Here is a 111,512-nt window from a genome sequence, read left to right as displayed (position 1 = left end):
CGTGGCGCAAATCGGTTTGCAGCTCGGCCAGGCTCTGCGGCTCGTTCACCGTGCAACCGAATGCGCGACCAAGGGCGGCAAAGTCCGGGTTGCGCGGCAGCACGCCAATCGGCTCGATATCCTGCCCAATCATGTCGTCGCGGATCTGCCCCAACGCGTCGTTGTTCCAGAGCAACACCACCAGCGGGCTGTCCAGCTCTTCGACGGCGGTCGCCAGTTCTTGCGCGGTGTAGAGAAAACCGCCGTCGCCAACCAGCACCAGCCCAGGCCGCTGCGGTGCGCCGAACTTGGCGCCGATGCCTGCCGGCAAACCGTAACCCAACGTGCCGTAGCCCGTCGGATGCAACCAGCTGCGAGGCGCCAGGCTGTTGAAGGCGTAGTTGCCGGTGTAGGCCAGTTGAGTCATGTCGGTGCTGATGAAGGCATCGTCCGGCAGTTCGGCGGCAATACGTTCGAGAATCGCCTGGTGGATCGACTGCAACGGGCCGTGGCTGTTTTGCACCGCTTCACGCAGTGCGGCGACGGACGCAATCGCGGCACTGGCATCGCGCTTGGCGGGCGACAGACGTTCGAGCAACGCGGCGAGGGTGTGTTGCGCATCGCCTTGCAGCGCCACCGCACACGGGTAGAAATCGTTGAACTTGCGCGGGTCGATGTCCACGCGTAGCAGTTCGGCATTCAGTGGCAGACGCTCGCGCCAGAAATCGGTGTCGGCCATTTCGGTGCCGACGGCCAGCACCACGTCGGCCTCGGCAATCAGTTGCCAACCCGGCTCTACGCACAGGGTCGAGCCGGCGTTGAGTGGTGCATCCGGCGGCAACAGGCCTTTGCCCGCAACGCTGGTGAACAGCGGCGCGGCGAGTCGGGTGCTGAGTTCATGCACTTGCTGCTGCGCATTCAAGGCGCCACCGCCAGCGATGATCATTGGCCGCTTGGCGCTTTGCAGCTTGGCCACTGCCCGATCCAGCGCCGTGGCTGCCGGTACGCCACGGCTTGGGCGACGCACCACTTCATTGCTCCAGTCGCGGGTGATTTTTGCCGACAACACGTCGAGCGGCACCGAGATGTGCACCGGGCGCGGACGCTCGCTGTCGAACACCGCGTAGGCACGGGCGATCAACTCGGGCAGGTCTTCGGCACTGAGCGCCACCGCCGAGAACGCGGTGATCGGCGCGGTGATTGCGCGCTGGTCCTGGGTCTCGTGCAGGCATCCCCAGCCTTTGCCGAGGCTGGCCGTGTGGTTGACGCTGGAAATCACCAGCATCGGAATCGAGTCGGCATACGCCTGGCCGATGCCGGTCGCGGCGTTGGTCACGCCCGGCCCGGTGATGATGAAGCACACGCCCGGTTTGCCGCTGACCCGCGCGTAGCCGTCGGCCATGAAACTGGCGCCTTGCTCGTGGCGCGTCAGCACATGACGGATGCCGCTGCCGGGCAAGCCGCGATACAACTCCAGCGTGTGGACGCCGGGGATGCCGAACACGGTGTCGACGCCGTAATTGGCCAGAAGACGCACCAGGGCCTGGCCGCCGGTCAATGTTGTGCTTTGCATGTTCACTTCCTCACTCGTGGCCGAGGCGAATCAACGCATCGACCGCAGTCGTGCCGTGGGCACCGACCAACAATGGGTTCACATCGAGTTCCAGCAACTGCCCGGCGTTCTCGCAGGCGTAATCGGCCACCGCACGAATCGCCGCCACCAGCGCGTCCAGATCCGCCGCTTCGCGACCACGAAAACCTTGCAACAACGGGGCACTGCGCAGGCTCAACAACGCCTGGCGAATGGCGCCATCGGTGGTCGGCAGCAGCAGGCTGCGGCTGTCCTTGAGCAACTCCACCAGAATCCCGCCCGCACCGATGACCAGGGCCAGGCCGAAGTCGTTTTCGCGTTTGATGCCGACAATCAATTCGGCCAACGGCGGCGTGGCCATCGGTTCCAGCAGCACCTGATCGAACGGCACCTGCGGCGCGTAATCGGCAATGCTCGCGCGCATTTTTTCCAGTGCAGCGCTCAGGGCTGTGGCGTCCTTGAGGTTCAACGCCACGGCGCCGGCTTCGGTTTTGTGCGGCAGTTGGGCACTGACCGCTTTCAAGACCAGCGGATAACCGAGCGCGTTGGCGTCACTTAACGCGTTGTCCGGGGTGCTCAATACGCCGTTCGGCGTCGGCAGGCCGAAGGCGCGCAAGGCTTTTTTGGAATCCCATTCATTGAGCAAGCGACCTTCGCCTTCCAGCGCCTGCGGGCAGTGCGGCACCAGCGCCGATTCACCGAGCGCCAGCAGCGCCTGACGATTGCGTTGATAGCCGGCGATCCGACCCCATGCGGCCAGCCCGTCTTCCACGCCTTGCAGCGCCGGCACGCCTTGGGCATGCAGGCGCTCGCGCGCATGGGCCGGCAGCAATTCCGGGAACGCCGAAGTGACGAAACCGGTCTTGCCGTGGCGGATCAGCGCAGCGCAATACAGCTCCAGCAGCAGGTCGCATTCCTTGCGTTCGCCGGTGAATTGCGCCGGGTAATCGAGCACCAGCATCGCGGCATCGGCTTCGGTGCGCAGGGCGCTGTCGAGCATACGGTTCAAGGCTACGCCGTCTCCCCAAATCGCCGTGGTGAAATCCAGCGGATTGACCAGGTTGGCGTAGCTCGGCAGCACTTGCGCCAGCTCTTCACGCTGACCCTCATCGAGTTTGGGCAAGGTCAGTTCGTTGCGTTCGGCGTAGTCGGCAATCAGCCCGGCATCGCCTCCCGAACAGGCCAACGCGATCAGGCTGTTGCCCGCCGGCAGCTTGCCGCACGCGGCCGCTTTCAGGGTTTCGACAAAACTCACCGGGCCACTGACGCGGATCACGCCGAGGCGCGCAAACAGACTGTCGTACAGCGCATCGGAACCGGACAACGAACTGGTGTGACTGAGCGCCAGTTCGGCACCGATTTGCGACACGCCGGTTTTCAGGGCGATGATCGGAATGCCCTTCTCCAATGCCTTGTGCGCGGCGCGGGCGAAACCCGGGACGTTTTTCAGGCCTTCGAGGTGCAAGCCGATGGCGGTGACGCGCGGCTCATCGAGCAGCACGTCCATCAATTCGGCGACGCCCAGTTGCGCCTGATTGCCGACCGAGGCCATGTAGGCCACCGGCAGCGAGCGGTCGCTCATCGACAGGTTATAAGCAAAGTTGCCGCTTTGGGTCAGGACAGCGACGCCCTTCTCCACCGGTTTGCCGCCATGGGCCACCGGCCACAGCGCGGAGCTGTGCAGGTAGTCGAGCAAGCCGTAGCAGTTGGGGCCGAGCAAGGCCATGTTGCCGGCCGCCTGGAGCAATTGTTGCTGCAAGGCCTGACCCTCGGCGCCGGTTTCGGCGAACCCGGAGGCGTAGCAGATTGCACCGCCCGCACCCTTGGCGGCCAGTTCGGCGACGCAGGTCAGGGTCAGTTCGCGGTTGGTCGCGATGAACACCGCGTCCGGACCGCACGGCAGATCGGCGATGCTGCGCACACAGGGCACGCCTTCGAGGGTGTCGTGCTGCGGATTGACCAGCCACATCTCGCCAAGGTAGCCACCTTCGGCGCAGCGCTTGAGCGCGCGGGCCATGCTGCGACCACCGACAAACGCCAGGTGGCGCGGTGCGAGCAAGCGTTTGAGGTTGTCACGAATCGTTTGCGACATAGCCATTCTCCGGGCGGATCAGCGCAACAGTGGCCGCAGCAATTCGCGGGAAATGATGTGACGCTGAATCTCCGAGGTGCCTTCCCAGACACGTTCGATCCGCGCGTTACGCCAGATGCGTTCCACCGGGCACTCGTCCATCAAGCCCATGCCGCCAAAGATCTGCACCGCCTCATCGGCGACTTTGCCGAGCACTTCGCTGGCGAACAATTTGGCCATACCGGCCTCGCCATCGGTCATGGTGCCCTGGTCCATTTTCCAGGCGGTGTGCAAGGTCAGCAGTTCGGCAGCGCGGATCTGCGTGACCATGTCGGCGAGCTTGAACGAGATGCCCTGATAGGTGCCGATCGGCTGGCCGAACTGCTTGCGATCCGCCGCCCATTGCAGCGACACGTCGAGCGCGCGTTGCGCCTGGCCGACGCAGTTGGCCGCGACCATCACCCGCCCGGCGGTGAGCCAGGCATTGGCAACCTCCCAGCCCTTGCCGACTTCGCCCAGCACCTTATTGGCGGGTACGCGGCAGTCGTCGAAGAACATTTCAAAGGTGTGGTAACCACGGTTGCTTACGCACTTGGGACCACGGCGAATGGTCATGCCCGGCGTGTCGCGATCGACCAGGAACGAGGTCACCGCGTTGCGCTTGCGGCCGTTGTGCTCGTAGGTGTCGGTGACAGCGAACACGATGGCGAAATCGGCGTGCCCGGCGTGGCTGATGAAGTGCTTGCTGCCATTGAGAACGAAGTCATCGCCGTCGCGCACCGCGCGGGTCTTGATCGCGTTGGCATCGGAACCGGCACCCGGTTCGGTCAGCGCGAAGCAATCGATCTTCTCGCCCTGGATGCACGGCAGCAGGTAGTCGTTGATCTGCTCGCCGGTGCAGGCCATGAGGATTTTCGACGGCCGCGCGACGAACACATGCAGCGCCCATGACACCTTGGAAAGCTCGCGTTCGATCAACGCCTGGGACAGGTAATCGAGGCCGCCACCGCCCACTTCTTCCGGCATGTTGAAGGCATAGAATCCCGCCGCAATCGCCTTGCCGCGAATCTGTGCCGCCAACTCGGGGGAGACTTCGTCGGCGCGGTCGACCGCTTCCTCATGAGGCAGCAGTTCCTTGGCGACAAAGCTGCGTACCGCGTCCACTAACATTTCTTGTTCTTGGGTCAGTTGGAAATTCATGGGACTACCTGTTGTTCATGTGCTGAGTAGGTGTACGGGGCAAGCCACCGGGCTTATTGGCCGCTGAAGTGGGCCGGGCGTTTTTCGATGGCGGCGCGCAAGGCTTCGGCACCGTCCTTGCTGCGACCGCAGAGCAGGCCGGCGGCGAGCTCGGCTTGCAGTTGCTCCGGCAGGCTGCGCTGGGCGCCTTCGCGCATGAGTTTTTTGGTCTGGGCGAATGCGAACGTCGGGCCGTTGGCCAGGCGCGTGGCCAGCTCAGTGGTCACGTCGTGCAGTTGATCATCGGCGCAGACTTCGCCGACGAGGCCGGCGGCCAAGGCACGATCGGCGCTCCACAACTCGTCGAGGAACAGCAGGCGCTTGGCTTGCTCGGTGCCGATCAGGCGTGGCAGATGCCAGCTGGCCCCGGCGTCCGGCGAGTAGGCCATGCTGGTGTAGCCGGCCTTGAACCGTGCCGATTGCGCGGCGATGCGCAGGTCGCAGCACAGCGTCAGGTCCATCCCGGCGCCGACGGCCGTGCCGTTGATCGCGGCAATGGTCGGTTTTTCGAGGCTGTACAAACGGTTCATCAGTGCGTGGGCGGTTTCGGTCCAGCCGTAGCTTTCGAGAGCGCCACGGGCCTCGGCTTCGGCCCACTCGGCGAGGTCGGCACCGGCGCAGAAACTGCGGCCGCTGCCGGTCAGTACAACGACTCGAACGGCGGGATCGGCGTTGAACTCATCGAGCAAGGCGTGCAGGTTTTTCAGGGTTGGAATGTCCAGCGCATTGCGCTGGGCGGCACGATCGAGGGTGATCCAGGCCACACCGGCTTTTACCTGGCACAGAAGAGAAATGTGAGTAGTCATGCGAATCCTCGAATTATTGTGTTTGGCCTGAGGTGATGCGACTTGAGGCCATACTAAACGAGTGTTCAGTAAGACGGCAATTGGCGAGGAAATTGGCAGTAACAGACAGAAATCTTCAGTAAACAGCTGTTTTTAATCAGGTATTTATTGATTACGGATGATGGATCGATGGTGCTGTTACAACTTCGAACAACTGCTTACACCGCTGTGAACGACCCTGTAGGAGCCTACGGTGTGGCGATCGGACTTGCCCGCGAAGGCGATCTCAAGAACGCCTTCGCGGGCAAGCCTCGCTCCTACACGGTTTGCGAACCCCACAGGCCGAGGCATCGCACAATCCGTAGGAGCGAGGCTTGCCCGCGAACAGCGGTTTCCTGACGGACACAAAAAAACGCGACAGTCACCTGTCGCGTTTTTTTGTACCCCGTGCGGTTATTCCGTCAGCAAGCTCGGCGCCAGCACCGCCTGGCGTTTGCGCTGCGTCAGGAAATACGCGGCGTAGCACACCGCGATAAACCCAAAGCCCCAATACAACGAAGGACGCTGCGTCTCATCCAGTGCCAGGAACACAAACAGCGAGCAGCACAACGCAATGCACGTCAGCGGCAGCAGCGGGAACCACGGCGCGCGGTATTTCAGATCGCTGAGCTTGCCGCCATCGCGCAGGTAAGCCTTGCGGAATTTGTACTGCGCCAGTGCGATCACAATCCAGGTCACCGTGCCGGACATGCCGCTCACCGCCATCAGCACCATGAACAACGTGTCCGCCGCGACGAAGCTGGTCATCAACGACACCAGTGCGAAGCACAAGGTGATGCTCAGCGCCCGCAACGGCACGCCGCGCTTGCTCAACGGCGACAGGCTTTTCGGCGCCATGCCGGTCTTCGACATCGCCCACAAAATGCGCGTCGAGGCATACAGGCCGGAGTTACCCACCGACAAAATCGCCGTGAGGATCACGAAGTTCATCAAGTCAGCGGCGTAAGGAATACCCACCATGTCGAACACCTGCACGAACGGACTTTCCATCAACCCGGCCTGCTGCCACGGCACGATCGCCGACAGCACAACGATCGCCAGCACATAGAAAATCAACACGCGAAACACCACGTTGCGAACGGCGCGGGGGATGCTTTTTTCCGGCTGATCGGTTTCGCCGGCGGCCACGCCCATGATCTCGCAGCCCTGGAAGGCGTAGACCACGGTCATCATCACCGCGAACACAGCGGACAAGCCGTTGGGGAACAGCGAGTCTCCAATCAGGTTGCTCATCATCGGTGCCGGGGCGCCGCTGCTGAGCGGGATCGCACCGAAGATCACCAACACGCCGACCACGATAAAACCGAGAATCGCCGCGACCTTGATCCCGGAGAACCAGTATTCAGCTTCACCGAAGGCGCGCGTCGCCAACGCATTCAGGCCGAACAGCACCACCACGAACAGCGCCGACCAATACCAGATCGGAATGGTGGGGAACCAGCGCTCCATCAGCATGCCGGCCGCCGTGAACTCAAGGCCCACGGTCGTCGCCCAACTCATCCAGTACACCCAGCCGATCATGAACCCGGTGGCCGGCCCGATGAACTTGGTCGCATGGGTTTGAAAAGAGCCGGAGACCGGCATTTGTACAGACAGTTCACCCAGGCAAACCATCACCAGGTACATCAGGAAACCGGCGACCAGGTAGGCCAGAATCGCCCCCACCGGCCCGCCCTGATTGATCGTCACCCCGGAGCCCATGAACAGCCCGGTGCCGATCACGCCGCCCAGGGACAACATGAAAATGTGTCGGCTCTTTAAAGCGCGGGTCAGTTGGATGCCTTTACGTTCGGTAGATTCGCTCATGTCCGCACCCCATCAGCAAGGTGCGCGTAGCGCGAGGAGGGATCAGCTTTACGGCGGTTCATTATTATTATCTCCAATAAGCTTCGAAGACCGCGCTGTGGCGGTTGTCTCGATTATTGGAAGACCATGTAAGCTCACGTTGACCGTAAGGATCGAAGTTGTAAAAAGACGTAACAAACTTGTACGTCAGGTGTGCAGCAGGTCGGCCAGGGTCTGTTGCGAATGCCGCAATTGCGCATCAACCTGCGGCGCCAATGCCCGCAACCTTGATTCGTCGTTGACCAGCGCGGCCTCTTCCAGCGCGCGCAGCACATTGGCCAGTGCACGAAAGCCCAATGAATCGCTGCTGCCGGCCAGGCGATGCGCCAGATGAGCGACTTCAGTGCAATCGTCGGCCTCGATCGCTTCCGTGAGCGCCTCGCGGTGTTGACTGATCGAATCGCGCAACACCGCCAGCAATCCCTGCAGTTTCTGTTCACCGAGCAAGGTGCGGTGAGTGTCCAGCAGCGGCCAATCCATCGTTTCGTCATCCGGCGTTGGCGTTGGCGTTGGCGTTGGCGAATGACCGGCCAGGGCCTGACGCAGATTGTCGAGTTTCAGCGGCTTGGCGAGAATGCCGTCCATCCCGGCATCCAGATAACCGCGCACCAGCGCCGGTTGCACGCTGGCGGTCAGGGCGAAGATTCGGCAGTGGCGGTTCGGGCCGTCGGTGCGGCGGATCAGTGTGCACAACTCGACGCCGCTGATGCCCGGCAAGTGCACATCGAGCAGGATCAAATCGAACGCCTGCCCGGCGCATTGCGTCAGCGCCTGTTCACCGTCTTCGGCGAGCCAGACTTGATGCCCATCCCGTTGCAACAAGCCGCTGACGACCTCCCGGTTCAGCGCCACGTCCTCGACCACCAGAATCTTCAACGCATGGCTGGGCTCGTCAATCATTGTCAGTTCGGCAAACCCGGTAGACGCCAGTTGCAACGTCATCTCGAACCAGAAACAACTGCCCCGCCCGATTTCACTTTCAACGCCGATCCGCCCGCCCAACTGCTCCACCAGATGTTTGCAAATGGCCAGTCCGAGACCGGTTCCGCCGAAGCGTTGCGCCACTTCCTCGCTGGCCTGAGTGAAACGCTCGAAAATCTTTTCCTGCACCGCCGGCGCAATGCCGATGCCGTTGTCCGTCACACTCACGCGCAGCCGTTGCCCGGTCTGCTCCGCGATGGGAGCCAACAGCACCACCTCGACCTTAACCTCTCCGCCCTCGGTAAACTTGATCGCGTTGGCCAGCAAGTTGCTCAATACCTGACGCAAGAATTGTTCGGCGCCGTGGTGCCGGTCAGCAACCTGCGGATCGATCCGGCAATGCAGCGTCGTGTCGTTGCTCAACGCGCGCGGTTCCAGCAGCGTCAGCACCTCATCCAGCAATTGTCGAAGCGAAAAATCCACCGGTTCCGGGTGGCTGACGCCCTCCTCCAGTCGAGCGAAATACAGCACTTCATTCAGAATCGACAGCAACCCTTCGCCGGCCTTGTACAGCGCATCCAGACGTTTGCCGTCGCGCTCATCCAGACTCGCGCCGCGCAGCAATTCGGCCATGCCGAGAATGCCGTTGAGCGGGGTGCGCAATTCGTGGCTCATGGTCGCGAGGAATCGCGATTTCGCAAGGTTGGCTGCCTCGGCTTCGTCCTTGGCACGCATCAGGCTGGCGGTGCGGCGCTCGACCATTCGCAGCAGTTCATCGCGGTTGTCTTGCAGGGCCAATCGATCGGCTTCCCGGCGATCAATGTCGCTGAGGATCGCTCGGCGCATGTCGTCCAGCGCATGGGCCACGGTGTCGATTTCGTCCTCGTTGGCGTTGCGACGCTTGTCCAGTTGCAAGGGTTCGTGCCAGTCACCGGCGGCGATGCGTCGGGCAAAATCGGCCATGACTTGCAGGTGCCGCGTCACCAGTCGATAAAACAGTCCCGACAGCGCCACCGCCAGCCCGCACAAAAACACGCTCATCCACAGCAAGCTGGTTAAGCCAGTGGCAGACAAACGTTGATGCACGGCCCCCAGATCGGTGCTGACTTCCAACTGCCCCAGCTGTCGCAAGGGCCCGGACGGCGGCTGATAGTCCAGTTGAAAACGCTCGATACGCAGCGGCCCGACCGGGTCCGCGCTGCCATGCAGCAAATCGAAATCAGGGCTGGTCAGATGCACCCGCGCCACATCGGAGAAATCCACCAGGCCGCGCAACTGCACATTCAATTGATCCTGGTTCAAATCCCAGAGACTGCGCTCCAGGCTGGCCAGATACCCGGCGCGAATCAGCTCCATGCGTGAGTCGATGTCGCGCATTTCGCGTCGGTATTCGAAGTACAACTGCACGGTGCTTGCCAGTACGGTGAAGCACAGGCTGAATAGCAAAATGAACAGCAGCAGACGCCGCAACAGTCCACTGGGTCGAGCGCGGATCATGGCGAATTCGCCGGCAGGTTGATCATGTCGCGGTAGGTGACTTCGCTTTCGTTGAGCAAACGGTCGACCTCTCCGGCATCGACCATGCGCTTGAGTTGCGCATCGATGTCCGGCATGCGACTGGCCAACGGAGAATGGCGTGATACCGCAATCCGAAGGTAGTCCACGCTCAAGGACGTTGGCAACGCGACGATGTCTTGCGCGCCTGGCAGGTTTTCGACGTACAGCTCGCCGGTGCGTCGCTCCGAGGTGATGAAGTCGATGCGACCGCGGATCAGTTTGCCGAAGTTCTGGCGGCTGTCAGAGACCCACTCGATGTTCTGGTGTTGTGCGACCAGGCGGTCGAATTCCACGCCATAACTTTCACCAAACAACAGCCCGCCACGGTAATTGGCCAGGTCCTCCAGACGCTCGAATTTCACCGGACGCTGGCGATTGATGAACAACGCGACCTCTTCACGCAGCACCGGCACCGTGGAAAAAATCATGCTCTGCTCGCGTTGCGCGGTGTTGTAGGCCAACACCACATCGACCCGGCCTTCGGCGGCGTCGAGCAGGCAGCGTTTCCAGTTGCCGAGCACGACGATTTCCACTTCGTAGCCCAGTTTTTCGAAAAGGTTTTTCACCACGCGCGGGGCCAGGCCACGCACTTGTTTGCCGTCGCTCCAGGAGATCGGTGGATACACCGGATAGTCGCAGTAGCGAATCTTTTGCGCCCCCATCGCGCTGTTCGCGACCAGCGCCAACAGCAGCACAAACACCCGCCACATAAAACTCAAGCCGCCACGCTGGCGGTGAACAGGTAACCGGCGCCGTGGATGGTGATGATCAGTTGCGGCTCGGCCGGGTCGTCGTGCAACTTGCGTCGCAGACGTCCGACCAGCACGTCAATGGAGCGATCATTGGGTACCCACTCGCGGTTGCGGATCTGGTCCATCAGCTGATCGCGGCTCAAGGTATGGCCGCTGTTACGCAGGAACACGCTAAGCAACTGGTACTCGCCGTGGGTCAGCAGGGTTTCGCTGCCGGAGGGGTCGATCAACCGCCGGCGATCGGTGTCCAGCGCCCAGTCGGCGAATTGTTTGACCGGTTTTGCGATGGCCGCCACCGGTTGGGGCACCTGCGCGTGACGCACCCGGCGTATCAGGTTTTTCGCCCGGGACACCAGTTCGCGTGGGTTGAGGGGTTTGATCACGTAGTCATCGGCGCCGCATTCAAGGCCGACGATGCGGTCGATTTCATCGTTGCGCCCGGTGATCAGAATGATCCCGACTTCCGAACGGACCCGCAGCTCCCGGGTCAGCGTCAGGCCGTCCTTGCCCGGCAGGCGGATATCGAGCATCACCAGATCAACCGTCTGGCTCGCCAGAAAGGTTTCGGCCAGCTCCGCCGTGGCCGCGCAATGCACTTCATAACCTTCCTGGGACAGGTAGGCGTGCAGCAGTTCGCGAATCAGCGGATCGTCATCGACGATCAGTACCCGAGGAGTCATCGCTAGGTGTCCCGCGTATGCCCGAAGGCGTGTTTCTTATTAGAGTGTTTTGTTGCCTTGGCGCCAGAGAGTATCGACAGCTGAACGACCGATCAACAGCCCGTCGTCTGGACGCAAAACCGTTGGCGACCACCGGCCTGCAATCCGTCGACCCAGGCTTCGCAAATCTGGATGCCTTGCTCTGGGGTAAAGGTGCCGGGGTTGAGGCCCGACTCCAGCCACAAACCGTCGAGCAACGCACTGAGGCTGATGGCAGCCAGATCGGCGTCGAAGTTTTCCCAGCCCTCCTCTTGCGCCAAATCGGTCAGGACTTTGCGCAAGATGCCGCGGTACTCGCCGTAAGAATGCTCGTGCGCGAGGTTGATTGACTCCGCCGTGCGCACCGCTCCCCAAAATGCCAGCCAGGCATCAATCAGTTGCGGGTCGAGCAGTTCGGCGGAGAACGATCCGCGGAAAAACGCCGACAAGCGCTCGCGGGCGTTGGGCGCTGCGTGCTGCATCGCCTCGCGCAGCAAACTCATGACCCGACCGGTAATCGCCCGGTAAGCCTCGGCTACCAGTTCATCCTTGCCGGAATAGTGATGGCTGATCAACCCGACCGAGACGCCGGCCTCGGCGGAAATCTTGCGGATCGACGCGCCCTGGAAGCCGTGGCGCTTGAGGCAAACCAGCGTGGCTTCGATCAGGTTGGCCTTGCGCAACTCCGGCTCCATGCGGGAAAAACGGGCTTCCTGACTCATGCGCGACACTCTCCGTGGATCAATCGTATAGGGCGCGGCTGGACAACCCGCGGACTGAACGACTGTACAGCAAGAGTGTGGCAAGTCTCCAGTCAGTTGCATGTCTCTGAGACCGTGTCACGCCCATCGCGGGCAAGCCACGCTCCCACACTTGATCTGGGTAAACCGGCTATTTGTGCCCGACACAAAACCCTGTGGGAGCGCGGCTTGCCCGCGATGGGGCCATCACATCCAACATTGATGTCACCTGACAGTCCGCCATCTCGAGCAGGCTCACACAATTAATCTGAGTTGCACCCGGTTATTCGTGCCCGACACATAACCCTGTGGGAGTGAGCCTGCTCGCGATGGCGTCAGCCCGTCCATTCAAAAACCCAGGTCAGTCCCGATAACCCGGCGCCACCCGCTCAAGCAACCGAAGCAGCGCCATCCAGGCCAATTGCATCGCATCCGGGTCGCTCAACTCGCCCTCGTCCAGCGGCCGGCCAGGATCGTTGAACTGACGCTCGGTGTGTTCGCACACCTCGCTCGGCGGCAAAACCAGTTCACCCGCAGCCTGCGCAGCGAGCTGGATTTCGCACGCTTTTTCCAGGTAATACATGCGCAAGAAAGCCTGGCTCACGGTCTCGCCAACGGTCAACAAACCGTGGTTACGCAGCATCAGCACCGGCTTGTCGCCAAGGTCCTGCACCAGACGTTGCTGCTCGCTCATGTCCAGCGCCACGCCTTCATAGTCGTGATAGGCAACCCGCCCATAGAACTCCATGGAAATCTGATTCACCGGCAACAACCCGCATTTCAACGCCGCGACCGCGCAGCCGGATCGGGTGTGAGTGTGCAGCACGCACTGCGCATCTTCTCGTGCACCGTGGATGGCGCTATGAATCACAAAACCTGCCGGATTCACCGGGAACGGCGACGGTTCTACGGCTTGGCCATCAAGGTCGATTTTCACCAGATTGGACGCGGTGATTTCATCGAACATCAGCCCGTACGGATTGATCAGGAAGTGATGCTCAGGCCCCGGCAGGCGCACCGAGATGTGGGTAAATATCAGATCGGTCATGCGAAAGTGCGCGATCAATCGGTAACAGGCAGCCAGCTCTTCGCGCAGACGCTGTTCCGTCGCGCTGCGCAGGTGGTTGGCGATTTCGTTCATGTTGCGGTTCTCCAGGCTGATCGACTGCGCAAAACAGTAAGGCTGGACGCGGTGAACCGTCCAGCCGCTTGCGATTACTTGCTGGCCCAGGCATTGAAACGCTCTTCGAGTTCTTCGCCGTGATCGACCCAGAACGCCACATCCATCGACAGCGCGCCCTTCAGGTTTTGCGGCGCGGTGGGCACCCATTGCGCGAGTTTGCCGTCCAGTCTGGCGGCTGCTTCAGTATTGGTCGGGCCATAGGGGATCTGCTCGACATACTTGACCTGGGCGTCCGGCTGATTGGCGAACGCAATAAAGCGCTTGGCCTGATCGACGTGTTTCGAGCCCTTGATGATCGCCCAGTAATCCATGCCATACAGACTGCCCGGCCAGACCAGCCCGAGATGACTGCCGCTTTGCGCGGCGGCGGCCACGCGTCCGCTGTACGTCGAGGTCATCACCACATCCCCGGCCGTCAGCCATTGCGCCGGTTGCGCGCCGGCCTCCCACCACTGGATATAGGGTTTCAGCTCAGTGAGTTTGGCGAAGGCCCGGTCGACACCCTTCGGCGTGTTCAACACTGAATAAACGTCCTCGACCTTCACCCCGTCGGCCAGCAAGGCGAACTCCAGGTTGTACACCGCACGTTTGCGCAGCCCGCGTTTGCCGGGGATTTTCTGCACGTCCCAGAAGTCGGCCCACGAAGTCGGGGCCTGCGCCAGCTTCTGCGTGTCGTAGGCAATCGCCACGCTCCACACCAGCGCTGCGGAACCGCACGGCTGCGCTGCATCAGGAATCAACTGCTCGACGCGACCCAGGGTTTTCCAGTCGAGTTTTTCATACATGCCTTCATCGCAACCGCGCATCAGGTCTGGGCCTTCAATCTGCACCACGTCCCAATCGGCGTTGCCGGTGTCGACCATCACTTTGATCCGGGCCATCTCGCCGTTGTATTCACTCTGGATCAGCTTGCTGTGATCCGCGACGCTGAAGGGCTGAAAAAAAGCCACATCCTGGGCTTTCTGGCCGGCACCGCCGTAACCCACCACCACCATGTCCGGTGCTGCCTGAGCGCTGCCAAAGCCCATGGCCAGGGACAGCAACAAGGGATAAAAACCGTGCTTGAGCGTATTCGATTTCATCAGTGGTTCCTCTTGCAGGTGCCACGCGAATAACCTCCACGTGACCCTTTTTTATTGTTGTGAGGTTTGCCCCAGGTCCGGGTGCCAAATGAATCTACTGCGAGCCATAGTAAAAAAACAAGTTGATTTTTTACTACAGGTAAATTTCTATAGGCAAATAATAACAACGCCGAAAACCCGGCCTTTCGGCTTCAGCCTGCCTGGAGTACCCATCTCATGCCGACCTCGCCCCCTGCTTTTGCGCACCTGTTCGAACCCTTGCAACTGCGTGGCAAACGCCTGAAAAACCGCATCATGTCCAGCGGTCACGACACCTCGATGCCCACCGACAACCTGGTCAATGAGCAACTGATCGCCTACCACACCGCGCGGGCCGAAGGTGGTGTCGGTCTGATCGTGTTGCAAGTGGCCGGTGTGCATGACAGCGCGCGGTACACCTCACATGTGCTGATGGCCACGGACGACGCTTGCATCGAGGGTTATCGAACAATCGCTGAGCGTTGCCATGCGCACGGCACCGTGGTGCTGTCACAAATCTTCCATCCGGGCCGGGAAATCATGGAATCCAGCGATGGCTTGCTCGCTGTCGCTTACTCGCCTTCGGCGGTGCCCAACGAGCGGTTTCGGGTAATGCCTCGGGCGCTGGATCAAGCGATGATCGACGAGATTGTCGCCGGTTACGGGGCCGCTGCCCGACGCCTGTATCAGGCCGGAATCGATGGTGTGGAAGTGGTCGCCAGCCATGGTTACCTGCCGGCGCAGTTCATCAATCCGCGGGTCAACCGTCGCACCGATGGCTACAACGGTGAACTGGAACAGCGCCTGCGTTTCCTGCGCGAAGTGATCGCGGCGGTGCGCGCCAGCACCGATGAACACTTCATCATCGGCCTGCGTATTTCCGCCGATGAACGCGACCCTGAAGGGCTGACCGAGGATGAATCCCTGGCCGCCGTGCAATCCCTGCAAGCGGTTCTGGATTACGTGCACATTGTCGCCGGCACCTCGGCGTCATTGGGTGGCGCCGTGCACATCGTGCCGCCGATGGCGATCGAAGCGGCTTATCTGGCCAAGGAAGCCGGAACCTTTAAGGCCGGGCTGTCGATTCCACTGTTCGTCACCGGGCGCATCAACCAACCGCAGGAAGCCGAACTGATCCTCGCGCGCGGCCAGGCCGATGTCTGCGGCATGACCCGCGCGCTGATCTGCGACCCGCAAATGCCCAACAAAACCGATACCGGCCACGTAGAGGATGTGCGCGCCTGCATCGCTTGCAACCAGGCGTGCATCGGCCACTTCCACAAAGGCCTGCCGATTTCCTGCATCCAGCACCCGGAGACAGGGCGCGAACTGATCTTCAGCCAGCGGCAACCCACCGCTCAACGCAAACGCATCATGATCGCCGGCGGCGGACCGGCCGGGATGAAAGCCGCCGCAGTGGCCGCCCAGCGTGGACATGACGTGACCCTCTACGAAGCCAGCTCGCAACTTGGCGGCCAGGTCTTGCTGGCGCAATTGCTACCTCGGCGCGCCGAATTCGGCGGCGCCAGCACCAACCTGCAACGCGAAATGGAACTGGCCGGCGTGCGCGTCGTACGCAACACCCGCGTCGACCGGGCGCTGGTCGAACGCGAACGCCCGGACATGGTGATCGTCGCCACTGGCGCCGAACCGTATTGGCCAGCGTTTGAGCGCGGCGGTGAGCTGCAAGTCGTCGACGCCTGGCAAGTGCTGCGCGATGAAGTGCAAATCGGCCGTTCCGTGGTGGTGGTCGACTGGCGCGCCGACTGGATCGGCCCCGGCATCGCCGAACGTCTGGTACGCGCCGGGCATCAGGTGGAACTCGCCGTCAACGGCACCCATTGCGGGGAAAACCTGCCGCTGTACGTGCGCGATCAACTGGCCGGCGAACTGCACAAACTCGGCATCCCGATCACCCCCTACGCCCGCCTGTACGGCTGCGACGACAACACCGTCTACCTGCAACACACCGCCAGCGGCGAACCGATGCTCTTCGAAAACATCGACACGCTGGTGCTCTGCCAAGGCCATCAACCCGTCGATACCCTTGGTGCCGAACTGCAAGGCTTGGTGGAGTTTCGCCGCATCGGCGACTGCCTCGCACCGCGCACCGCCGAAGAAGCCATCTACGAAGGTTTGAAAGTCGCCTGGGAGCTTTGAGGCTGTTTTATACTCCGGGGCTTTTACACATCACCCCGGTTTGGAGCACGCCATGAGCAACAGCAGCAAGATGCCGCCTGCCAGCAGCGCGCCCACACAGGACAGCGCAACGGCAGAACCGCATTTTCTCGGCACACGGATTCGTGGGTTGCGTAAACGTCGGGGCATGACCTTGGCGGAACTGGCGCAGATGAGCGAGCTGACGGCGGGGTATATCAGTCAGCTGGAACGGAATCTGGCTTATCCGTCGATTCCTGCGCTGTTCAATATCGCTCGTAGCCTGGGGGTGACCATTCAGTGGTTCTTTGCCAGCGAGGGCAATACCGCGCCTGAAGATAACGGCGTTGTGGTGCGCAAGAACACTCGGATGAGCGTGCATTACGAGGATGGGATTGTGGATCAGTTGCTGACACCGCAGCCGAATCGGCAGTTGGAGATGTTGCATTCACGGTTTCCGCCCGGGACTTACAGTCAGCAGAGTTACAGCCATGAAGGTGAAGAGGCTGGGTATTTGCTGTCGGGGAGTTTTGAGTTGTGGGTCGGGGAGCGGTATTTCCAGCTGAGTGAGGGGGATAGTTTCAGCTTTTCGAGCCAGGAGCCGCATCGGTATGGGAACCCTGGGGACGTGGATGCGGTGGTGATTTGGGTGATTACCCCGCCTTCGTTTTGAGGGCTCGGTAGCGGTCTCGGTGCTTGATAAATTCAGGTGGCACGACCACTGCACAAAAGCCAGCGTCTGGCCTAATGCCCGTCAGTTAAGCCGTAACGCGGTCTTTGTAGCACCTGGCGAAGCCTGCATTCGGCTCGGTCCGCGCTCGGGCGTAGCAGTCGTAAAACCTGAGTTTGCGGTCCATCTGAAACACCGCATCGTCTGATTTTACGACTGCTGCGCCCGAGCGCGGACCGAGCCGAACGCAGGCTTCGCCAGGTGCTACAAAATCGCGTTGCCGCAGAAATTGCTTAACTGATCGGCATTAGGCGTCTGGCCGGTTTTTCTTTTTGCGCATTCGTTTACAACCACCCGAATCCTTTCCCCATGACTGCCGCCAGACCCAGCGCGGCGGTAATCAAAGCGCCAAAAAGTAAACGGAAATCCGTTCGGGCTTCTTTCCGCTGATCACGAAAATCTACGCGAAGGTCACCGAGGTCCCGCCGGACGTATTCGATATGCGTTTCAAGTTGGGATACACGCGGTTCCAATGGGTTTTCTCCTGGAGGACCTGGTGGTCTTCGTCCATGATCTTCTCCGCCACTCCTTTTGTTGCCTGGGAAGCGGTCGGGGTAATGCTCATCAAGGTTTACCAGCACAAAAGGCTCACTCATCGCAGACCTCCAGTGCAACGGTTTTGGTGCCGTCTTCGACGACGATATCCGCCAGCACATTGAGCGAATGCAGGCGAATAAATCCGCAATACTTGCAGTTGAGCATCACTGCCGGCGTACCGGAGCGTAGATATTCGTTGCCACGCGCCCAAGGCAATCCCACGCCTGTTGCTCCGGCCTGGAGTGGCAGTTCCCACTCATCATGCTCACAGAACGGGCACTCGGTGTTCTTTATCCGCTGTTTGAAAATGTTGGCCAACCGCCCGGTGTCCAGATGAAGATCCCTGGGCTTTGATTTGCCTCGTGCCACCCCAGTCTGATCATCGCCCTGAAAACCATCTTCACTGCTGCTGTACATCGCTACCTCCTCCTTGAGGGACTAAATCATCGATTAACCGATCAACCAGAAGATGGTGCATAACGTCCAGCCACCTGCTCGACCGCGAAGTCATTACTGATGCCTTCGCTGAAAATCGAATATACCTTCGATCAATCTCGGACGTATCCGCGTAAGAAGTAGGAGGATTCGCTTGTTTGTGTCAGCCCGGAATATTGCCTGTGGGATCCGTCCACGCAGTTCTTTTCGAAGCTGCCCAGGGTCACAGGTTTCGCAGATGAGTGGGGTCTTCAGTTGGCAGGGTCAGTGGCCGCTCCGGCGTTGCACCGGCATCGCTCTGAGGTTCGGCTAGAGGTCTGGAAATGATCGGGGCCACCAGTCCCAACACCCCCCTTTCAATCAGTGTCAGAAGTCCAAAAGTAATGAAGCCAAAAATCAGCCCGACCACCAGAATGCTCAATGGGTGAATTTGCACGGCGTCGGAGCTATCCAGCATGTAGAGAAAAGCCTGAACAGCGACGGCCACGCAGGCCGCAAGGGCTGCTATCAGTTTGATAATCAACCAAAGCCGCCGCCATCTGTTCATGCTCTTCCCCGCTATCCGGTGATTTAGCTCTTTATTGCATGATAGCTAATGACCTTGATTCAGAGTGATTCCGCACAGCATTGTTGTAATCTTCGACGCGATGGCCGAGTTCCTCTCTCCTAAAAAAACTGAAACCCCAGAAACGAAAGAGCCCCGTCACTTTTCAGTTACGAGGCTTTTTTAATGCATTGCTGAGTACCGTGTGTAGCGCTACGGAGCCGCATCAACAATCGCCTGCAGAATCGGCTCGATGCTGATTAGCATGGGGGTACCACCCCTGATATCTGGTTCGCTCAGGGATTGAAATCCCAACGATTCATAATATGAAACGGCGTTCGGTGCCGCGTCCAAATACAGGCCCTTGATAGGCACCTCTTTGTGGACCTTAACCGCTTGTATGAATGTGTGCCTCAGAATTTCCTGACCGATTCCAAGCCCCTGATATCGACGATCCACACCAGACATCATCATCCTCACAACGGGCAGTTGAGATGGCAAGTTCGACTTCTTGATAGTGGCTTTCGCAAGCGCCTTGTCAATGTGACCCAGCGTGAGCGTACCAAAGCCGACGACTTCTCCCAACGAATTGATCGCACCAATGCCTCGGATGTTCTCGCTCTTTAAGGCACGCTTCAAACCGCTCTTATAGTACTCATTCATCATGACAAGCCCACAATCGAAATCTTTCAGATAGTGGTAAGACTCAATACGAGCTTGCAAATTGTTATCAATTTCATAAGCCGGAATCGCTTTTGTCCCCATGCTTCCCTCTCATCAGGTTCAGTAGCCCAAGCGTTGGAGCCGTATCCTCATTAAGGATCTCCAGAGCTCGGGCATAGGCTTGTTCCGACATCTCGATACGTCGATGTTTTTCCATCACCTCCTCTGCCTTCTCGAAAGCAGAGGAAATAATGAACGAGGTCATATCAAGCCCCGAGATTGAAGCGGCCTTACGGATGAACTCTTTAGCGACATCCGTGGTTTTGAGTTCAAGCCGAGCATTTTTTGGTGCTTTGAGTATTTCGTTAATTTCTAACATAAGGTGTACCCGTTTTCGGAGAGTGTGTTCCCTTACTGAGTGTCATTTTGTTGCTGTCCACGCTCAGAAGCATGGGTGATTTCAAAACTTCAGCTCACTCCCGGGTAATGGGAAGGGCATCGAGCAATGTACGGATGCTAGCCGTACACAGTGAGAGATGTCAAATACCACCCGTACAATAACCGTACACTCCTGCACGGCCCCATTATTAAAACATCAGAAACAAAAAAGCCCCGTAGCTTATTCAGCTACGGGGCTTTTTCTATGTAATGGCGGAGAGATAGGGACTCACCACAAAGAAGACTTTCGAACAACAAGGCCAGTATTACGGGGCTTTTATGGTGCATAGTAGTACAATCTAGTAGTACAATCTGCTGCACCACTCCCCACTTCACGGCGCTCCAATGGCACACAACTTGATTCAGAAGAAAGGTGAAACCACGTGGTACGTGCGACTGGCAGTGCCTGTGGATGTGCAAAAAGTCATTGGCTGCAAAGTGCTGATTCAGTCGTTGAAGACCGGACTCCGCAAGGAAGCAATGGATGCACGCCTTCCAATCCTCGCCAACTGGAAAGCTCGTATAGCGACGGCTCGGGCTGGCAAGCCATTGCCACCAGACTGGCAAGAGTCGCTGACTGGGATGTTCGAAACGGTGGACAGAGTAACGAAGCATTCCAAAATGACCCGCATTGGTGAAGCTGGCGCTGCTCCTTATGTCGTGCCTGAACCAACGGAAATGGCGAAGTTCATGGAGGACAATCCGGCCATGATGGACGCATTGAAAGGGATGATTCAGAAAGCACGCCAAACCCCCATGGGTCTGTTCAAGCTTGATGACGAACTGGGAGCCGCGTTCAAAATCGCAGTGGCTCAGCGGTTTGAAACTCACTACACGCCCACCGCCGATCAGAAGGAAGAGATCAGGATGATTGCGACTGGTGATGGTGATGGAGTTCGTACAGTTCGGTCGCCAATCACCAAGCAGCGTATCGCTACGTTCCGCCAATATCGTGAAACGCGGAATGTCGCCACCAAGACAATCGATCAGCAGCAATCGAAGCTGGAGAAGCTTTCCGCGTACCTAGCTAAAGTAGGTAAGCCGCTAGACTTCGATGCTGTTTCAGCGTGGCTCGACTCCCTCAAGCTGGCGAGCAAGACCCTCACACAATACCTGCTAGCTGGTAGCGTTTTCTGGAAGTGGGCAGGGAAGCACGACGCTCGCTGGCGAGAGGAATTCAAGGATCGTGCAAATCCCTTCGAGAATCACGATCTGCCGCAGGTGAGGGGCAGGGCCAGAGTTGACGCTCAACGGAAAGACTTCAATCTGGAAGACATCAGCAAGCTACATGGGGCAGCGTTAACCGAGGGGCATTCCACATTGGCTGACTTGATCCTGCTTGGCACCTATACCGGCGCCCGCATCGAAGAGCTGTGTCAATTGAAGGCGGAACACGTCATTGAGCCCGACGGTGTGAAGAGCTTCGATATTGTCGATTCCAAGACAGCAGCAGGCATCCGTGTTGTACCAATCCACCCTGCCCTGTCTGCTCTCGTTGATCGTCTGGTTGAGCAATCCAAGGGCGGGTATCTGGTGCCCTCTAGCAGCAAAAACAAATACGGCATCCGATCAGACGCTCTCTCAAAGGCGTTTGGCAGGCTCAAGACAACGCACGGATATGGTAGCCAGCAGGTTTTTCACTCTATCCGTAAAACCGCCATCACCCAGCTCGTAAGAGCTTCCGTGCAAGGTCCATTGATTGCGGAACTCGTCGGGCATGAAACCGGCTCCGTGACTTTCGATGTGTATAGCCAAGGTGCGACAGCAGCACAGAAACTAGAGGCAATTTCGAAACTTCCCTTGCTTCCAATAATCTCCGAAGCTGTCCAGGAGAAGTCTGAGTAAAGTTCTTTTGGCGGTCAGCCCTGCAACCCGAAAAGTGCAGGACACAGATACAAAACCCACACACAAAACCAACTAACTAAGCAAGTATTATATTGACAAAATCAACTTTCGTGTTACCATATTCAATGTAGAGCAGTAATCCTTCTCGGCTCTTCGAAACAACAGATTTTTAACCAACCATAGTCTGAATGGGTTTGCTGTTGTTGTCTGGTGGTAGCGTCCTGTTACTGCCATCTATTTCCTATCTCCTCGTCATTGTTTACTACTTTCAGTGACGCCGGGCGAGCCACGCTCAACGTGGTTCCATCATATCCCTCAACGTATCCTTTGTGTGCCCTTGACAAATGCCAATGGCGGCCTAGTTTCCCTGCCACCTCGTGTCCTATCCAGTGGCATTTGGCAAAACTGGTACATCAGGGCAAACGGGTTCGTCTCCGTTTGTTCAAAGAACCGTTTGCTGGCGGTGATGGACTCAGCACAAATACGAAGCGCGATAGACACAGGGCCGTCCGGCCCTTTGTTTTGTCCGCCTTTAGTTATTCCTACATTTAGGTAAACAAAACAAGGAGGCCGAATGGCTCTAATCCTCGTACGACCATGCGTGATCTGCGGAAACCCCATGGAAACAAAACGCGCTTCAAAACAAACATGCTCCCAACGTTGCTACATGCAACTCTACCGTACCAAACACAAGGAAAAATACTAATGTCGATTCTACGAAAAGAAGCAAAGCCAGAACTACAAGCCCTGAAAGACAACGCCACAAAGTTTTATGATGGTGGGTTTTGCGATGAAAATTCACTTCCTGCAATACGCGCTACAGTGAGCCAGTTGGCCGTAATGGCTTTGGGTCTTCCAGCTGCATTCAAACGCCGTGATGAATTCCTGGCTGCCGGGTACATGCACAGCGATGTTACTCCGATCCAACTCGGCGCCTATATCACCTTCTACGTGAAGAAACCGCAGGTAGAACAGAAAGCCGATCTGAAGGCGATTCATGCTCAGGTCGAGTCCGATTACCGTACAAGCATCGAACGTGAAAATGAACTGATCATTACCCGCCAAGTAGAGTTGGAAGCCGCTGCCATTGATCGCCAAGTTGAAAAAGAGTTGGCAGCGGAGCGTCAGGCTCAACGCGATGCAATCGAAACTCGGATTCGTGCTGAGCTTTCGAAGTGATCGACCGTACAGGTTAGTCACACAGCTTCATAGATTCGGGTGGCCCTCGGGCCATTCCCCACCTACCAACTTAAAGGAAAGTGCCAATGTACATCGGCAAAACTCCGCTCGCCTTTTGTATGACGTGGGCACTGATTGTGATACTGCACTTTAGCCAAGGGGCAGAAATTGAATCCGTCAGTCAGCACGTAATTGACTTGAATCGGCAAACGTACAACCGGCTCCAGTTGGAACGCTCTCAAGATAGAGCGATAAACGAAGAGCAGACACGGAAAATAGTTTCCGTTGAAGTTGTGCGTGCAACATCCAACAACCAAAATATCAAATCCCATTAGGAAAGCCAGATTGAATCTACCAGCGTGCCGTACTAACTCAACGCACAGGTTTCCATTGTATTCCCTTGCAGTAGACGTTCAAACAATCCAGACCTACGGACATTGGCACCTGATCCAATCGATGTAGTGATTACGCACAACATCGGAACAGGCAATGAATGCACTTTTGTGCTGAAAGCAGACGGCGACGTTGAAGTGACAAGTCCATTCACCGAGAAAGTGAAGGCCAAGGATATTGAACTGGAAGCAGGCAACAGCCTTTTCCTGAAAGCACCGAGCATGACTGTTAAAGTTCCGAACACAACATGGACAGGCAATTACACGATGAATGGACAAGCCAACTTCAACGGCATCCTGTTCGACACGAACAACCACGCAGGCGTTACGCCGGGCAGCGGTACAAACGGCTGTTCCGGTTGGTTGAAATGGGTGATTTAATCCTCCTGTCTCTATATGCTATTTCCATTCAGGATCGGAGGGAAATGATGATCAATTTGTTGAAGCAGTTAGCCGAGATGGCTTTTCACTCTACCGTTGACGATTGGCTCAAGTCCTCGAAAAAGGAAGCGCCGACAGATGCGCGCGATGTCCGTCACGATGCCAAACAGGATGTCCCAAAGAAGGAGAAGCGCCCCAGCCAACCTCGCTACATAGTCCACACCGCATCCAAGGTTCACCATAACGACGTTGTTTATGTGAAAGGAGAGTGGCGCTGGATAACGAAAGTCGTCTACTCAGGCGGAGCAAGGGTGTACATGGAAACTCAGTGTGGTCACAAGTTCTCTCGTGCATGGGACGACATGGTACGTGTTCGGTGCTGATATCCAGCATCAGGCGTCACTGCCGGTTGTACTCTGGTTTGCCTGCGGCATTGTCAACTGATGAAGCGAAGCCAGTGACAGGATTCATATAAATACTTATATGTCAATGATTTTCATTGATTTTTTCCTCGACCGCTGTTACAGTGGTCGCCTTCAACACAACTACCCCATGAGGGCACGCCTATTGACCGAACTGAACAGGAGATCAACCCATGAACACCGCCATTCCCGTCCCCGCCGTAAAGCAATCCCGCAGCAGAGTTTCTCCCGAGTCTCGCACCCAGGCTATCCAGATGCGTGCAGCCGGCGCTTCATATCCCGACATCGTGACCGCGATCAACTGCGAAGCTGTCACGCTTGACTGGTGCAAGCGCAACTTGAAAACCGTTCCCGTCTACGACACGCACTTCTATCTAGTAGAAGAGCTGACTCCCTTGGCTCTCCGCCCAGAGGGCGTAGCACGCCTGGACCTTCGCACAAGGATCAAGAAAGCCTACGGCATTGCTGATGGCTCCCCGATCCCGAGAGCGATCTACACACGCACTACGAACGCATTACCGGAAGGTTCGTTCATCCGGCCAGACTTCCTAGAGCCAGAAGCCGCAGTAGCCAGCCAGAACGCTTTGTGTGGGGCCGCAGTCATCCTCATGGAGCGGTTTGAAGAGCTGGTTGCAGATTATCTTCACCAGTTCCCCAGCACATCGCCCTGGCATGTCAGGAACACTATCTTGCAGATGCTGACAGGGAGTCATCCCGGTGGCCCGCTTGTTCAAGGTCGTCGAATCAATGACGCTGTAGATGAGTTGGCGGATCGTGTCCCTCAACAGGACGAGGTCGTGTCATTTGCTGCGCCTGTGCTCGCTCCTGAGTACGATGCACTGTGCGTGTGAGTGAAGCGCACCTTTTGTGCAGATAGATGTATAGGTGGTGCAAAGTGGAGCTTTCTACCCTTGGTGCACTTTTTGTGCAGATAAGTTATAGAAGGTGCAGGAGTGCATTTGCAAGTGGGAATACTTATAGAGGTGACCCTTTACACGCTTGGCGTGTGGCCTGATCCCACTGAAGTGGTTTGCACGTTGAATGTATCTTTTTGCAACTGTTCGCAATGAAGTGACTATCCCATCTCCGATGGTAAGGCAATAAAAAAATAAATGAAATTTATTGCCCATTTTGGAAGTGCGCTCTGTAGCAACAACGTTGCAGTAGTTATCCCTTAACAACTCCGTTGTTGGTGTGATACCTCTTCACCTTCGGTTAAAGGATGTACTCTTTTGTTCTGCTGTCTACTATGCAACTGATCCTCTGTGCATATATTTTCTCTGTGCGATTCAGGTGTAATTGCCCACTGGATATGCGATGAAATAACAACTGCTGCAAAGTGTTGTAGCGCTGCCTGTGACACCGCCGGTGGCAGCTCGGGCGGCCTTGAAGGGTAATCCTGTTGACCGGGTATTTCGCGTGCATGTGTACCCTGCACGCGAGTTTCACCAGAACGCTTGAGTTGCACCAGATTTATACAAAATAGAGTATGAAAAAAACCCCAATAAACCCCGTTTTAACTGTCGGAATTGGGCCATTGGATGCGGTTATTCGAGGGCGATGGCGTGGTGCAATGCCCGGAAACACTGATTTTAGAGCCATCCAACTTACAGAACACTAGGCAAAAGCCGGTTTTCCCCGCCTGCTCGCAAAATCTGGACAGCTTCGACGGGATAAGGTCGCTCTATTTCAAATAGCAGCGCGTCACCAGCGTTTCCATCACACATTCGACCTGGGCCATGCGGATTCTGCATCCAACCCGTTCATCAAGTTGCTGAGCTACGATATTTGCCACCCCATCAAGGACGACTGCCATGCCAAACAACACAGATGCGAACGTTGCCACCGCTGACGTGCTCACCCTCCTGTTGCATAACCAGCACGCGCTTGCAGCAGCGATTGAAGAAGTGGCCTTGTGGGCTAAAGCCAGTGGCTCAAGCGAAACCCATGAGAACGCCGTCACTGCATTGCAAACTCTTGATGCGAACGCATCCGCCATAACCGCAGGGATTCTCAAGCTCAGGCAATAAACCTTGATTGGAAAACCGATATAACAAATCTAGAACGACCATTCTACAAGTGTTATAGTTGCTCTCAGACGGAATTCAGAGGGCGAGAAAATGACCACCGACACCAACATCACCACCAACACAATCGACGTTGTGAGCTACTGCCGTGTGTCCAGTCAGGGACAAGGTGAAAGTGGGTTGGGTCTTGAAGCTCAACGCGAGTACATCGGTCGTGCAGCCCAACAGAATGGTTGGAACATCGTTGGTGAGTTCGTGGATGTTGTGTCGGGTAAGTTGGCAATCGAAGATCGTCCAGAAGGAAACAAGGCACTGGCAGCGTGCAAAGAGCTGGGTGCACAACTGGTTGTCGCCAAGCTGGATCGCCTATCCCGTTCTGTTCACCACATCGCCCGCCTGATGGAAGAAACAGAGTTCAAAGTTGCAACCATGCCGACCGCCAACTCTTTCCAGCTTCACCTGTTTGCAGCCCTTGCCCAACAGGAACGTGAGTTCATCGCCAACCGTACCAAGGAAGCTCTAGCAGCCCTCAAGAAGCGTGCTAACGCTGGCGACGTACAGTCTGTTGAAAAGATTTCCCGCCGCTCCGAAGCACTGAATAAAGGCCGTACAGAAGCTAACCGGGTCAAAGCGAGTGAGGCAGTTCAGCAGCGCGTGAATACATGGCAAGAGTCGGTGCGTGATCCTATCGACCTTTGCATCCGCAAGGGTGGTCGCACACTCCAACAGGTTGCTGATTGCCTGAACGGCAAGGGCATCACCACAAGCCGGGGCGGCCAATGGTCGTCAATACAAGTGAGTCGTGTGATGAAGAACCTGGCCCTTCGCTTCCCCGCCACTGAAGGTACTCTGTGAACCCCCAGTAGGGTTTTCCACGGCCCCCCGTGAAGGTTTACATGGCGTCCTGTAGCCTCACCAACGCGGAGCTTTGTCATCTCTGGATTTGGGAGTGATTCTACTTATTTTAGAATTGAGACGAATTCTCAAACAGCCCTATCCGTTTTGTTAAGCACCACGGATATAAAGCTGGTGGAATATCCACATGTCGCTGAGCCTTTCATATTATTTTTCTGTGTAAATCCTTTGTCAGCCTCGAATGTGCAATATAAAAAAATTCGCGGGCTGGGATATTTCCATCGAAGACCTACGTTCATTGGGTGTTCGACTACACGTCTGGTGTCTTGGTGTGTCTGTTAACATCATCTGTGTGTCATTATTGGCTTCCTGTGTGTGATTTGTTGTGTTACATTAATCTCACACAACATTATGTGTGACAACTACAGGAGCATCTACGATGGCACAGGCGAAATCCCCAGAGGTAAAGGCAAAAATCATTGCAGCATGGCATGAGGCATCTGCCAATGGAGAAACACGTAAGAGTTTTCACGAGCGGGTAAAGGGCACAGAGCTTGAAATCACTTATGGCGGATTGGAACGGTGGTTGAATCCTGCCAAGGTGAAAAGTTATGTCAGCACAGGGACACACACTCCGGCACAAGCAGAGACGCCGAGCTTTACTGCTGCCACGTTGGACGAGGTGGAGGCAGCGTACAAGAAGAATATTGAAACCTTGATCACCAAGCTTGAAGAGCAGGAACGCCAGCTTGAGAATGAGCTAGAGCAGGTGGCCAATGACCTTGTCAGAGCGCGTGAGAAGCTGACGAAATTTGACTGACAGACCGTCAAACTCCAAGGCCACCAATACGTGGCCTTTTTCATGGCCGTGATTTGTGTGTTGATGCTTAAGATGTATGATTCCGCCGTGCCCACCCACCCTGCGGACAGTCCAGAGGTGCTGGCGGGCCGCGCTATTTCCAGTCATACCACACCCGGCTGTTCTTCCATTGAAGACCTTCGTGTTGCACACCGCTGCAATGGTTCAAGTCGAATATCTCTTTGCGGTTCTCTGGCGTGACATCGCAACCAAACACAAGCCCCACCAGCGATTGTTCGAAATGGATATCGACGGGCTTTTCTGAGTCGGTGAATGCAAGTACTCGCCACTCGCTCTCGTCACGCCAGTCGGTCATCTTTTCGAAGAAAAGGTTCTGGTAGTACTCAGAGAGGTGCATCTGTGCATATTCTTTGATGCCACCCCTTTCCAGTAGATCTACGTTCACCGTGAACTCTTGGTGGTCAGGGTGATGTCCCACGAAGTGATTCGCGTATGAAACAGGGCCGTAGTAGAGAGGACATCGGTCTCCGATTTGCTTCCTCACCTGTTCAACCAAACGCTGTCTATCGAAGACCAAGCACACCCCTGTATGTCCACCACCATACCTATCCCACATTCTTGGCTTGCAGAATCCCCGTTTGTAGATGTCGAACGGATGGCTGCCCGTTAGCGAATCTTCATCTGTGGAAAAGCAGGCGAGGTGAGTCTTGTGTTTCAGTTCTTGTGACAGCTTGGCGGAAAGCTCATTGCGGTTGTAAGAAGATAGATCCCTGCCTTCGTTCGAACCGAAATCGAAAAGCCAGTCCTTGCTCTCTTTTGGATCGTTGGTTTTGGTGTACGGGCTAAGTCGTATAGTGCGATATCTGAGTATGGCGTCTATCGCAGTATCGGCACGGGTGTAGTGGTAGAGATACCTGTGGGGGTCGGAATGACCAATGATCACGAGAGGCTCCTTTCCGAGATGGCTGGGTTCCTCAGCTTACCGGCGTAGCTGTCTCCGTGCTATTACGTCGCACTTGGCCTGGGTTCTAGAAATGTGCCGCTAAGGCTTACCCTGCTTGATGCGGGATATGGCAAAGTGCGGCTTCCCATTCTCCTACCAAGGACTGCGTATGAGCCTACCTGACCGCTTTATCCAAGCTGTTCGAGATAACCCCGTAGATGGTGTCACAGCTATCTGTGAGTACGTTCATGATGAGGTAGATAACATTCCAGATTGGACTCAAGAAGCGCATGGTCTGCTGCTGGAGGCTGCCGCTCTGATTCTCAGTCTCGAAGAGCAAGCATTAATCTCACATATGGTTGCTCCCCCTGACCTCGACGGGAACATGGGAGCAATCTGCAATCAGCTCCGTAAATTTCTGGGGGATGTTCAGGGGGAAATGGTGGGCCAATCCTCCGTGCAGAAGCTGGAAAGCTTGAAAGGCCGATTCGCCATCACGCTCGCGAACGGATTTGGTTACGAGTTCACCGACGGGGATCTGAAGCGCATCCAACAGTTGATCAACCAGCTACGAGAGATGGTTTCAGCCAACACAGAGTTAGAGCCGGGGCACAAGCAGCGGCTTCTAAAGCGCCTTGAGAAACTGCAAGCAGAGCTGCATAAGAAGATGTCTGACATCACCGTATTTTACACTCTGATGGGGGACGCTGGCGTTGCGCTAGGCAAGCTGGGAGAAGGTGCCAAACCTATTGTTGAAGTGATAAAGGAGCTGACTGGACTCGCTTGGAAGTCACAAGCACGTGCAGAACAACTTGGCTCAGATGCAGAAAATCCGATGCTGGGTCATGAGTCCGAGCCGCCGAAACTAGACTGATTTCCATGCGAACACGTGAGCAAGAGCTCACGTGTTTTTACTGCCTGAATTGCTGTAATCACCGTAGGCATACCCGAGTGTCGGTTTTCTCTCCCGGTCATCTTCATAGCGCTCGCTCAAGCATCGGCTGATTCTCCGATGTTCAACTCTGAGTGCTGACAATTCGGCAACGCTCCCCCGGTACATCACGATCAGCTTTGCAACATTCTTGTGTGCTTGCCAAAGGTCTCGCTGTGTGATTTCCAGCTCGGCGTGGAGCAAATCACACTCGTGCCTGAGCATGTCCTCAAGGGGGGGGCAACCCCAGCTCGAAGCCGGAATCATCGATCAACCCATCGTTCAGCATGTCCACGAAATCGTGATTCATCCCACTAATCCATATGCTGTACGCACATACAGTATACGGGCATCCAAGCAGCTTTAAGAGTTGTGTCGCGCGGGTGTGCCACATCGGTTCGTTTTCAGACGAATGACTCTGTTAACATCCGCGAAATCGGGCGGGTATAGGTGTTCATATGCAAGCGAACGACGCAGTGCAGAGGTCGAGACTGAAGAAAATTCTGGGGTGGATAGTTGGTACTGTAGCGGCTTGGATTGCCACGAAAATCTTCGACAGCTATTACGATGTTTCACTTTTCAGCTCCGTATCTACAGCGGTTGGTACTGGGTTGGCGAACACGTGGAGCTTGTTGGGCCAGTCTTTCCCCATGCAGCTTTGGATGCTTGTTGGCCTCACTATCTGTGTCTTGCTTCTGATCGGTGTTGGGCTTTGGGGCATCAACGATGCGAACAAAGCTTTAGAGGATGCAGAGAAAGAACTAAATGTTGCTTATGCAAAGATTGCAGAGTTGAAAGCTCCAGCGTTGCTCCCTCTGACTACTGTGCAGGATAGGGTGCTAGGGACTATTGCCATCTATGGTAATGCGGGCAAGGCGTGCCCGACCACGGCGATTCCGACTCACACCGGTCTTACGTTCTTGGAGACGGATGGCGCGTTAGACGTACTTGAAGCGAGGAAAATGGTTTCGTTCGAATACTCCACGTCTGGGAAATACGTAGCGTTAACAGCCGCTGGCCGTGCGTATGTCCTTCACCCGGATTTCGATATTGCCGCTGCTACAGCAACGCAGCAATCACCTGCCACCTTAGCGTCCAACCATATCTAGACAAGTGTTTCGCTCAGGGTCATACAGAAAGGATTGCAACCAGGGCGTCATGGGCATGCAGACGGGGCAAGCGCAATCTGTTGTGGCGCACACCTAGCCTATGGCGAATGCACCACGGGCAAGATCACGCTGAATTCGAACCTGATCTTCGAAGTTGAATTGCTGGAAGTGCTGGCGCGGAATGATTTACCGGAACCGGGATTTTTCCAGAAAGGGGGCATCCGGCAACACATCGTTGATGCCGGCGGGTTGCACAGAGCGGTGCTTATACTCCCTTTTACAGGAGATGCAAGCGATTCCTCTTGACAGGAAACCAGCACACCCATACGCAGCTCTACTGCGTCAGCAGCACCACCTCAAGAGCAAAGGTCGAACACCCCTAAAAAACAATATCAACGCAGATCATCGTTTCTGCTTTTAATCTTCGCTGGAGCTGGAATAGGGATATTGCAGATGTCGAGCATCTGCCTGCTGATGTGGATTAGCTGTGTGGATGCGGATGGTGCAAGAGAGTGCAGCAGCGGCCCCATGTATGGAGCCAAGGTGTACCAGGAGGAAGCTGAGTGCAACGCTCAGGTTAGCGTCCTCATGCTCCACGAAAACGAAATCTTTCGACTCCCGCACTACTTTCGTCCGCCCTGACACCCCACACCCCAAAACATCATATCGACTCTGGGAAGCCCCGCTTTTTGGCTTGCAATTTCACTGTGATCCTCGGCTCCCCGCCGCTGAAGTGGTCGCCACTCTGGTAGCATTTGGAATGACGACTGGAATGGGGGTTGCGATGGAACGAGAGGTGGAAAACGGATGAATCCAAAACGAAAAGTGGTTCTACTGTCGCTGGGAGGCGTCCTTGGGACACTCTTTCTAGGTGCAGTCAGCGGTGCCGGCAAGATGCTTACGACAGATCTGTGGCCTTCTCTTCGCCCATTTGTATCTACCTTGTGGACTTGGACACTTGAACTCTTCACGTGGCTTGCACAACCCATAGCGTTCCCGCTGTGGTCATTCATTGCGGCACTGCTGGTAGTTGTTGGAGCAATTGGGTTTCTTGGCTTTATCGCCGCATCGTTCGGTTCGGATTTGAACGCTGCAAATGCCAAGTTTAACCCCGCACTTCCTCCACTCAACGAGAGCGCCCAACAAGTCCTAGCCCTGATCGCAATCCACGGCGGTAGGAACGAAGGGCTTTATCTGAGCCAGATTCCTTCAACCGCTGGATTGTCGCAGTTGGTCTATGAAGGCGCTATGGACGTTCTCTACCATTGGAATCTGATCTCCATCTCCTATTCCAACTGGGGTGATCAGGTTTCGTTATCCGCCCTCGGGCGGGCATACGTTCTGCACCCTCAATCGCCGTTAGCGTGGGTGGTTAAGAGCGCGTAGCGGGTGGAATACGGACGACCAAGGGCCCGCCATTGAGCGGGCCTTTCTTTACCTGATTTTCCTGATGCCAACGATGTCTTATCGCCGCAAAACAGGATGACTTGAGTAGTACAACAGAGTAGTACAATCGGAAAACAAAAAAGCCCCGTAGACCTTGATCTACGGGGCTTTCATTTGTATGGCGGAGAGATAGGGATTCGAACCCTAGGTACCGGTGAAGGTACAACGGATTTCGAATCCGTCCCATTCGGCCACTCTGGCATCTCTCCAACGGCGCGCATCATAACAACACTTTCGCCGGAAGCGAACCCCCTAAGCGAAATTTTTCCGTGCTATCAGATGCTTGCGTCGATTAAAGCGGTACGCCCAGACGATTGGCGACTTCTTCGTAGGCTTCGATGACGTCACCGAGGCCCTGACGGAAGCGGTCCTTGTCCATTTTCTTGCCGGTAGCCTTGTCCCACAGACGGCAGCCGTCCGGGCTGAATTCGTCGCCCAGGACGATGGAGCCGTCGGAGAACACGCCGAATTCGAGTTTGAAGTCGACCAGCAGTAGGCCGGCGTCGTCGAACAGTTTGCTCAGGACTTCGTTGACCTTGAGCGACAGTTCTTTCATGCGAACCAGTTGCTCGGCGGTGCCCCAACCGAAGGCCACGACGTGGGATTCGTTGATGAACGGGTCGCCCTTGGCGTCGTCTTTCAGGAACAGTTCGAAGGTGTAAGGGTTGAGCTTCATGCCTTCTTCAACGCCCAGGCGCTTGACCAGGCTGCCGGCGGCGTAGTTACGCACGACGCACTCGACCGGGATCATGTCGAGTTTCTTCACCAGGCATTCGTTGTCGCCGAGCAGTTTGTCGAATTGGGTCGGCACGCCGGCGGCTTCGAGTTTCTGCATGATGAAGGCGTTGAACTTGTTGTTCACCATGCCTTTGCGGTCGAGCTGCTCGATGCGCTTGCCGTCGAACGCCGAAGTGTCGTTGCGAAACAGCAGGATCAAGCGGTCAGCGTCGTCGGTCTTGAAAACCGATTTGGCTTTGCCGCGGTAGAGTTCTTCACGTTTTTCCATGATGGGCTCCGCTTGCTAAGTAGGTGGGCTAGGCGATGTGTCGCCAGTCGAGCCCTGAATCTTGATCGGCCAGTTGCAGCCAGTCCGGGTCGCACCCGAGGGTGTCGACAAAACATTGCCGGGCCAGCTGCGGCAGGTTGTTCTTGCTGCTCAGATGGGCCAGGACCAGATGTTGCAGGCCTTGCCAGCCCAACTCAGACACCAGGAATGCCGCCTGGTGGTTGTTCAAATGTCCCAGTTCACCGCCCACCCGCTGCTTCAAGAAGTACGGGTAGTGACCACGAGCGAGCATGTCACGGCAATGGTTGGACTCGATCATCAACGCATCGAGGTCCCGATAGCCGTCCAGCACCTTGTTGCAATACGACCCCAGGTCGGTCAGCAGGCCGAAGCGCCGCTCACCGTCACTGAAGACATACTGCGTCGGTTCCTGTGCATCGTGGGCCACGGCAATGACGCCGATGCTCAGTGCGCCGATCTGCAGTTGCTCGCCGCCAGCCAGTAGGCCAGCCGGTTCAATCGGTTTGCGCATCCCGCGCAGGGTCCCGCGACTGAGGTAGACAGGCAGATTGTAGCGCCGAGACAGCAAACCCACGCCATGCACGTGGTCGGCATGTTCGTGGGTCACGAGTATCGCGCTCAACTGCGCAGGGTTCACACCCAGGCGCAGCAGGCGTTTTTCGGTTTCCCGCAGGGAGAAACCACAATCCACCAGTACATACGTGTCAGCGCTGGCTATCAGCGTGCCGTTCCCTTGGCTACCGCTGCCGAGAACGGCAAAACGCATGTGATCAGCCCAGGTTGTCCTGAATCACGCTCAACACTTTGCGCGCCACTTCTGCCGGCGCCACAGTGTTGATGTTTTTCTCGACGGTAACCTGGACGTTGTCGCCAACCTTGCTCAGGCGAACCTGATAACGCTCGGCCCGGGCTTCAACTTCTTCCTTGCTTGGCGCGCTGCCGAACAGGCCGCTGAAGAAGCCTGGCTTCTCGTCTTTCTTCTCGGCTTTTTCAGAGAGGTTGATGTAGTACAGGCCCAGGCTGCGGTTGATGTCTTCAACGCGCCATTCGCCCTGTTCCAGCGCACGACCTACGCTCGACCAGGCACGATCCAGGTCGTTGCCGACGTTCAGAACCGGGTTGCCGCTGCCGTCTTCGCTCAGGCTGACACGACTTGGCGTATCAAAATCACGCGAAGCCAGCATGGAGACCGAACCGCCCTTCTCCGAGATGCGGCTCATGCTTGCGAGCATGTCGTCGACCAGTGCCGCGTCCAGGCCAGTGTTGACCGAACGGTTGGTGAAAGCCACGTCGGCAGTGCTGCCGGCAGGACGTTCGGCGCTGACCACGTAGACTTCGCTGGTGTTGCGCTGCACGCCTGGCTCGATACGCACCCGAACGCGGGTTTCGCTGTCGGTGCTGACACCGGCGGCGCTCAGGCGCTTGGCCATCGCTGCGGACAGTTCGTCGGCATGCTGCCAGGTGGTGGTGAATTCGCCGGTTTGCGGCTTCTGTTCGTCCAGGCGGAAACCGTTGTCCTGGAAGAACTGCACAGCCACTGGCCAGACTTCGGCAGGTGGGTTCTGGGCGACGATCCAGCGCGAATCACCGGTCTTCTGCAGGGAGTAGGCGCTTGCGTCGGCCGCTGCCGACAACGGCTGCGGACGCGGCACGATGTACTCGCCCTTCGCGGTGTCATCGGCCACGTTGCGCGGGATCGGCAACAGCGGATCCAGACGTTTGGCGGTGCTGACATCCGTCGGCAATTGCATAGGTGCAGTCTGTTGCGCTTCCAGGTAATCGCTACCACGGTCACGGAAATAACCTTCCGGGCCCCAGACCCATCCACAGCCACTGGTGCTGGAGATAATCAAGGCAAGTGCGGAAAGTCCGGCCAATCGCTTCATGCGTAGTGCTTCCTCAATTAAACCAGTACGCCGGACTGGCGCATGGCCTGCCGCAGCGGTTCGTGACAGGCAGCGCTGAGCCAGGTGAGCGGCAGACGGATACCGTCCGGCATCAAGCCCATTTCATGCAGTGCCCATTTCACGGGGATAGGGTTGGATTCGATAAACAGGGTTTTATTGAGCGGCATCAGCTTTTCGTGAATCGCGCGAGCTGTAACGGCGTCGCCTTTCAGGGCAGCGTTGCACAGGTCGCTCATGTCGCGCGGGGCGACGTTGGCGGTGACCGAGATGTTGCCTTTGCCGCCGAGCAGGATCAGTTCGACTGCGGTGGCGTCGTCTCCGGACAGCACCACGAAGTCTTTGCTGACGCCGTCGATGATGGCTTTGGCACGGGTCAGGTCGCCGGTGGCTTCCTTGATGCCGATGATGTTTTTCACGGTCGACAGGCGAATCACGGTTTCAGTCAGCATGTCGCAGGCCGTACGGCCCGGCACGTTGTAAAGAATCTGCGGGATGTCGACGGCTTCGGCGATGGCCTTGAAGTGCTGGTACAAGCCTTCCTGGGTCGGCTTGTTGTAGTACGGCGTGACCAGCAGGCAAGCATCGGCGCCGGCGGTCTTCGCATTGGTGGTCAGCTCGATGGCTTCGCGCGTCGAGTTGGCGCCGGTACCGGCGATCACCGGAATGCGCCCTGCCACCTGCTTCACCACGTAACGAATCACTTCGATGTGCTCGTTCACGTCAAGGGTGGCCGATTCGCCTGTAGTGCCGACCGCCACGATCGCGTGGGTGCCGTTCTGCAGGTGAAAGTCCACCAGTTTGCTCAGGCTGTCCCAGTCGAGACGACCTTGTGCATCCATGGGTGTGACCAGTGCCACCATACTGCCCGCAATCATGCAACCGCTCCTGCCGGAAAAAGAGAGCGGTAATGGTACTGGCGCCAAGATGCTTGTACAAGCAAAGTACTGCGCTGCCGCCATTCCCCTTGGCGCTGCTTTTCGCTACCCTTCAGACTTTGATCGGTACTGATAAGCTCGCACACCGGGTTTCAGCCTCCATTTTCGGCATCACAAGCCCCGATCCAGCGTTGCCACCCTTCGCTCTTGCCTTAATGGAGCACGTTGCAACCTTCGGCCCGGGTTTTCTGAATTCGCATCCGCAGGCTCGCCCCCGGCAGTAAAAGCCCGTAGAAGTATCGACCGCTCATCGCTTTAGGAATGCTGCATGTCCACCCCCACAGTTCGCGAACAATTCCTTGTCATCAGTGCCCTCGGCGCCAACCCCATGGAGCTGACTAACGTCCTGTGCCGCGCCAGCCATGAAAACCGCTGCGCCGTGGTCACCTCTCGCCTGACCCGTCATGGCGAGTGCAGCGCGTTGATCCTTCAAATCTCCGGCAGCTGGGACGCCTTGGCGCGCCTGGAAGGCAGCCTGCCGGGCCTGGCCAAGAAGCACGCATTCACCGTTAACGTGGTGCGCAGCGCGGCGCTGGAGAATCGTCCTCAGGCACTGCCTTACGTCGCTTACGTCAGCTCGGCCTATCGCTCGGACATCATCAACGAGCTGTGTCAGTTCTTCATGGACCACAACGTCGAGCTGGAAAACCTGACCTGCGACACGTATCAGGCGCCGCAAACCGGCGGCACCATGCTCAACGCCACGTTTACCGTGACTTTGCCGGCCGGCGTGCAGATCAGCTGGCTGCGCGATCAATTCCTGGATTTCGCCGACGCGCTGAACCTGGACGCGCTGATCGAACCGTGGCGCCCACAAAACCCAATGTAAGGAAGCTTTCATGGCCGTTGCCATCGACCAACCGGTTGCCGACTTCGAAGCACCCGCCACCAATGGACAGACCGTCAGCCTCGCAGGCCTTAAAGGCAAGCAAGTGGTGATCTACTTCTATCCGAAGGACAGCACGCCGGGCTGCACCACTCAAGGTCAGGGCTTTCGCGATCAACTGGACGCCTTTAAAGCGGCCAATACTGAAGTGTTCGGCGTGTCGCGCGACAGCCTGAAATCCCACGAAAACTTCAAGGCCAAGCAAGCGTTCACCTTTGAGCTGATCAGCGACAAGGAAGAAGCGCTGTGCCAGTTATTTGATGTGATCAAGCTGAAGAAGCTGTATGGCAAGGAATACATGGGCGTTGATCGCAGCACATTCCTGATTGATAAGGACGGTGTGCTGCGTCAGGAATGGCGCGGTGTGAAGGTGCCGGGGCATGTTGATGCGGTGTTGGCTGCCGCCCAGGCGTTGAACAAGGCCTGAGTTTATTGGCGTCTGTTCTGACGCCTTCGCGGGCAAGCCTCGCTCCTACAGGTTGATGAACGCCGCTAACTTGTAGGAGCGAGGCTTGCCCGCGAAGAGGCCCTCAAGGCGAACAATTAAAGCAACGGCGCCACCACCGGCTCCTTGCGCGGCCAAGCATCCAGCACCGCCTTGAACAAGGTTGCCAGCGGAATCGCAAAGAATACCCCCCAGAACCCCCACAGCCCGCCAAACAACAGCACCGCGCAGATAATCGCCACCGGGTGCAGGTTGACCGCCTCCGAAAACAGCAGCGGCACCAGCACATTCCCGTCCAGCGTCTGAATAATCCCGTAGACCGCCATCAAGTAAATGAACTGATCGCTCCAGCCCCACTGGAACAGCGCAATCAGCATGACTGGCACCGTCACCACCACTGCGCCGACGTAAGGCACAACCACTGACACGCCCACCAGCAACGCCAGCAGTGCCGCGTAGTTGAGCCCCAGAACCACAAAGCCGATATAGGTCACACCACCGCAGATGAAAATCTCAATGACTTTGCCGCGAATGTAGTTGGCAATCTGCCGGTTCATCTCATGGGCAACCCGGGTGATCAACGCCCGTTCACGCGGCAGATAGCCTCGCACCCACTGACCGATCATCTCGCGGTCCTTGAGGAAGAAGAACACCAGGATCGGCACCAGCACCAGGTAGATCATGATGTTCACCAGCAACGGCAGGCTCGACAGCGAGAACGTCAGCGCCCACTGACCGAACTTGCCGATCTCGCCCCGCGCCACTTCGATGGCCTGCAGCACCTGCTCGTCCGATACCAGGTGCGGATAACGCTCGGGCAGCAGCAACAGCAGCGATTGCCACTTGGCAAGCATGCCGGGCAGTTCATTGAACAGCGTGATCAACTGATGCCAGAGCAACGGCACCACGACAACAATGAACACCAGCAACACGCCCATGAACAACGCGAAGACCAGCCCCACCGCCACCCCGCCGGGCATGCGCAGGCGTTCGAGGGTAACGACCAGGCCTTGCATCAGATACGCCAGTACCATCCCGGCCAGCACCGGCGCGAGCATGCCGCCCAGAGTGAGTACGGCGGTAAAGGCCAGAAACAGCAGCACGGCCAGCACCACGGCTTCTTCGTCGGAAAAGTAGCGCTGAATCCAGTCGCGTAACACCTTGAACATCAATAATCCTTAGAAACGAACGCAGCAGGTTTCAGGCTTTTTTCAGCCAGTAGCGGTAAACACCCGCCTCATCTTCTTCGCGAAGCAGCGTATGACCGGCCAATCGGGCAAAGGTGCGAAAGTCGCGCTGGGAGCCCGCGTCGGTGGCGATCACCTTGAGCACCGCGCCACTGGCCATTCGATTGAGCTCCAGCTTGGCCTTGAGCAACGGCAATGGGCAATTCAAGCCACTGGCGTCCAGTTCGGCGTCATGGGCTACAGCGTCGGTCATTACATCGCTCCGGGTCAGGTGGTTGAGATGCCTAGAATATCTGGTCCCAAGCCAAGTGTCCGGCTACAGTAAGGTCTTTGTCGACTAAGGCTTTGTGCATGACTTTTTTGCGCCCTACCCTGCTGACGCTCGCTTGCCTGCTTGCCTCACCGGGCTTCGCCGACGACCTGCCGTCACTCGGCGACGCCAGTTCTGCCATCGTCTCGCCGCAACAGGAATACCAATTGGGCCGTGCGTGGCTGGCACTGTTGCGCAGCCAGGTCTCGCAGCTCAACGATCCGCAGCTCAAGGATTACGTCGAATCCAGCGTTTACCGACTGGTGGAAACCAGCCAGGTCAATGACCGGCGCCTGGAGTTCATCCTGATCAACAGCCCGCAACTCAACGCCTTTGCGGCGCCAGGCGGGATTGTCGGGGTCAACGGTGGCCTGTTCCTCAACGCGCAGACCGAGGGCGAGTACGCTTCGGTACTGGCGCACGAATTGGCTCACTTGTCGCAGCGCCACTTTGCCCGCGGCGTTGAAGCCCAACAGCGCATGCAAGTGCCGATGATGGCTGCCCTGCTGGCCGGTATCGTCATTGCGGCTGCCGGTGCCGGTGACGCCGGGATCGCGGCGATTGCCGGTACTCAAGCGGCGGCGATCCAGGAGCAACGACGCTTCTCGCGTCAGAACGAACAGGAAGCCGACCGCATCGGCATCCTCAATCTGGAAAAGGCCGGTTACGACCCGCGGTCGATGCCGACCATGTTCGAGCGGTTGATGCGTCAGTACCGCTTCGACGCCAAGCCACCGGAATTCCTGCTGACTCACCCGGTGACCGAATCGCGGATCGCTGACACCCGCAACCGCGCCGAACAGGCCAAACCGGGCGGCATCGAAGACACCATGCGCTATCAGCTGATTCGTGCGCGCGTTCAGCTGGTCTATGAAGAAACCCCAGGGTTGGGCGCCAAGCGCTTTCGCGCGCAACTCGATGAGAACCCTAAAAACGATGTCGCCCGGTATGGTCTGGCGATCGCCCAGATCAAGGGCGGCCAGTTGAATGAAGCTCGCGAGAACCTCAAGCTGCTGCTGGCCAAATCACCGAACGAGATCATCTACAACCTGGCGCAGGTCGATCTGGACATCACCAACAATCGTCTGCCTGACGCGCAAACACGGGTAGACCGGATGCTGACTCAGTACCCCGGCAACTATCCGCTGAACCAGGTGCGTGTCGATCTGCTGCTGAAACAAAACCGCGCCGCCGATGCCGAGAAGGCGCTTGAAGGGCTGCTCAAGTCGCGCCCGGATGATCCGGACGTGTGGTATCAGGTTGCCGAGACGCGCGGCCTGTCAGGCAACATCATCGGCCTGCATCAGGCTCGCGCGGAGTACTTCGCCCTGGTTGGCGACTATCGTCAGGCCATTCAGCAACTGGACTTCGCCAAGCGCAAGGCCGGCACCAACTTCCCGTTGTCGTCGCGTATCGACGCCCGGCAGCGTGAGCTGATGGAGCAGGAGCGCATGGTCAAGGACATGATGGGCTGACCTGTCTCAGGAGCACAAAAGCTTCAGGCACAAAAAAACCGCCTCTTTCGAGGCGGTTTTTTATTCAGCCGACAACCGGTTTATTCAGCCAGTTTGAAGGTGATGAAGCTGGCACGACCTTGACGCAGAACCCGCATGGACACCGAACGATTCTTCGGCAGCGCCTTGGCGATTTCAGCGAACTCTTTGCTGTCGTTGATTGCCTGGTTGTTCAAGTGGGTGATCACATCATTAGGCTGCAAGCCGATGAGTGATGCAGGACCGTCCTGAACTTCCTTGATCACCACACCACCTTTGAGGTCGTAGGTCTTCTTCTGCTCAGCGGTCAGATCAGCGACGGCAACGCCCAGACGATTGCTGTTGGTTTCAACGCCCGACTTGAGTTTCGAGTCCAGCTCTTTGCCTTCGTCAGGGATTGCGCCAACCGTCAGCTCGACATTCTTGCGCTTGCCGTCACGAATCACTTCAAGCTTGGCCTTCTCGCCGTCTTTCAGTGCGCCCACCAGGTGCGGCAGATCGGCAGACATGACGATCGGTTGACCGTTCATGCTCAGGATCACGTCGCCGACTTGCAGATCGCCCTTGGAAGCCGGGCCATCTTCCTGGATCTGGGCCACCAGCGCACCGGCCGGCTTCTCAAGACCGAACGATTCGGCCAGATCCTTGTTCACTTCCTGGATCACCACACCCAACCAGCCACGGCTGACTTTACCGCCGCTTTTCAGCTGATTGGAAACGTCCATGGCCACATCGATAGGGATCGCGAACGATACGCCCATGAAACCACCGGAACGGGTGTAGATCTGCGAGTTGATCCCGACCACTTCACCGGCCAGGTTGAACAGCGGACCACCTGAGTTACCCGGGTTGATAGGCACGTCGGTCTGGATGAACGGCACATAATTTTCGTTCGGCAGGCTACGACCGACAGCGCTGACGATGCCTTGGGTCACGGTATGGTCGAAACCGAACGGCGAGCCGATCGCGACGACCCATTGGCCGGCCTTCAGGTCTTGGGACTTGCCCAGCTTCAAGACTGGCAGGTCCTTGCCTTCGATTTTCAGCAATGCCACGTCGGAACGTGGATCGGTGCCAACCAGCTTGGCTTTCAATTCACTGCGGTCGGAGAGACGAACGAGAATTTCGTCGGCATCGGCGATCACGTGGTTGTTGGTCAGGATGTAGCCGTCAGGCGAGATGATGAAACCCGAGCCCAGTGACTGCGCTTCACGCTGGCGATCACCGCGAGGCGAGCGTGGCTGCTGCGGCATGCCCCGTTCGAAGAACTCGCGCAGTGCTGGTGGCAGGCCTTCAAGGTCGGGCATCTGGCCTGACACTCTACGGTCCGGCAGCTTTTGTGTGGTACTGATGTTCACCACTGCGGGCGAGGCTTGCTCGACCAATTGAGTGAAGTCAGGCAACTCGACTGCTTGAGCAGTGACCGCCTGACCAAGCACCAGCACGGTGGCAACAATGGAAAGATAAGACTTCAAGCGTGGTATCGACATACGGCTCCCGTTACGACGAGCATGGTTAAGCGATATGGAGCAAGGAACACCGGGAAAGATACGCCGGTATTTTTGTTCCGGGAACAACAAAACAAGGCCAGAGCCGTGAGGCTCTGACCTATAGAAAAATTCAGGTTTTTTTGCAAATTGAAATGCTCACCAAACATTTCGGCATCAGCTCACTACTTGGTTGCAGTGGCATCGGTGCGCATGGACAGCGCAATCCGTTCAGCAGTACCAATCGGGATCTCGCCAACCACGGTCACCATCATCTCGCCTTGAGGGGTGGTCAAGCGTCGAGAAACAGCAACGGTAGGGCCTAACTGGGTGCGGGTGTCGGTGACGGTCGCACCGTTCAACGGCTCGAGGAATACCGAGAAGCGCGCCAGACCATCGTCATACATCAGACTGTTGACCAAGGTTTTGGTCTCTGGATCCTTGCGGGCGCTGCTGCTGGTCAACTCGAAACCGGGTGGAAGCCAGTCAGAATGCCAGGCCTGGGCGGTCTTGACAGCGGAAGCCTTGTCACCGTCGAGTTTGACAGCCTTGCAATCGTCGCCGGCCTTCAAGTCTGATTCCGAAGGCACGCTGGCAGTATCCAATTGGGTGAACTGGAAGCGCTCGAGCAACTGCCCTTTGTCATTGAGTAACAATGACTTCAGCGGCAAGCCGGTTTCCTTATCGAGGTGAAGCTCAAAACCGTAGCGATGCTGATCACGTGGCGTCAGTGAAACAATCACTGCCGCACGCCCAGCCACACGCGACTTGCCAATGACGGCAAGGTCATACCAATTTTTCAGCTTTTGTGGATCGAGTGCACGAGCAGCGGAGTTGGGTGAATCCCCAAGCCCTGCTATCAGGAGGCCACTGACGCATTGAGTATGCCCATCAATGCGCACGACTTCCTGTGCTGAGCCGTCGAGCTGGAGTAAACGCTCGCGGACCTTGCCATCCTGGACGCGGTGCCAGATGTTATGGGTAGAAAAACTACCGTTACGCTCGTAAACGAAAGTGCCGTGAAAGCTTTGCTGTTGCTCGGCCTGACCAAGACGGGTCAACCAGTCCTGGGCTTCATCGGCGTGGGCTGGAGCAACAATCCAGCCACCGAGCAGAAGCGAAATTAGAGGTATGGCGCGCATGATCCTCCTTAACGGTTTTCCAGGCTTGCTGCACGAGCGTAAGGCAGAGCGCTCTCAGTACCTTTCAGTGCAGCCTGTTGAGCATGTTGGCGCAAGTAGCCTGGCAGACGCTGATCGTGCCAGCCTGGTTGACCTTGCAATACGCCGTTGGCCATAGGGCCAGTGGCTTCCGAACTCTCATTATAGCCTGCCAATACAGCTGGGCCTTTGACCTGAGGAACGGCCAGCGTCGGTTGACCGGACTGCTGAGCAAGTTCGACACCAGCGATCTCGTCCTGGTTGTACAGACGCACACCTGCCAGCACGGCAACGGTCACCGAAGCAGCAACAGCCAGGCGACCCAGGCTGCGCCATGGACCACGGGAGGCTTTTGCCGGTACGGCTTCGTCGGCCAAAGCAGCAGAAACTGCCGCGGCGATGTCCAGACGTGGAAGCAGCAGATCCTTGTGCATAACTGCCCGAGCGATCTGATAACGAGCCCATGTTTCACGGGTTTCAACATCGTCAAAGGCATTTAATACCCGACGCAATTCCAGTTCGTCCGCTTCGTTATCCATCACTGCGGACAGCGATTCCTGCAGGGCTTCACGACTCATGGCGTTCCTCTCTTGGCTATCGCCGCTGTCTCAGTTTTCCTGCAACAACGGCTGCAGGGCTTTATCGATGGCCTCCCGAGCGCGGAAAATCCGGGATCGCACGGTACCCACCGGACATTGCATGACCGCCGCAATGTCTTCGTAACTCAGACCATCGAATTCACGTAAAGTTAAAGCCGTACGCAAATCTTCTGGCAGTTGCTGAATGGTTCGATGGACGGTGCCTTCGATCTCATCCCGCAGCAACGCACGTTCTGGCGACTCGAGATCCTTGAGGCCATGATCGCCATCGTAGAACTCTGCATCTTCGGAACTGACATCGCTATCCGGCGGCCGACGGCCGCGTGAAACCAGATAATTCTTCGCCGTGTTGATGGCGATGCGGTAAAGCCACGTATAAAACGCGCTGTCTCCGCGAAAATTTCCAAGTGCGCGGTAGGCCTTGATAAAGGCTTCCTGTGCCACATCCTGGGCTTCATGGGTGTCGTGCACGAAACGCACGATCAACCCGAGAATTTTGTGCTGGTATTTCAGCACTAGCAGATCGAAAGCTCGCTTGTCGCCGCGTTGAACGCGCTCGACAAGCTGCTGATCCTCTTCCTGGGTTAGCATGAACACTCCTCGATAAGCTCGGAGGAGGCTTGCATAACTAAACGACCAGACTTGCAAACATAGACTCGGGCTTTTCGCAAAAGTTCTCCCCCTCCAAGCAAGTTTCCTGCGGGCTCTGATTTGGCACGCACGAAAAGCGCAGCTCGGCATGACCCGGCTGCGCGAATAATCTTGTCGTCGGATTCACTGGCAAGGACCAAACCGCACGTCCTGTCCTGAAACCGACACTGTCCTTCTTTTCAGGCACCGTCTATTGATCTTGAGCCTTTGGCAAAAGTTCCAAATATTTATAGCCGGGCGAAAGGCACATTGTGCAACCGTGAACAGAAAAAGACTGTTAAATCGTTGATACAGTCGCCTTGTCGCCGAACCCGCCGAAAAAGCATCCGACGAAGCGTCAGGTATTTTCCGTCACAGTAGTTTCACAATGCCATATGCGCTCGGGTATTGTGCCGCTCCCCCCCTCTATATACTAGTGGGCTGTGTGGCTGCCTTGACTCGCCGTTCCAGGAGTCTTGCGCCAACCCCGACCCGGGTCGCTTTGAGCGGAATCCTGAAATGAGCCAACAGTTTCAACACGATGTTCTGGTCATTGGCAGCGGCGCTGCCGGTTTGAGCCTTGCGCTGACCTTGCCCGGTCAATTGCGCATCGCCGTACTGAGCAAAGGCGACCTCGCCAACGGCTCGACATTTTGGGCCCAGGGCGGCGTCGCTGCCGTTCTGGATGACACCGATACTGTCGAATCCCACGTCGACGACACCCTCAATGCCGGCGGTGGACTCTGCCACGAAGACGCCGTGCGCTTTACCGTCGAGCACAGTAAAGAAGCCATTCAGTGGCTGATCGATCAAGGTGTGCCGTTTACCCGCGATGAACAGTCCGGCACCGAAGACGGTGGATTCGAATTTCACCTGACCCGCGAAGGCGGTCACAGTCATCGGCGCATCATTCACGCCGCCGATGCCACGGGCGCGGCGATTTTCAGAACCTTGCTCGCCCAGGCCAAACAGAGACCGAACATCGAACTGCTGGAACAGCGGGTCGCGGTCGATCTGATCACCGAAAAACGCCTGGGCCTCGAAGGCGATCGCTGTCTCGGCGCCTACGTCCTCAATCGCGGTACCGGTGAAGTCGACACCTACGGCGCACGATTCGTGATCCTCGCATCCGGCGGCGCGGCAAAGGTCTACCTCTATACCAGCAACCCCGACGGCGCCTGCGGTGATGGCATCGCCATGGCGTGGCGCTCGGGCTGCCGGGTGGCCAACCTGGAGTTCAACCAGTTCCACCCGACCTGCCTGTATCACCCGCAAGCCAAGAGTTTCCTGATCACTGAAGCCCTGCGCGGCGAAGGTGCGCACCTGAAGCTGCCCAACGGCGAACGCTTCATGCAGCGCTTCGACCCTCGCGCCGAGCTGGCCCCGCGCGACATCGTCGCCCGCGCCATCGACCATGAGATGAAGCGCCTGGGTGTCGACTGCGTCTATCTGGACATCAGCCACAAGCCCGAAGCGTTCATCAAGACCCACTTCCCGACGGTGTATGAGCGCTGCCTCGAGTTTTCCATCGACATCACCAAGCAACCGATCCCGGTGGTTCCTGCGGCGCACTACACCTGCGGCGGCGTGATGGTCGATCAGAACGGTCGCACCGACGTGCCGGGGCTGTATGCCATCGGCGAAACCAGCTTCACCGGCCTGCACGGCGCCAACCGCATGGCCAGCAACTCGCTGCTGGAGTGTTTTGTTTACGCCCGTTCGGCGGCGGCGGACATTCTGGATCAGTTGCCGCAGGTTTCGATTCCGATCGCCCTGCCCGTCTGGGATGCGAGCCAGGTCACCGATTCCGACGAAGACGTGATCATTGCGCACAACTGGGATGAACTGCGGCGATTCATGTGGGACTACGTCGGCATCGTGCGCACCAACAAGCGCCTGCAACGCGCGCAGCACCGCGTGCGGCTGCTGCTGGACGAGATTGACGAGTTCTATAGCAACTATAAAGTGAGCAGAGACCTGATTGAATTGAGGAACCTTGCTCAGGTTGCTGAACTGATGATTCAGTCAGCCATGGAACGCAAGGAAAGTCGCGGCCTGCATTACACCCTCGACTACCCGAATATGCTGCCGGTCGCGCTGGACACTATTCTGGTGCCGCCCACCTACGTCGACTGAAGGTGAGTCGCACCCGCAGGCGCCGGTGCAAATCCGCCGCCTGCGAATCGTGGGGAACGCAGATCGATCTGACTCGGCGTTCGTCCCTCAGTCGAAAACGCAAGACCACCAACATCGGCAAAGCCAGGCTGTCCGGTCGTAGCTGCACCGGCTGCCAGCCTGAGGCCTGATTCCACAACTGCCAACCATCGGCATCGCGACGCAAGCCGCGAAATGCCTGAGGATGTGTGAGCAAAATCTGTCGCGGCAATAACCAGAATCCGTGAATAACACACAGCGTCACGCCGAGCAGACTGGCCCAGACCGGTATGGAAAGAAGTAGCAATGAACCCAGCGCGAACAGCTGGGCCACAAGATACGCCGCCAGCAACTGCCGCGAGGCATGCCAGCGGCATTCGAACGCATTACTTGGGCTGGACACGGTCCAGGATCATGCGAACCATGCGCTGAAGCTCAGGATCTTCCGATTCGGCGCGTTCCATGAACCAGCCGAACATGTCCTGATCTTCGCATTCGAGCAGCTTGCGGTAGCAATCGCGGTCGACATCGTTGAGGTGCGGGTAGACCTCTTTCACGAACGGCACCAGCAATACGTCAAGCTCGAGCATGCCGCGGCGGCTGTGCCAGTAGAGGCGATTCAGTTCAACATCTTCGACCATGGAGCGCTCCTCAAATAGGCGGCAAGTATACAGCCCCAGGCCCGGTCGAACACTCGGCTTTGGTCGGGCGCCATCGATCCTTTGTGAACTACCCATTTCGAGAGCGCCCCCTTATGATGTCCCCCAGACTCTTTACCCTGCGATGACCCATGGCCGATTCTGCTTTTTTCTGCACCCTGTCCCATGAAGGCGTTCTTGCAGTCCGCGGCGCGGACGCCAGCAAGTTCCTGCAAGGCCAATTGACCTGCAACCTCAATTACCTGAGCGACACCCAGGCCAGTCTCGGTGCTCGTTGCACGCAGAAAGGCCGGATGCAATCGAGTTTCCGGATTGTGCTGGAAGGTGACGGCGTTCTGCTGGCGATGGCCACCGAACTGCTCGAACCGCAGTTGGCAGACCTGAAAAAGTACGCCGTGTTCTCCAAGTCCAGACTGACGGATGAAAGCGCCGCGTGGGTCCGCTTCGGCCTCGATCATGGCGATGCTGCACTGAGCAGCCTGGGTCTTGAGTTGCCGGCAGACACCGACAGCGTAGTGCGCCATGACGGTCTGATCGCCATTCGCGTCTCGCCGGATCGCGCTGAACTGTGGGTTCCAGCCGATAAAGCAGAGGTTGTACTGGATAAGCTTCGGCGTAAACGCATCGTGGATAAGCTTGCCGAAGGCAATCTGAATCAATGGCTACTGGGCCAGGTCCGCGCAGGGATCGGCCAGGTCATGCCGAGCACCCGCGAGTTGTTCATCCCGCAGATGCTCAACCTGCAAGCCGTCGGTGGCGTGAGTTTCAAAAAGGGTTGCTACACCGGCCAGGAAATCGTCGCGCGCATGCAGTACCTGGGCAAACTCAAGCGCCGCTTGTATCGCCTGACACTGGATGCCAGCGAATTGCCCGAACCCGGCACGCAACTGTTTTCCCCGTCCCACGGCAGTTCTATCGGCGAAGTGGTGCTGGCCGCCAACGCCGGGCAAAACATTGAACTCCTGGCCGTGCTGCAAGCCGAAGCAGCAGAAGGTGGCGATATACATCTGGGCGCCCTCGAAGGGCCAGCCCTGCACCTGCTCGACCTGCCTTATCAACTGGATCGCGATCGCGAAATCCAGCGTTAACCGCAGCACTTGTTGCAACACCCTAGAGAAAAGAAATGAGCGAGCTGGCGGATAAGGTCCAACAGGATTTGGTTGAGGCCATCGATAACGATGACCTGGTTCTGCCAACGTTACCGGAAGTGGCCCTGCAGATTCGCAAGGCCGCTGAAGATCCGGAGGTCAGTGTCAGTGCACTGAGTAAAGTGATCGGCCGTGATACGGCGCTCTCGGCGCGCCTGATCAAAGTGGTCAATAGCCCGCTGCTGCGCGCAACTCAGGAAGTGACTGACCTGCACACGGCGATCACACGGCTGGGCGTCAACTACAGCAGTAATCTGGCGATTGGCCTGGTGATGGAGCAGATTTTCCACGCCCGCTCTGAAGTGGTGGAGCAGAAAATGCGCGATGTCTGGCGTAAAAGCCTGGAAATCGCCGGGGTCAGCTATGCGCTGTGCCGCAGTTACACGCAACTCAAACCTGATCAGGCAGCCCTTGGCGGACTGGTGCATCAGATTGGCGTGCTGCCGATCCTGACCTACGCCGAAGACCATTATGAATTGCTCGCTGACCCGGTCAGCCTCAACCATGTCATCGACCGCATTCATCCATTGATCGGCGACAAACTGCTCAGGGTCTGGGAATTTCCGGAAATGCTGGTGCAGTTGCCGGGGTTGTATCTGGATTTCAAGCGCCAGTCCGAGCGGGTCGATTATGTCGATCTGGTTCAGGTGGCCAGCCTGTATTGCCACAAGGATACGGATCATCCACTGGCACGTATCGATGCGTTCAGTGTGCCAGCCTTCAAGAAACTGGGGATTGATCCGGAGAATGAGGCGATGTGCCGGGATCTGGAAGAGTCACGGTCGATGTTTTATTAAGAGCTTCGCGGGCAAGCCTCGCTCCTACAAAGTCGCGTCGGCGCCGATGCTGCGCATGACACAAAACCTGTAGGAGCGAGGCTTGCCCGCGAAGAGGCAATAACAGTCACCCATCACTCCCCCGCAATAAAACTCACCCGCACCTTCAACCCCGCCTTCTCACCATCGTGCAGGCTGATCTGCGCCAGGTGCGCGCGACAAATCTCACCGACAATCGCCAATCCCAGCCCGGACCCGGCCACCTGCTGGTTGCGCCGGTAAAAGCGCTCGAACACCCGATCCCGCTCATCAATCGGAATCCCCGGCCCGTCGTCCTCGACCTCCAGCACCGCCGGCGCCGTGACCCGCAGAATCACATTGCCACCCGGCGGCGTGTGAGCGAGGGCGTTGTCCACCAGGTTGCTCAGCAGCTCGTTCAACAGCGTCGGCTCACCGCGCAGCCACACCGGTTCGTCCGCCTCCAGCGCCAGGGCTACACCGCGTGCATGGGCCAACGGCGCCATGGCCATACCCAGTTCGCGAGCCAACTGACTCAGATCCAGCAACTGCGCGCCGCCCTCGGCAATCGCCCGGGCCCCGTTTTCTACCCGTGCCAGCGAAAGCAATTGATTGGCCAGGTGAGTCAAGCGATCTGTGCCTTGGGCAGCGGTTTCCAGGGTGCTGCGCCAGGTTTGTGGTTCGTTTGAGCGCAGGCCCAGTTCGAGTCGCGCTTTGAGCGCCGCCAATGGCGTACGCAGTTCATGGGCGGCATCGGCGATGAACTGCGCCTGCCGCTCGAACTGCCCGCGCAGGCGCTCGGTAAAGTGATTGAGCGCGCGCACCAGCGGCCACAACTCGTGCTGCACTTCCACCAGTGGCAGCGGCCGCAAATCATCCGACTGACGTTCTTCCACCGCCGTGCGCAAGCGCTCCAGCGGACGCAACGCAGCGCTGACCGCAAACCACACCATCAGCAACGCGCCGACCGCCAGCATGCCCAAACGCAGCAAGGTGTCTGCCGCCAGACTGCGGGCCATGGCGACCCGAGCCTCGTCGGTTTCTGCCACACGGATTTCCGCCATACCGTTCATGTTCGGCTCGCTCACGGGCTTGAGCAGGCTCACCACGCGTACGTTCTGCCCTCGGTACTGGGCGTTATAGAAGCGTGCGAGTGCCGGATAGTCATCGGTACGCGGTGTTCCCAGGGGCGGCGGCGGGAGGTTTTCGTAGCCGGAGATCAGCTTCTGATTGATGTCGTTGACCAGGTAAAAAATCCGCCCGGCGCTGTCGTAGGCGAACGTATCAAGGGCCACGTAAGGCACATCGGCGCTGAGGCTGCCATCGCGCTGGGACACGCCGGCGGCGATGGTCCGCGCCGACGCCAGCAGGGTCCGGTCATAGGCCGTGTCAGCGGCTTCGCGTCCATTCCAGTAGGCGCTCAAACCACTGGCCAGCATTAACACCACCAACAACAGCGCGAGGTTCCACAACAACCGCCAGCGCAGGCTGCTGGGCTTATGCATCGCGGCTTTCCAGCAAATAGCCGAGGCCGCGGAAGGTCACAATGGCGACCGGTTGGCCGTCGAGTTTCTTGCGCAGGCGGTGGACGTAGATTTCGATGGCATCCGGGCTGGCTTCTTCATCCAGGCCAAACACTTGGGAGGCCAGTTGCTCTTTGCTCATCACCCGACCGGGCCGGGCGATCAATGCTTCAAGAACCGCCTGTTCGCGGGAGGTCAGAGTCAGCAACTCGTCACCAAGGGTGAAGCGCCGAGTGTCCAGGTCATAAGCCAGCACGCCGCAGCGCTGCTGACGTTCACCGCCCAGCACGCTGCGTCGCAACAAGGCTTTGACCCGTGCTTCGAGCTCGGTCAGTTCGAAAGGTTTGGCCAGGTAATCGTCGGCGCCAAGGTTGAGCCCGTGAACCCGATCCTTGACGTCGCTGCGAGCGGTCAGCATCAACACCGGCAGGTTTTTGCCCCGGGCGCGCAGGCGCGCCAGCACTTCGAAACCATCCATGCGCGGCAGGCCGACATCGAGGATCGCCATGGCATATTCCTCGCTGCTCAAGGCCAGGTCGGCCGCCACGCCGTCGTGCAGCACATCCACGGTCAGCCCGGTGCTCTTGAGCGCCTGGGCGACACTTTCGGCGAGCTGCAGATGGTCTTCGACGAGCAGAACACGCATGGATCTTTACCTCATTCAGGGATGGTCGACGCCATTCTTTGGCGCGGAGTTTACAGCCGCATCCGCCGCTGTGAAGCCTGAAAACTGTGAAAGCCTTCTGAAAGGTTAGTGAAAGGTTGGCCCGTTAGAGTCGGCCCACGGATGGTTTCGACTGCGGACCACCCAATCGTGCTTTGAAATGTAGCTCCCGAAAAACGCCTTGATGCGTTTTCGCCAATAAGAACAATAACGAGGTACTGCACCATGCTGGCCAGACAGCTTCAGGTTTGCCCGCCCCAACCATTTTTTCAATCCCCATCGTTCACGCTTGTCAGCGCCAATACCGGCTGCACGACGCGAAACCGCCGCACCTGAAACATCCCCAAAAACAAAAACTCCCGTGGAGACAAAAATGAATCGATCACTGCGCCGTTTCGCCCTCGCCGCCAGCTGCATGCTGTTCGCCGGTCAACTGATGGCTGAGCCAAAACGCCCTGAATGCATCGCCCCTGCTTCGCCTGGCGGCGGTTTCGACCTGACCTGCAAACTGGCGCAAAGCGCGCTGGTGAACGAAAAACTGCTGACCAAACCGATGCGCGTGACCTACATGCCCGGCGGTGTCGGTGCGGTGGCGTACAACGCGGTAGTCGCTCAACGTCCGGCCGACGCCGGCACGTTGGTGGCGTGGTCCAGCGGTTCGCTGCTGAACCTGGCCCAGGGCAAATTCGGTCGTTTCGATGAAACCAACGTTCGCTGGCTGGCCGCCGTCGGCACCAGCTACGGCGCCATCGCGGTGAAAAGCGATTCGCCTTACAAATCCCTGGACGATCTGGTCCAGGCGCTGAAGAAAGACCCGAGCAAAGTGGTGATCGGCTCCGGCGGCACCGTCGGCAGCCAGGACTGGATGCAGACCGCGCTCATCGCCAAGGCCGCCGGGATCAACCCGCGTGACCTGCGTTACGTCGCTCTCGAAGGCGGCGGTGAAATCGCCACCGCCCTGCTCGGCGGCCACATCCAGGTCGGCAGCACCGACATCTCCGACTCCATGCCGCACATCCAGAGCGGTGACATGCGCTTGCTCGCCGTGTTCTCCGAGAAGCGTCTGGACGAGCCGGAAATGAAAAACATCCCGACCGCCAAAGAGCAAGGCTACGACATCGTCTGGCCAGTGGTTCGCGGTTTCTACCTCGGGCCAAAGGTCAGCGACGAAGACTACGCCTGGTGGAAAGAGGCCTTCGACAAACTGCTGGCGTCCGAAGACTTCGCCAAGCTGCGCGATCAGCGTGAGCTCTTCCCGTTCGCCATGACCGGCCCGGAGCTGGACACCTACGTGAAGAAGCAGGTTGCGGACTACAAAGTGCTGGCCAAAGAGTTCGGCCTGATCCAGTGATCGCCTCTGTCTAGCGGCCACGGTCCCGTTTCGCGGGGCCGTGGCACAGGAGTTTCCCATGCTCTTACAACGCATTTTTGCTTCGGTGCTGTTGCTGGCCTGTCTCAGCCTGGTGCTGATGGCCTTGCCCTATCAGGCACCTTTTTCCTACGAACCGATCGGACCACGGGCCTTCCCGCTTTTGATGCTGGGGCTGATGGGTTTGGGGCTGGTTTACATGGTGTACCGCCCCTCGCCCATCAAACACACCGATGAAGATCCGCCGATGGATCGCGAAACCCTGACCAAGATTGGCCTTTGCGTCGTGTTGCTGCTGATCTTCGCCGGCCTGTTCGAACCCTTGGGCTTCATCCTCAGCAGCCTGCTGATTGGCATTCCGATGGCACGCCTGTACGGCGGGCGCTGGTTGCCGAGCGTGGTGATTATCAGCCTGATGAGTATCGGGCTGTACCTGCTGTTCGACAAAGTCATGGACGTGCCACTGCCTCTGGGCCTGCTCGACGTTCTGGAGAACTGATATGGATACGCTTGGTTATTTGAGTCACGGCTTTGGCGTTGCATTGACCCCTTACAATCTGGTGACCGCACTCTGCGGCACGCTGATCGGCACCGTCGTCGGCCTGCTGCCAGGGCTTGGGCCGATCAACGGCGTCGCGTTGCTGATCCCGATTGCCTTCGCCCTCGGGCTGCCGCCGGAATCGGCGTTGATCCTGCTGGCAGCGGTCTACCTAGGTTGTGAATATGGCGGTCGGATCAGTTCGATTCTGCTGAACATTCCGGGTGAGGCGTCCACCGTGATGACCACCCTCGACGGCTACCCGATGGCCCGTCAAGGGATGGCGGGTGTTGCGCTGTCGCTGTCGGCCTGGAGCTCGTTCATCGGCGCCTTCATCGCCACCTGCGGGATGGTGATCTTTGCGCCGATCCTGGCGAAATGGGCGATTGCCTTCGGACCGGCGGAATACTTCGTTCTGATGGTGTTCGCGATTGTCTGCCTCGGCGGCATGGCCGGCGATCGACCGCTGAAAACGTTTATTGCGGCGTTGATCGGTCTGTTCCTGTCCACCGTCGGCATTGATGCCAACAGCGGTGTCTATCGCTTCACTGGCGACAACATTCATCTGACCGACGGCATTCAGTTTGTGGTGCTGGTACTGGGCCTGTTCTCCATCAGCGAAATCCTCTTGCTGCTGGAAAAAACCCACCGTGGCCAGGAAGCGTTCAAAGCCACCGGTCGCATGATGTTCAACTTCAAGGAAGCGGCTTCGGTGTTCTGGGTGAACATGCGTTGCGGTGTGCTCGGGTTCATCATGGGGGTGCTGCCGGGTGCCGGTGCGACACTGGCCAGTGCCGTGGCCTACATGACCGAGAAACGTATCGCTGGCCCTAGTGGAAAATTCGGACAAGGCGACAAGCGTGGCCTCGCCGCCCCGGAAACCGCCATCGGTGCTGAAGCCTGCGGTGCGCTGGTGCCGATGCTGACCCTCGGCGTTCCAGGCTCGGGCACCACAGCAGTGATGATCGGTGCATTGTCGCTGTACAACATCACGCCGGGCCCGCTGCTGTTTCAACAGCAACCGGACATCGTCTGGGGCCTGATCGCGTCGTTGTTCATCGCCAACATCATGCTGGTGATCCTCAACATCCCAATGATCCGCATCTTCACCCGCATCCTCGCCGTGCCGAACTGGGCGCTGGTGCCAATGATCGCGATCATTACCGCCATCGGCGTTTTCGCGGTGCATGCCACCACCTTCGATCTGTTCCTCATGATCGGCATCGGCATCTTCGGCTACATTCTGCGCAAGCTCGACTTTCCGTTGTCGCCCGTTCTGCTGGGCTTCATCCTCGGGGGTTTGATGGAACAGAATCTGCGCCGAGCCTTATCGATCTCCAACGGTTCGCTGGAAATACTCTGGTCGAGCGGGATCACTATGGGTGTGTGGGCGTTGATCGCGGTGATGTTGCTGGTGCCGATCCTGCGGATCTGGCGCAAACGTTCGGTTGCCCGGCGCGTTGTCGCCGATGTTTGATCGAACACCCTTCAAAGCCTGGTGGGGTACGCCGCTGGTCGGCGCGCTGGGCGGTTACCTGGCCAGCCTGGTCGGCTGGCCACTGCCGTGGATGGTCGGCTCGTTGCTGGCGATCATCCTGGTGCGCTGCCTGACACCCTGGCAATTGGCGGAAATCCCTGGCGGCCGCAAGTGCGGCCAGTGGGTCGTCGGCATCGGCATTGGCCTGCACTTCACCCCGGTGGTGATGGAACAGGTGTTGAGTCACTTCGGTTTAATCTTCTTCGGTGCGTTGATCACCAGCCTTTCCGCCGTGGTCGGGGTCTGGTTGATGCGTCGCACCGGGGAGGATCGCGCCACCGCATTCTTTTCCAGCATGCCGGGCGGCTCCGGGGAGATGGTCAACCTCGGCGCGCGTAATGGCGCGGTGCTCAGCCGCGTTGCGGCAGGACAAAGCTTGCGGGTGCTGGTGGTAGTGCTGTGCGTGCCGGCGGCGTTCAAATATTTGTTGGGCTACGGCGCACCGATCTTGCATCCAACCGCCGTCAATTGGTGGTGGCTGGCCCTTCTATTCCCGGCAGGCGCGTTGGCGGCCTGGCTTTGGGAACGTCTTCGTCAACCCAACCCGTGGCTGTTCGGGCCGTTGCTGGTGAGTGCGACGGTGAGCATTGGTTGGGATTTGCACATCGGCTTGCCCAATGGTGGCAGCCAGATCGGCCAATGGCTGATCGGCAGCGGATTGGGTTGTCACTTCAATCGGCAGTTTTTCCGTCGCGCACCTTCATTCATGGGCCGAACCTTGATCGGCACGGTGTTGACCATGCTGATCGCCACAGCGGCGGCACTGGGGTTGAGTGCGCTGACCCATCTGGACCTGCGTTCGCTGACGTTGGGCATGATGCCCGGTGGCATTGCAGAGATGAGCCTGACGGCAGAGACCCTGCAATTGTCCGTCCCGCTGGTGACGGCGATGCAGGTAATGCGGCTGTTGTTTGTGCTGTTTCTGGCGGAACCGTTGTTCAGGTATTGGAATCGGGCGCCGGAACCAGACCGATAGACCGAGTTGTCGCCTTCGCGGGCAAGTCGGATCGCCGCCCGCTCGCTCCTACAGGTCGTGCGAGGATGCTGTAGGAGCGAGCGGGCGGCGATCCGACTTGCACGCGAAGCTTTTCAAATCGGCGGCAACCGCCATTCAATCGGCGTTTCGCCATTCTGCTCAAGATACTTATTGGTTCGGCTGAAATGCCCGCACCCCAGAAAACCGCGATAGGCGGACAGCGGTGACGGGTGCACCGAAGTCAGCACCAGATGCTTGGTCGCATCGATCAGTTTCTGCTTGCTCTGGGCATGCGCCCCCCACAGCATGAACACCAGATGCGGTTGTTGTTGGCTAACCACTTCAATGATCCGATCGGTAAAAAACTGCCAGCCCTTGTCCTTGTGCGCGTTGGCGTTGGCGCGCTCAACGGTCATGGTGGTATTGAGCATCAACACGCCCTGATCAGCCCAGCTCTGCAGATAGCCGTGGCTGGGGATATCGATGTTGAGGTCGCGTTTCAACTCTTTATAGATGTTCACCAGCGACGGCGGCGCTGGTACACCCGGTTGTACCGAGAAGCACAGCCCGTGGGCCTGTCCCGGACCGTGATATGGGTCCTGGCCGAGGATGACGACCTTGACCTTGTCCAGCGGTGTGGAGTTAAGTGCGTTGAAAATCATCGGTCCCGGAGGATAGATTTCCTTGCCCGCCGCGCGCTCCTGTTGCAGGAAATTACGCAACTCTGCCATGTAAGGCTGGTCGAATTCGGCACGCAGTGCCTCCTTCCAGCTCGGTTCGAGTTTGATACGGTCATCAGCAGTCATGGTTACATCCGGCAAAAACAATGGGGCGAACCCTAGGAAAGCCCATCACGCTTGTCAATTGATCTGACGCAGATACGGCACTTTCCTGTACAGCGATCATACTGAACGCTCAATTTCCCTATCGAGGTCACGATGAATCTGCACTTCGAAGAACTCACCGGCACCGACGGCGCGCGCATCGGCGTCGCCAGCCTGGATGCCGAAAAGTCGCTCAACGCGCTGTCCTTGCCAATGATCAACGCCCTGCGCGATCAGATGGACGCGTGGGCCAAGGATCCACAAATCGTCTGCGTTCTGCTGCGCGGTAACGGCGCCAAGGCCTTTTGCGCCGGCGGCGAAGTGCGCAGCCTGGTGGAAGCCTGTCGCGCTCATCCGGGGGAAGTGCCGCCCTTGGCCGCGCACTTCTTTGCGGCGGAATATCGCCTGGACTTCAATCTGCACACGTACCCCAAACCGCTGATCTGCTGGGGCCATGGTTATGTGCTGGGCGGTGGCATGGGACTGCTGCAAGGGGCAAGCATCCGGATTGTCACGCCGAGCAGCCGGCTGGCGATGCCGGAGATCAGTATCGGTCTGTACCCGGACGTTGGCGCCAGTTGGTTCCTGTCACGCCTGCCCGGCAAGCTCGGGTTGTTTCTCGGACTGACCGGCGCGCACATGAACGGTCGTGATGCGATCGACCTGGACCTGGCCGATCGTTTCCTGCTCGATGAACAGCAAGAAGAGCTGATCCAAGGCTTGCTGCAATTGAACTGGCAGGAACAAACGCCGATGCAGCTCAACAGTCTGCTCAAGGCCTTGCAGCAGGAAGCCGTCGCACAGATGCCCGAAGCGCAATGGCTACCTCGGCGCCAGCAAATTGATGAACTGCTGGATGTCAGCGATGTGCGCTGCGCCTGGAAGGCCATCAGTCAGCTGCGCGACCATACGGATCTGCTGTTCAGCCGGGCGGCGAAAACCATGAGCGAAGGTTCGCCGCTGACCGCTCACCTGGTGTGGGAACAGATCGCCCGCGCCCGGCACATGTCGCTGGCTCAGGTCTTTCAGATGGAATACACGATGAGCCTCAACTGCTGCCGTCATCCGGAATTCAGCGAGGGTGTGCGGGCGCGGTTGATTGACAAGGATCAGAAACCGCATTGGCATTGGCCGGACGTCAATAATGTGCCAGACGCGGTAGTGGAGGCGCATTTTCATAAGGCCTGGGAAGGAAGGCATCCACTGGCGGATCTTTCCGAGTACTAAAATTCGGGTATAAAAAAAGCGGCGCTTCATGCGCCGCTTTTTTATGAGTGTTTAACGGTGACTGCCTCGGCCATCATGATCGCCGCGACCATCATGCCCGCCCCGACCGCCCCGGTTATCGCGTCCGCCGTGGCCGCCGCGATTATCGTTGTTCCAATTGCCACGGTGACGACCGTCCCAACCGCCCCGGCTATGTCCGTCCCAGCCCCGCCCCTGATGTGCCCGGTAATCGCCTCGTGGCGAAGGCTGGTAATAACGCGGTGCCGATTGATAAACCCGCGGCTGGTGGTAGTACCGCGGTGTTGGCTGGTAATACCGCGCAGGGGGCGCGTAGTACCGGCGTGGCTGCGTGTAATAACCCCCGCCACCTGAGTAATAAGGCCCGCCGCCGGAATAATAGGCTGGCGCTGGCGAGGTATAGACCTCGGAACTGTAATAGCTGCCTCCTCCATCGGAATAGGGCACGCACGCACCAAGAGACAATCCCAATACTGCAATCAGAAGAATTCGGTGGACCTGTTTTCGACAGAGCATGGCGGCCTCCTGGACCGCGAGTGAGCCACACCAGCGACGCTGGCGGGCGACAGTCAATTATTCGGTAACTGTCGAAAGATCAGACATCGTTTTCCAAATCTGGTGCGTTCCTGAAACAGATTGAAACAAGTCGCCGATGAAAGGTTTTTCATCTATTCACCCGCTGATTAGTGGTGGCCACCGCGATATCCACCACCGTAATGACGTGGCCCGTGCCCGCCCCAATAGAAGTAGCGATAGCCACCATAAAAGCGCGGACCGTAGTAGTAACGCGGTCCGTAATAGTAGGAATAAGGGGAATAGCCGGGGTAGTAATAAGGCGCGGAATAAACATCGTAGCCACCGGCGTAGTAATAGCAGCCGGACAACCCCAAGCCGAAAACAACGGCAAACAACAGTCGACGAAACATGGCGGCCTCCTGAAAGACCCACAACCGGAACAGGCCGGCTGACACCCTTTTGACTGGCAATGCTGCGTCGAGTGCCGAGCGGCGCGGACCTTCAGATCAGCGGCCAGGCCGATCCATTGCGGTGCGCCCACGCACCATCACAAGGCAACGCCTCCGCCTCTCCCCAACGCGCCGACTGCGTAATCCCCCACGCTAGAGCCCTCAAGCCGACTTGGCACGGCTCTCGCTTTAGCAAACCTGTGCAGGAGTCATCACAGGTTCGCGGCACCACAATTTGCAATGGCTGACTAGGGTTCCGGCTCGCTAAGGCGAGTGGCTGGTCCGAGAGTTGGCGACCTCCAGTTGAGGTTACACGGCGGGACAAAAGCCCGGGAGACAAGCCACCGTTCACGGTGCCGCGTTGACTCCTGCCCGCCCTTGATCAACTGGAGAACCACCCATGCTCAAGCTTCGTTTACCCGCCCTGCTCGCCGCTGCTTTCGCAGCCCTCGTGAGCGTCTCGTCCCAGGCCGCGCAAAAAGACCACTTCAGCGTCTGCTGGACCATTTACGCCGGTTGGATGCCCTGGGAGTACGCCGGCAGCCAAGGCATCGTCGACAAATGGGCGAAGAAGTACGGCATCAAGATTGATGTGGTGCAGCTCAACGACTACGTCGAATCCATCAACCAGTACACCGCCGGCCAGTTCGACGGTTGCACCATGACCAACATGGACGCGTTGACCATTCCGGCGGCCGGCGGCGTCGACAGCACCGCGCTGATCGTCAGCGACTTCTCCAACGGCAACGACGGCATCGTGCTCAAGGGCGACGGCAAGAAAGTCACCGACCTCAAAGGCATGGACGTCAATCTGGTGGAGCTCTCGGTTTCTCACTACCTGCTGGCCCGTGCACTGGATTCGGTGGACCTCACCGAGAAAGACCTGAAAGTGGTCAACACCTCCGACGCCGACATCTCCGCCGCCTTCAACACCGATCAGGTCAACGCTGTCACCACCTGGAACCCGATGCTTTCGGACATCAAGGCCAAGCCTGCGGTGACCGAAGTGTTCAACTCCAGCCAGATCCCCGGCGAAATCATGGACATGATGGTGGTCAACAGCGCCACCCTCAAAGACAACCCGGCCCTGGGCAAGGCGCTGACCGGCGCCTGGTTCGAAGTGGTCGAGTTGATGAACGCGAAAAACGCCGCCAGCAAAACCGCGCTCGAACACATGGCCAAAGCGTCGGGCACCGACCTGGCCGGTTTCCAGTCGCAACTCGATACCACCAAATTGTTCGCCACGCCCAAGGAAGCCCTGGACTTCTCCACCAGCAAGCAGCTGCCGGAAACCATGCGCAAAGTCGCCGAGTTCTCGTTCCAGCATGGTTTGCTGGGTGAAGGCGCCAAGGACACCAGCGCGGTCGGCATGGCCTTCGCCAATGGCGTGACCAGCGGCGACAAGACCAACCTCAAGCTGCGCTTCGACCCGACCTACGTGCAGATGGCCGCTGACGCCAAGCTGTAAACCGGAGGACCTGGCCATGCGCCTGATCAATCGCCACCCGGATCGCCCGAGTCGCCTGTTGTTGGTGATCCTGCCGTTCGCCCTGGTGCTGTTCGCCTACTTCATGGGCTCGGCCGAGCGGCTGACGGACAACCCCAACGACAAGCTGCTGCCAAGCGCCGTGCAGATGACCGACGCGGTGAAACGCCTGGCCTTCACCGCCGACACGCGCACCGGTGAATACCTGCTGTGGCAAGACACCGCGTCCAGCCTGCGCCGCCTGGCCATCGGCCTCGGTATCAGCGCATTGGCCGGGTTGTGCATGGGCATCGCCGCCGGGACGTTGCCGCTGTTCGGCGCGCCGTTGTCGCCGCTGCTGACGGTGTTGTCGATGGTGCCGCCGCTGGCGATTCTGCCGATTCTGTTCATCGTGTTCGGGCTGGGGGAATTGTCGAAAGTGATGCTGATCGTCATCGGCATCACCCCGTGCCTCGCTCGTGATCTGGAACAACGCGCCCGTGAAATACCGGTCGAGTTGCTGATCAAGGCTCAGACCCTCGGCGCCTCAACCTGGACCTTGATGCTGCGCGTCGTGCTGCCGCAACTGTTACCGCGATTGCTGATCTCGCTGCGGTTGATGCTGGGTTCGGCGTGGTTGTTCCTGATCGCCGCCGAAGCCATTGCTTCCACCGACGGGCTTGGCTACCGGATTTTCCTGGTGCGCCGCTACTTGGCGATGGACGTGATTTTGCCGTACGTGGTGTGGATCACCCTGCTCGCCTGGCTGATGGATTGGGGGCTCAAGCGCCTGACCCAACGGGCGTTTCCCTGGTATGAAGGAGCGCGGGCATGAGCTTCATCACGGTGAAAAACGTCTGGCAGCAATACGCCGATCAGGTGGTGCTCGAAGGGTTGAACCTGAGCGTCAACGAAGGTGAGTTCTGCACCTTGGTCGGCGCGTCGGGTTGCGGTAAATCGACCTTCTTGCGGCTGCTGCTCGGCCAGGAACGCGCCAGTCGCGGCGAGATTCTGCTCGATGGCCAAGCCTTGACCGGCGAACCGGATTCGAGCCGTGGCGTGGTGTTCCAGCGTTACTCGGTGTTCCCGCACCTGACCGTGCTGGACAACGTCGCCCTCGGCCTGGAACTGCCACGCTCGCCGTTACTCGGGCGCTTGTTCGGCAGCGCAAAAAAAGACGCCCGCGAACAGGCCTCGGTGCTGCTGCACAAAGTCGGGCTTGGTCACTCGCTGGACAAGTACCCGGCGCAGCTATCTGGCGGCATGCAACAACGGCTGGCGATCGCCCAGGCGTTAATCATGAAGCCGCGCGTGTTGCTGCTCGACGAACCCTTCGGCGCGCTCGATCCGGGCATCCGCAAAGACATGCACAGCCTGCTGCTGGAGCTGTGGCGCGAGACGCAACTGACGGTGTTCATGGTCACCCATGACCTGTCCGAAGGTTTCAGCCTCGGCACGCGCCTGCTGGTGTTCGACAAGGTCCGCGTCGACCCGCACGCCCCCGGCGCCTATGGCGCGCGCATCACCTACGACATCCCTTTGAACAGCGACCGACGCGTCAATCGCGCCGCCGTCGACGCCTTGCCGGCTGAGCTGGCAGGCACGCTTCGTATTGCTTAGAGGATTTGCACATGATTGATTCGACTCAACTGTTCCCGCCCTTCGCCGAAGAAATGCTCCCCGGCGGTGGCCATCGTTCGTTCGTGTTGAAGCGCGGCCAACTGCTGCGCCTGACCGACCTGCGCGGCGGCGCCAACGTCAGCCTGACGCTGCTCAATGCCAATGAAAAAACCGAGCGTCTGAACCTGCCCGACAGCCTCAAATGCCAACACACCGCCAAGCTCACCACTGGCCATTGCCTGTACTCGGACATGGGCCGCGTTCTGGCAGCAATCACCGCCGACACCTGTGGCTGGAGCGACAGCCTCGGCGGCGTGCTCTGCGCTGAAGAGGTCGCGGAAAAATACGGTGCCGGGCGCTATCAGGAACTGCGCAACGGCTTCTTCCGCAACGGCACCGACAACCTGTTGGTGGAGCTGGGCAAGTGGGGGTTGGGCCTGTCGGATCTGCTGATGACACTCAACCTGTTCAGCCGCGTGGACGTCGATGAGGCCGGGCGTTTCCACTTTGTCGAAGGCAACTCGAAGGCTGGCGACTACATCGAGTTGTACGCGCCGATGGACACGCTGGTGGTGCTTACCGCACTGCAACACCCGATGGACCCATCGCCGGAATACGCACCGAAACCCCTGAAGCTCAGCTGGATGAACGCTGACGCCAGCGTCGCCGAACACTGCCGCACCTCGCGCCCGGAAAACCAGCGCGGCTTCATCAACACCGACCGCCTGTTCGCCTGAGGATCGCTGCCATGTCACTCACAATCGCTACCGCTCAACAGCTGCCCGAAACCGCGGTCTACCGTGCCACCATCCCCGCCGGCGAACCGTGGCTGATGGAGGTCAAGGCTGGCCAGACCTTGCGCATCCTCGACCTGGAAGGCAATCAGGCCGTCGACACTTTGTTCTACAGCGTCACCAATCCCAAGGAACGTTACGACGTGCAGCGCACGTTGCGCCGGCAGAACAGCGTCTACCTGAGCACCGGCAGCGTGCTCTATTCCAACCTCGGCAAACCGATGCTGACAATCGTCGCCGACACTTGCGGCCGTCACGACACCCTCGGTGGTGCCTGCGCGCAAGAGAGCAACACCGTGCGTTACGCGTTGGAGAAACGCTACATGCACAGCTGCCGCGACAACTACCTGCGCGCCTGCGTTCATGACGGGCGACTGGGCAAGGGCGACATCGGCCCGAACATCAACTTCTTCATGAATGTGCCGGTCACGGCAGATGGCGGGCTGACCTTTGAAGACGGGATTTCGGCACCGGGGAAATACGTCGACCTGCGGGCCGAGATGGACGTGATCGTGCTGATCTCCAACTGCCCGCAACTGAACAACCCGTGCAACGCCTACAACCCGACCCCTGCGGAGCTTTTGGTATGGAACTGAAATTAGCGCGGTTGCGGCGGTGGTTGTTTGCCCTGTGCCAGGCCCGTTCAGGCCAATGCCTCAAACCCCCAAAGCAACACTGAACCCTGTGGCGAGGGAGCTTGCTCCCGCTGGATCGCGAAGCGGCCCCCGGAATTGCGGCGGCTGATTTTCGACTGCTCCGCAGCCGAGCGGGAGCAAGCTCCCTCGCCACAAAAAAGCAGATTGTTATTTCACCCGGGACGGCCCGGGTGCATTTCGAAAAACTGCGGGACGGCCCGCATCCCAGGTCGAGGCTGATGCGCTATCGCCTCCGGGGGTTATGCCATGTTCGAAAAAGTCCTGATTGCCAACCGTGGCGCCATTGCCTGCCGCATCCTGCGCACCCTGCGTGAAGTGCAGGTCAAAGGCGTTGCCGTTTACTCCGAAGCCGATGCCGCGAGCCTGCACATCCTGCAAGCCGATGAGGCCCACAGCCTCGGTGAAGGCGCGGCCGCCGGCACCTATCTGGCCGTCGACAAAATCCTCGCCATCGCCAAAGCCACCGGCGCCACGGCGATCCACCCCGGCTACGGTTTTCTCTCGGAAAACGCCGCGTTCGCCGAAGCCTGCGAAGCCGCCGACATCGCCTTCATCGGCCCCACGCCGGAGCAGCTGCGGGTGTTCGGCCTCAAGCACACCGCGCGCGCCCTGGCCAAGCAACACGGCGTGCCGATGCTCGAAGGCACCGAACTGCTCGACAGCCTCGACGCGGCGTTGATTGCGGGTGAGCAGGTCGGCTACCCGGTCATGCTTAAAAGCACCGCTGGCGGTGGCGGCATCGGCATGCGCGTGTGCCGCAGCGCGGCCGAGTTGAGCGACTCTTTTGAAGCGGTCAAGCGCCTCGGCCAGAACAACTTCAGCGACGCCGGTGTGTTTATCGAGAAATACATCCAGCGCGCCCGTCATCTGGAAGTTCAGGTGTTCGGCGACGGTCGCGGCGACGTGATTGCCCTCGGCGTGCGCGACTGCTCGGTGCAACGGCGCAACCAGAAAGTCCTCGAAGAAACCCCGGCGCCGAACCTGCCCGAAGGCATGGCCGAAGAACTCTGCGCAGCGGCGATCCAACTGGCGAAAGCGGTGAATTACCGCAGCGCCGGCACCGTGGAATTCGTCTTCGACAGTGAGGCGCAACGTTTCTACTTTCTCGAAGTGAACACCCGCCTGCAGGTGGAGCACGGCGTCACCGAGCAAGTGTGGGGCGTCGATCTGGTGCGCTGGATGGTGGAACTGGCGGCCGGTGATTTGCCGCCATTGAATGTGTTGAGCCAAGGTTTGAAAGCCGACGGCCATGCGATTCAGGCGCGGCTGTATGCCGAAGATCCGGGCCGCGATTTCCAGCCGAGTCCAGGCTTGCTGACCGCCGTGAACTTCCCTGCCGCCGATGGCAAACAGCTGCGCATTGACACGTGGGTCGAGGCCGGTTGCGAGATCCCGCCGTACTTCGATCCGATGATTGCCAAGGTCATCTGCTGGGCACCGACTCGCGAAGAGGCCGCTGCGGATCTGCATCAGGCGCTGGGTGACAGCCTGCTCTACGGCGTGGAAACCAACCGCGATTACCTGCGGCAAATTCTGCAGGATGCACCGTTCGCCAGCGGCCAGCCGTGGACCCGTTGCCTGGAAGGTCTGGTGTATCAGGCCAACACGTTTGAAGTGCTCAGCGCCGGCACCCAGACCAGCGTTCAGGACTATCCTGGCCGGCTCGGCTACTGGGCCGTGGGCGTACCGCCGTCGGGTCCGATGGACAGTCGCGCGTTGCGTCTGGGTAACCGTTTGCTGGGGAACGACGAAGGTGCCGCAGCGCTGGAAATCACCATGAGCGGGCCGTTGCTGCGCTTCAATTGCGATGCGGTGGTGGTGGTCACCGGCGCGGTCATTCCGCTGACGTTGAACGGTGAAACCGTAGCGATGAACACGGCGCTGATGATTCCGGCCGGCGGTACTTTAAGCCTTGGCACGATTGCCGGTGCCGGCGCTCGCAGCTACCTGTGCCTGCGCGGTGGCTTGCAGGTGCCGGACTATCTGGGCAGCAAAAGTACGTTCACCCTTGGACAGTTTGGTGGGCATGGCGGTCGTGCGTTGCGGGCGGGTGATGTGTTGCATATGCCTGCGTTGATCGACCGCAACGTGGGTCAGCAACTGGACCGCGTCACCGAGTTACCTGCCGTGCGGCAGATTCGGGTGATCTATGGTCCTCACGGCGCACCGGAATACTTCACCGAGAACTACATCGGCACTTTCTTCGCGACCCAGTGGGAAGTGCACTTCAACTCCAGCCGTACCGGCGTGCGATTGATCGGGCCGAAGCCGGAATGGGTGCGTGCCGATGGGGGTGAGGCCGGGTTGCATCCGTCGAACATTCATGACAATCCGTATGCCATTGGGGCGGTGGATTTCACCGGGGACATGCCAGTAATCCTCGGTCCCGATGGCCCGAGCCTCGGCGGTTTTGTCTGCCCGGTGACGGTGATCGAAGCCGACCTCTGGCAGCTTGGACAACTGAAGGCCGGCGACAAAGTACAGTTCCTCCCCGTCGATCTCAAAACCGCCCGCGACCTCGCCCTGAAATGGAATATCCCCTGTAGGAGTGAGCCTGCTCGCGATGGCGGCAGTACAACCAACATTCATGTGACTGACACACCGCTATCGCGAGCAGGCTCTCTCCTACAGGGAATAGAGTCGCCTGTGGTGCTGGATTTGGGTCAGGGGGATACGCGGCTGGTTGCGAGGTTGTCAGGGGATACGCACCTTCTCCTTGAGATCGGCGCACCTGAGTTGGACCTCGTCCTGCGCTTCCGCGCCCACGCCCTGATGCAAGCGCTGGAAAGCAAAACCCTGTACGGCGTCATCGACCTCACCCCAGGCATCCGCTCGCTGCAAGTGCACTACCAGCCCGAGCAACTGCCGCTGGCCGATCTGCTCGGCATCGTCGCCGGTGAATGGGACGCCGTGTGCGCCGCCAAAGACTTGCAAGTACCGTCGCGCATCATGCATTTGCCGCTGTCCTGGGACGATCCGGCCTGTCAGTTGGCGATCGAGAAATACATGACCACCGTGCGCAAGGACGCGCCGTGGTGCCCGAGCAATCTGGAGTTCATCCGCCGCATCAACGACCTGCCGAACCTCGACGAAGTGCAGCGCACGGTGTTCGATGCCAGCTACCTGGTGATGGGCCTGGGTGACGTCTACCTCGGCGCACCGGTCGCCACCCCGCTCGATCCGCGTCATCGTCTGGTCACCACCAAGTACAACCCGGCCCGCACCTGGACCGCTGAAAACTCGGTCGGCATCGGTGGTGCCTATATGTGTGTCTACGGCATGGAAGGCCCCGGCGGTTATCAGTTTGTCGGTCGTACCTTGCAGATGTGGAACCGCTACCGCGAGGTCGCTGCGTTCGATGGCAAACCGTGGCTGCTACGCTTTTTCGACCAGATCCGTTTCTACCCGGTGAGCGCCGATGAACTGCTGCGCATCCGCCGGGACTTCCCGCTCGGGCGCTTCGAATTGAACATCGAACACAGCCAACTGAATCTGGCGGATTACCAGGCCTTCCTGACAAAAGAAGCCGAGACCATCGCCGCGTTTCGCGATCAGCAACAAGGCGCGTTCAACGCCGAGCGCGAACGCTGGATCGCCAGCGGCCAGGCGCATTTCGACAGCGAAGAACCGGCCCCGGAAGTGGCCGAAAATGCACCGCTCGCCAGCGGTGAAATGAGCGTCGACAGCCACATCGCCGGCAACCTCTGGCAGGTTCAGGTCGAGACCGGCAGCCGGGTCGCCGCCGGTGATGTGCTGGTGATTCTGGAGTCGATGAAGATGGAAATTCCGCTGCTCGCGCCCATGGCCGGCGTGGTGCGCGAGATCCGCGTGCATCCGGGTTCGGCGGTGCGCGCCGGCCAGCGCGTCGTGGTGCTGGAACTCGATTGATCCCATTTTGAAAAGGAATGACGCCATGAACATCAATCTGCAACTCGACGCCCTGCGCAGCGCCTACCGCGACGGCAGCACCACACCTCGGCAACTGCTGCTGAGCCTGCGCGATAAAGCCGCGGCGCTGAACCCGGATTATCACCTGTTCATCCACTTGCTCAGTGTTGAAGAACTGGAACCGTACCTCGCCGCGCTCGACGGCCGCGAACTCGACAGCCTGCCGCTGTTTGGTGTGCCGTTTGCGATCAAGGACAACATCGACCTGGCGGGTATTCCCACCACGGCGGCGTGCCCGGCGTTTGCTTATGTGCCAGAGCAATCAGCGACTATCGTCGAGCAACTCCTTGCGCTGGGGGCGATTCCACTGGGCAAGACCAATCTCGACCAGTTCGCCACCGGCCTCAATGGCAGTCGTTCGCCGTATGGCGCGTGCCCGAACAGCGTGTTGCCGGAGTATCCGTCGGGAGGCTCCAGCGCCGGATCTTCCCTGGCGGTAGCGCTGGGCGTGGCGAGTTTTTCGTTGGGCACGGACACGGCGGGATCGGGACGTGTGCCGGCGGCGTTGAACAATCTGGTCGGGTTGAAAGCCACCAAAGGGCTGATCTCCACGGCGGGTGTGGTGCCGGCCTGTCGCACGCTCGATTGCGTGACGACGTTCACCGCGACGGCCCGGGAGGCCAGTCAGTTGCTGGCGCTCACTGCACACCTCGACCCGCGAGATGAATACAGCCGCCGCAACCCGATGTGGAATGACGGCTCGGCGTTCGGCACTCCGCGCCCTTTCCGTTTCGGCGTACCGCGTGCGCAGGACTTGGAATTCTTCGGTTGCCCTGAAGGACCGTTGTTGTTCGGTAATGCCATCGACCAACTCAAGGCCTTGGGCGGCGAAGCGGTGGAACTGGATCTGTCGCCGTTCCTCGAAGCGGCGCGGCTGCTTTATGAAGGGCCATGGGTGGCCGAGCGCTACAGCGTGGCCGGCGAGTTGATGGAGCAAAACCCCGAGGCCGTGCTACCGGTGATTCGCGCGGTGCTGGCCAAGGCGCCGGCGGTGAGCGGCGTGCAGACCTTCCGTGCCCAGTATCGGCTGCAAGCCTTGAAGGCGCTCTGCGACCAAGCACTGGAAGGGCTCGATTTCGTTGTCACACCCACCCTCGGTCGCCCCGTTACCCTGGCGGAACTGGAAGCCGAGCCGGTACTGCGCAATTCGGAACTGGGTTACTACACCAACTTCATGAACCTGCTCGATTACGCCGCCGTCGCCGTGCCCAGCGGTTTTATGGGCAATGGTTTGCCGTGGGGGGTGACTTTATTTGGCCGGGCGTTTACCGATCAGTATTTGTTGGGCGTGGCGGATGCTCTGCAGCGCCGTTCCGCTGAGCCTGCACCGACAACTGTCGCTCGCAATGATCGCGCACGACTGGTGGTGTGCGGCGCGCATCTGGATGGGTTGGCGCTGAACTGGCAATTGAAGAAACGCGGGGCTCGTTTGGTCGAGACGACGTTTAGCTCGCCTGACTATCAGCTGTTTGCGTTGGCCGGCGGCCCGCCGTTTCGTCCCGGGATGGTGCGGGTGAAGGACGGTGGCGTGGCGATTGCGGTGGAGGTGTGGGAGTTGCCGAGCAGTGAGTTGGGGTCGTTTCTGACCGGAATTGCGGCGCCGCTGGGGTTGGGCAAGGTGCAACTGGCGGACGGGCGATGGGAGAGTGGGTTTATTTGTGAGGGGTATGGGTTGGAGGGGGCGGTGGATATTAGTCATCTTGGGGGATGGCGTGCGTATCTTGAGAGTTGTGTCTGATCCGGAATCCGCCCTCACCCTAACCCTCTCCCGGGGGAGAGGGGACTGACCGAGGTGACTGTTCAAGTTACATCGACCTGAAATTTCGAAGTCGAACTCAGGTTTGAGAAGCATGGAGATCGGCCCCCTTTCCCCCTCTCCCCACTGGGGAGAGGGCTGGGGTGAGGGGTGGCCCTACCTGACACCATTCCCCCTACAAATGAAGGAGTCATTTCCCCGCAGTGCCATTAGAATGCCTGCCATCGGGTCACTGCCAACGGAATCGTCATGCCGCTTCGCTCGCCGCTGTATTCGCAACGATCGTTGGTCCTCACGCTTATCGCGTTGCTGGGTGCAGGCTTTCTCGCGACCTCTTTCCTCAGTTACTACGCCTCGCGAGCCTCCATCCGCGACAGCATCGTCAACACCGAACTGCCCCTGACGTCGGACACGGTCTACTCGGAAATCCAGAAAGACCTCGTCAGACCCATCCTGATTTCCTCGATGATGTCCCGCGACACCTTCATGCGCGACTGGGTGGTAAACGGCGAGCAAGACCCCGAGAAAATGACCCGTTACCTCAACGAGGTCATGACCCACTACGGCGCCTACACGGCATTTTTCGTCTCCAACACCAGCCTCACCTACTACCACGCCAAGGGCGTGCTCAAACAGGTCAAGTCCACTGAACCCCGTGATGCCTGGTATTTCCGCGTGCGCGACATGGCCGCCCCCTACGAGATCAACGTCGACCCGGACCTTGCCAACAAGGACAACCAGACTTTCTTCATCAACTACAAAGTCTACGACTACAACAACCGTTTCATTGGTGCCGCGGGCGTCGGCCTGACGGTCGATGCGGTGATCAAGCTGATCGATAAATACCAGCAGCGTTACCAGCGCAGCGTGTACTTCGTCGATAATTTCGGACGCTTGGTGCTCACCGGCGCCGAGGGTGGCCCGCAAGGGGCGCACATCGGCCAGAAACTCGGCGAACTCGAGAACATGAAAGACCTGGTCAGCCAGCTGCCAAAACCCCACAGCGGCAGCTACGAATATTCCGTCCACGGCCAGGGACATTTCCTCAACGTGCGGTTCATTCCGGAGTTGAACTGGTACCTGTTTGTCGACAAGCGTGAAGACGGCGCCCTCAGTGAAATCCGCCAGTCGTTGTACCTCAACTTGCTGATCTGCCTGCTCGTCACGCTGATCGTGCTGGCCCTGCTCAACCGCGTGATCAAGCGCTACCAGGGCAAGATCCAGGCGCAGGCAACGCTCGACAGCCTGACCGAACTGCCGAACCGCCGTGGTTTCGACCTCCTGGCAGCGCAAGCCATGCACGAAGCCGAGCGCGAGCCCAAGCCACTGACCGCGTTGTTGCTGGATCTGGATCACTTCAAGGCCTTGAACGACACCTACGGTCACCTGGCCGGCGATCAGGTGCTGATCGGCTTCGCCCGGGATCTGGAGAGTTGCCTGCGGCACTCCGACATCGTCTGCCGCTGGGGTGGCGAAGAGTTCATCGTGCTGCTCAAGGACACCGACGGTGAGACCGGTCTGATGATCGCCGAGAAAATTCGCCAACATGTCGAGCAACAGCGTTATGCCTACAACGATCAGGCCTTGCAGCTGACAGTCAGCATTGGCCTCACGACGCTGCAACCGGATGAAACCTTGCACACCCTGCTCTCCAGAGCCGATCATGCGATGTATCGGGCCAAGCAATCCGGCCGTAACCGAACCTGCGTGGAAATGCCTCACACCAGTTATGCATAGTCCTACATGAACAAACCTGAATTCTGTCCGGCCTGCGGCGCCTCCAACGCCTGCACCCTGGCCGACCCACGCACCGTCGATCAGGCGTGCTGGTGCTTTGGCGTCAGCATCGACCCGGCGGTGCTCGAAGCGCTGCCGGCGGAACTGCGCGACAAATCCTGCTTGTGCCCGCGTTGTGCCGAGGTCGAGGCGCAGCTGTAAGCAAGCGCCCCGCCGATCACGTAAGATACGCGGCCCTTTTCCAACTGATCCCCAGCCATGCGTGTTGACCGCTTCCTCAGCAACCTGCCGCGCTTCAACCGTAAGCAGGTGCGCCTGTTGCTGGTGGAAAAGCGCGTTCGGGTCGACGGAAAAATCGTCAGCGACCCGCACGCCGAGGTGCTCGAATTCAGCCGCGTCGAGGTCGATGACGAAGTCCTGCAAGTCGGAAAACCCGCACGCTACTTCATGCTGCACAAACCGCCCGGCTGCGTCAGCGCCACACGCGACCCGGCACACCCGACCGTACTCGACCTGATCCATGAGCCGGACCGCGATGACCTGCACATCGCCGGTCGCCTGGATTTCAATACCACCGGACTGATGCTGATCACCAACGACGGTAGCTGGTCGCGGCGCCTGACCCAACCGCAGACCAAACTGCCCAAGGTCTACTACGTCGAGACCGAGCAGGAGATTGGCCCGGAATACGCATTGAAATTCACCGAAGGCCTGTACTTCGCTTTCGAAGACCTCACCACGCAACCGGCCGAGCTGATCGTGCTCGGGCCGAAGTCGGCGCGTCTGAGCATCGTCGAGGGCCGTTATCACCAGGTGAAGCGGATGTTCGGCCACTTCGACAACAAGGTGCTGCGCCTGCACCGCGAACGCATGGGCCCGCTGGTGCTCGACAATGCGCTGAAACCGGGCGAGTACCGCGCATTACGCACCGAAGAGATTCATTTGATCTACGCAGCCTACCGCTGAGCAGAAGTTGTCGAACAATTTACGAATGACACTTGCGCGATCACGTGACCCCTGCTTGAATCAGGACGTCGGCCGAAATGTGACCGACGAGTCACAACATACTTCTAAGAAACTTTTTGCCGGTTAGAGAACCCTCAGGTTCCGCCTCAGACCGACAGACTGCCCGCCAATAACAATACCCGTCGACCGGATTGCATTGGATCGACATGGGCCTACAAATTCCAGGCGTATGCCTACCTGTCACAAAGCTCGTGCAATCTCATTTGCGCGCATACCCGCTTGCTTGGAGTCTTATGACATGAGGCCAGAAATCGCTGTGCTGGATATACAGGGTCAGTATCGGGTTTACACGGAGTTCTATCGCGCAGACGCCGCAGAGAAGACCATTATCCTGGTCAACGGCTCGATGGCCACGACTGCGTCGTTTGCACAAACCGTAAAAAACCTTCATCCACAGTTCAATGTGGTCTGCTACGACCAGCCCTACGCGGGCAAGTCAAAAGCCCACAACCTGCATGAGAAATTGCTGACCAAGGAAGTCGAAGGGCAGATCCTCCTGGAGCTGATCGACCACTTTGGCGCCGAACACGTGCTGTCGTTTTCCTGGGGTGGCGCCGCGACCCTGGTCGCCCTGGCCCAACAGCCACGGCGCATCGAAAAAGCCGTGATCAGCTCGTTCTCCCCGGAAATCAACGCGCACATGCTCGACTACCTCGAGCGCGGCGTTGACTACCTCGGCAGCCGTGACGGCGACCGGGTCGGCAACCTGGTGAACAGTACCATCGGCAAACACCTGCCGACGCTGTTCAAGCGCTTCAACTACCGCCACGTCAGCAGCCTGGCCGAGCATGAATACGGGCAGATGCACTTTCATATCAGCGACCTGCTCAACAGCGACCGCCAGTGCTTTCTCAAAGCCGCAGAGAAAATCAACGTGCCGGTGCTGTTCATGAACGGCGAATGGGACGAATACACCGCCGCCGATGGCGCCCGGTTGTTCGCCAACCACTTGCAAAACGCCACCTTCAGCACCTTACAGGCCACCGGCCACTTTCTCGACATGGAGCACAAAGCTGCCTGCCGAGACAGCCGCGATGCACTGCTGGGCTTTCTGAAACCGGCGCAACACGCAAGCCGACCGCGTTACCACTACGTCCAGGACCAACATGCACTGGCCATCTGAAACAGCGTCATCGCGAGCAAGCTTCGCCCTACAACGCTAAACGCATTCCTGTAGGAGCGAGGCTTGCCCGCGAACGACCGTTACGCGGTCTGATGTCTTTTTTCACCTGCGCTAAAGCCATCCCGCGCAAAGAAAAACTTCATTTCCACGCGCACATCTGGTACAAAGTCAGCCGCTCTGAGCGGGTGTCGTATAATGGCATTACTCCAGCTTCCCAAGCTGATAACGAGGGTTCGATTCCCTTCACCCGCTCCAATCGAATTTTTGTCTCACGTGGTTTTTTGACGGGGGATGCAGGTAAAGAAAAAACCGGCCTTGATGGCCGGTTTTTTTGTGTCTGGGGTTTATGTTTCAAGGCGGAAACTAGCGTTTTTCTACAAAGTAGGCGTTTTGTTAGCGTTTTTTTTGCCTCAGTAACAGATTTCATCATTGCAAGTCGGTTTCAAGCCCCTTGCGAACCATTGTGGCATCGCACAGGCTCGTTGCATCTCTCCTGAGTGAAGACTACCATCTCCCAAAACGGGAGGATGTGCGGTGCGTGTGATTGCAAAAGGAACCTTGCGGGAATTCTGGGAAAGCAGTCCGGCTTACACTGAAGCCGAAACACCGCTTGTTGAATGGTATCGACATATGGAAAAAGCTATTTATCGCACGCCACAAGAGGTCAAGGCGGAGCTGAGAACGGCGAGCATCCTCAAGGGCGGCAGGGTTGTATTCAACATCGGCGGCAACAAATATCGAGTGATTCTGGCAATCGACTATCTGCGACAGCTTGGTTTCATACGATTCGTCGGCACCCACGCCCAATATGATCAGATCAACGCGGAGACCGTGTAATGGACATTAAACCGATTCGCAGCCAGGAAGATCTGACCGCTGCATTTGCTCGTATAGAGCAACTGTGGGGGGCAGAAATTGGTTCGCCTGAAGGTGATGAGCTGGAAATCCTGGCGCTGCTCATCGAAAAATACGAAGACGAGCATTACCCAATGCCGCCCTCCGATCCGATTGAGGCCATTAAATTTCGTATGGATCAACAAGGCCTGACCCCTCGCGACCTGGAACCCTTTATTGGGACGAGCGGGCGTGTATCCGAAGTGTTGAACCGCAAGCGCAAACTGAGCTTGTCGATGATCAAACGTCTGCACGACGGATTGAGGATTCCTTACGAGAGCTTGCTTGCGGGTGTTGCCTGACGGGTGGCCTCTTAGCCGGCTCCATTCGATTTCAGCCATGGTTCTGACGGGAAAGTTTTGAAGACAAAAAAACCGGTCCTTAGGGGCCGGTTTTTTTGGGGATAAGATTTAGTGGAACGCCGGTTCGCCATCCTGAACGGTCAGTCAACGCCTGCCAATAGCTGTCTACAACCCATTTCACTGGCGGCACGAAAGTGGCCAATTTTTCGAAAAGGCAAGGTCCTACACGACGGTGGGATTTGTCCGTAGACTTGCGCATTGCTGTGCCGTTGTCACGAGGCCTATAGTCCGATCCGCGCCCAAATGGCGTATCGGGTTTGGCGACTCGATGACAACGATTCAGAAGCACTCCGAGCTTTTCCGGAGTTTTTTCTGACTGCACTTTGCTGCGCTTTTTTTGGTAGCTGTGCGTGGGAGACCTCCGGGTCTGCCGGTTTTACCGTTGTCCGGTTCGCCAACCTGCGTACAGCTGCCGCCCTATTGTTTGGCGACGATTGAGTGGTAGGTCTTTCACCTACTAACGGTAATCACTCATGAACGAATATATGGCTTTAACCAGCAATGCCGACGACCTTCCCTCCCTGTTCGTCAACACCACCCAACCACTGCACTCGCTGCTCAGCACCGCCAGTTACAGAATTCGGGCCGTGACGCAGCTTCTTGAAAACCTCGCGATGCGAGGCGACATCACTTCTGACTCGGTGGTCCTCAGCGACTTTGCGTTGCTCTGCTGCGTGCCCTTGCGCGACGGTTGCGATGTGCTGGATGTTATCGCTCGACGCATGGACGCAAAACCGTCCTGACGTGATTTGGGGACGCCTTTCGGGGTGTCCTCAATTTGTAGCAGCTGGCGAAGCCTGCGTTCGGCTGCGCAGCAGTCGTGAAATCGGACAATGTGGTATTTCAGGAAGACCTCGCGCTCAGGTTTTACGACTGCTGCGCAGCCGAACGCAGGCTTCGCCAGCTGCTATGTATTTGTTGCCCCTGCCCATTTCCTTACTGATCGGCAATCCCCTGAATGATCGGTGTACTTTGATATGAGCTCCGCTTACAAATCCACAACGCTCAATCCGTTTCCCCTCCCTGCTCAACCCGTTAGCATCTCCTCCCTATCTTCAACCGCCCTCCCCCCTGCGCGGCCATCAACGAACACGCGCCATCACTCTTCGAGGGAACCCGATCGGCCGCACATCAGGTGCCGCCCGTGAACGATCTCAACAGAGCACCTCGTGCATGACTCAAAACATCTACGACGACCCGGAATTTTTTCAGGGCTACAGCCAAATGGCCCGCTCCATCGGCGGCCTCGACGCTGCACCCGAATGGCCTGCACTCATGGCAATGTTGCCACCCTTGAAAGGCCTGAAGGTCATAGACCTCGGCTGCGGTTATGGCTGGTTCTGCCGCTGGGCCAGTGATCAAAGCGCCGATAACGTGCTCGGTTTGGACGTCTCTGAAAAAATGCTGGAGCAGGCACGTAACACGACGTCGGCTACGAATATTCAATACGCCCGTGCCGATCTGGAACAACTTGACCTACCCAATGCCAGTTTCGACTTGGCATACAGCTCTCTGGCGCTGCACTACATCAAGGATCTCCCAGGACTGTTCGCAAAAATCCACGCAGCCCTTAAACCCGGTTCACGCTTCGTATTTTCAATCGAACATCCAATCTTCATGGCCCCGCGCAATCCAGGCTGGCTGATTGATAGCGAAGGGAACAAGCGCTGGCCGCTGGACAGTTATCAACTGGAAGGCGAACGGGTGACGAACTGGCTGGCCGAAGGCGTGATCAAGCAGCACCGCACTATCGGCACCTTGCTCAATTCACTGATTGACGCAGGTTTCAGTATCCAACAGGTCAACGAATGGGGGCCAACCGATGCTGAGGTGGCCGCACAACCGGCCTTGGCCGAAGAGCGGGAGCGACCGATGATGATGCTGGTCAGCGTTCAGCGCTGAGGACCAGGCCGGGTATTCGTAATTTTTGCGTATGGATTCCCGGAAGTCAGTAAAGAAGCAGTAGTGCTGCGTTGGACCTGACCACAGATACTTTATTGTGCCAGCTCACACATCGCCAAGAGATCAACATGGACAATTCAGAGTTGGGGATCATGATCATTTCGATGATTGGGTTGTTCGGCTTTGCTTCGTTTATTTTTGAGTACTTGAGTGCCAGGCAAAGGGACAGATAACGCACAGCGTGATCCGTCCCTTTCTGCGCTAGCGAGTCGCGACGATAAACAACCGCGGGAATGGCAACAGCACCGAACCATCGCTCAGCGCCGGATACGCCTGCTCGATCGCGGCTTGGTACTGCTTGAGGTATTGCGCCTTTTCCGCGTCATCCAGCGGTTCGAGAAACGGCCGCAAGCCGCTGCCCTTGAACCACTCGACCACCCCGGACGCGCCGCCTGTTAGCGGGTGATGGTAGGTGGTGCGCCACACATCGACTCGCGCACAGTGCGGTCGCAGCATCGAGTAGTAATCACCGGCGCTCGCCATTTCCGTGCGTTGCCCGGCGGCGTCCGCCAACTTGCTGGCCCACGGCCCATCGGCAGCGACTTCGCGCATCAAGCGATGGGACGGCTCGTTGAGATTGTCAGGCATCTGAATGGCCAGACTGCCGCCCTGGGTCAGTCGGGCGGCCAGCGAAGGCAGTAACGTGGCGTGATCGGGCACCCACTGCAACACCGCGTTGGCGAAGATCACATCAAACGGACCCGGTTCGTTCCAGGTATCGATGTCTGCCGTGTCGAATTGCACCTGAGGCAAGCGCTTGCGGGCGGCCTCGATCATATCGGTCGAACTGTCCAGGCCACGCACCGTGGCATTGGCGAAGCGCTCCACCAGCAACTCGGTCGAATTGCCGGGGCCGCAACCGATGTCGATGGCCGAGTGCGCGTCCACCGGCGGAATCGCCGCGAGCAAGTCACGGGCCGGGCGGGTGCGTTCATCTTCAAAAGCGACGTATTGTTTGGCGGACCAACTCATTGCGTTCTCCTGTCGGTACGTTGTTGTGGCCAGTAGCGCACAACCGGTTCGCCAAGATACCCCGACCGGTGCGCCCTGCCCTATCCGACCTATGGCGAAAGATGTTTGTTAACCCGCCTCATCGAGTGAACCCGCAAAATCTGCCCCCTTTTCCACCCATGCTCTTGCCTGGCTCACTTGGAAGTTTTTAATGAGCTGGTTTTTATCGCCAAATCATCGGAAGTCATAACCATATCGACCGTTCGTCGAGCAATCAGCCCATCAATTTTGACAGCCTATGTTTCGCATCTATAGTCCTAATCGCGGCCTGTCGGAAGGAACCCGACTCATCAGTTTGCACGCAGGAGCAAGGCCAATTCATCTCCCGTGATCGGTGGGTTCCGCCCGTAGTGTTTCGCAACGGCCGTAAGGCAAACAAACGTTGTCATGCCTGGAAAGTAGCCAGGCATTCACTATGAAAATGGAGCTTTACTATGTCTCGAGTCACGGACGTGCTTGTTTCAATCGACACTGAAACCATTCTGAAAAACTACCCGAACATCAGCAAAAACCCCAACGCGCCGACGTTGATCGACGTCAATCATGTGTACATGGTGACCAATCAGAACAACGTGGTCAGTGGCCAGGCTGGTGGCGAACTCAATCTGAAAGCTCAGGTGGGCGACCTGATTCGCTGGCGTGAAACCAGCCTGTCGCAGAGCTTCGAGACGGCAGTGATTTTCTACAAGTTCATCGGCAATGTCGGCAACGAATTAATCTCCACCCCTACGCCCCGCAAGGCTAATGCCTGCGTCGCCGTCCCTAACACCAGCAACCCGTCAGTGCCGAGCTGCCAGAAAGTCGATAACCATTACTGGTCTTCGGAAACCCTGTCGTGTGGCAGTGTGACCTACCACTTCCACTTCCTGATCGTGGATCGCGACTGCAAGATCGTAGGCTGCTGTTCGTGGGATCCTTTCATTACCATCCGTAACTGACTAAGGCCGGCCCCTTGGTGACAAGGGGCCTACCCCGTTCGTTGCCGTTTCGGCGAGAACAGGATGTCTTGCATGAACCGAAGCGGCTACCGTTTTGCGTCAACATCATGAAAGGAATCCATGATGACTTCCGAACCGATCAAACCCCCTTCACCCAGTGTCGCGACTGCCAACAATGTGTTGCTGGTGGTTGATGCTGAATCGCTGCTTTCGAAGTATCCAACACCTAGTCTTGAAGCCGAAAATCCGACGGCTATTACCGATGGATTCATCTTCGTCGCCAATGGAACAGACGTTAAAAAAACAGTCATAAATGACAGTAAATTAACATTGACTGCCAGCATCGGAAAAACCTTCCACATTCGCGGTCGAACCGTGAGTCTGATCGCAGAACACAGCGTGGTTTTCTACGACATGGTCGTGGACGATGCCCAAGTGCTATCGCAGCCGAAACTGCTGGTTAAGGGCAACCTTACTGTGCCGGCCCCCAACCTGGAAAACCCGACCCAACCTGGTAGCCATCAAGCCGATGATCACTATTGGGAATGCTCGCAATTGACCCCAGGCGTCGCGGCCTGCGAACTGAGCTTCATGCTGGTTAACCAGCGCTGCGAAGTGATGGGGTATTTCAGCTGGGCGGTTGATGTGAAATTGACGGACTGAACACCAAGTAAACCGAAACGCGATTCGTAGCAGCTGGCGAAGCCTGCGTTCGGTTCGGGCCGCGTTCGGACGTAGCAGTCGTAAAACCTGAGTTCGCGATCTTCCTGAAAATGCGCATGTTCTGATTTTACGACTGCTACGCAGCCGAACGCAGGCTTCGCCAGCTGCTACAAAAGAGCGTCGCGGCCGAATGTATAAAGGTAAGTAGAATTTTCAACACGCCGTCGCTGTCTGAAATCCAGGCGCATCTCTATAAGGAACACGGCAATGAAATTCGCAAAAATCTCGCAGAAACTCGCCCTGTGGGCCGGCAGTCCCAAGACGTTCATGGGGGCTCTGATTCTGATTGCTCTATGGGGAATGAGCGGGCCGATTTTTGATTACAACGACACCTGGCAACTAATCATCAACACGTCGACCACCATCATCACGTTCCTGATGGTGTTCCTGATCCAGAACACGCAGAACCGCGACACCGACATCCTGCACCTGAAAATCGATGAGTTGCTGCGGGTGAACAAAGAGGCGCAGAACGCGATGCTAGGGCTGGAATCGCTGGACCTCAAACAACTCGAGGCGCTGCGTAAACACTATCGCGCCATGGGCGAAAAAGACGTGCATGGCTTGGCGGGGCTGGCGGCTTCGAGCAAGCGTAAACAGGATTTGAATGAGTGCTGAGCACAAACAAAACGGCGCGTGATGTGAATGACGCGCCGTTTGCTTTAAACGTTGTCAAACGCGGTGTTATCGACCGGCTTGAAGCGCCCTGGCCATTTGCAGATGGTTTTGCAATTTTGGCAGTGTCTCTTCAGCGAAGGCTTTGATTTCCGGCACGTCGGTGGTCTGTGCGGTTTGCTGAAGTTGCTCGATGGCTTCCTGGGTAGTTTTCACCTGACTGGCAGCATAGGCCTGGTCAAAAGTCGCACCGTCCTTCACTTCCGGCATTAAGGCCTTGGCCTTGTCGACTACTTCTTCCCGTGGCGCCACTGGCAAATCCAGTTGTTTGGCGATCTTCGCCAAATGCTGGTTGGCGGTCGTACGGTCATTGATGACCACGATGGTGTAGTCCTTGACCTCTTTGGATTCGGTTTTCTGGTGCGCCAGGCGACTGGCTTCGATGTCGGCCATGCCTTTTGCCGACGCATCGTTGATGAATTCGGCGGGCGACTGGGCGAAGGCACTGTTGGCAAACAGGCCCAGCAACGTGACAAAACTGGTAGTTCGTAATCGGGTGGCCATCCGGCTCATGGTCGCGCCCTCCTTCTGAAAAAATTCAAGCGGGAGCTTTCGCCCCCGCCTCTCAATCAAAACTACCTTGCGACTACTTCGACTTCTGACCACCTTTGCGGCCCATATCGGGTTTCGCAGGGTCTTTATCGACAGTCGTGGTGGTAGTTTTCCCACCTTTGCGACCGGCTTCAGACGCCTTCGTTCGATCGTTGGCGAAGTTTCCCGAGTTCGAGTTTCTTGAATTAGGCATGATTCTCTACCTCTTGGTGATGATCGCGGCGAGCAGGAGCCCGCATAGAATCTGAATTTCGATCACCGCAAAGGTTTAGAAAAGTTGAAATCGCCGCGACGAACGGTGGCAGATTTTTCAGGCCCCGAGGCCTTGGTGATGTTGGCGTTTGGCGGCGTACATGGCCTCATCGGCATGCCGGAACAGCTGCGTTTCTTCGGTGCCGTGCTCAGGATAATGCGCGACGCCGATACTCGGCTGGATGTTCACGCTGTGCCCGTCCAGACGCAGGGGTTGCGCCAGGACCAGACGGATTTTTCCCGCCACACGCTCAGCATCTTCCGACGCGTGGATGCTGTGCAACAACACCACGAATTCATCCCCGCCGATGCGTGCCACCGTGTCGGTCTCGCGTACGCAGCCCTTGAGCCGATTGGCGACCGCTTGCAGCAGCATGTCGCCGACTGCGTGACCGTGGGTGTCGTTGACTTCCTTGAAACGGTCGAGGTCGACATACAGCAGCGCCATTCGTCCCGAATTCACGCGGGCCAGCGCCAGCGAGTCTTTGAGCCGGTCGCGCAGCAACTCCCGGTTGGGCAGTTGAGTCAGTTGGTCATATTGGGCCATGCGCTGCAGCCGGGCATGCAATTGCTTGCGCTCGATCGCGGTCGCGACCTGGGCGCAGACGTATTGCAGCAATTCCTTGTCTTGCTCGGTGTAGCGCTCGCCACCCGGTACGCTTTTGACGATCAGCGCGCCGATGGTGCCGTTTTGCGAGTTCAACGGCACACCCAGCCAGCAAGGCGAATCCGGTCCGGCGACCAGCAACTCAAATCCCTCTGGCGGAGTGTCCTGATCCGGGGTCAGCAGAATCGGCCGGCCGCTGCGAATCACTTCGGCGCAGAGGCGCCCGGTGATGGTCCCGGGCTGCTCGGGTTGCAGTTCGTGGTCGTCGACGTGATACGGGAAGTTCAGCTGCGCGCAGTGCTCGTCATACAGCGCCACGGAGAAATTCAGCGCCGGCAGCCATTCGCCGATGATCAAATGGATGCGCTTGAACAACGCCAGCAAATCTTCCGCCGCATGGGCCGCTTCGGAGATCGCATACAACGCCGCTTGCCGGGACTCGGCCTGCTTGCGCTCGGTGATGTCCCGGGCCACGGCAATGCGCAATTGGTCGACTTCAGACCAGCGCGCCGACCACAGGATATGCACCACGCCGCCGTCCTTGCGCAGGTAACGGTTTTCGAAGTTGAGTTTGGGGTCACCGCCCATGATTTCGCGCGCGGCGTCGAGGGTGCGCTGCCGGTCAGCGGGATGCACCAGGTCGATCATCGGCTGGCCGATCAGTTCGTCGGGGGTATAGCCGAAAATACGCTCGCAGGCCGCGCTGACAAAAACGAAGCGACCTTGTTTATCCACTGCACAGACGGCGTCCAGCAAGAGATCGATGTAGCTCGCCAACGGCGCGGAATTTCTGGTTGCCATGGTGCGATGAGCGTGTCCGGACAATGCAGCAATCAAAGAACCCTCCCTGACCGATCAGTAACGCTGACGCATCCGTGCGCTCAACCTCAAGCCTTGTTCGACACCAGCCCCGGTAGTGCATGAGCGAGGGCGTTAATGGCAAAACCGATAAACATCACTCCGCACAACCGGGTGATCGCCAGTTCATGGCGTTGATACAAGGTGCGAACCTGCCGCGCACCGACAATGCCAATGAGGATAGCGTAGGCCATCAGGCCACCGATAAAGCTCAGGACAATCAACCACGGCAGCATTGACCAGTGCAGCAATTCCGCGCGGCTGGACAGCAATGCTGTGAACGTCGCCACCGCCACCGGGTAAGCCTTGGGATTGGTCAGGCCGAACAGAATGCCGTGCCAAAAGGGCTGGCGAGCCGGGCCTTGAGGTGCATCGGCGCTGCTGCGCTTGGCCCGTATGGCGCGTAAACCGAGCCAAAACAGGTACAGCCCGCTGAGCACACCCAACACATCGAACGCCGTGCTGCCGATTTCCCGTGCGCCAACAATGGCGATCAGCGCCGTGCTGCACCAGACCACGTCACCCAGCAAATGCCCGCAGAGAAACCCCGCCCCTGCTCGTCGCCCCCGTGCTGCACCGATCCCGAACACCGCCAATACGCCCGGCCCCGGGGTGATGCCGTAAATAAAACCCGAGGCAAGAACGGCCATTAGCAGCGATGGGGTCATGGGAAGTCCTTTTGAACTGTTTGGTGAATGGGCGCAAGTCTATCTCAGCTCCCGGGAATATCGACTGACTGATCGTCGAAGAACTTCATCCCCGCATACGGCAGCTCGCGACAGGCTGCCAGCCGCGACGCCAGGTCGCCGACGTGGGCTTCGAGTTTGTGGCCGTCCGGGTCGAGGAAATAGAAGGACGCGCCTTCGCTGCGGTTGTCGCGCCATTCTTGTACGTTGGCGGACCGCAGGCGTTCGACGAACACGGGGAAATCCGTTGCGCTGACGGTGAAGGCGTAATGGGTGTAATCGGCGGCGGGGTCAGACTTGCGCAGTGGATCGAGGGAAAGGCATAGCCACAGACCGGGCAGCGAGAGGTAGGCGCCACTGTCCCAAGTGGCTTCGAGGCGAAGTTGCAGCAGACCTTGATAGAACGCCACGCTGCGGTTCAGGTCTGTGACGGCGAGTGTCAGGTGGCTGAGGCCGGTGAGCATGGGCGATTAACCTTTGAGTGCTTCTGGCACGACGTACTTTTTACCGTCGTAGTTCAGGGTAACTCGGGTTGTTTTCAACTTGCTGGACGTATCTTTGCACTCTTCGCCAACCAGGAAGTTTGTGGTCACCGTCACGGTGGAACTGACATTTAGATCTGCAAATCCGTTATGAGTTGTATTGCCGATATCGACGGTTCTTTGTGTTCGTTCGCCCTCTCCTGCGCAGTTGCCGTCCCACTCGCCCCTGCTTGTAGAAATGACTAGCCCTTCCAACACCGGACGTAATGTATCGCCCTCCTTGAGATACAAGGCCAGCTCGATTTTGTGGTACGGGTTTACGCTTGAGCTGTGTTCAAAACTCGAACGAATACCAAAAGCGCGACTGTCGGGCGTCAACTTGTAGCGTGCCGTATCAATAGACAACCCTGCATACGCCACAGCGTCCGAATAATAGGCGTCTTTTTTATGGTAAGTGGCCAGGCGTTTCGAGCTGGGCGAGTGGATGAGCGACAGTTCCAGATCGACGTTTCCGCCATCATTGTTGGCGTCGGCGGAATCCGGTTTGAATGTCGACGAGGCCACAATGGTCTGGTCGTCATACGCCGGCCAGACCTTGCAAATGGTGAACGTTCGCTCGCCGAAGGGCGCTTCTTCGCAACCCGCTTGCGCCTGGCTGACAGCCGTAATCAAGCCGAGTAACGCGAGTGAATTCAGTAGATTCTTTACGGTTAGCATGTTCTTCCCTGATCGGTTCGCAGTATTTACAAGCCCTTGAACCCTTGCGGCAGGACGTAATTTTTACCGTCATATCGAAGTGTTGTCAGCACCGGTTTGGCTGTAATGGTTTTGGATTCACATGCCTCCCCTTCGCCTTTCCCGACTTCGCTGGTGGACACTGTCTTGACGATCAAGTCCGCGTATCCATGTGAACTGGTTGTGCCGATTTCGAGCGTACGGGTGTATTGATAAATCTCGCCGGCGCAATTGCCATCCCATTCACCGCCATACTCATAGGTGATGAGCTTATCCAGGACGGGACGCAACTTGTTGCCCTCCCTTACGTAGAGCGAGAGCAACTTTTCGCTCACGGGATTGAGCCGAGACGTACCATTGAATGTGACGCGCACGCCAAACGCTCTTATGTCGGGGGTGAGTTTGTAACGTGCGGTATCGATCTGCAAATTTTCAAAGACTATGGCATCCGACTCAAAAGCCGATGCCTTGTGATACGTCGCCAAGGGTTTCGAATCGCCAACCGACACTACGGCAAGATCGAGATCATATTTACCCTGAGGGCCATAATCGCTGGCCGAATACCCCGATTCGAACTGCGACAGCGCTGTAATCGTCAGCCCCGGATAGGCCGGCCAGTCTTTGCAAACCGAATAACCGAAATCGCCCGCCAGAAACGGTGATTCACATTCAGCGAACGCCTGCGTCGTCATCACCAACCCGCACAGCGCCGCACCATTCATCCACCCAGACTTCAATGTCATTCCTTGTTCCTTGTGTGCATCAAAAAAATAGATGATTTCAGGCGCGCACTATCCCCTCCCCAATCCGCCCATTCAACCAGTTCAACGCCTGATCCCCGCCCCGCCGCTTGTGCCAGACCAACACAAACGTAAACGACGGAATATGAAATGGCGGCGGAACGACGACCAACGAGCGCTCATCAATCTCGCGCAACCCACGGGAAGCAACGGTCAGAATCAGGTCCGTGCCGCTGATGAACTCCGGGGCAACGCTCCAGTGCGGCAGGCTGATCGCGACGCGACGGCGCTCACGCATCGCAGTCAGGGCTCGCTCGATTTCCGGGGTGCCGCTGCCGCGCATTTCCAGCAGTACGTGCGGGCGCACGAGGTAGGTCGGCAGGTCGAGTACGCCATTGGCAGGCAAGCTGTTGCGGTCCACCAGGCAGGCGTAGTGTTCTTCGAACAGCGGGGTGCTGCGTAGCTCGTTGGGCAGCTCCGGAAAGACCCCAGCCGCAACGTCGATGTCGCCGTTGAGTACCGCGTCGAGCATGCCTTCGCGGCTGGCGTGGCTGATTTGCAGGTCGATGCCCGGCGCTTCCCGGCGCAACGTCCGAACCAGCCCTGGCAGGACGATGGCAGCGCCATAGTCGGACATCGCAAGACGAAACGTGCGTTTGGCCGTGGCCGGGTCGAAGGCGTTCGGCGCCAGCAGCGATTGCACTTGGGCAAGTGCCTCGGCCAAGGGTGCGATCAACTCCAGAGCTCGAGGGGTGGGCACTAACGTGGCGCCCGCGCGTACCAGCAACGGATCGCCAAGCAGATCGCGCAACCGCCCCAAGGCATGACTGACCGCCGGCTGACTCAGGTGCAATCGCTGCGCCGCACGGGTGACGTGTTGCTCGCTGAGCAAGGCGTCAAGGATCACCAGCAAGTTGAGGTCGATACGCCGTAGATCATTCATTCGATGCATGTTCTGCATAGCAATTTGGAATTTAAATCTGCGCGACGAATACTCTAGAGTCCAGCAAAACCTGCTGGAGAATGATCATGAGTACGTTGCATTGGGGCGGGCTGTTGCTGCTGGCCGTGATTGCCGGGGCGGTGGTGCCTTTTCAGAGTGCGATCAACGCCAACCTCACGCGCGGGTTGGGTCATCCGTTGTGGGCGACGCTTGCTTCGTTGCTGGTGAGTATCGTGGTGTTGTTGCCGATTATGTTGGCGATGCGCTTGCCGCTGCCGTCACTGGCGTTCATCACCAGGGCCCCGCTGTGGATGTGGGCGGGTGGTGCGTTTGGGGTGTGTTTTATTTCGTTGGCGCTGATGCTGCTACCCAAGCTTGGGGCGTCGGGGTTTTTTGCTTTGGCGTTGGCGGGACAGGTGGTGGCTTCGCTGGTGCTGGATCACTTCGGGTTGTTTGGGTTGGTGGAGAGGCAGATGACGTTGCCGCGGGTGGTTGGGGCGGTGTTGTTGCTGGCGGGGGTGGTGTTGATTCAGTTCAATGCTGCGCCGGCGAAGGGGTTGGTGACGGCGGGTTGAGGGAGGTCTGGCACTAAGATGCTGACTGTCAGGCCGCCATCGTCGGAACGCCGCCCGGAGCCGGCTCGCTCCTACAGTTGATTGGCGGCATGGCACAGATCAGTGTAGGAGCGAGCCTGCTCGCGATGACTGAGTCATGTCCGACATCTCATTGACTGACCCACCGCTATCGCGAGCAGGCTCACTCCCACAGGGTCTTGTGTGTGGTCAGGAAGGGGTCGGGTGCAAATCGCAATTGCGCCCGGCCTTGGCCAGTTGACCGGGTACTTCGTGGCCCAGCAGCGCCGGTAATCCTCGGGACAACTTCAGCAACAGCGGCAGATCGATGCCGGTAGGAATGCCGATTTCATCACACAGGTTGACCAAATCTTCGGTGCAGATATTGCCCGAAGCGCCCGGCGCGAACGGGCAGCCGCCGAGCCCGCCGAGGGCCGCGTCGAAGCGTCGGGCGCCGGCCTCGTAGGCGGCCAGCACATTGCACAAACCGAGGCCGCGGGTGTTGTGGAAATGCAGGGTCAGATCCGCCGGCGAAACCCGCTGCAAGACCCGTCGCACCAGCCGATCCACCTGCCGCGGATTGGCCATGCCGGTGGTGTCGGCCAACGTGATGCCCTGAATCCCGAGCTCCTGATAGGCCTCGACGATTTGCAGCACGCGATCCTCATCGATCTTGCCTTCGAACGGGCAGCCGAAAGTGGTGGCGATGCTGCCGTTGAGCCGCACCTGCGTGCCACCGACGTATTGCACGATCTCGCCGAATGCCGCCAACGAGGCTTCGCAACGCATGCGCATGTTGGCGAGGTTGTGGGCCTGGCTGGCGGACATCACTAGATTCAGCTCGTCGGCCCGCGTCGCCAGCGCCCGTTGCGCGCCTTTGAGATTGGGGATCAACGCGACGTAAATCACCCCCGGTTGCCGGGCGATACCTTTGAACACCAATTCGCCATCGCGCAGCGCTGGAATGGCCTTGGGCGATACGAACGAGCCGGCCTCGATACGGCTGAAACCCGCCAGCGACAGCTGATCGATCAGCGCAATCTTGTCGACGGTTTCGACCCAGGTCGGCTCGATCTGCAAGCCGTCGCGGGGGGAGACTTCCTGAACGATCAGTGTCTCGGAAAAATCAGTGATCATTGCACCACCCCTTCAGCTTTCAGCCGTTCGATGTCCAGCGCCGTAAGGCCCAGCCCTGCGAGGATACCGTCGGTGTGCTGGCCCAATGTCGGCCCGGACCAGTTCACGCCGCCGGGGGTTTCGGACATTTTCGGCACAATGCCGGGCATCTTCACCGTGGCGCCACCCGGCAGGTCGGCGCTGAGCAGCATGTCCCGCGCCTGATAGTGCGGATCGGCGACGATGTCGGCGACGGAATAGATGCGTCCGGCAGGGACTTCGGCGGCTTCCAGCGCAGACAGCACGTCGTCGATCGGCAGGCTGCTGGTCCAATGAGTGATAGCCGCATCGAGCACGTTACTTTTCAATGCACGACCATCGTTGTGCGCAAACTCCGGCGCTTCGGCCAGGTCGCGACGACCGACCACTTCCATCAGACGCTTGTAGATCGGGTCACTGTTGCCGGCGATCACCACGTAGGCGCCGTCGGCCGTCAGGTAGGTGTTGGACGGTGCGATGCCGGGCAAGGCGCCGCCGCTGCGCTCACGCACATGGCCGAGCATGTCGTATTCCGGCACCAGGCTTTCCATGACGTTGAACACGCTTTCGGCCAGCGACACATCAACCACTTGCCCGCCACCCTGCCCGGTCTTGACCCGCAGCAACGACATCAAGGCACCGATCACCGCGTGCAAGGACGCCAGGGAATCGCCGAGGCTGACACCGACCCGTGCGGGTGGCGAACCGGGGGTGCCGGTGGTGTAGCGGATCCCGCCCATGGCCTCGCCGATGGCACCGAAACCCGGACGATCGCGGTAAGGGCCTGTCTGGCCGTAACCGGAAATGCGTACCAGCGTCAGGTTGGGGTTGAGGGCGTGCAACACGTCCCAACCCAGGCCGAGTTTTTCCAAAGCGCCTGGCCGCAGGTTCTCGATCAGCACGTCGGCGCTGGTCGCCAATTGCTTGACCAGTTCAATGCCTTCGGCGGATTTGAGGTTGAGCGCCAGGGACTTCTTGTTGCGCGATTGCAGGTACCACCACAGCGAGGTGCCTTCGTGCAATTTGCGCCACTTGCGCAGCGGGTCGCCCTGGCCCATGGCTTCGATCTTGATCACTTCGGCGCCGAACTCGGCGAGCATGCGCGCAGCGAACGGCGCGGCGATCAACGTGCCGATCTCGATCACTTTGATTGCACTCAAGGGGGCAGTCATCGCGGGGGTACCTCTTGTTGTTCTTGGAATATGAGCCAAGGCTAGAGGACCTGGGGGCGATGAATCCAACCTTCAGTTGGCAACGTTCGTTCGCGAAACGCGAACGCTCGTGATCGACGTTAAACTGCTTTCGCGGGCAAGCCTCGCTCCTACGGGTTATGCGCTACTCCTGTAGGAGCGAGGCTTGCCCGCGAAGAGGCCAGCACATCCCATGAGATCTTTCAGGCCGGCCCACGCAACTGCTCAAACAACATCCGGCTCACCGGCGACAGCGCCGCTTCATCACGCACGACCAGAATGAGCGCCCGATCCGACCAGTCATCCGTCAACGGCACCGCCTGCAAACCCAACGCCCGGCCAAACAGTTCATAAGCCTTTTGCGGCAGGATGCCGATGCCCATGTTGGCCTGAACCATCCGGCACATCGCATCAAAACCCGGCACATGAATCCGCAACCGCAGCACCTTGCCCGCCTTGCGCGCAGCCGCGTGGGTGCGCATATTGATCGAACTGGCGGAATGCAGACCGACGTAATCGCTGTCCAGCGTATCGGCGAACGCCAGGCTGGAACGACTCGCCAACGGATGATCAGGCAGCATCAACACCACCAGTTTGTCCTGGCGATAAAGCACGCTATGCAGTCCTTTGACGTCGCTGTCACTGGAACAGATCCCAAGGTCCGCCACACCGTCCAGCACCCCCTGAATCACTCCACTGCTGGGACGTTCTTCGAGGTCGGTCTTGACCTGGGGATGACGCTCGGAAAAATCCCGAAGGTCTTCGGGCAGAAACTGAATGATCGCCGACAAGTTGGCGAGCATCCGCACATAGCCACGAATTCCATGGCTGTGCTCGCCCAGTTCGAGGCCCATTTTCTCGACGTTGAACAACATCTGTCGGGCATGGTGCAGTAGGGTTTCGCCAGCCGGGGTCAGGGTCATGCCTTTGGCCTGGCGCACGAACAGACTGATCCCCAGCGCTTCTTCCAACTCCATCAGCCGCTTGCTGGCCGCTGACACCGCAATCGCTTCGCGGGTCGCGGCACGGGTCAGGGTGCCTTCTTCGTGGACGGCGACAAACAGCTGGAGGGTGATCAGGTCGAGGCGGCGGATGAGGCTTTTTTGCAGCATGGAGGGCTCGATGACTTCAGGTCGGCTGAGTCGGCAGGATAGCCCGGTTTTGGCCCACAACATCACACGTCATCGCCCTACACATAAATCTCTTGTGACGCTCAACCGTGCCGGAAACGGCCGATTCAATACCTGAGCCGTACTCTGTAAAGTCTCGCCAACTATCAAAAAACCATCTCGCTGACTTATTAAGTCTGGGAGACCGCTGAAAAAAATCGCGCGACTTGATGTAGCTTTACGCACCCACGGCGGGGACGTCGGTTTCTGAAACCCAAGGAAGACTCAATGAAGAGCAGCACGACCCTCCTCGTCACCTGCAGCACGGTGTTTCTCGCCCAACTGGGCATGAGCATTTACCTGCCGGCGCTGCCAAACATTGCCCGGGATCTGTCCACCGATGCCTCGCAGGTGTCCTGGGGCTTGGCGGTGTACCTGATCGGCATGGCGTTGCCGATGTTGTTCTGGGGCAGCCTGGGTCAGCGCATTGGCCGAAAACCGGTGTTGCTCGCCGCACTCGGCATCTACGGGTTGGGTAACCTGGCCCTGCCCTTCGGTCAGACGCTTGAATCGTTCCTGTTGTGGCGACTGGTTCAGGGGATTGGCGCCAGCGGGATTTCGGTGATGGCGCGGGTGCTGATCCGCGACAGTTTCCGCGGTGACCTGCTGGCCAAGGCGCTGTCCTGGATATCGATTTCCTTTGTGGTGGCGCTGGGCATCGGCCAGTATCTGGGGTCGATCATTCAGGTGGCGATGGGTTGGTCGGCGATTTTCTATCTGTTGGGTGGCGTGAGCCTGTTGATGGCGCTGGTCGTGGCGCGTGTCAGGTTTCCGGTGTTGGCTGAGGACAATGTTCTGTCGTCCGCCTGGCCCAGCTATTGGCGCATTTTGCGTGATCGCGCCTTCCTGCTGCCGGCACTCGCCGGCGGCCTCGGTTATGGGGTAATCATTGCGTTCAACACCGCAGCGCCGCTGATTCTGCAAGGCCCCTTCAACTGGTCGGCCGTGGAATACGGCCTGTTGGGCTGGCCGATCAGCGCGGCCTATTTTCTGGGCGCATTGGGGGTCAATGCCTTCGTGCTTCGCACCGGTCAACGCCGGCTAATGACGGCGGGCGTGGGGCTGGTGCTGGCGGGCAGCGCGGTGATGTTGCTGGGCAGTCTCGTGGGCACATCCGTTGCGCTGCTGTTCTGGTTGCCCTACTGCTTTGCGGTGTTCGGGCAGTCGTTGAACTACCCGATCAGCCTTTCCCTGGCCAATGACGGATCGCCGGTCGGCGGGGCTTATGCGATGGCGTTGAGCGGATTCATTCACCAACTGATGGCCGCCGTCATCGGCGCGATTGCCAGCCTGATTGCAAGCCAGCAGGCATGGCCGCTGTCCCTGTTTTGCACCTTGCTGGCCTTGGGCGCGGTGCTGTGCGTGATGCTCGCGCCCAACCGTCAAACCGATTAGAACGCGTTGCGGAAAATCTCCTCGATCTGACGCTGATCCGCCACCCGTGGATTGGTCAGACCGCAGGCGTCTTTCAGCGCATTGATGGCGAGTGTGGGGATGTCGTTGAGCTTGGCGCCGAGTTCACGCAAACCGGCGGGGATTTCCACATCTCTGGACAGGCTGCGGATCGCGACGATGGCTGCCTGAGCCCCCTCTTCCGGGCTGACACCACGGGTATCGGCGCCCATCGCGTGGGCCACATCCGTCAGGCGCGAGGCGCAAACCAGCGCATTGAAACTTTGCACGTGGGGCAGCAACACCGCGTTGCACACCCCATGAGGCAAGTCGTAGAACCCGCCCAATTGGTGAGCCATGGCATGGACATACCCCAGGGAGGCGTTATTGAACGCCATGCCGGCGAGGAACTGTGCGTAGGCCATGTTCTCCCGTGCGGCCATGTCGCTGCCGTCGCGCACGGCCAGGCGCAGGTTGTTGCTGATCAGCGTAATCGCCTTCAGTGCGCAAGCATCGGTGATCGGGTTGGCTGCGGTGGAGACGTAGGCTTCGATGGCGTGGGTCAGTGCGTCCATCCCAGTGGCAGCGGTCAGGCCCTTGGGCATGGCGACCATCAGCGCCGGATCGTTGACCGACAAGAGCGGCGTGACGTTGCGGTCGACGATGGCCATTTTCACGTGGCGCGATTCGTCGGTGATGATGCAAAAACGGGTCATCTCGCTGGCCGTGCCGGCGGTGGTGTTGATCGCGATCAACGGCAGTTGCGGCTGGGTGGAGCGGTCGACGCCTTCGTAATCGCGGATCTGCCCGCCGTTGGTCGCACATAACGCGATGCCTTTGGCGCAGTCATGGGGCGAGCCGCCACCGAGGGACACCACGAAATCGCAGAGACTTTCCTTGAGCAGGCCCAGGCCGAGCTCGACGTTGGCGATGCTCGGGTTCGGTTTGGCGCCGTCGAAGATCACCGAGTCGATGTCCTGCATCGCCAGTTTCTCGGCAATCATCTTCGCCACGCCGGCCTTGGCCAGCCCGGCGTCGGTGACGATCAGCGCCTTGCGAAAGCCGTACTTGCCAATGGCGTCCATGGCTTCGTCCAGGCAATCGTTGCCCATGATGTTCACGGCGGGAATGAAAAACGTGCTGCTCATGAGCGACTCTCCTGGCTGGGCCGAATCGGCGACGCCGATCCAGCGGATGCTCACAGGATCGACCCATCGCTTGCACAGTAACTTGATCTGGCTCAAGTCTCGGTCGTGATAAAGTCGCCGCCCATCAGACCCCTTGCTTTGAGACTTTGACCGCAATGACCGATTTCCAGGATGTTGATGCCCAACTTGAAGACTGGAACGCCTTGCGCGCCACCGCCTCGTTCAGCGGTTTGCTGGTGGGCAACGGCGCCAGCCGCGCGGTATGGGACGACTTCGGCTATGACTCGCTGTTCGAAAACGCCCGCACCGTTGAAGAAAAGCCCCTGAGCCAGTCCGAGCTGAGCGTGTTCGATGCCATGCAGACGCGCAGTTTCGAGCAGGTGCTGAGCGCGCTGAAAACCACCAGCCGGGTCAACAAGGCCCTGGCCGTAAGCTCCGCCGCGCCGCGCAATCGTTACTACGCGATCAAGGAAGCGCTGATCAACACGGTTCACGCAGTCCACATCCCATGGCGACTGGTCGTGCCTGCGACCCTGGCGACCATCAGTCAGGAGTTGGGTAGCTATCGAACGGTGTTCACCACCAATTACGACTTGTTGAATTACTGGGCGATTCAGCATCAGCCGGATGCGATCACCGATCTGTTCCAGGGTACTGAACCGGGTTTTGATTTGAGCGCCACAGCGACTGATAAAACCCGAATGCTGTATCTGCACGGTGGGCTGCACCTGGTGCGCAATCAGGACGGCACGGCGCGTAAATTGATGTCGACCGAAGGCACGTTGCTGGGCAGTTTTGCGATCAACAATACGATCAAGACGCTGGATGACGTGCCGCTGTTTGTTAACGAAGGGCCGAGCGCGGACAAGCTCAAGACCATTCGCAGTTCGGATTACTTGTCGTTTTGCTACGACCAATTATTGAGCCATGGCGATGGGTTGTGCCTGTTTGGTCATGCGCTGGGCGAGCAGGACAGCCACATTATCCATGCGTTGCGCCAGGCGAAACCCAAGGTGGTGGCGATCTCGATTTATCCGCGCAGCAAGGCGTTTATCCAGCACCAGAAGCGGCATTACGCGAAGGTGTTTGAGGGGACGGGGTCGGAGTTGCGGTTTTTTGATTCGAAGACGCACCGGTTGGGTAGTCCGAAGCTGACAGTTCCAGTCGAGGTTTAGCGGCGAATCGGCTGACGCTATCGCGAGCAGGCTCACTCCCACAGGGGTTGAGGTGCCCACAAAACGTGTGAACGCTGCTAATCCCTGTAGGAGTGAGCCTGCTCGCGATGGCGTCAGTCCAGTCGACTCAATCCTCAGCGCTATGCACCACCACCAGCAACTGCGCCTGAACCTCCCCCACCGACCGAATCCGGTGCGGTTTCTGCGCATTGAAGTGCAGCGCGTCCCCGCGATTGAGCAGCACGCGCTCGTTCATGAAGTCCACTTCCACCTGCCCTTCGTGCACGAACAGAAACTCTTCCCCCAGATGTTCCTTGAAGGTTTTGTCGGCGAATTCGTTCGGCGGATAAATCATGAACGGCAGCAGGCTGCGCTCGCTGACCTGATGGGCCAGCACCGCGTAGCCGGGGCTTTCATCGTTGGCCGCCAGGGACTGGCGTTCGCCGCTGCGCACCAGGCTGTAGCTGTCGAGGCTGATGTTGTCTTCCGAGAACAACTCCTCGACCTTCACGTTCAGCGCCTTGGCCAGTTTCAGGGCGGCAGCGATCGACGGGGTATTCAGCCCGCGCTCGACTTTCGACAGATAACTCTTGGTCATGCCGGATTTTTCGGCCAAGGCCTCCAGCGTCACGCCAAGTTTTTTTCTAAGTAATTTCAAACGGATAGACATGAAGAACGATTAATCCATCAAGGAGGCGACGATTTGTCCTTGCCAATGACACAATGTGTCATATAGCCTCTTTAGTGTCATTTGCATGAAACCACCCAAGGACACCGATATGGCCAAGACCTTAGCACTACCCAAAGAGCAACTGGTCAAGCAAGCGTTGACCCAGATGCAAAACACCCTGGCGGATAATACGTGGACCGACCGGCAAAAGCTGGCCCTGACCTGCCGGATTCTGTTCGAGAATGGTCACGACTCCGGCCTTGCCGGGCAAATCACCGCCCGCGGCCCTCAGCCTGGCACCTATTACACTCAACAACTGGGCCTGGGTTTCGACGAGATCACCGCGAGCAATCTGCTGCTGGTCAACGAAGACCTGGAAGTGCTCGAAGGTCACGGCATGCCCAACCCGGCCAACCGTTTTCACAGTTGGGTATACCGCGCCCGGCCCGACGTGAACTGCATCATTCACACGCACCCGACGCACGTCGCGGCGCTGTCGATGCTCGAAGTGCCGCTGCAGATTTCCCACATGGACCTCTGCCCGCTCTACGACGACTGCGCGTTTCTCGAAGGCTGGCCGGGTGTGCCGGTGGGTAACGAAGAAGGCGAACTGATCGCCAGCGCACTGGGCGACAAACGGGCGATTCTGCTTTCGCACCACGGCCAGTTGTCCACCGGCACCACCATCGAAGAAGCCTGTGTCATCGCTCAATTGATCGAGCGCGCCGCGAAGCTGCAACTGCTGGCGATGAGTGCCGGGACGATCAAGCCGATCCTGCCGGAACTGGGCCGCGAAGCCCACGACTGGATCTCGAAACCCAAGCGCCACGGCGCCGCGTTCAACTACTACGCCCGGCAGAACCTGCGTCAACACGCCGATTGCCTGAACTGAACCCACCCATTTTCTAAAGGAGAGACGACATGTCGACCCCAACCATTCACGGCATCATCGGCTACACCATCACCCCGTTCACCGCCAATGGCGAAGGCGTTGATCTCGACGCGCTCGGGCGCTCCATCGACCGTTTGATCGACGGCGGCGTCCACGCCATCGCACCGCTGGGCAGCACCGGTGAAGGCGCTTACCTGAGCGATGCGGAGTGGGACCAGGTCAGCGAATTCAGTATCAAGCACGTGGCCAAACGCGTGCCAACCATCGTCAGCGTGTCCGACCTGACCACGGCCAAAGCCGTGCGCCGCGCGCGTTTCGCCGAAGCCCACGGGGCTGATGTGGTGATGGTGCTGCCGACGTCCTACTGGAAACTCAGCGAAGCGGAAATCCTCGCCCACTACCGCGCCATCGGCGAGAGCATCGGCGTGCCGATCATGCTCTACAACAACCCGGCCACCAGCGGCACCGACATGTCGGTGGACCTGATCCTGCGGATCGTCAATGCCGTGGAGAACGTGACAATGGTCAAGGAGAGCACCGGCGACATCCAGCGCATGCACACACTGCAACTGCGGGGCGAAGGCCAGGTGCCGTTCTACAACGGCTGCAATCCGCTGGCGCTGGAAGCCTTTGCCGCCGGTGCGAAAGGCTGGTGCACGGCCGCGCCGAACCTGATCCCGCAGCTCAATCTCGATCTGTATGCAGCGGTATTGGCCAACGACCTGGGCAAGGCGCGTGAACTGTTCTATCGCCAGTTGCCGCTGCTGGACTTCATCCTCAAGGGCGGCTTGCCGGCGACGATCAAGGCGGGCTTGCGTGCGACCGGGCTGGAGGTTGGTGATCCGCGGTTGCCGGTGTTTCCGCTGGGTGAGGCTGGCGTCGGTCAGTTACAGACCTTGCTGAAAGCATTGCGCTGATCTCAAGCCACACACCCCCCCTGTAGGAGCGAGCCTGCTCGCGATGGCGGTCGAATAGCCAACATTGATGTTGGATGTTATGGCCTCATCGCGAGCAGGCTCGCTCCTACAGGGGATTTGTGTTGGTCTTGAAGGGTGTGATCAGAGCACGGGCAAGGTCTTGTCCTTGATCACGGTGGTCGGCCCATTGGCCTTGACGCTGGCGATGCCTTTATCCATCGCGCCAGCGGAAGAATAGGTCTCGCTGCTGCCGATAATCTCGTGGTTACCAGCCTTGAGATTGAAGTAAGGATGGCCATCCTTGGTGGTTTTCTTTTCGTAGCGCTCATCCAGCGGGCTGTTCTTCTGCACCGAAGCAATGCCGTTGTCGGCAGCGCCGCGAGTGGTGTACAGCTCGCTGGTCAGAATGGTTTCGGCGTTGGCGGCTTTCAGCACAAACCTGAACTGACCATTGCTGCCTTTGCTCACTTCGTACCATCCGGACATGCTCGTTCTCCTTGGCAATTGAGAGGTTTTGCGCTTCAGAGTAAAGACCAGCCTGGGGTATCTGTCGCCTGCACCGGCCCTTTCGCGGGCAAGCCTCGCTCCTACAGAAGCGCTACCGACCCTGTAGGAGCGAGGCTTGCCCGCGAAAGCGGTAGACGCTATTTCACCCCCGCCCGCACCACCGACAACTCCGGCACCTGCACCCGTCGCTGACTCAAATACCGCGTACAACTGACACGCAAAAACGAGGCGAAATTCACCACCTCGCCACGGTAGTCCATCACCTCTTCATACAGCTTGGCGATCAACTGGTTGGTGGTCATGCCGTCGACCCCGGCGATTTCGCTAAGGATGTCCCAGAACTGATTCTCCAGCCGCAGGGTGGTGACCACCCCGCAGATGCGCAGCGAGCGGGAGCGCGATTCGTAGAGAATCGGATCGGCTTTGACGTAGAGCTCGCACATGAAAAGTCCCTCGTTACAGCGTGATTTTGGTGCCCAGCAACCCGAGGAAACCGGCGAGCCAGCTCGGGTGCGCCGGCCAGGCGGGCGCAGTGGCCAGATTGCCTTGTACGTGACCTTCCGTCACCGGGATATCGATGAACGTACCGCCCGCCAGACGCACTTCCGGGGCACAGGCCGGGTAGGCGCTGCACTCGCGACCTTCGAGAATCCCCGCTGCCGCCAGCAATTGCGCACCGTGACACACGGCGGCGATCGGCTTGCCGGCCTTGTCGAATGCACGCACCAGCTCCAGGACTTTTTCGTTCAGGCGCAGGTATTCCGGCGCACGACCGCCCGGGATCAGCAGCGCGTCGTACTCGGCTTCAGCGACCTTGGCGAAATCGAAATTCAGGGCGAACAGGTGGCCGGGTTTTTCGCTGTAGGTCTGGTCGCCTTCGAAGTCGTGGATCGCCGTGCGCACGGTCTGGCCGGCGGATTTGTCCGGGCAAACGGCGTGAACCGTGTGACCGACCATCAGCAGCGCCTGGAAAGGCACCATCACTTCGTAGTCTTCGACGTAATCGCCGACCAGCATCAGGATTTTCTTGGCAGCCATGGGGAGGACTCCTCTGGGAAATACTTAGGAGTATTCAAGGTAGTCCTTATCCGCGGGGTCGGGTAATAACCAGCTACTACCGCGTCATCGTTCTTCGCGGGCAAGTCGGATCGCCGCACCGCTCGCTCCTACAGGTATTGCGGTGCCCTTGTAGGAGCGAGGCTTGCCCGCGAAGGCGATTTCGAACTGTACGGATAACTCTGCGCCTAGCTGTAACAGCGCGATCCCCGCGCTTTATGGCTAGATGAAGGTCTTCCCGCCACCCTCGGTTCTGGTCCCCCACCATGTCCTCGCGCGAAAACACCGGCATGGCCCTCGGCCTGCTGGGCGTTGTGATCTTCAGCCTCACCCTGCCCTTCACACGGATCGTCGTGCAGGAACTCCACCCGCTGCTCAACGGTTTAGGCCGGGCGCTGTTTGCGGCAGTTCCGGCGGCGATGCTGTTGCTGTGGCGGCGGGAAAAATGGCCGACCTGGAAGCAGGTCAAAGGCCTGACGCTGGTGATCGCGGGGGTGATCCTCGGCTTCCCGGTGTTGTCGGCCTGGGCGATGCAAACCTTGCCGGCGTCTCACGGCGCACTGGTCAATGGATTACAGCCGTTGTGCGTGGCACTGTACGCCGCGTGGTTGTCCCATGAACGACCGTCGAAAGCCTTCTGGGCCTGTGCCGCGTTGGGCAGTGCGCTGGTGCTGGGTTATGCGCTGATCAGCGGTGCCGGCAGCATTCAGGCCGGTGACTTGCTGATGCTCGGGGCGATTGCCGTGGGCGGTCTGGGTTATGCCGAGGGCGGCCGGTTGGCCAAGGAGATGGGCGGCTGGCAGGTGATCTGCTGGGCGCTGGTGCTGTCGACGCCGTTGTTGATCGGGCCGGTGGTGTATTTGGCGCTGCAACACCAGGGCGAGATTTCGGCCAAGACCTGGTGGGCATTTGGTTATGTTTCGCTGTTTTCGCAGTTCATCGGGTTCTTTGCCTGGTACGCCGGGTTGGCGATGGGCGGCATTGCCCGGGTCAGTCAGATCCAGTTGCTGCAGATCTTCTTTACCATGGCCTTTTCAGCGTTGTTCTTCGGTGAACACATCGAGCCGATCACCTGGCTGTTTGCCGCCGGGGTGATCGTGACCGTGATGCTCGGACGCAAGACCGCGATCAAACCAGCACGCATTGCCACCGCATGATCCTGGCCAAACACGAACGCATTGCCACCGCATGACTCTGTAGGAGCCGGCTTGCTGGCGATGGCATCACCGCGGTCAGTCAGATACACCGCGGTGATGCCATCGCCAGCAAGCCGGCTCCTACAGGTAATTGTCAGCCCGCAGCAAGGTTTCGAGGCAATGCTCGGTGATCTGGTAGAAATCCTTCAATTCCTGAATCTTCACCAACAGCTGGGCCGGGTCCACCGGCTCGGCGCGCTTGACCGCCAGAATCATCTTGTTCTTGTTGGTGTGGTCCAGTGAGATGAACTCGAACACTTTGGTTTCGTAACCACAGGCTTCCAGGAACAACGCACGCAAACTGTCGGTGACCATTTCCGCTTGCTGACCCAGATGCAGACCGTATTGCAGCATCGGCTTGAGCAGCGCCGGGCTCTGGATTTGCAGGCGGATTTGTTTGTGGCAGCACGGCGAGCACATGATGATCGAGGCGCCGGAACGAATGCCGGTGTGGATCGCATAGTCGGTGGCGATGTCGCAGGCGTGCAGCGCGATCATCACGTCCAGCTCGCTCGGCGCGACGCTGCGCACGTCACCGCACTTGAACACCAGCCCCGGATGCTCAAGCTTCGCGGCGGCGGCATTGCACAGGTTGACCATTTCTTCGCGCAGCTCGACGCCCGTCACCACGCCTTCGGCCTTCAAGGTGTTGCGCAGGTAGTCGTGGATCGCGAACGTCAGATAACCCTTGCCCGAGCCGAAATCCGCGACCTGCACCGGCTTGTCCAGCGCCAGGGGCGAGGTGGTCAGCGCATGGCTGAAGACTTCGATGAACTTGTTGATCTGCTTCCACTTGCGCGACATCGCCGGGATTAGCTCGTGCTTGCTGTTCGTCACACCCAGGTCGGCAAGGAACGGCCGGCTCAGGTCGAGAAAGCGGTTCTTCTCGCGATTGTGCTCGGCGGACGGTACTTCACGCAATTGCTGAGGTTTGCTCTTGAACAGCGAAGACTTGCCCTTTTTGCTGTATTCGAGCTGGGCTTCGTCAGTCAGCGACAGCAAATGCGCATTTTTGAACGAGGCCGGCAGCAGCGCGGCGAGGGTCGCCACGCCTTCGGCAATCGGCAAGTTTTTGGTGATGTCGCGGGTCTTGTAGCGGTAGACGAAGGACAGGCAGGGCTGATCCTTGACCGTCAGCTGCTTGATGATCAGCCGCTGCAGATCCGCTTCGGTGCCGACGTATTTGGCCAGCACCAGTTTGATGAAGGCATTCTGGTCGAGGCTGGTTTGCAGCAGGTCGATGAACTGGGCGTGGTGGTCCGGCGCGAGGCTGGCGGGAGTGGCGGTGACAGACATGGAAAAAACGGCCTCGGGCGGAGCGAATCGGGGAATGGCGGGTATTTTAGGGGGGATGGCATGCGAGGGCACGGGTAATTTCCCGAACGGTGCGATCCGTAATTGGATGGACTCGCCCAAGCCGAGGCGTCAATGCGCCACGGTGGCAGTCTAAACAGCCAACGACAGCGAGGGCGAGTCCATGAAAAAGCATACTTCGATTGATCAATCCCTGTCTTCTTCCGATTTGTCGGCCTGCACAACCGTGGCGATCGATCTGGCCAAGCAGGTCTTTCAGGTCGCCGGTGAAGACGTCCTCGGCCAGGTGCACTACGAGCAACGGATCAAGTCGCGCGAGGCGTTTTATGAGTTTCTACGCCAGTTGCCGCCTCATGTCGTGGTTCTGATGGAGACCGGTCCGGGTGCTCAAGCCTGGGCCCGGCAGCTGCAAGACCAAGGCAATCTGGCGCGGATTCTTCCAGCCCGTTTGGTGGCCACACATCGTAGCGGGCCTAAAAATGATCGCAACGATGCGCTGGCGATTCTGCGGGCTGGTCGCGATGAAAAGATCTACGCAGTGCCGGTCAAAAGCGTTGCGGCGCTGGCAATGCAGGCGTTGCATCGGGCCCGCCAAGGCTATGTGCGTCGACGCACGGCGGTGAGCAATCAGATGCGCGGCCTGCTGCTCGAGCATGGCGTGGCCTTGGCGCAGGGCGATGTTGCGATCAGCCAGAAAATTCCGCGGGTCCTGGAAGATGCCACCCAGCCGGTGCCGGGCCTGCTGCGTGAACTGATCGACGAACTGTTGGCCGAGTGGCGCCATTTGGGCGAACGCATCAGCGTGCTGACGGGGCGCCTGGAAGTGGCTGCCAACGCCGACATGACGGCGAAGCGACTGATGACTGTGCGCGGCATCGGCCCAGTCACTGCCACGGCACTGGTGGCCAAGGAAACCAAGCCTGAGCGATTTCCCAATGCCCGCAAGTTTGCCGCGTACTTTGGCATGGTGCCTGACCAGCACAGCAGCGGGCAGACGGTCCGGCTGGGGGGCATGACCAAGCGAGGCGATGTTTATTTACGCAGCCTGATGATCCAGGGAGCCCATGCGGTACTGCAGCAACTACGACCTGATTCCCAGCAACCCGATGACCGCCGCTTGTTGCGCTGGATGAGCCGGCTGGGTCGTAAGGAGGCTGCGATCAGGCTAGCCAACCGCAACCTGCGAATCGTCTGGGTGCTTCTACAGAATGACCAGACTTATCGTCGCCAGGCTGGTGATGGCCAGCAAGCGACGATGAGCCACTGAGCGACAGAGTTCTGCCACCGAGGTACTAACTGTCCGGCCCTTTGCTGAAAAAAAATTGACCCCAGGTAAGACCGGCGTGGATTGATGCCTTAGCTGCTACTGGCCTTCGAGGCCTGACTGTAATCGGCATACCACGAGCTCTTCCAATTTTGGCCAGAAGCCGAAGACGGCTTCCTCGAATAGGCCTAATACATAGATGCAACGGGGCGGCGGTTTTTCAAAAGCGAGTAGACAGTGGGGGCGAGTCCATACATAGCAGCTGGCGAAGCCTGCGTTCGGCTGCGCAGCAGTCGTAAAACCAGCACACGCGGTGCATCAGGAGGACCGTGAATACCGGATTTACGACTGCTGCGCAGCCGAACGCAGGCTTCGCCAGCTGCTACAGGGAAATGTGTCGCGGCGAGGAATCAGCCCAACACCACCAACCGATTCGGCAACTCATTGCGCACATGCGTCACCGGCACATGCACCTTGAGCAATTCGCCACAGGCCTCCACGCACGTCACAAACCCCTGCAACGTCTGCCCCTGCTTCACCTGTTGAGTAAACGCCGCAACAATCGCGTCCCAGTTCTTGTCGTCCAGCCGTTTGGAAATCCCTTCATCCACCAGAATTTCCACATACCGCTCGGCTTCGCAGACGAAAATCAGCATCCCGGTGCTGCCCACGGTGTGGTGCAGGTTCTGCTCCAGGAACTGCCGACGTGCCAGGTTCGAAGCGCGCCAATGGCGCACCGAGCGCGGGATCAGATGGGTGGTGACTTTCGGAATGCGGAACACCAGGCACAGCACGATGAAACTGATCCATTGCACCAGCAGCAGGCTGTGCATGGTCAGCCAGCCTGTCAGGTAATGCACGACACCCGGCACCACCAGCGCCAGCAGGCTGGCCCAGAGCAGCGGGATGTACGCATAGTCGTCGGCGCGGGCCGCGAGCACGGTCACCAGTTCGGCGTCCGTGTCGCGCTCGACCCGGGCAATCGCCTCGGCGACTTTGCGTTGTTCGTGTTCAGTCAGTAATGCCATGTTTAACAGTGCTCGCTCATTATTGTTATCACCAGCCGCCCGACGAACCGCCGCCCCCGAAACTGCCGCCACCGCCACTGAAGCCCCCGCCTCCACCGCCGCCAAAACCTCCACCGCCGAAACCGCCGCCCGAACTGCCTCGGCCCCCGCCACCACCGCTGGGCAGGATCCCGAGCATCTGGCAGACGAAAATCGTCAGGATGAACAGCATCACCAGAAACACAAACACGCCCGGATGGCGGGACAGGAAATCGTCGCCCTCATTACCGCGCGGCTCATAGACCGTCGACGGCTCATCCAGCGGATTGCCGCCCAACACCACCAGCATCGCGGCAACCCCATCGCTGATGCCTTTACTGAAATTGCCGGTCTTGAACGCGGGCGTGATCACCTGGTTGATGATCACCGAACTCTGCGCATCGGTCAGGCGATCTTCCAGGCCGTAGCCGACTTCGATGCGCAATTTACGATCATCGCGCGCGACAATCAGCAGCGCGCCGGTATTTTTGTCCTTCTGGCCGATGCCCCAGTAACGTCCCAGCTGATAACCGAAGTCTGCGATATCGGTGCCCTGCAGGTCCGGCACCGTCACCACGACCAATTGCTCGCCGGTGGCTTTTTCATGGGCCTGGAGTTGTTGCGTCAGCTGCTCGCGCACCGACGGCTCGATCATCTGGGCGTTATCGACCACCCGCCCGGTCAGTTGCGGAAATTTCAACTCGGCCTGAGCCGCCAGGGCAAACACCCACAGCAACAGCACCAGACCCACTTTCAACACGCGCATTGGCAACCTCATCCGTGGTGATGCTTCGAACCCGTCCCGGTGCTTACTGGAACTTCACTTCAGGCGCTTTTTCAGCATTGGGGCTGGTGGCCTCGAAGGTTTCACGAATCGGCAAATCGCTGTACATCACGGTGTGCCACAGGCGACCCGGGAAGGTGCGGATTTCGGTGTTGTACTTCTGCACCGCAAGAATGAAGTCGCGTCGCGCCACGGCGATGCGGTTCTCGGTGCCTTCGAGTTGCGATTGCAACGCGAGGAAATTCTGGTTGGCCTTGAGGTCCGGGTAACGCTCGGACACCACCATCAAACGGCTCAAAGCACCGGTCAGTTGATCCTGCGCCTGCTGGAACTGCTTGAGTTTTTCCGGGTTGTCCAGGGTACTGGCATCCACCTGAATCGACGTCGCCTTGGCCCGGGCTTCGATCACCGCGGTCAGGGTTTCTTCTTCATGTTTGGCGTAGCCCTTGACGGTTTCCACCAGATTGGGGATCAGGTCGGCGCGGCGCTGGTACTGGTTCTGCACCTGACTCCAGGCGGCCTTGGCCTGTTCGTCGAGGGTCGGAATGTTGTTGATGCCGCAGCCGGCCAGCAGCGTGGCGAGCAACATCAAGGCTGCAACCTGCAGGCTCGACCGATAGTGGTGTCGTACATTCATCTGGTTGACGCTCCCTTGCACATTCCGTTGAAAAACAACCAGCGACCTTCTGAGCGGTCTCTTGGGGCATAATCTGCCGCCGCCACTGGATTGCATCGAGCCAATGGGCTAAAAGATGCCCCAGCGCTAAAAACACTGCAGAAGTGTGCTGCATTTACCTGAACAACAATAGTCGCTCCCTAAATTTTGGCTGACCGGCGCGTATTCACTGCCGTTTAGGCCTTTGAGAAAACTATTCATGAAGAAGCTGTGTTTGCTGGGCCTGCTCGTCAGCCTGGCCAGTCATACCGTATTGGCCGCCACGACGCCCGCACCTCTGGAGAACAAGGACGCTTTCATCACTGACCTGATGAAGCAGATGACCCTCGATGAAAAGATCGGCCAGTTGCGCCTGATCAGCATCGGCCCGGAAATGCCTCGGGAACTGATCCGCAAGGAAATCGCCGCCGGCAACATCGGCGGCACGTTCAACTCGATCACGCGCCCGGAAAACCGTCCGATGCAGGACGCGGCCATGCGCAGCCGGCTGAAGATCCCGATGTTCTTCGCCTATGACGTGATACACGGTCACCGCACCATCTTCCCGATCCCGATCGCCCTGGCGTCGAGCTGGGACATGGACGCCATCGGCCTGTCCGGGCGCATCGCCGCCAAGGAAGCCGCGTCGGACAGCCTCGACATCACTTTCGCGCCGATGGTGGACATTTCCCGCGACCCGCGTTGGGGCCGCACCTCCGAAGGCTTCGGCGAAGACACTTACCTGGTGTCGCGCATTGCCGGCGTCATGGTCCGGGCCTTCCAGGGCACCGGCGCGAACGCGGCCGACAGCATCATGGCCAGCGTCAAGCACTTTGCCTTGTACGGCGCGGTCGAGGGCGGTCGCGACTACAACGTCGTCGACATGAGCCCGGTCAAAATGTACCAGGACTACCTGCCACCGTACCGCGCCGCCATTGACGCCGGTGCTGGCGGGGTGATGGTCGCGTTGAACTCGATCAACGGTGTGCCGGCCACCGCCGACACCTGGCTGATGAACGACCTGCTGCGCAAGCAATGGGGCTTCAAAGGCCTGGCCGTCAGCGACCACGGGGCGATTTTCGAGCTGATCAAGCACGGTGTTGCTCGCGATGGCCGCGAAGCCGCGAAGCTGGCGATCAAGGCCGGCATCCACATGAGCATGAACGACACGCTCTACGGCAAAGAACTGCCAGGGTTGCTGAAGGCCGGTGAGATCCAGCAGAGCGACATCGACAACGCCGTGCGTGCGGTGCTCGACGCCAAGTACGACATGGGCCTGTTCAAGGACCCGTACCTGCGCATCGGCAAGGCTGAAGATGATCCGGCCGACACTAACGCCGACAGCCGCCTGCACCGTGCCGAGGCTCGTGACGTTGCGCGCCGCAGCCTGGTGTTGCTGAAGAATCAGGGCGAAACCTTGCCGCTGAAGAAAACTGCGAAAATCGTCTTGGTCGGTCCATTGGCCAAGGCACCGATCGACATGATGGGCAGTTGGGCCGCCAACGGTCGCCCTGCGCAATCGGTGACGCTGTTCGACGGCATGACCAACGCACTGGGCGCGCAATCGACGCTGATCTACGCCCGTGGCGCCAACATCACCAGTGACAAGAAAGCCCTCGATTACCTGAACTTCCTCAACTTCGATGCGCCGGAAGTGGTGGACGATCCGCGTTCGGCCCAAGTGCTGATCGACGAAGCGGTGAAAGCCGCCAAGGATGCTGATGTCGTCGTCGCAGCGGTCGGCGAATCCCGTGGCATGTCCCACGAATCGTCGAGCCGTACCGACCTGAACATCCCTTCCAACCAGCGCGACCTGATCAAGGCCCTGAAAGCCACCGGTAAACCGCTGGTGCTGGTGTTGATGAACGGCCGTCCGCTGTCGATTCTCGAAGAGAAGGAACAGGCTGACGCGATTCTGGAAACCTGGTTCAGCGGCACCGAAGGCGGCAACGCCATCGCCGACGTGCTGTTCGGCGACTACAACCCGTCGGGCAAACTGCCGATCACCTTCCCGCGCTCGGTGGGCCAGATTCCGACCTACTACAACCACCTGAGCATTGGCCGGCCGTTCACGCCGGGCAAACCGGGCAACTACACCTCGCAGTATTTCGATGACACCACCGGCCCCCTGTTCCCGTTTGGTTTCGGCCTGAGCTACACCGATTTCAGCCTGACCGACATGGCGTTGTCGTCGACCACGCTGAACAAGACCGGCAAGCTCGACGCCAGCGTCATGGTGAAAAACACCGGCAAGCGTGACGGCGAAACCGTGGTGCAGTTGTACATCCAGGACGTAACCGGCTCGATGATCCGCCCAGTCAAGGAATTGAAGAACTTCCAGAAAGTGATGTTGAAAGCCGGCGAACAGAAAGTCGTGCACTTCACCATCACCGAGGATGACTTGAAGTTCTACAACGCCCAGCTCAAGTACGCGGCGGAACCAGGCAAGTTCAACGTGCAGATCGGCCTGGATTCCCAGGACGTGACGCAGCAGAGCTTTGAGTTGCTGTAATTTTCAGGCAACACATAAAACCCTGTAGGAGTGAGCCTGCTCGCGATAGCGGTCTATCGGCTAGATCAATGCTGAATGACATGACGCCATCGCGAGCAGGCTCACTCCTACATTTGGTTTTAGGTTGTAGCGGTTATCCCCGTCGATCCAGCAGGTTCACCACCAACCGATCCACCCATCCCCAAACCCTTTGCTTCACCCGCCGCCACAACGGCCGGCGTTGCCATGCCTCCAGGCTGACTTCCTGGCTCTGCGCAAAGTCCTTCTCGAAACTCGCCACCACTGCCTGCGTCAGCCCCGGGTCCAGCGCTTCAAGGTTGGCTTCCAGATTGAAGCGCAGATTCCAGTGATCGAAATTGCACGAGCCGATGCTCACCCAGTCATCGATCAGCACCATTTTCAGGTGCAGGAAACACGGCTGGTATTCGAAGATCTTCACCCCGGCCTTGAGCAGTCGCGGGTAGTAGCGGTGCCCGGCGTAGCGCACCGACGGGTGATCGGTGCGCGGCCCGGTCAGCAGCAGACGCACGTCGACGCCTCGGCTGGCAGCCCTGCGCAACGAGCGGCGGACTTTCCAGGTTGGCAGGAAATACGGCGTGGCCAGCCAGATCCGCCGCTGGCCGCTGTTCAGCGCACGAATCAGCGATTGCAGGATGTCGCGGTGCTGACGGGCATCGGCATAGGCCACCCGGCCCATGCCCTCGCCCGTGGACGGCACGCGTGGCAGACGCGGCAGGCCGAAGTGCGACGAGGGTTTCCAGGCGCGGCGATGGCGGTTGGCGATCCATTGCCGATCGAACAGCAGCTGCCAGTCGACGACCAGGGGGCCGGTGATTTCCACCATCACCTCGTGCCATTCGCTGGTGTCTTCGCCAGGCGTCCAGAACTCATCCGTGACGCCCGTGCCGCCGACCACGGCCAGGGTCTGATCGACCAGCAACAGCTTGCGGTGATCGCGGTAGAAGTTACCCACCCAGCGTCGCCAGCTCAGGCGATTGTAGAAACGCAGCTCCACGCCCGCGGCCATCAGACGCTGGCGCAAAGTCAGGGTGAACGCGAGACTGCCGTAGTCATCGAACAGGCAGCGCACGCGCACGCCACGCTCAGCCGCCTGGACCAACGCCTGAACCATGGCCTCGGCGCAGGCCCCCGCTTCCACCAGATACAGCTCCAGTTCGACCTGTTCTTCGGCGCGGGCAATCGCGACCAACATGCGCGGGAAGAACTGCGGACCGTCGATCAGCAGTTCGAAGTGGTTGCCTGCACGCCAGGGAAAGATTGAACCGGCCATGTCAGCGCGCCGTGAAAATCAGTACCGCACCCACCGGCACCGACAGACTGATGGCGGACAAACCGGCGACCTTGCGCAAACTTTCCAGACCCGGTGCCAGATCGAAGTCTTCGGCATTGATGATAAGCGGTTCGAGGGTCACCACCTGGAAGCGCCGGTCATCGAGACGGGTTGCCAGCAGCTCGGCGTTGTATTCGTGGGTTTTCCCGTGAAGGTTGACGGTCAGCGGCAAGCGCAGCTCCAGTTGGGCACCGGGCGCGAGGTCGTTAATCGGGCGCAGATCAATCTGCGCGGTGATCAGCGCTTCGGGAAAGGTCTGGATCTCGAACAGCTCTTTGCGCATGCGCTCGTCACGCAGCGGGATACCGCTGTTGACCGAGTCCATCTCGACTTCCACCTCGGCCAGGCCTTTGGGACTGACCTTGCCGTGCAACACCAGAAAGCGCTGCACTTCGGAGATGTTGGCGTTTTTGGTGCTGATGAACGACAGCCGCGAGGACTCGCCGTCGAGGTACCAATTGGCCTGAGCCGACAGCGAGGCGCCGGCCAGCAGCAGGAAGGCGAGGGTTTTGGAGAGGGACCGCTGGAACATAAAGACTCGTGCTGAAAATAAACGTGCATGAACCTTAACCGCCCGTGAGCCAGATGCAAACTGTCCATCACGGATACCGGGGTCATTGTGGCGAGGGAGCTTGCTCCCGCTGGACCGGGCTGGCGCTCCAGTGCGAAGCGCTCCCAATGTCCAGCAATGAGTTTTATCAGACGAACCGCGATTGCTGGTTTTACGACTGCTTCGCAGCCGAGCGGGAGCAAGCTCCCTCGCCACAAGAGCCCACTCGCCATGAAGTGCGTCAGCGCATTCAGGGTTGCAGGCGACAGCCCTGGCGTTCGCCGATCCATTGCGCGCTGTTGCTGCGGCCCATGCCGCTGACGGTCACGCGCTTGCTGGCGGGGTCATCGGTGAAGCCGCTGGTGGGCAGCCACTGTTTCACATAGCTGTGGCAGTACTCGGCTTGGTTGTTCATCACGTATCGGCACGAGCAATACTCCTTGGCGGTGTAGGCGCTGATGATGTCCGGGAACGCCCACAGCGCCACCCGCTCCTGCCAGATCCATCCAAGCAAGGCGACCAGCAATACCAGCAACAGCGTGCTGAAGGGCCGGCGACGCACAAAACGGCGGCGGTTCATGGCTGCACCTTCCCGGCAAATGCCTTGAGCGCAAGCTTGAGCAACTCGTTGTGCCGGTAGCGCTCATCGCGATCATCGCCGTAGCGCACGATCACCAGGTTTTCGCTGGGAATCACGTACATCGCCTGGCCCCAATGACCCAGTGCGGCAAACGTATCGGCGGGCGCATCGGGCCAGGGTCGGGCGGTGCCGTCCACCGCGCGGTTGAGCCACCAATGACCGCCGGGAACTGCATCGTCCTGATTGGCTTGATAGTGGGCGAAGGGTTCGCGGTTGAAGGCGACCCAGTCTTTGGGCAGCAGTTGTCGATCACCCCAGCGACCGTCGCGCGCCATCAGCAGACCGACACGCGCCAGGTCCCGGGCGGTGAGGTAGGCATAAGAGGAAGCCACGAAGGTGCCCGTGGCATCCGTTTCCCAGACGGCGTGGCGAATCCCTAACGGCTCGAACAATGCTGTCCACGGATAGTCGGGATAACGTGCCGGGCCGACGATGTTTTTCAGCGCCGCGGACAACAGGTTGCTGTCACCGCTGGAATAGCGAAAGGCCTGACCGGGCCTGGCGTATTCGTCGTGGTCGGCGGTGAACGCCGCCATGTCGTGATGACCCCGGGTGTAGAGCATGGCCACCACCGAGGACTTCAACGGGGCGTATTCGTAGTCTTCCTGCCAGTCCAGGCCTGAAGCCCAGTGCAGCAGGTCGGCCAGGGTGATCGCCGGGTGTTTTGCCAGCGGCGGATAAAACTTCAGCGCCGGGTCCTGGAGCTTGAACAGACCTTCGCCGTAGGCGACACCGAGGACCGTGGCCATGAGGCTTTTGCTGATGGACCAGGTCAGGTGCGGCGTGTCAGCCGTGGTCGGGTCGGCGTAGCGTTCGTAGATTAATTGTCCGTCACGGATCACCAGCAAGGCATCGGTGCGGATGCCTTGTCGGGTCGTGTCGTCGCGGGGTGGGAAGGCGTAAGTCTCCACGGCCTGAAGTGCTGGGCCGGTGACTTTCGGACCTGTCGACCATTGCTCGGCGGGCCAGTTTTCGGCGTGGGCCGTGAGGCTGAGCAGCAGCATGAAAATCAGGGACAAGCCTTTGAACATGGCGGGGGCTCGGAGGGATGGGCTGGGTGAGCCTAGTCGAGGTTGATGACAGTTCAGGGATTTGTGCTGCAAGGGAGGCCGCCTTCGCGGGCAAGCCTCGCTCCTACAGATTTTTCGCTGAACTTGTAGGAGCGAGCGGGCGGCGATCCGACTTGCCCGCGAAGAGGCCCTTCAGCCTTACGACAATCCCGCCAACGCCTTGGCCAATCGCTTGCCTCTGGCCCCCGCCGCCAAATCCATCACCGCCTGATCCCGCTGCCACATCGCCGCCCAGTGTGGCGGGCCATCGGCCAGTGCCTGATTGATCTCAGCCTTGAGTCCGTCGAACTGTGCAAACAATCCCCCCAGCACGACATGCCCGGCCAGATTATTTGGCGCTTGCCGGCTGACTTCCGCGCACCCGGCCAGCAGCGCCAGCAAACGCAATTGCAAATTCTGCGGCCAGTCACTGTCCTGACCGACCCCGTACAGCCACGCAGTCATCGCGCTCAGTACATAAATGTCTTCCAGGGTGCGGAACGGTTTGACGTAAGCATCCCAGCCATCCCCCGCGAGCAATTCGCACTGGGCGTTATCCAGAAACAACCGACCGTGGCTGATGTCCGGCATCAACGGGATCGCCGGCAGTTTTTCCAGGCGCACACCCGGTTCATCGGGATAGACCACCGCCAGACTCAGGCGCGGACTTTCGCCAGGCGCCTCGCTGCGAACGGCGATCAACAACCAGTCGGCCGCATCGCCAGCGGTGACGAAATCCTTGCGCCCGCTCACCCGTAAATCGCTCAGGCGAGTCTGCATGCCCGCCACCCGCAGGCTGCGCTGCTCGGTGGCACACAACGCACCGAGGCTCAGTGGCGCGCTCGGCCAGAGCATGCGCAACGCCGCCTGATATCCCACCAGAAACGCCAGCCCCGGCGTCGCCATCAGCCGCCCGCCGACCACTGCCAATTCGAATGGCGTGACCGTGCCCAACGTGTGCAACAAGGTCACGAAACCCTCCGCCAGGTCCGGGTTGGCGGGCAGGCGATCGCGGCGATTCAACAGGTTTTGCCAGGGCATAAGAGGCTCCTTGAGGGCTGTCATATAAGCATCACCAAAGCTTCATGGCGATGACACCGGGGCTACATAGCCTGACTTTGCACAACACGGCTGCATAAAGAAAGTCGATCGGCTGCAACCCAAGACGGGTGAACAGCCCGCACGGAGATTCCCAATGACTCAGATCGCCCGCATCAGCGACACCGGCAATGAACGCCGCCTGCAAGCCGAACGCCTGGTGGGCGCCGAGGCATTGCAAGAAGCCCAGGCCTTGCGCTTCAACGTCTTCAGCGGCGAGTTCAACGCCAAGCTCAAAGGCGCGGAACTGGGTCTGGACATGGACGACTATGATGTTCACTGCGCCCACATCGGCGTGCGTGACTTGAACACCGGGCGCCTGGTGGCGACCACCCGTTTGCTCGACCACACGGCGGCCAGCAGCCTGGGCAAGTTCTACAGTGAAGAAGAATTCAGCCTGCACGGCCTGGTCCATTTGAAGGGCCCGATCCTGGAAATCGGTCGCACCTGCGTCGACCCGGCTTATCGCAACGGCGGCACCATCGCGGTGCTCTGGGGTGAACTGGCCGAAGTGCTGAATCAGGGCGGCTACAGCTATTTGATGGGTTGCGCGAGCATTCCGATGCAGGACGGCGGGATTCAGGCCCACGCGATCATGCAGCGTCTACGCGAACGTTACCTGTGCACCGAACACCTGCGGGCCGAACCGAAAAAACCGCTGCCTGTTCTGGACATCCCGTCCAACGTGATCGCCGAAATGCCACCGCTGCTCAAAGCCTATATGCGCCTTGGCGCGAAGATCTGCGGCGAGCCGTGCTGGGACGAAGATTTCCAGGTCGCCGACGTGTTTATCCTGCTCAAGCGCGATGAGCTTTGCCCACGTTATGC

111 protein-coding genes, 2 tRNA genes, 1 pseudogene and 1 riboswitch (2 of these 115 only partly in view) are annotated in these 111,512 nt (G+C 58.8%); of the genes and pseudogenes, 53 read left to right on the top strand and 61 right to left on the bottom strand.

The window, feature by feature from the left end:
* The 11 genes from ACYZTY_RS05685 to ACYZTY_RS05635 form a co-directional block, all read right to left on the bottom strand.
* A protein-coding gene (locus tag ACYZTY_RS05685) for a 5-guanidino-2-oxopentanoate decarboxylase (protein WP_461957659.1) crosses the window boundary here: on the bottom strand, positions 1-1,552 show its 5' portion. It extends 56 nt beyond the left edge of the window; only the first 1,552 of its 1,608 coding nucleotides appear in the window; the start codon lies at positions 1,550-1,552; its stop codon lies off the left edge, out of view.
* Between the two features lie 10 nt (positions 1,553-1,562).
* Positions 1,563-3,662, bottom strand: a complete 2,100-nt coding sequence (locus ACYZTY_RS05680) for an acetate--CoA ligase family protein (protein WP_461957658.1) — start codon at positions 3,660-3,662, stop codon at positions 1,563-1,565.
* 18 nt (positions 3,663-3,680) lie between these two features.
* Positions 3,681-4,841 (bottom strand): acyl-CoA dehydrogenase family protein, encoded by a 1,161-nt coding sequence (locus ACYZTY_RS05675; protein WP_461957657.1) that lies wholly within the window; start codon positions 4,839-4,841, stop codon positions 3,681-3,683.
* 53 nt (positions 4,842-4,894) lie between these two features.
* A complete protein-coding gene (locus tag ACYZTY_RS05670) occupies positions 4,895-5,686 on the bottom strand; it encodes an enoyl-CoA hydratase/isomerase family protein (RefSeq protein ID WP_461957656.1) in 792 nt (263 codons plus the stop codon).
* Between the two features lie 432 nt (positions 5,687-6,118).
* A complete protein-coding gene (locus tag ACYZTY_RS05665; RefSeq protein ID WP_461957655.1) occupies positions 6,119-7,531 on the bottom strand; it encodes an amino acid permease in 1,413 nt (470 codons plus the stop codon).
* A gap of 186 nt (positions 7,532-7,717) precedes the next feature.
* Positions 7,718-9,988 carry an ATP-binding protein gene (locus ACYZTY_RS05660; protein WP_461957654.1) on the bottom strand — a complete coding sequence of 757 codons (2,271 nt, stop codon included), beginning with the start codon at positions 9,986-9,988 and terminating at the stop codon, positions 7,718-7,720.
* Positions 9,985-10,758, bottom strand: coding sequence for a substrate-binding periplasmic protein (locus ACYZTY_RS05655; RefSeq protein ID WP_461959257.1), 774 nt, complete (start codon positions 10,756-10,758; stop codon positions 9,985-9,987). The genes ACYZTY_RS05660 and ACYZTY_RS05655 overlap by 4 nt, the downstream gene beginning before the upstream one ends.
* 5 nt (positions 10,759-10,763) lie before the next feature.
* Entirely contained in the window at positions 10,764-11,480 is a 717-nt protein-coding gene (locus ACYZTY_RS05650) for a response regulator (protein WP_461957653.1), read from the bottom strand.
* A gap of 92 nt (positions 11,481-11,572) precedes the next feature.
* Positions 11,573-12,220 carry a TetR family transcriptional regulator C-terminal domain-containing protein gene (locus tag ACYZTY_RS05645; RefSeq protein WP_461957652.1) on the bottom strand — a complete coding sequence of 216 codons (648 nt, stop codon included), beginning with the start codon at positions 12,218-12,220 and terminating at the stop codon, positions 11,573-11,575.
* A gap of 379 nt (positions 12,221-12,599) precedes the next feature.
* A complete protein-coding gene (locus ACYZTY_RS05640; protein ID WP_461957651.1) occupies positions 12,600-13,379 on the bottom strand; it encodes a class II aldolase/adducin family protein in 780 nt (259 codons plus the stop codon).
* Between the two features lie 74 nt (positions 13,380-13,453).
* Positions 13,454-14,503, bottom strand: a complete 1,050-nt coding sequence (locus tag ACYZTY_RS05635) for an ABC transporter substrate-binding protein (protein ID WP_461957650.1) — start codon at positions 14,501-14,503, stop codon at positions 13,454-13,456.
* 216 nt (positions 14,504-14,719) lie between these two features.
* Here ACYZTY_RS05635 and ACYZTY_RS05630 point away from each other — a divergent pair, with 216 nt between their 5' ends.
* Positions 14,720-16,681, top strand: coding sequence for an oxidoreductase (locus ACYZTY_RS05630; RefSeq protein ID WP_461957649.1), 1,962 nt, complete (start codon positions 14,720-14,722; stop codon positions 16,679-16,681).
* Positions 16,682-16,751: 70 nt separating this feature from the next.
* Positions 16,752-17,351, top strand: a complete 600-nt coding sequence (locus ACYZTY_RS05625) for a cupin domain-containing protein (RefSeq protein WP_461959256.1) — start codon at positions 16,752-16,754, stop codon at positions 17,349-17,351.
* A gap of 341 nt (positions 17,352-17,692) precedes the next feature.
* Here the strand turns inward: ACYZTY_RS05625 and ACYZTY_RS05620 are convergent, their stop codons facing one another.
* The 5 genes from ACYZTY_RS05620 to ACYZTY_RS05600 all read right to left on the bottom strand — a co-directional run bounded on the left by ACYZTY_RS05620 (position 17,693) and on the right by ACYZTY_RS05600 (position 19,966).
* Positions 17,693-18,004, bottom strand: a complete 312-nt coding sequence (locus tag ACYZTY_RS05620) for a hypothetical protein (protein ID WP_461957648.1) — start codon at positions 18,002-18,004, stop codon at positions 17,693-17,695.
* Positions 17,997-18,362, bottom strand: a complete 366-nt coding sequence (locus tag ACYZTY_RS05615; RefSeq protein ID WP_461957647.1) for a hypothetical protein — start codon at positions 18,360-18,362, stop codon at positions 17,997-17,999. The genes ACYZTY_RS05620 and ACYZTY_RS05615 overlap by 8 nt, the downstream gene beginning before the upstream one ends.
* 241 nt (positions 18,363-18,603) lie before the next feature.
* Complete coding sequence (locus ACYZTY_RS05610; protein WP_461957646.1) at positions 18,604-18,927, bottom strand: hypothetical protein; 324 nt, start codon at positions 18,925-18,927, stop codon at positions 18,604-18,606.
* A gap of 210 nt (positions 18,928-19,137) precedes the next feature.
* Positions 19,138-19,689 (bottom strand): GNAT family N-acetyltransferase, encoded by a 552-nt coding sequence (locus ACYZTY_RS05605; protein WP_461957645.1) that lies wholly within the window; start codon positions 19,687-19,689, stop codon positions 19,138-19,140.
* Positions 19,661-19,966, bottom strand: a complete 306-nt coding sequence (locus tag ACYZTY_RS05600) for a type II toxin-antitoxin system TacA family antitoxin (protein WP_461957644.1) — start codon at positions 19,964-19,966, stop codon at positions 19,661-19,663. The genes ACYZTY_RS05605 and ACYZTY_RS05600 overlap by 29 nt, the downstream gene beginning before the upstream one ends.
* 416 nt (positions 19,967-20,382) lie before the next feature.
* On the opposite strand from ACYZTY_RS05600, the gene ACYZTY_RS05595 reads away from it, so the two are divergent.
* From ACYZTY_RS05595 to ACYZTY_RS05560, 8 genes are all read left to right on the top strand, one after another.
* Entirely contained in the window at positions 20,383-21,870 is a 1,488-nt protein-coding gene (locus ACYZTY_RS05595) for a tyrosine-type recombinase/integrase (protein WP_461957643.1), read from the top strand.
* A 705-nt stretch (positions 21,871-22,575) separates the two neighbouring features.
* The gene (locus ACYZTY_RS05590; RefSeq protein WP_461957642.1) at positions 22,576-23,049 is read left to right on the top strand and encodes a hypothetical protein; all 474 of its coding nucleotides are present in this window, start codon (positions 22,576-22,578) and stop codon (positions 23,047-23,049) included.
* Between the two features lie 461 nt (positions 23,050-23,510).
* Positions 23,511-23,822, top strand: a complete 312-nt coding sequence (locus ACYZTY_RS05585) for a hypothetical protein (protein ID WP_461957641.1) — start codon at positions 23,511-23,513, stop codon at positions 23,820-23,822.
* 44 nt (positions 23,823-23,866) lie between these two features.
* Entirely contained in the window at positions 23,867-24,205 is a 339-nt protein-coding gene (locus tag ACYZTY_RS05580; RefSeq protein WP_461957640.1) for a hypothetical protein, read from the top strand.
* A 212-nt stretch (positions 24,206-24,417) separates the two neighbouring features.
* On the top strand, positions 24,418-25,095 hold the full coding sequence (locus ACYZTY_RS05575) for a hypothetical protein (protein ID WP_461957639.1): 678 nt from the start codon (positions 24,418-24,420) through the stop codon (positions 25,093-25,095).
* A gap of 963 nt (positions 25,096-26,058) precedes the next feature.
* Entirely contained in the window at positions 26,059-26,274 is a 216-nt protein-coding gene (locus ACYZTY_RS05570; RefSeq protein WP_461957638.1) for a hypothetical protein, read from the top strand.
* Between the two features lie 90 nt (positions 26,275-26,364).
* Complete coding sequence (locus ACYZTY_RS05565) at positions 26,365-27,126, top strand: recombinase family protein (RefSeq protein WP_461957637.1); 762 nt, start codon at positions 26,365-26,367, stop codon at positions 27,124-27,126.
* Positions 27,127-27,565: 439 nt separating this feature from the next.
* Positions 27,566-27,946 (top strand): hypothetical protein, encoded by a 381-nt coding sequence (locus ACYZTY_RS05560; protein ID WP_461957636.1) that lies wholly within the window; start codon positions 27,566-27,568, stop codon positions 27,944-27,946.
* Positions 27,947-28,079: 133 nt separating this feature from the next.
* Here ACYZTY_RS05560 and ACYZTY_RS05555 read toward each other — a convergent pair whose 3' ends face one another.
* Positions 28,080-28,889, bottom strand: a complete 810-nt coding sequence (locus ACYZTY_RS05555) for a DUF2971 domain-containing protein (protein WP_461957635.1) — start codon at positions 28,887-28,889, stop codon at positions 28,080-28,082.
* A 169-nt stretch (positions 28,890-29,058) separates the two neighbouring features.
* Here ACYZTY_RS05555 and ACYZTY_RS05550 point away from each other — a divergent pair, with 169 nt between their 5' ends.
* From ACYZTY_RS05550 to ACYZTY_RS05535, 4 genes and pseudogenes are all read left to right on the top strand, one after another.
* Positions 29,059-29,763 carry a hypothetical protein gene (locus ACYZTY_RS05550; RefSeq protein WP_461957634.1) on the top strand — a complete coding sequence of 235 codons (705 nt, stop codon included), beginning with the start codon at positions 29,059-29,061 and terminating at the stop codon, positions 29,761-29,763.
* Positions 29,764-30,278: 515 nt separating this feature from the next.
* Positions 30,279-30,929, top strand: a complete 651-nt coding sequence (locus tag ACYZTY_RS05545; RefSeq protein ID WP_461957633.1) for a hypothetical protein — start codon at positions 30,279-30,281, stop codon at positions 30,927-30,929.
* 34 nt (positions 30,930-30,963) lie between these two features.
* Positions 30,964-31,115: pseudogene (locus ACYZTY_RS05540) on the top strand (FKBP-type peptidyl-prolyl cis-trans isomerase); the annotation flags it as partial.
* 621 nt (positions 31,116-31,736) lie between these two features.
* Positions 31,737-32,315, top strand: a complete 579-nt coding sequence (locus tag ACYZTY_RS05535; RefSeq protein ID WP_461957632.1) for a hypothetical protein — start codon at positions 31,737-31,739, stop codon at positions 32,313-32,315.
* Positions 32,316-32,494: 179 nt separating this feature from the next.
* On the opposite strand, the gene ACYZTY_RS05530 is transcribed toward ACYZTY_RS05535, so the two are convergent.
* From ACYZTY_RS05530 to dapA, 5 genes are all read right to left on the bottom strand, one after another.
* Positions 32,495-32,584: transfer RNA gene (locus ACYZTY_RS05530), tRNA-Ser, on the bottom strand.
* 83 nt (positions 32,585-32,667) lie between these two features.
* Entirely contained in the window at positions 32,668-33,381 is a 714-nt protein-coding gene (gene purC / locus ACYZTY_RS05525; protein WP_008034929.1) for a phosphoribosylaminoimidazolesuccinocarboxamide synthase, read from the bottom strand.
* 28 nt (positions 33,382-33,409) lie between these two features.
* Positions 33,410-34,168 (bottom strand): MBL fold metallo-hydrolase, encoded by a 759-nt coding sequence (locus ACYZTY_RS05520; protein ID WP_008153089.1) that lies wholly within the window; start codon positions 34,166-34,168, stop codon positions 33,410-33,412.
* 4 nt (positions 34,169-34,172) lie between these two features.
* Positions 34,173-35,288 carry an outer membrane protein assembly factor BamC gene (gene bamC / locus ACYZTY_RS05515; protein ID WP_461957631.1) on the bottom strand — a complete coding sequence of 372 codons (1,116 nt, stop codon included), beginning with the start codon at positions 35,286-35,288 and terminating at the stop codon, positions 34,173-34,175.
* Positions 35,289-35,305: 17 nt separating this feature from the next.
* Positions 35,306-36,184, bottom strand: a complete 879-nt coding sequence (dapA, locus tag ACYZTY_RS05510; RefSeq protein ID WP_131060374.1) for a 4-hydroxy-tetrahydrodipicolinate synthase — start codon at positions 36,182-36,184, stop codon at positions 35,306-35,308.
* A gap of 328 nt (positions 36,185-36,512) precedes the next feature.
* On the opposite strand from dapA, the gene ACYZTY_RS05505 reads away from it, so the two are divergent.
* Complete coding sequence (locus ACYZTY_RS05505; RefSeq protein ID WP_461957630.1) at positions 36,513-37,073, top strand: glycine cleavage system transcriptional repressor; 561 nt, start codon at positions 36,513-36,515, stop codon at positions 37,071-37,073.
* A 10-nt stretch (positions 37,074-37,083) separates the two neighbouring features.
* The gene (locus tag ACYZTY_RS05500) at positions 37,084-37,557 is read left to right on the top strand and encodes a peroxiredoxin (protein ID WP_010462257.1); all 474 of its coding nucleotides are present in this window, start codon (positions 37,084-37,086) and stop codon (positions 37,555-37,557) included.
* A 116-nt stretch (positions 37,558-37,673) separates the two neighbouring features.
* Here ACYZTY_RS05500 and ACYZTY_RS05495 read toward each other — a convergent pair whose 3' ends face one another.
* Together ACYZTY_RS05495 and ACYZTY_RS05490 are read right to left on the bottom strand one after the other, a co-directional pair.
* Positions 37,674-38,744: an AI-2E family transporter gene (locus ACYZTY_RS05495; protein WP_461957629.1), complete on the bottom strand. Its 1,071-nt coding sequence runs from the start codon at positions 38,742-38,744 to the stop codon at positions 37,674-37,676.
* A 31-nt stretch (positions 38,745-38,775) separates the two neighbouring features.
* Positions 38,776-39,015, bottom strand: a complete 240-nt coding sequence (locus tag ACYZTY_RS05490; protein WP_028621876.1) for a sulfurtransferase TusA family protein — start codon at positions 39,013-39,015, stop codon at positions 38,776-38,778.
* Positions 39,016-39,113: 98 nt separating this feature from the next.
* Between ACYZTY_RS05490 and ACYZTY_RS05485 the strand changes: the two genes are divergently transcribed.
* Positions 39,114-40,547, top strand: coding sequence for a M48 family metalloprotease (locus tag ACYZTY_RS05485; RefSeq protein WP_461957628.1), 1,434 nt, complete (start codon positions 39,114-39,116; stop codon positions 40,545-40,547).
* An 80-nt stretch (positions 40,548-40,627) separates the two neighbouring features.
* Here ACYZTY_RS05485 and ACYZTY_RS05480 read toward each other — a convergent pair whose 3' ends face one another.
* From ACYZTY_RS05480 to rpoE, 4 genes are all read right to left on the bottom strand, one after another.
* Positions 40,628-42,055 carry a DegQ family serine endoprotease gene (locus ACYZTY_RS05480; RefSeq protein ID WP_461957627.1) on the bottom strand — a complete coding sequence of 476 codons (1,428 nt, stop codon included), beginning with the start codon at positions 42,053-42,055 and terminating at the stop codon, positions 40,628-40,630.
* Between the two features lie 182 nt (positions 42,056-42,237).
* A complete protein-coding gene (locus ACYZTY_RS05475) occupies positions 42,238-43,194 on the bottom strand; it encodes a MucB/RseB C-terminal domain-containing protein (protein ID WP_461957626.1) in 957 nt (318 codons plus the stop codon).
* Between the two features lie 8 nt (positions 43,195-43,202).
* Positions 43,203-43,790 carry a sigma-E factor negative regulatory protein gene (locus ACYZTY_RS05470; protein WP_461957625.1) on the bottom strand — a complete coding sequence of 196 codons (588 nt, stop codon included), beginning with the start codon at positions 43,788-43,790 and terminating at the stop codon, positions 43,203-43,205.
* Between the two features lie 30 nt (positions 43,791-43,820).
* A complete protein-coding gene (gene rpoE / locus ACYZTY_RS05465; protein ID WP_007944079.1) occupies positions 43,821-44,402 on the bottom strand; it encodes an RNA polymerase sigma factor RpoE in 582 nt (193 codons plus the stop codon).
* 558 nt (positions 44,403-44,960) lie between these two features.
* On the opposite strand from rpoE, the gene nadB reads away from it, so the two are divergent.
* Entirely contained in the window at positions 44,961-46,577 is a 1,617-nt protein-coding gene (gene nadB, locus ACYZTY_RS05460) for an L-aspartate oxidase (RefSeq protein WP_461957624.1), read from the top strand.
* On the opposite strand, the gene ACYZTY_RS05455 is transcribed toward nadB, so the two are convergent.
* Positions 46,546-46,998: a protein YgfX gene (locus ACYZTY_RS05455; protein WP_461957623.1), complete on the bottom strand. Its 453-nt coding sequence runs from the start codon at positions 46,996-46,998 to the stop codon at positions 46,546-46,548. The genes nadB and ACYZTY_RS05455 overlap by 32 nt on opposite strands.
* Positions 46,982-47,236 (bottom strand): FAD assembly factor SdhE, encoded by a 255-nt coding sequence (locus ACYZTY_RS05450; protein WP_007944081.1) that lies wholly within the window; start codon positions 47,234-47,236, stop codon positions 46,982-46,984. Before ACYZTY_RS05450 ends, ACYZTY_RS05455 begins: the two co-directional genes overlap by 17 nt.
* A gap of 149 nt (positions 47,237-47,385) precedes the next feature.
* Between ACYZTY_RS05450 and ygfZ the strand changes: the two genes are divergently transcribed.
* Both ygfZ and ACYZTY_RS05440 read left to right on the top strand, forming a co-directional pair.
* On the top strand, positions 47,386-48,342 hold the full coding sequence (ygfZ, locus tag ACYZTY_RS05445) for a CAF17-like 4Fe-4S cluster assembly/insertion protein YgfZ (protein ID WP_461957622.1): 957 nt from the start codon (positions 47,386-47,388) through the stop codon (positions 48,340-48,342).
* A gap of 35 nt (positions 48,343-48,377) precedes the next feature.
* A complete protein-coding gene (locus tag ACYZTY_RS05440; RefSeq protein WP_461957621.1) occupies positions 48,378-49,199 on the top strand; it encodes an HDOD domain-containing protein in 822 nt (273 codons plus the stop codon).
* Between the two features lie 113 nt (positions 49,200-49,312).
* Here the strand turns inward: ACYZTY_RS05440 and ACYZTY_RS05435 are convergent, their stop codons facing one another.
* A complete protein-coding gene (locus ACYZTY_RS05435; protein ID WP_461957620.1) occupies positions 49,313-50,701 on the bottom strand; it encodes a sensor histidine kinase in 1,389 nt (462 codons plus the stop codon).
* Complete coding sequence (locus ACYZTY_RS05430) at positions 50,694-51,365, bottom strand: response regulator (RefSeq protein ID WP_461957619.1); 672 nt, start codon at positions 51,363-51,365, stop codon at positions 50,694-50,696. Before ACYZTY_RS05430 ends, ACYZTY_RS05435 begins: the two co-directional genes overlap by 8 nt.
* A gap of 391 nt (positions 51,366-51,756) precedes the next feature.
* On the opposite strand from ACYZTY_RS05430, the gene ACYZTY_RS05425 reads away from it, so the two are divergent.
* The 4 genes from ACYZTY_RS05425 to ACYZTY_RS05410 are packed head-to-tail and all read left to right on the top strand — an operon-like array spanning position 51,757 to position 55,803.
* Positions 51,757-52,734 (top strand): Bug family tripartite tricarboxylate transporter substrate binding protein, encoded by a 978-nt coding sequence (locus ACYZTY_RS05425; protein WP_461957618.1) that lies wholly within the window; start codon positions 51,757-51,759, stop codon positions 52,732-52,734.
* A gap of 58 nt (positions 52,735-52,792) precedes the next feature.
* Positions 52,793-53,251, top strand: a complete 459-nt coding sequence (locus ACYZTY_RS05420) for a tripartite tricarboxylate transporter TctB family protein (RefSeq protein WP_461957617.1) — start codon at positions 52,793-52,795, stop codon at positions 53,249-53,251.
* Position 53,252: 1 nt separating this feature from the next.
* On the top strand, positions 53,253-54,767 hold the full coding sequence (locus ACYZTY_RS05415) for a tripartite tricarboxylate transporter permease (protein WP_403098946.1): 1,515 nt from the start codon (positions 53,253-53,255) through the stop codon (positions 54,765-54,767).
* Complete coding sequence (locus ACYZTY_RS05410; protein ID WP_461957616.1) at positions 54,760-55,803, top strand: AbrB family transcriptional regulator; 1,044 nt, start codon at positions 54,760-54,762, stop codon at positions 55,801-55,803. Before ACYZTY_RS05415 ends, ACYZTY_RS05410 begins: the two co-directional genes overlap by 8 nt.
* A 113-nt stretch (positions 55,804-55,916) precedes the next feature.
* Here ACYZTY_RS05410 and ung read toward each other — a convergent pair whose 3' ends face one another.
* Positions 55,917-56,609, bottom strand: coding sequence for a uracil-DNA glycosylase (gene ung, locus ACYZTY_RS05405; protein WP_461957615.1), 693 nt, complete (start codon positions 56,607-56,609; stop codon positions 55,917-55,919).
* A gap of 132 nt (positions 56,610-56,741) precedes the next feature.
* Here ung and ACYZTY_RS05400 point away from each other — a divergent pair, with 132 nt between their 5' ends.
* Entirely contained in the window at positions 56,742-57,854 is a 1,113-nt protein-coding gene (locus ACYZTY_RS05400; protein WP_461957614.1) for an enoyl-CoA hydratase/isomerase family protein, read from the top strand.
* 51 nt (positions 57,855-57,905) lie between these two features.
* Here ACYZTY_RS05400 and ACYZTY_RS05395 read toward each other — a convergent pair whose 3' ends face one another.
* Together ACYZTY_RS05395 and ACYZTY_RS05390 are read right to left on the bottom strand one after the other, a co-directional pair.
* Complete coding sequence (locus ACYZTY_RS05395; RefSeq protein ID WP_461957613.1) at positions 57,906-58,388, bottom strand: hypothetical protein; 483 nt, start codon at positions 58,386-58,388, stop codon at positions 57,906-57,908.
* A gap of 167 nt (positions 58,389-58,555) precedes the next feature.
* Positions 58,556-58,798: a hypothetical protein gene (locus tag ACYZTY_RS05390; RefSeq protein WP_461957612.1), complete on the bottom strand. Its 243-nt coding sequence runs from the start codon at positions 58,796-58,798 to the stop codon at positions 58,556-58,558.
* Positions 58,799-59,074: 276 nt separating this feature from the next.
* Positions 59,075-59,175: riboswitch (guanidine-I (ykkC/yxkD leader) on the top strand.
* Positions 59,176-59,237: 62 nt separating this feature from the next.
* On the opposite strand from ACYZTY_RS05390, the gene ACYZTY_RS05385 reads away from it, so the two are divergent.
* The 16 genes from ACYZTY_RS05385 (at position 59,238) to ACYZTY_RS05310 (ending at position 76,120) form a co-directional block, all read left to right on the top strand.
* On the top strand, positions 59,238-60,305 hold the full coding sequence (locus ACYZTY_RS05385) for a putative urea ABC transporter substrate-binding protein (protein WP_461957611.1): 1,068 nt from the start codon (positions 59,238-59,240) through the stop codon (positions 60,303-60,305).
* A 16-nt stretch (positions 60,306-60,321) separates the two neighbouring features.
* On the top strand, positions 60,322-61,137 hold the full coding sequence (locus tag ACYZTY_RS05380; RefSeq protein ID WP_461957610.1) for an ABC transporter permease: 816 nt from the start codon (positions 60,322-60,324) through the stop codon (positions 61,135-61,137).
* Positions 61,134-61,922, top strand: coding sequence for an ABC transporter ATP-binding protein (locus ACYZTY_RS05375; RefSeq protein ID WP_461957609.1), 789 nt, complete (start codon positions 61,134-61,136; stop codon positions 61,920-61,922). The genes ACYZTY_RS05380 and ACYZTY_RS05375 overlap by 4 nt, the downstream gene beginning before the upstream one ends.
* An 11-nt stretch (positions 61,923-61,933) precedes the next feature.
* Positions 61,934-62,659 (top strand): urea amidolyase associated protein UAAP1, encoded by a 726-nt coding sequence (locus ACYZTY_RS05370; protein WP_461957608.1) that lies wholly within the window; start codon positions 61,934-61,936, stop codon positions 62,657-62,659.
* Between the two features lie 11 nt (positions 62,660-62,670).
* Positions 62,671-63,312 carry an urea amidolyase associated protein UAAP2 gene (locus ACYZTY_RS05365; RefSeq protein ID WP_461957607.1) on the top strand — a complete coding sequence of 214 codons (642 nt, stop codon included), beginning with the start codon at positions 62,671-62,673 and terminating at the stop codon, positions 63,310-63,312.
* A gap of 306 nt (positions 63,313-63,618) precedes the next feature.
* Positions 63,619-67,260 (top strand): urea carboxylase, encoded by a 3,642-nt coding sequence (gene uca / locus ACYZTY_RS05360; protein WP_461957606.1) that lies wholly within the window; start codon positions 63,619-63,621, stop codon positions 67,258-67,260.
* A 25-nt stretch (positions 67,261-67,285) separates the two neighbouring features.
* Complete coding sequence (atzF, locus tag ACYZTY_RS05355) at positions 67,286-69,058, top strand: allophanate hydrolase (protein ID WP_461957605.1); 1,773 nt, start codon at positions 67,286-67,288, stop codon at positions 69,056-69,058.
* A 267-nt stretch (positions 69,059-69,325) separates the two neighbouring features.
* Positions 69,326-70,813: a sensor domain-containing diguanylate cyclase gene (locus ACYZTY_RS05350; protein WP_461957604.1), complete on the top strand. Its 1,488-nt coding sequence runs from the start codon at positions 69,326-69,328 to the stop codon at positions 70,811-70,813.
* Between the two features lie 6 nt (positions 70,814-70,819).
* Positions 70,820-71,014, top strand: coding sequence for a cysteine-rich CWC family protein (locus ACYZTY_RS05345; RefSeq protein WP_461957603.1), 195 nt, complete (start codon positions 70,820-70,822; stop codon positions 71,012-71,014).
* A 57-nt stretch (positions 71,015-71,071) separates the two neighbouring features.
* The gene (locus ACYZTY_RS05340) at positions 71,072-71,779 is read left to right on the top strand and encodes a pseudouridine synthase (protein WP_461957602.1); all 708 of its coding nucleotides are present in this window, start codon (positions 71,072-71,074) and stop codon (positions 71,777-71,779) included.
* Between the two features lie 298 nt (positions 71,780-72,077).
* On the top strand, positions 72,078-72,962 hold the full coding sequence (locus tag ACYZTY_RS05335) for an alpha/beta fold hydrolase (RefSeq protein ID WP_461957601.1): 885 nt from the start codon (positions 72,078-72,080) through the stop codon (positions 72,960-72,962).
* Between the two features lie 181 nt (positions 72,963-73,143).
* Positions 73,144-73,217: transfer RNA gene (locus ACYZTY_RS05330), tRNA-Gly, on the top strand.
* A 279-nt stretch (positions 73,218-73,496) separates the two neighbouring features.
* Entirely contained in the window at positions 73,497-73,799 is a 303-nt protein-coding gene (locus ACYZTY_RS05325; RefSeq protein ID WP_461957600.1) for a type II toxin-antitoxin system HigB family toxin, read from the top strand.
* On the top strand, positions 73,799-74,158 hold the full coding sequence (locus tag ACYZTY_RS05320) for a helix-turn-helix domain-containing protein (RefSeq protein ID WP_461957599.1): 360 nt from the start codon (positions 73,799-73,801) through the stop codon (positions 74,156-74,158). The genes ACYZTY_RS05325 and ACYZTY_RS05320 overlap by 1 nt, the downstream gene beginning before the upstream one ends.
* Before the next feature lie 533 nt (positions 74,159-74,691).
* The gene (locus ACYZTY_RS05315) at positions 74,692-74,961 is read left to right on the top strand and encodes a short-chain dehydrogenase (protein ID WP_461957598.1); all 270 of its coding nucleotides are present in this window, start codon (positions 74,692-74,694) and stop codon (positions 74,959-74,961) included.
* 430 nt (positions 74,962-75,391) lie between these two features.
* On the top strand, positions 75,392-76,120 hold the full coding sequence (locus ACYZTY_RS05310) for a class I SAM-dependent methyltransferase (RefSeq protein ID WP_461957597.1): 729 nt from the start codon (positions 75,392-75,394) through the stop codon (positions 76,118-76,120).
* 261 nt (positions 76,121-76,381) lie between these two features.
* On the opposite strand, the gene tam is transcribed toward ACYZTY_RS05310, so the two are convergent.
* Positions 76,382-77,152: a trans-aconitate 2-methyltransferase gene (tam, locus tag ACYZTY_RS05305; protein WP_461957596.1), complete on the bottom strand. Its 771-nt coding sequence runs from the start codon at positions 77,150-77,152 to the stop codon at positions 76,382-76,384.
* 473 nt (positions 77,153-77,625) lie between these two features.
* Here tam and ACYZTY_RS05300 point away from each other — a divergent pair, with 473 nt between their 5' ends.
* The 3 genes from ACYZTY_RS05300 (at position 77,626) to ACYZTY_RS05290 (ending at position 79,470) form a co-directional block, all read left to right on the top strand.
* Positions 77,626-78,129, top strand: coding sequence for an inclusion body family protein (locus ACYZTY_RS05300; protein WP_461957595.1), 504 nt, complete (start codon positions 77,626-77,628; stop codon positions 78,127-78,129).
* Positions 78,130-78,252: 123 nt separating this feature from the next.
* Positions 78,253-78,792 (top strand): AidA/PixA family protein, encoded by a 540-nt coding sequence (locus ACYZTY_RS05295; RefSeq protein ID WP_461959255.1) that lies wholly within the window; start codon positions 78,253-78,255, stop codon positions 78,790-78,792.
* Positions 78,793-79,059: 267 nt separating this feature from the next.
* Positions 79,060-79,470 (top strand): low affinity iron permease family protein, encoded by a 411-nt coding sequence (locus ACYZTY_RS05290; RefSeq protein WP_461957594.1) that lies wholly within the window; start codon positions 79,060-79,062, stop codon positions 79,468-79,470.
* Positions 79,471-79,536: 66 nt separating this feature from the next.
* Here ACYZTY_RS05290 and ACYZTY_RS05285 read toward each other — a convergent pair whose 3' ends face one another.
* From ACYZTY_RS05285 to ACYZTY_RS05250, 8 genes are all read right to left on the bottom strand, one after another.
* Positions 79,537-80,040 (bottom strand): DUF4142 domain-containing protein, encoded by a 504-nt coding sequence (locus ACYZTY_RS05285; RefSeq protein ID WP_461957593.1) that lies wholly within the window; start codon positions 80,038-80,040, stop codon positions 79,537-79,539.
* A 73-nt stretch (positions 80,041-80,113) separates the two neighbouring features.
* Positions 80,114-80,272, bottom strand: coding sequence for a KGG domain-containing protein (locus ACYZTY_RS05280; RefSeq protein ID WP_010462447.1), 159 nt, complete (start codon positions 80,270-80,272; stop codon positions 80,114-80,116).
* Positions 80,273-80,389: 117 nt separating this feature from the next.
* On the bottom strand, positions 80,390-81,739 hold the full coding sequence (locus tag ACYZTY_RS05275) for a sensor domain-containing protein (protein ID WP_461957592.1): 1,350 nt from the start codon (positions 81,737-81,739) through the stop codon (positions 80,390-80,392).
* 86 nt (positions 81,740-81,825) lie between these two features.
* Positions 81,826-82,464: a LysE family translocator gene (locus ACYZTY_RS05270; RefSeq protein WP_461957591.1), complete on the bottom strand. Its 639-nt coding sequence runs from the start codon at positions 82,462-82,464 to the stop codon at positions 81,826-81,828.
* Between the two features lie 44 nt (positions 82,465-82,508).
* Positions 82,509-82,946 (bottom strand): fosfomycin resistance glutathione transferase, encoded by a 438-nt coding sequence (fos, locus tag ACYZTY_RS05265; protein ID WP_461957590.1) that lies wholly within the window; start codon positions 82,944-82,946, stop codon positions 82,509-82,511.
* A 6-nt stretch (positions 82,947-82,952) separates the two neighbouring features.
* On the bottom strand, positions 82,953-83,681 hold the full coding sequence (locus ACYZTY_RS05260; RefSeq protein WP_461957589.1) for a PA3715 family protein: 729 nt from the start codon (positions 83,679-83,681) through the stop codon (positions 82,953-82,955).
* Between the two features lie 26 nt (positions 83,682-83,707).
* Positions 83,708-84,442, bottom strand: coding sequence for a PA3715 family protein (locus ACYZTY_RS05255; protein ID WP_461957588.1), 735 nt, complete (start codon positions 84,440-84,442; stop codon positions 83,708-83,710).
* Between the two features lie 37 nt (positions 84,443-84,479).
* Entirely contained in the window at positions 84,480-85,391 is a 912-nt protein-coding gene (locus tag ACYZTY_RS05250) for a LysR substrate-binding domain-containing protein (RefSeq protein WP_461957587.1), read from the bottom strand.
* A 77-nt stretch (positions 85,392-85,468) separates the two neighbouring features.
* Here ACYZTY_RS05250 and ACYZTY_RS05245 point away from each other — a divergent pair, with 77 nt between their 5' ends.
* Entirely contained in the window at positions 85,469-85,957 is a 489-nt protein-coding gene (locus ACYZTY_RS05245) for a DMT family transporter (RefSeq protein WP_461957586.1), read from the top strand.
* Positions 85,958-86,164: 207 nt separating this feature from the next.
* Here the strand turns inward: ACYZTY_RS05245 and ACYZTY_RS05240 are convergent, their stop codons facing one another.
* The 3 genes from ACYZTY_RS05240 to ACYZTY_RS05230 form a co-directional block, all read right to left on the bottom strand.
* On the bottom strand, positions 86,165-87,091 hold the full coding sequence (locus tag ACYZTY_RS05240; RefSeq protein WP_461957585.1) for a hydroxymethylglutaryl-CoA lyase: 927 nt from the start codon (positions 87,089-87,091) through the stop codon (positions 86,165-86,167).
* Positions 87,088-88,281: a CaiB/BaiF CoA transferase family protein gene (locus ACYZTY_RS05235; protein ID WP_461957584.1), complete on the bottom strand. Its 1,194-nt coding sequence runs from the start codon at positions 88,279-88,281 to the stop codon at positions 87,088-87,090. Before ACYZTY_RS05235 ends, ACYZTY_RS05240 begins: the two co-directional genes overlap by 4 nt.
* A 221-nt stretch (positions 88,282-88,502) precedes the next feature.
* Positions 88,503-89,411: a LysR family transcriptional regulator gene (locus ACYZTY_RS05230; protein WP_461957583.1), complete on the bottom strand. Its 909-nt coding sequence runs from the start codon at positions 89,409-89,411 to the stop codon at positions 88,503-88,505.
* 285 nt (positions 89,412-89,696) lie between these two features.
* Between ACYZTY_RS05230 and ACYZTY_RS05225 the strand changes: the two genes are divergently transcribed.
* Positions 89,697-90,863 (top strand): multidrug effflux MFS transporter, encoded by a 1,167-nt coding sequence (locus ACYZTY_RS05225; RefSeq protein ID WP_461957582.1) that lies wholly within the window; start codon positions 89,697-89,699, stop codon positions 90,861-90,863.
* On the opposite strand, the gene yiaY is transcribed toward ACYZTY_RS05225, so the two are convergent.
* Positions 90,860-92,008: an L-threonine dehydrogenase gene (yiaY, locus tag ACYZTY_RS05220; protein ID WP_461957581.1), complete on the bottom strand. Its 1,149-nt coding sequence runs from the start codon at positions 92,006-92,008 to the stop codon at positions 90,860-90,862. The genes ACYZTY_RS05225 and yiaY overlap by 4 nt on opposite strands.
* Positions 92,009-92,163: 155 nt before the next feature.
* On the opposite strand from yiaY, the gene ACYZTY_RS05215 reads away from it, so the two are divergent.
* Complete coding sequence (locus ACYZTY_RS05215) at positions 92,164-93,183, top strand: DUF4917 family protein (RefSeq protein ID WP_461957580.1); 1,020 nt, start codon at positions 92,164-92,166, stop codon at positions 93,181-93,183.
* A 127-nt stretch (positions 93,184-93,310) separates the two neighbouring features.
* Here the strand turns inward: ACYZTY_RS05215 and ACYZTY_RS05210 are convergent, their stop codons facing one another.
* Entirely contained in the window at positions 93,311-93,853 is a 543-nt protein-coding gene (locus ACYZTY_RS05210; RefSeq protein WP_461957579.1) for a helix-turn-helix domain-containing protein, read from the bottom strand.
* A 109-nt stretch (positions 93,854-93,962) separates the two neighbouring features.
* Between ACYZTY_RS05210 and ACYZTY_RS05205 the strand changes: the two genes are divergently transcribed.
* Both ACYZTY_RS05205 and ACYZTY_RS05200 read left to right on the top strand, forming a co-directional pair.
* Positions 93,963-94,745, top strand: coding sequence for an aldolase (locus tag ACYZTY_RS05205; RefSeq protein WP_461957578.1), 783 nt, complete (start codon positions 93,963-93,965; stop codon positions 94,743-94,745).
* A gap of 29 nt (positions 94,746-94,774) precedes the next feature.
* A complete protein-coding gene (locus ACYZTY_RS05200; protein WP_461957577.1) occupies positions 94,775-95,662 on the top strand; it encodes a dihydrodipicolinate synthase family protein in 888 nt (295 codons plus the stop codon).
* A gap of 141 nt (positions 95,663-95,803) precedes the next feature.
* Here the strand turns inward: ACYZTY_RS05200 and ACYZTY_RS05195 are convergent, their stop codons facing one another.
* The 3 genes from ACYZTY_RS05195 to ACYZTY_RS05185 form a co-directional block, all read right to left on the bottom strand.
* Positions 95,804-96,148 (bottom strand): YegP family protein, encoded by a 345-nt coding sequence (locus ACYZTY_RS05195; protein WP_461957576.1) that lies wholly within the window; start codon positions 96,146-96,148, stop codon positions 95,804-95,806.
* 158 nt (positions 96,149-96,306) lie between these two features.
* Positions 96,307-96,612 carry a ribbon-helix-helix domain-containing protein gene (locus tag ACYZTY_RS05190; protein ID WP_461957575.1) on the bottom strand — a complete coding sequence of 102 codons (306 nt, stop codon included), beginning with the start codon at positions 96,610-96,612 and terminating at the stop codon, positions 96,307-96,309.
* A gap of 13 nt (positions 96,613-96,625) precedes the next feature.
* Positions 96,626-97,207, bottom strand: a complete 582-nt coding sequence (locus ACYZTY_RS05185; RefSeq protein WP_461957574.1) for a DJ-1/PfpI family protein — start codon at positions 97,205-97,207, stop codon at positions 96,626-96,628.
* 284 nt (positions 97,208-97,491) lie between these two features.
* Between ACYZTY_RS05185 and ACYZTY_RS05180 the strand changes: the two genes are divergently transcribed.
* Positions 97,492-98,382, top strand: coding sequence for a DMT family transporter (locus tag ACYZTY_RS05180; protein WP_461957573.1), 891 nt, complete (start codon positions 97,492-97,494; stop codon positions 98,380-98,382).
* A gap of 120 nt (positions 98,383-98,502) precedes the next feature.
* Here ACYZTY_RS05180 and ACYZTY_RS05175 read toward each other — a convergent pair whose 3' ends face one another.
* A complete protein-coding gene (locus ACYZTY_RS05175) occupies positions 98,503-99,717 on the bottom strand; it encodes a class I SAM-dependent methyltransferase (RefSeq protein ID WP_461957572.1) in 1,215 nt (404 codons plus the stop codon).
* Between the two features lie 226 nt (positions 99,718-99,943).
* Here ACYZTY_RS05175 and ACYZTY_RS05170 point away from each other — a divergent pair, with 226 nt between their 5' ends.
* On the top strand, positions 99,944-101,002 hold the full coding sequence (locus ACYZTY_RS05170; protein WP_461959254.1) for an IS110 family RNA-guided transposase: 1,059 nt from the start codon (positions 99,944-99,946) through the stop codon (positions 101,000-101,002).
* A gap of 407 nt (positions 101,003-101,409) precedes the next feature.
* Here ACYZTY_RS05170 and ACYZTY_RS05165 read toward each other — a convergent pair whose 3' ends face one another.
* The 3 genes from ACYZTY_RS05165 to ACYZTY_RS05155 are packed head-to-tail and all read right to left on the bottom strand — an operon-like array spanning position 101,410 to position 103,466.
* Complete coding sequence (locus ACYZTY_RS05165; protein ID WP_461957571.1) at positions 101,410-102,027, bottom strand: TPM domain-containing protein; 618 nt, start codon at positions 102,025-102,027, stop codon at positions 101,410-101,412.
* 28 nt (positions 102,028-102,055) lie between these two features.
* The gene (locus ACYZTY_RS05160) at positions 102,056-102,811 is read right to left on the bottom strand and encodes a TPM domain-containing protein (RefSeq protein ID WP_461957570.1); all 756 of its coding nucleotides are present in this window, start codon (positions 102,809-102,811) and stop codon (positions 102,056-102,058) included.
* A 43-nt stretch (positions 102,812-102,854) separates the two neighbouring features.
* The gene (locus tag ACYZTY_RS05155; RefSeq protein WP_461957569.1) at positions 102,855-103,466 is read right to left on the bottom strand and encodes a LemA family protein; all 612 of its coding nucleotides are present in this window, start codon (positions 103,464-103,466) and stop codon (positions 102,855-102,857) included.
* A 238-nt stretch (positions 103,467-103,704) separates the two neighbouring features.
* Here ACYZTY_RS05155 and bglX point away from each other — a divergent pair, with 238 nt between their 5' ends.
* Positions 103,705-105,996: a beta-glucosidase BglX gene (gene bglX, locus ACYZTY_RS05150; RefSeq protein WP_461957568.1), complete on the top strand. Its 2,292-nt coding sequence runs from the start codon at positions 103,705-103,707 to the stop codon at positions 105,994-105,996.
* A gap of 133 nt (positions 105,997-106,129) precedes the next feature.
* On the opposite strand, the gene ACYZTY_RS05145 is transcribed toward bglX, so the two are convergent.
* The 5 genes from ACYZTY_RS05145 to ACYZTY_RS05125 all read right to left on the bottom strand — a co-directional run bounded on the left by ACYZTY_RS05145 (position 106,130) and on the right by ACYZTY_RS05125 (position 110,627).
* Positions 106,130-107,287, bottom strand: coding sequence for a phospholipase D-like domain-containing protein (locus ACYZTY_RS05145; protein WP_461957567.1), 1,158 nt, complete (start codon positions 107,285-107,287; stop codon positions 106,130-106,132).
* A 1-nt stretch (position 107,288) separates the two neighbouring features.
* Positions 107,289-107,879 (bottom strand): YceI family protein, encoded by a 591-nt coding sequence (locus tag ACYZTY_RS05140; protein WP_461957566.1) that lies wholly within the window; start codon positions 107,877-107,879, stop codon positions 107,289-107,291.
* Between the two features lie 268 nt (positions 107,880-108,147).
* Positions 108,148-108,477 carry an amidase gene (locus tag ACYZTY_RS05135; RefSeq protein ID WP_461957565.1) on the bottom strand — a complete coding sequence of 110 codons (330 nt, stop codon included), beginning with the start codon at positions 108,475-108,477 and terminating at the stop codon, positions 108,148-108,150.
* Positions 108,474-109,568: a serine hydrolase domain-containing protein gene (locus tag ACYZTY_RS05130; RefSeq protein WP_461957564.1), complete on the bottom strand. Its 1,095-nt coding sequence runs from the start codon at positions 109,566-109,568 to the stop codon at positions 108,474-108,476. The genes ACYZTY_RS05135 and ACYZTY_RS05130 overlap by 4 nt, the downstream gene beginning before the upstream one ends.
* A 177-nt stretch (positions 109,569-109,745) precedes the next feature.
* Complete coding sequence (locus tag ACYZTY_RS05125; protein ID WP_461957563.1) at positions 109,746-110,627, bottom strand: acyl-CoA dehydrogenase middle domain-containing protein; 882 nt, start codon at positions 110,625-110,627, stop codon at positions 109,746-109,748.
* Positions 110,628-110,781: 154 nt separating this feature from the next.
* Here ACYZTY_RS05125 and olsB point away from each other — a divergent pair, with 154 nt between their 5' ends.
* Positions 110,782-111,512, top strand: the 5' portion of a protein-coding gene (gene olsB / locus ACYZTY_RS05120; protein ID WP_208671639.1) for an L-ornithine N(alpha)-acyltransferase. The gene runs 25 nt beyond the window's last position; only the first 731 of its 756 coding nucleotides appear in the window; the start codon lies at positions 110,782-110,784; its stop codon lies off the right edge, out of view.

It is taken from the genome of Pseudomonas sp. LB1P83, assembly GCF_054897885.1.
The sequence above is the reverse complement of the archived record's forward strand: the minus strand, read 5'-3'. Positions and strand labels throughout refer to the sequence as shown.

Coding starts and splice junctions, on each gene's coding strand:
- ACYZTY_RS05285 (WP_461957593.1), bottom strand. CDS start 80,040: ATGAGCCGGATGGCCACCCGATTACGAACTACCAGTTTTGTCACGTTG.
- ACYZTY_RS05235 (WP_461957584.1), bottom strand. CDS start 88,281: ATGACTGCCCCCTTGAGTGCAATCAAAGTGATCGAGATCGGCACGTTG.
- ACYZTY_RS05400 (WP_461957614.1), top strand. CDS start 56,742: ATGAATCTGCACTTCGAAGAACTCACCGGCACCGACGGCGCGCGCATC.
- ACYZTY_RS05655 (WP_461959257.1), bottom strand. CDS start 10,758: ATGTGGCGGGTGTTTGTGCTGCTGTTGGCGCTGGTCGCGAACAGCGCG.
- bglX (WP_461957568.1), top strand. CDS start 103,705: ATGAAGAAGCTGTGTTTGCTGGGCCTGCTCGTCAGCCTGGCCAGTCAT.
- ACYZTY_RS05560 (WP_461957636.1), top strand. CDS start 27,566: ATGGCACAGGCGAAATCCCCAGAGGTAAAGGCAAAAATCATTGCAGCA.
- ACYZTY_RS05480 (WP_461957627.1), bottom strand. CDS start 42,055: ATGTCGATACCACGCTTGAAGTCTTATCTTTCCATTGTTGCCACCGTG.
- ACYZTY_RS05165 (WP_461957571.1), bottom strand. CDS start 102,027: ATGGCATTACTGACTGAACACGAACAACGCAAAGTCGCCGAGGCGATT.
- ACYZTY_RS05410 (WP_461957616.1), top strand. CDS start 54,760: ATGTTTGATCGAACACCCTTCAAAGCCTGGTGGGGTACGCCGCTGGTC.
- ACYZTY_RS05625 (WP_461959256.1), top strand. CDS start 16,752: ATGCCGCCTGCCAGCAGCGCGCCCACACAGGACAGCGCAACGGCAGAA.
- ACYZTY_RS05650 (WP_461957653.1), bottom strand. CDS start 11,480: ATGACTCCTCGGGTACTGATCGTCGATGACGATCCGCTGATTCGCGAA.
- ACYZTY_RS05225 (WP_461957582.1), top strand. CDS start 89,697: ATGAAGAGCAGCACGACCCTCCTCGTCACCTGCAGCACGGTGTTTCTC.
- purC (WP_008034929.1), bottom strand. CDS start 33,381: ATGGAAAAACGTGAAGAACTCTACCGCGGCAAAGCCAAATCGGTTTTC.
- ACYZTY_RS05615 (WP_461957647.1), bottom strand. CDS start 18,362: ATGTACAGCAGCAGTGAAGATGGTTTTCAGGGCGATGATCAGACTGGG.
- ACYZTY_RS05430 (WP_461957619.1), bottom strand. CDS start 51,365: ATGCGTGTTCTGCTCGTCGAAGACCATCTGCAGCTCGCCGAAAGTGTC.
- ygfZ (WP_461957622.1), top strand. CDS start 47,386: ATGGCCGATTCTGCTTTTTTCTGCACCCTGTCCCATGAAGGCGTTCTT.
- ACYZTY_RS05270 (WP_461957591.1), bottom strand. CDS start 82,464: ATGACCCCATCGCTGCTAATGGCCGTTCTTGCCTCGGGTTTTATTTAC.
- ACYZTY_RS05375 (WP_461957609.1), top strand. CDS start 61,134: ATGAGCTTCATCACGGTGAAAAACGTCTGGCAGCAATACGCCGATCAG.
- ACYZTY_RS05605 (WP_461957645.1), bottom strand. CDS start 19,689: ATGGGGACAAAAGCGATTCCGGCTTATGAAATTGATAACAATTTGCAA.
- ACYZTY_RS05610 (WP_461957646.1), bottom strand. CDS start 18,927: ATGAACAGATGGCGGCGGCTTTGGTTGATTATCAAACTGATAGCAGCC.
- ACYZTY_RS05200 (WP_461957577.1), top strand. CDS start 94,775: ATGTCGACCCCAACCATTCACGGCATCATCGGCTACACCATCACCCCG.
- ACYZTY_RS05310 (WP_461957597.1), top strand. CDS start 75,392: ATGACTCAAAACATCTACGACGACCCGGAATTTTTTCAGGGCTACAGC.
- ACYZTY_RS05130 (WP_461957564.1), bottom strand. CDS start 109,568: ATGTTCAAAGGCTTGTCCCTGATTTTCATGCTGCTGCTCAGCCTCACG.
- ACYZTY_RS05215 (WP_461957580.1), top strand. CDS start 92,164: ATGACCGATTTCCAGGATGTTGATGCCCAACTTGAAGACTGGAACGCC.
- fos (WP_461957590.1), bottom strand. CDS start 82,946: ATGCTCACCGGCCTCAGCCACCTGACACTCGCCGTCACAGACCTGAAC.
- ACYZTY_RS05635 (WP_461957650.1), bottom strand. CDS start 14,503: ATGAAATCGAATACGCTCAAGCACGGTTTTTATCCCTTGTTGCTGTCC.
- ACYZTY_RS05425 (WP_461957618.1), top strand. CDS start 51,757: ATGAATCGATCACTGCGCCGTTTCGCCCTCGCCGCCAGCTGCATGCTG.
- ACYZTY_RS05210 (WP_461957579.1), bottom strand. CDS start 93,853: ATGTCTATCCGTTTGAAATTACTTAGAAAAAAACTTGGCGTGACGCTG.
- ACYZTY_RS05630 (WP_461957649.1), top strand. CDS start 14,720: ATGCCGACCTCGCCCCCTGCTTTTGCGCACCTGTTCGAACCCTTGCAA.
- ACYZTY_RS05485 (WP_461957628.1), top strand. CDS start 39,114: ATGACTTTTTTGCGCCCTACCCTGCTGACGCTCGCTTGCCTGCTTGCC.
- ACYZTY_RS05450 (WP_007944081.1), bottom strand. CDS start 47,236: ATGGTCGAAGATGTTGAACTGAATCGCCTCTACTGGCACAGCCGCCGC.
- ACYZTY_RS05345 (WP_461957603.1), top strand. CDS start 70,820: ATGAACAAACCTGAATTCTGTCCGGCCTGCGGCGCCTCCAACGCCTGC.
- ACYZTY_RS05195 (WP_461957576.1), bottom strand. CDS start 96,148: ATGTCCGGATGGTACGAAGTGAGCAAAGGCAGCAATGGTCAGTTCAGG.
- ACYZTY_RS05420 (WP_461957617.1), top strand. CDS start 52,793: ATGCTCTTACAACGCATTTTTGCTTCGGTGCTGTTGCTGGCCTGTCTC.
- ung (WP_461957615.1), bottom strand. CDS start 56,609: ATGACTGCTGATGACCGTATCAAACTCGAACCGAGCTGGAAGGAGGCA.
- ACYZTY_RS05435 (WP_461957620.1), bottom strand. CDS start 50,701: ATGCATAAGCCCAGCAGCCTGCGCTGGCGGTTGTTGTGGAACCTCGCG.
- ACYZTY_RS05495 (WP_461957629.1), bottom strand. CDS start 38,744: ATGTTCAAGGTGTTACGCGACTGGATTCAGCGCTACTTTTCCGACGAA.
- ACYZTY_RS05275 (WP_461957592.1), bottom strand. CDS start 81,739: ATGGCAACCAGAAATTCCGCGCCGTTGGCGAGCTACATCGATCTCTTG.
- ACYZTY_RS05340 (WP_461957602.1), top strand. CDS start 71,072: ATGCGTGTTGACCGCTTCCTCAGCAACCTGCCGCGCTTCAACCGTAAG.
- dapA (WP_131060374.1), bottom strand. CDS start 36,184: ATGATTGCGGGCAGTATGGTGGCACTGGTCACACCCATGGATGCACAA.
- tam (WP_461957596.1), bottom strand. CDS start 77,152: ATGAGTTGGTCCGCCAAACAATACGTCGCTTTTGAAGATGAACGCACC.
- ACYZTY_RS05565 (WP_461957637.1), top strand. CDS start 26,365: ATGACCACCGACACCAACATCACCACCAACACAATCGACGTTGTGAGC.
- ACYZTY_RS05255 (WP_461957588.1), bottom strand. CDS start 84,442: ATGACATTGAAGTCTGGGTGGATGAATGGTGCGGCGCTGTGCGGGTTG.
- ACYZTY_RS05335 (WP_461957601.1), top strand. CDS start 72,078: ATGAGGCCAGAAATCGCTGTGCTGGATATACAGGGTCAGTATCGGGTT.
- ACYZTY_RS05505 (WP_461957630.1), top strand. CDS start 36,513: ATGTCCACCCCCACAGTTCGCGAACAATTCCTTGTCATCAGTGCCCTC.
- ACYZTY_RS05470 (WP_461957625.1), bottom strand. CDS start 43,790: ATGAGTCGTGAAGCCCTGCAGGAATCGCTGTCCGCAGTGATGGATAAC.
- ACYZTY_RS05380 (WP_461957610.1), top strand. CDS start 60,322: ATGCGCCTGATCAATCGCCACCCGGATCGCCCGAGTCGCCTGTTGTTG.
- ACYZTY_RS05550 (WP_461957634.1), top strand. CDS start 29,059: ATGAGCCTACCTGACCGCTTTATCCAAGCTGTTCGAGATAACCCCGTA.
- ACYZTY_RS05490 (WP_028621876.1), bottom strand. CDS start 39,015: ATGACCGACGCTGTAGCCCATGACGCCGAACTGGACGCCAGTGGCTTG.
- ACYZTY_RS05680 (WP_461957658.1), bottom strand. CDS start 3,662: ATGTCGCAAACGATTCGTGACAACCTCAAACGCTTGCTCGCACCGCGC.
- ACYZTY_RS05440 (WP_461957621.1), top strand. CDS start 48,378: ATGAGCGAGCTGGCGGATAAGGTCCAACAGGATTTGGTTGAGGCCATC.
- ACYZTY_RS05415 (WP_403098946.1), top strand. CDS start 53,253: ATGGATACGCTTGGTTATTTGAGTCACGGCTTTGGCGTTGCATTGACC.
- ACYZTY_RS05190 (WP_461957575.1), bottom strand. CDS start 96,612: ATGTGCGAGCTCTACGTCAAAGCCGATCCGATTCTCTACGAATCGCGC.
- nadB (WP_461957624.1), top strand. CDS start 44,961: ATGAGCCAACAGTTTCAACACGATGTTCTGGTCATTGGCAGCGGCGCT.
- ACYZTY_RS05370 (WP_461957608.1), top strand. CDS start 61,934: ATGATTGATTCGACTCAACTGTTCCCGCCCTTCGCCGAAGAAATGCTC.
- ACYZTY_RS05250 (WP_461957587.1), bottom strand. CDS start 85,391: ATGCATCGAATGAATGATCTACGGCGTATCGACCTCAACTTGCTGGTG.
- ACYZTY_RS05390 (WP_461957612.1), bottom strand. CDS start 58,798: ATGTTTCGTCGACTGTTGTTTGCCGTTGTTTTCGGCTTGGGGTTGTCC.
- ACYZTY_RS05125 (WP_461957563.1), bottom strand. CDS start 110,627: ATGCCCTGGCAAAACCTGTTGAATCGCCGCGATCGCCTGCCCGCCAAC.
- ACYZTY_RS05365 (WP_461957607.1), top strand. CDS start 62,671: ATGTCACTCACAATCGCTACCGCTCAACAGCTGCCCGAAACCGCGGTC.
- ACYZTY_RS05575 (WP_461957639.1), top strand. CDS start 24,418: ATGAACACCGCCATTCCCGTCCCCGCCGTAAAGCAATCCCGCAGCAGA.
- ACYZTY_RS05300 (WP_461957595.1), top strand. CDS start 77,626: ATGTCTCGAGTCACGGACGTGCTTGTTTCAATCGACACTGAAACCATT.
- ACYZTY_RS05280 (WP_010462447.1), bottom strand. CDS start 80,272: ATGCCTAATTCAAGAAACTCGAACTCGGGAAACTTCGCCAACGATCGA.
- atzF (WP_461957605.1), top strand. CDS start 67,286: ATGAACATCAATCTGCAACTCGACGCCCTGCGCAGCGCCTACCGCGAC.
- ACYZTY_RS05660 (WP_461957654.1), bottom strand. CDS start 9,988: ATGATCCGCGCTCGACCCAGTGGACTGTTGCGGCGTCTGCTGCTGTTC.
- ACYZTY_RS05645 (WP_461957652.1), bottom strand. CDS start 12,220: ATGAGTCAGGAAGCCCGTTTTTCCCGCATGGAGCCGGAGTTGCGCAAG.
- ACYZTY_RS05205 (WP_461957578.1), top strand. CDS start 93,963: ATGGCCAAGACCTTAGCACTACCCAAAGAGCAACTGGTCAAGCAAGCG.
- ACYZTY_RS05580 (WP_461957640.1), top strand. CDS start 23,867: ATGATGATCAATTTGTTGAAGCAGTTAGCCGAGATGGCTTTTCACTCT.
- ACYZTY_RS05180 (WP_461957573.1), top strand. CDS start 97,492: ATGTCCTCGCGCGAAAACACCGGCATGGCCCTCGGCCTGCTGGGCGTT.
- ACYZTY_RS05260 (WP_461957589.1), bottom strand. CDS start 83,681: ATGCTAACCGTAAAGAATCTACTGAATTCACTCGCGTTACTCGGCTTG.
- ACYZTY_RS05145 (WP_461957567.1), bottom strand. CDS start 107,287: ATGGCCGGTTCAATCTTTCCCTGGCGTGCAGGCAACCACTTCGAACTG.
- ACYZTY_RS05350 (WP_461957604.1), top strand. CDS start 69,326: ATGCCGCTTCGCTCGCCGCTGTATTCGCAACGATCGTTGGTCCTCACG.
- ACYZTY_RS05535 (WP_461957632.1), top strand. CDS start 31,737: ATGAATCCAAAACGAAAAGTGGTTCTACTGTCGCTGGGAGGCGTCCTT.
- ACYZTY_RS05570 (WP_461957638.1), top strand. CDS start 26,059: ATGCCAAACAACACAGATGCGAACGTTGCCACCGCTGACGTGCTCACC.
- ACYZTY_RS05545 (WP_461957633.1), top strand. CDS start 30,279: ATGCAAGCGAACGACGCAGTGCAGAGGTCGAGACTGAAGAAAATTCTG.
- ACYZTY_RS05320 (WP_461957599.1), top strand. CDS start 73,799: ATGGACATTAAACCGATTCGCAGCCAGGAAGATCTGACCGCTGCATTT.
- ACYZTY_RS05135 (WP_461957565.1), bottom strand. CDS start 108,477: ATGAACCGCCGCCGTTTTGTGCGTCGCCGGCCCTTCAGCACGCTGTTG.
- ACYZTY_RS05185 (WP_461957574.1), bottom strand. CDS start 97,207: ATGGCTGCCAAGAAAATCCTGATGCTGGTCGGCGATTACGTCGAAGAC.
- ACYZTY_RS05175 (WP_461957572.1), bottom strand. CDS start 99,717: ATGTCTGTCACCGCCACTCCCGCCAGCCTCGCGCCGGACCACCACGCC.
- ACYZTY_RS05315 (WP_461957598.1), top strand. CDS start 74,692: ATGAACGAATATATGGCTTTAACCAGCAATGCCGACGACCTTCCCTCC.
- ACYZTY_RS05475 (WP_461957626.1), bottom strand. CDS start 43,194: ATGCGCGCCATACCTCTAATTTCGCTTCTGCTCGGTGGCTGGATTGTT.
- ACYZTY_RS05670 (WP_461957656.1), bottom strand. CDS start 5,686: ATGACTACTCACATTTCTCTTCTGTGCCAGGTAAAAGCCGGTGTGGCC.
- uca (WP_461957606.1), top strand. CDS start 63,619: ATGTTCGAAAAAGTCCTGATTGCCAACCGTGGCGCCATTGCCTGCCGC.
- ACYZTY_RS05620 (WP_461957648.1), bottom strand. CDS start 18,004: ATGAGTGAGCCTTTTGTGCTGGTAAACCTTGATGAGCATTACCCCGAC.
- ACYZTY_RS05240 (WP_461957585.1), bottom strand. CDS start 87,091: ATGATCACTGATTTTTCCGAGACACTGATCGTTCAGGAAGTCTCCCCC.
- ACYZTY_RS05520 (WP_008153089.1), bottom strand. CDS start 34,168: ATGCGTTTTGCCGTTCTCGGCAGCGGTAGCCAAGGGAACGGCACGCTG.
- ACYZTY_RS05500 (WP_010462257.1), top strand. CDS start 37,084: ATGGCCGTTGCCATCGACCAACCGGTTGCCGACTTCGAAGCACCCGCC.
- ACYZTY_RS05665 (WP_461957655.1), bottom strand. CDS start 7,531: ATGAGCGAATCTACCGAACGTAAAGGCATCCAACTGACCCGCGCTTTA.
- ACYZTY_RS05395 (WP_461957613.1), bottom strand. CDS start 58,388: ATGCTCTGTCGAAAACAGGTCCACCGAATTCTTCTGATTGCAGTATTG.
- ACYZTY_RS05640 (WP_461957651.1), bottom strand. CDS start 13,379: ATGAACGAAATCGCCAACCACCTGCGCAGCGCGACGGAACAGCGTCTG.
- yiaY (WP_461957581.1), bottom strand. CDS start 92,008: ATGAGCAGCACGTTTTTCATTCCCGCCGTGAACATCATGGGCAACGAT.
- ACYZTY_RS05230 (WP_461957583.1), bottom strand. CDS start 89,411: ATGCTGCAAAAAAGCCTCATCCGCCGCCTCGACCTGATCACCCTCCAG.
- ACYZTY_RS05155 (WP_461957569.1), bottom strand. CDS start 103,466: ATGAATGTACGACACCACTATCGGTCGAGCCTGCAGGTTGCAGCCTTG.
- ACYZTY_RS05675 (WP_461957657.1), bottom strand. CDS start 4,841: ATGAATTTCCAACTGACCCAAGAACAAGAAATGTTAGTGGACGCGGTA.
- ACYZTY_RS05245 (WP_461957586.1), top strand. CDS start 85,469: ATGAGTACGTTGCATTGGGGCGGGCTGTTGCTGCTGGCCGTGATTGCC.
- ACYZTY_RS05290 (WP_461957594.1), top strand. CDS start 79,060: ATGAAATTCGCAAAAATCTCGCAGAAACTCGCCCTGTGGGCCGGCAGT.
- ACYZTY_RS05295 (WP_461959255.1), top strand. CDS start 78,253: ATGACTTCCGAACCGATCAAACCCCCTTCACCCAGTGTCGCGACTGCC.
- rpoE (WP_007944079.1), bottom strand. CDS start 44,402: ATGCTAACCCAGGAAGAGGATCAGCAGCTTGTCGAGCGCGTTCAACGC.
- ACYZTY_RS05140 (WP_461957566.1), bottom strand. CDS start 107,879: ATGTTCCAGCGGTCCCTCTCCAAAACCCTCGCCTTCCTGCTGCTGGCC.
- ACYZTY_RS05600 (WP_461957644.1), bottom strand. CDS start 19,966: ATGTTAGAAATTAACGAAATACTCAAAGCACCAAAAAATGCTCGGCTT.
- ACYZTY_RS05160 (WP_461957570.1), bottom strand. CDS start 102,811: ATGCGCGTGTTGAAAGTGGGTCTGGTGCTGTTGCTGTGGGTGTTTGCC.
- ACYZTY_RS05385 (WP_461957611.1), top strand. CDS start 59,238: ATGCTCAAGCTTCGTTTACCCGCCCTGCTCGCCGCTGCTTTCGCAGCC.
- bamC (WP_461957631.1), bottom strand. CDS start 35,288: ATGAAGCGATTGGCCGGACTTTCCGCACTTGCCTTGATTATCTCCAGC.
- ACYZTY_RS05590 (WP_461957642.1), top strand. CDS start 22,576: ATGTCGATTCTACGAAAAGAAGCAAAGCCAGAACTACAAGCCCTGAAA.